Source organism: Streptomyces sp. SID12488 (assembly GCF_010548275.1).
Lineage (GTDB): Bacteria > Actinomycetota > Actinomycetes > Streptomycetales > Streptomycetaceae > Streptomyces.
Genome location: NZ_JAAGLT010000026.1, coordinates 1 through 115,343 on the forward strand (window position 1 = coordinate 1; position 115,343 = coordinate 115,343).

The 115,343-nt window shown below is 70.2% G+C and carries 81 protein-coding genes and 6 pseudogenes (1 of these 87 running past the window's edge); 36 read left to right on the forward strand and 51 right to left on the reverse strand.

The window, feature by feature from the left end; translation table 11 throughout:
• Positions 1-148: 148 nt before the first annotated feature.
• A complete protein-coding gene (locus G3I56_RS31190) occupies positions 149-940 on the reverse strand; it encodes a hypothetical protein (RefSeq protein ID WP_203691078.1) in 792 nt (263 codons plus the stop codon).
• A 333-nt stretch (positions 941-1,273) separates the two neighbouring features.
• Positions 1,274-3,193: a hypothetical protein gene (locus tag G3I56_RS31195; RefSeq protein ID WP_164414826.1), complete on the reverse strand. Its 1,920-nt coding sequence runs from the start codon at positions 3,191-3,193 to the stop codon at positions 1,274-1,276.
• A gap of 422 nt (positions 3,194-3,615) precedes the next feature.
• Between G3I56_RS31195 and G3I56_RS31200 the strand changes: the two genes are divergently transcribed.
• The 4 genes from G3I56_RS31200 to G3I56_RS31215 all read left to right on the forward strand — a co-directional run bounded on the left by G3I56_RS31200 (position 3,616) and on the right by G3I56_RS31215 (position 6,243).
• Entirely contained in the window at positions 3,616-4,230 is a 615-nt protein-coding gene (locus G3I56_RS31200; RefSeq protein WP_343240102.1) for a hypothetical protein, read from the forward strand.
• Between the two features lie 259 nt (positions 4,231-4,489).
• Positions 4,490-5,377 carry a hypothetical protein gene (locus G3I56_RS31205; RefSeq protein WP_164414827.1) on the forward strand — a complete coding sequence of 296 codons (888 nt, stop codon included), beginning with the start codon at positions 4,490-4,492 and terminating at the stop codon, positions 5,375-5,377.
• Complete coding sequence (locus G3I56_RS31210; RefSeq protein WP_164414829.1) at positions 5,374-5,520, forward strand: hypothetical protein; 147 nt, start codon at positions 5,374-5,376, stop codon at positions 5,518-5,520. The genes G3I56_RS31205 and G3I56_RS31210 overlap by 4 nt, the downstream gene beginning before the upstream one ends.
• 333 nt (positions 5,521-5,853) lie before the next feature.
• Positions 5,854-6,243 (forward strand): hypothetical protein, encoded by a 390-nt coding sequence (locus tag G3I56_RS31215; protein WP_164414831.1) that lies wholly within the window; start codon positions 5,854-5,856, stop codon positions 6,241-6,243.
• Positions 6,244-6,433: 190 nt separating this feature from the next.
• Here G3I56_RS31215 and G3I56_RS31220 read toward each other — a convergent pair.
• The 3 genes and pseudogenes from G3I56_RS31220 to G3I56_RS31230 all read right to left on the reverse strand — a co-directional run.
• Positions 6,434-6,778: pseudogene (locus G3I56_RS31220) on the reverse strand (GNAT family protein); the annotation flags it as partial.
• Positions 6,779-6,898: 120 nt separating this feature from the next.
• Positions 6,899-7,675: a hypothetical protein gene (locus tag G3I56_RS31225; protein ID WP_164414833.1), complete on the reverse strand. Its 777-nt coding sequence runs from the start codon at positions 7,673-7,675 to the stop codon at positions 6,899-6,901.
• Between the two features lie 123 nt (positions 7,676-7,798).
• The gene (locus G3I56_RS31230; RefSeq protein WP_164414836.1) at positions 7,799-8,359 is read right to left on the reverse strand and encodes a hypothetical protein; all 561 of its coding nucleotides are present in this window, start codon (positions 8,357-8,359) and stop codon (positions 7,799-7,801) included.
• A gap of 159 nt (positions 8,360-8,518) precedes the next feature.
• Here G3I56_RS31230 and G3I56_RS43345 point away from each other — a divergent pair, with 159 nt between their 5' ends.
• On the forward strand, positions 8,519-8,680 hold the full coding sequence (locus G3I56_RS43345) for a hypothetical protein (protein ID WP_239135215.1): 162 nt from the start codon (positions 8,519-8,521) through the stop codon (positions 8,678-8,680).
• Here G3I56_RS43345 and G3I56_RS31235 read toward each other — a convergent pair whose 3' ends face one another.
• Both G3I56_RS31235 and G3I56_RS31240 read right to left on the reverse strand, forming a co-directional pair.
• Positions 8,681-8,827 (reverse strand): hypothetical protein, encoded by a 147-nt coding sequence (locus G3I56_RS31235; protein ID WP_164414838.1) that lies wholly within the window; start codon positions 8,825-8,827, stop codon positions 8,681-8,683.
• A gap of 15 nt (positions 8,828-8,842) precedes the next feature.
• Positions 8,843-10,177: an MFS transporter gene (locus G3I56_RS31240; RefSeq protein WP_164414840.1), complete on the reverse strand. Its 1,335-nt coding sequence runs from the start codon at positions 10,175-10,177 to the stop codon at positions 8,843-8,845.
• A 148-nt stretch (positions 10,178-10,325) separates the two neighbouring features.
• Here G3I56_RS31240 and G3I56_RS31245 point away from each other — a divergent pair, with 148 nt between their 5' ends.
• A complete protein-coding gene (locus tag G3I56_RS31245; RefSeq protein ID WP_164414842.1) occupies positions 10,326-10,685 on the forward strand; it encodes a metalloregulator ArsR/SmtB family transcription factor in 360 nt (119 codons plus the stop codon).
• 107 nt (positions 10,686-10,792) lie between these two features.
• Here G3I56_RS31245 and G3I56_RS31250 read toward each other — a convergent pair whose 3' ends face one another.
• Together G3I56_RS31250 and G3I56_RS31255 are read right to left on the reverse strand one after the other, a co-directional pair.
• Positions 10,793-11,527 carry a DUF1775 domain-containing protein gene (locus tag G3I56_RS31250; protein ID WP_164414844.1) on the reverse strand — a complete coding sequence of 245 codons (735 nt, stop codon included), beginning with the start codon at positions 11,525-11,527 and terminating at the stop codon, positions 10,793-10,795.
• Positions 11,528-11,599: 72 nt separating this feature from the next.
• Positions 11,600-12,277 (reverse strand): hypothetical protein, encoded by a 678-nt coding sequence (locus G3I56_RS31255; protein ID WP_164414846.1) that lies wholly within the window; start codon positions 12,275-12,277, stop codon positions 11,600-11,602.
• Between the two features lie 212 nt (positions 12,278-12,489).
• Between G3I56_RS31255 and G3I56_RS31260 the strand changes: the two genes are divergently transcribed.
• Together G3I56_RS31260 and G3I56_RS31265 are read left to right on the forward strand one after the other, a co-directional pair.
• Positions 12,490-13,251 (forward strand): sulfotransferase, encoded by a 762-nt coding sequence (locus G3I56_RS31260; RefSeq protein WP_343240103.1) that lies wholly within the window; start codon positions 12,490-12,492, stop codon positions 13,249-13,251.
• Between the two features lie 64 nt (positions 13,252-13,315).
• A pseudogene (locus G3I56_RS31265) lies at positions 13,316-13,701 on the forward strand (BlaI/MecI/CopY family transcriptional regulator); the annotation flags it as partial.
• A gap of 117 nt (positions 13,702-13,818) precedes the next feature.
• Here G3I56_RS31265 and meaB read toward each other — a convergent pair.
• Genes meaB through G3I56_RS31280 form a run of 3 tightly spaced genes read right to left on the reverse strand, consistent with a single transcriptional unit; the run spans position 13,819 to position 18,775 of the window.
• Complete coding sequence (gene meaB, locus G3I56_RS31270) at positions 13,819-14,796, reverse strand: methylmalonyl Co-A mutase-associated GTPase MeaB (RefSeq protein ID WP_164414850.1); 978 nt, start codon at positions 14,794-14,796, stop codon at positions 13,819-13,821.
• A complete protein-coding gene (scpA, locus tag G3I56_RS31275) occupies positions 14,793-16,967 on the reverse strand; it encodes a methylmalonyl-CoA mutase (protein ID WP_164414852.1) in 2,175 nt (724 codons plus the stop codon). Before scpA ends, meaB begins: the two co-directional genes overlap by 4 nt.
• Positions 16,967-18,775 (reverse strand): methylmalonyl-CoA mutase subunit beta, encoded by a 1,809-nt coding sequence (locus G3I56_RS31280; protein WP_164414854.1) that lies wholly within the window; start codon positions 18,773-18,775, stop codon positions 16,967-16,969. Before G3I56_RS31280 ends, scpA begins: the two co-directional genes overlap by 1 nt.
• Before the next feature lie 274 nt (positions 18,776-19,049).
• Between G3I56_RS31280 and G3I56_RS31285 the strand changes: the two genes are divergently transcribed.
• The 3 genes from G3I56_RS31285 (at position 19,050) to G3I56_RS31295 (ending at position 20,756) form a co-directional block, all read left to right on the forward strand.
• A complete protein-coding gene (locus tag G3I56_RS31285) occupies positions 19,050-19,436 on the forward strand; it encodes a VOC family protein (protein ID WP_164414856.1) in 387 nt (128 codons plus the stop codon).
• 71 nt (positions 19,437-19,507) lie between these two features.
• Positions 19,508-20,119: a DinB family protein gene (locus G3I56_RS31290; RefSeq protein ID WP_164414858.1), complete on the forward strand. Its 612-nt coding sequence runs from the start codon at positions 19,508-19,510 to the stop codon at positions 20,117-20,119.
• 154 nt (positions 20,120-20,273) lie between these two features.
• A complete protein-coding gene (locus G3I56_RS31295) occupies positions 20,274-20,756 on the forward strand; it encodes a VOC family protein (RefSeq protein ID WP_164414860.1) in 483 nt (160 codons plus the stop codon).
• 89 nt (positions 20,757-20,845) lie between these two features.
• Here G3I56_RS31295 and G3I56_RS31300 read toward each other — a convergent pair.
• From G3I56_RS31300 to G3I56_RS31310, 3 genes and pseudogenes are all read right to left on the reverse strand, one after another.
• Positions 20,846-21,135: pseudogene (locus G3I56_RS31300) on the reverse strand (phosphotransferase); the annotation flags it as partial.
• A gap of 63 nt (positions 21,136-21,198) precedes the next feature.
• Positions 21,199-21,846, reverse strand: coding sequence for a DUF3105 domain-containing protein (locus G3I56_RS31305; protein ID WP_164414862.1), 648 nt, complete (start codon positions 21,844-21,846; stop codon positions 21,199-21,201).
• Positions 21,847-21,961: 115 nt separating this feature from the next.
• Positions 21,962-22,351: a hypothetical protein gene (locus G3I56_RS31310; RefSeq protein ID WP_164414864.1), complete on the reverse strand. Its 390-nt coding sequence runs from the start codon at positions 22,349-22,351 to the stop codon at positions 21,962-21,964.
• Positions 22,352-22,643: 292 nt separating this feature from the next.
• On the opposite strand from G3I56_RS31310, the gene G3I56_RS31315 reads away from it, so the two are divergent.
• From G3I56_RS31315 to G3I56_RS31340, 6 genes are all read left to right on the forward strand, one after another.
• Complete coding sequence (locus tag G3I56_RS31315) at positions 22,644-23,453, forward strand: VOC family protein (protein ID WP_164415015.1); 810 nt, start codon at positions 22,644-22,646, stop codon at positions 23,451-23,453.
• Between the two features lie 43 nt (positions 23,454-23,496).
• Positions 23,497-24,195, forward strand: a complete 699-nt coding sequence (locus G3I56_RS31320) for a ribonuclease H (RefSeq protein WP_164414866.1) — start codon at positions 23,497-23,499, stop codon at positions 24,193-24,195.
• A 109-nt stretch (positions 24,196-24,304) separates the two neighbouring features.
• Entirely contained in the window at positions 24,305-25,546 is a 1,242-nt protein-coding gene (locus G3I56_RS31325) for an FAD-dependent monooxygenase (protein ID WP_343240104.1), read from the forward strand.
• A 104-nt stretch (positions 25,547-25,650) separates the two neighbouring features.
• Entirely contained in the window at positions 25,651-27,141 is a 1,491-nt protein-coding gene (locus G3I56_RS31330) for an MFS transporter (RefSeq protein WP_164414870.1), read from the forward strand.
• The gene (locus tag G3I56_RS31335; RefSeq protein WP_164414872.1) at positions 27,138-27,755 is read left to right on the forward strand and encodes a TetR family transcriptional regulator; all 618 of its coding nucleotides are present in this window, start codon (positions 27,138-27,140) and stop codon (positions 27,753-27,755) included. The genes G3I56_RS31330 and G3I56_RS31335 overlap by 4 nt, the downstream gene beginning before the upstream one ends.
• A gap of 432 nt (positions 27,756-28,187) precedes the next feature.
• Complete coding sequence (locus G3I56_RS31340) at positions 28,188-29,171, forward strand: aldo/keto reductase (protein WP_164414874.1); 984 nt, start codon at positions 28,188-28,190, stop codon at positions 29,169-29,171.
• Between the two features lie 18 nt (positions 29,172-29,189).
• Here the strand turns inward: G3I56_RS31340 and G3I56_RS31345 are convergent, their stop codons facing one another.
• On the reverse strand, positions 29,190-29,537 hold the full coding sequence (locus tag G3I56_RS31345; RefSeq protein ID WP_164414876.1) for a hypothetical protein: 348 nt from the start codon (positions 29,535-29,537) through the stop codon (positions 29,190-29,192).
• Between the two features lie 155 nt (positions 29,538-29,692).
• Between G3I56_RS31345 and G3I56_RS31350 the strand changes: the two genes are divergently transcribed.
• Positions 29,693-30,193 (forward strand): DUF6328 family protein, encoded by a 501-nt coding sequence (locus G3I56_RS31350; protein WP_164414878.1) that lies wholly within the window; start codon positions 29,693-29,695, stop codon positions 30,191-30,193.
• On the opposite strand, the gene G3I56_RS31355 is transcribed toward G3I56_RS31350, so the two are convergent.
• From G3I56_RS31355 to G3I56_RS31380, 6 genes are all read right to left on the reverse strand, one after another.
• A complete protein-coding gene (locus G3I56_RS31355; protein ID WP_203691079.1) occupies positions 30,178-30,849 on the reverse strand; it encodes a DUF2238 domain-containing protein in 672 nt (223 codons plus the stop codon). The two genes, G3I56_RS31350 and G3I56_RS31355, sit on opposite strands and share 16 nt — an antisense overlap.
• A gap of 98 nt (positions 30,850-30,947) precedes the next feature.
• The gene (locus G3I56_RS31360) at positions 30,948-32,063 is read right to left on the reverse strand and encodes a hypothetical protein (protein ID WP_203691080.1); all 1,116 of its coding nucleotides are present in this window, start codon (positions 32,061-32,063) and stop codon (positions 30,948-30,950) included.
• 204 nt (positions 32,064-32,267) lie between these two features.
• A complete protein-coding gene (locus tag G3I56_RS31365; protein WP_164414880.1) occupies positions 32,268-33,947 on the reverse strand; it encodes a serine/threonine-protein kinase in 1,680 nt (559 codons plus the stop codon).
• Between the two features lie 204 nt (positions 33,948-34,151).
• Positions 34,152-35,210: a polyprenyl synthetase family protein gene (locus G3I56_RS31370; protein WP_164414882.1), complete on the reverse strand. Its 1,059-nt coding sequence runs from the start codon at positions 35,208-35,210 to the stop codon at positions 34,152-34,154.
• Complete coding sequence (locus G3I56_RS31375) at positions 35,207-36,253, reverse strand: tetratricopeptide repeat protein (protein ID WP_164414884.1); 1,047 nt, start codon at positions 36,251-36,253, stop codon at positions 35,207-35,209. The genes G3I56_RS31370 and G3I56_RS31375 overlap by 4 nt, the downstream gene beginning before the upstream one ends.
• A 197-nt stretch (positions 36,254-36,450) precedes the next feature.
• The gene (locus tag G3I56_RS31380) at positions 36,451-37,128 is read right to left on the reverse strand and encodes an AIM24 family protein (RefSeq protein ID WP_164414886.1); all 678 of its coding nucleotides are present in this window, start codon (positions 37,126-37,128) and stop codon (positions 36,451-36,453) included.
• Between the two features lie 176 nt (positions 37,129-37,304).
• Between G3I56_RS31380 and G3I56_RS31385 the strand changes: the two genes are divergently transcribed.
• Positions 37,305-38,120, forward strand: coding sequence for an SAM-dependent methyltransferase (locus G3I56_RS31385; RefSeq protein ID WP_164414888.1), 816 nt, complete (start codon positions 37,305-37,307; stop codon positions 38,118-38,120).
• A gap of 26 nt (positions 38,121-38,146) precedes the next feature.
• Here G3I56_RS31385 and G3I56_RS31390 read toward each other — a convergent pair whose 3' ends face one another.
• Positions 38,147-39,649 carry a CAP domain-containing protein gene (locus G3I56_RS31390; protein WP_164414890.1) on the reverse strand — a complete coding sequence of 501 codons (1,503 nt, stop codon included), beginning with the start codon at positions 39,647-39,649 and terminating at the stop codon, positions 38,147-38,149.
• Between the two features lie 111 nt (positions 39,650-39,760).
• On the reverse strand, positions 39,761-41,890 hold the full coding sequence (locus tag G3I56_RS31395) for an alpha-galactosidase (protein ID WP_164414892.1): 2,130 nt from the start codon (positions 41,888-41,890) through the stop codon (positions 39,761-39,763).
• Between the two features lie 177 nt (positions 41,891-42,067).
• Between G3I56_RS31395 and G3I56_RS31400 the strand changes: the two genes are divergently transcribed.
• Complete coding sequence (locus G3I56_RS31400; protein WP_164414894.1) at positions 42,068-43,240, forward strand: ROK family transcriptional regulator; 1,173 nt, start codon at positions 42,068-42,070, stop codon at positions 43,238-43,240.
• Between the two features lie 36 nt (positions 43,241-43,276).
• On the opposite strand, the gene G3I56_RS31405 is transcribed toward G3I56_RS31400, so the two are convergent.
• The 6 genes from G3I56_RS31405 to G3I56_RS31430 all read right to left on the reverse strand — a co-directional run bounded on the left by G3I56_RS31405 (position 43,277) and on the right by G3I56_RS31430 (position 51,330).
• Positions 43,277-46,276 carry a helix-turn-helix transcriptional regulator gene (locus G3I56_RS31405; RefSeq protein WP_164414896.1) on the reverse strand — a complete coding sequence of 1,000 codons (3,000 nt, stop codon included), beginning with the start codon at positions 46,274-46,276 and terminating at the stop codon, positions 43,277-43,279.
• 46 nt (positions 46,277-46,322) lie between these two features.
• Positions 46,323-46,673 carry a UBP-type zinc finger domain-containing protein gene (locus tag G3I56_RS31410; protein WP_164414898.1) on the reverse strand — a complete coding sequence of 117 codons (351 nt, stop codon included), beginning with the start codon at positions 46,671-46,673 and terminating at the stop codon, positions 46,323-46,325.
• Positions 46,670-48,157: an ATP-binding protein gene (locus G3I56_RS31415; protein ID WP_164414900.1), complete on the reverse strand. Its 1,488-nt coding sequence runs from the start codon at positions 48,155-48,157 to the stop codon at positions 46,670-46,672. The genes G3I56_RS31410 and G3I56_RS31415 overlap by 4 nt, the downstream gene beginning before the upstream one ends.
• Positions 48,154-49,827, reverse strand: a complete 1,674-nt coding sequence (locus G3I56_RS31420) for an FAD-dependent oxidoreductase (protein WP_164414902.1) — start codon at positions 49,825-49,827, stop codon at positions 48,154-48,156. The genes G3I56_RS31415 and G3I56_RS31420 overlap by 4 nt, the downstream gene beginning before the upstream one ends.
• Positions 49,803-50,084, reverse strand: coding sequence for a hypothetical protein (locus G3I56_RS43350; RefSeq protein ID WP_203691081.1), 282 nt, complete (start codon positions 50,082-50,084; stop codon positions 49,803-49,805). Before G3I56_RS43350 ends, G3I56_RS31420 begins: the two co-directional genes overlap by 25 nt.
• 467 nt (positions 50,085-50,551) lie before the next feature.
• A protein-coding gene (locus G3I56_RS31430) for an IS5 family transposase (RefSeq protein WP_239135220.1) occupies positions 50,552-51,330 on the reverse strand; the annotation gives its coding sequence in 2 pieces (ribosomal slippage) (positions 50,552-51,012 and positions 51,012-51,330; 780 coding nt in all).
• A 196-nt stretch (positions 51,331-51,526) separates the two neighbouring features.
• Between G3I56_RS31430 and G3I56_RS31435 the strand changes: the two genes are divergently transcribed.
• On the forward strand, positions 51,527-52,495 hold the full coding sequence (locus G3I56_RS31435; protein ID WP_164414904.1) for a reverse transcriptase domain-containing protein: 969 nt from the start codon (positions 51,527-51,529) through the stop codon (positions 52,493-52,495).
• A 33-nt stretch (positions 52,496-52,528) separates the two neighbouring features.
• Here G3I56_RS31435 and G3I56_RS31440 read toward each other — a convergent pair whose 3' ends face one another.
• A complete protein-coding gene (locus tag G3I56_RS31440; protein ID WP_164414906.1) occupies positions 52,529-53,476 on the reverse strand; it encodes a hypothetical protein in 948 nt (315 codons plus the stop codon).
• Positions 53,477-53,478: 2 nt separating this feature from the next.
• Positions 53,479-53,886 (reverse strand): hypothetical protein, encoded by a 408-nt coding sequence (locus G3I56_RS31445; RefSeq protein WP_164414908.1) that lies wholly within the window; start codon positions 53,884-53,886, stop codon positions 53,479-53,481.
• 162 nt (positions 53,887-54,048) lie between these two features.
• Here G3I56_RS31445 and G3I56_RS31450 point away from each other — a divergent pair, with 162 nt between their 5' ends.
• On the forward strand, positions 54,049-58,233 hold the full coding sequence (locus G3I56_RS31450; RefSeq protein ID WP_164414910.1) for a CHAT domain-containing protein: 4,185 nt from the start codon (positions 54,049-54,051) through the stop codon (positions 58,231-58,233).
• Positions 58,234-58,240: 7 nt separating this feature from the next.
• On the forward strand, positions 58,241-58,582 hold the full coding sequence (locus G3I56_RS31455; RefSeq protein WP_164414912.1) for a hypothetical protein: 342 nt from the start codon (positions 58,241-58,243) through the stop codon (positions 58,580-58,582).
• Between the two features lie 103 nt (positions 58,583-58,685).
• Here G3I56_RS31455 and G3I56_RS31460 read toward each other — a convergent pair whose 3' ends face one another.
• Together G3I56_RS31460 and G3I56_RS31465 are read right to left on the reverse strand one after the other, a co-directional pair.
• Complete coding sequence (locus G3I56_RS31460; RefSeq protein ID WP_164414914.1) at positions 58,686-59,351, reverse strand: hypothetical protein; 666 nt, start codon at positions 59,349-59,351, stop codon at positions 58,686-58,688.
• Between the two features lie 180 nt (positions 59,352-59,531).
• Positions 59,532-60,512, reverse strand: a complete 981-nt coding sequence (locus G3I56_RS31465) for a helix-turn-helix domain-containing protein (RefSeq protein WP_164414917.1) — start codon at positions 60,510-60,512, stop codon at positions 59,532-59,534.
• A gap of 1,221 nt (positions 60,513-61,733) precedes the next feature.
• Here G3I56_RS31465 and G3I56_RS31470 point away from each other — a divergent pair.
• Entirely contained in the window at positions 61,734-62,582 is an 849-nt protein-coding gene (locus G3I56_RS31470) for a serine protease (protein WP_164414919.1), read from the forward strand.
• 567 nt (positions 62,583-63,149) lie between these two features.
• Here G3I56_RS31470 and G3I56_RS31475 read toward each other — a convergent pair.
• A complete protein-coding gene (locus G3I56_RS31475) occupies positions 63,150-63,695 on the reverse strand; it encodes a DinB family protein (protein WP_203691082.1) in 546 nt (181 codons plus the stop codon).
• A 300-nt stretch (positions 63,696-63,995) separates the two neighbouring features.
• On the opposite strand from G3I56_RS31475, the gene sbnB reads away from it, so the two are divergent.
• From sbnB to G3I56_RS31520, 9 genes are all read left to right on the forward strand, one after another.
• Entirely contained in the window at positions 63,996-65,042 is a 1,047-nt protein-coding gene (gene sbnB / locus G3I56_RS31480) for a 2,3-diaminopropionate biosynthesis protein SbnB (RefSeq protein WP_164414923.1), read from the forward strand.
• 336 nt (positions 65,043-65,378) lie between these two features.
• Positions 65,379-66,137 (forward strand): thioesterase, encoded by a 759-nt coding sequence (locus tag G3I56_RS31485; RefSeq protein WP_164414925.1) that lies wholly within the window; start codon positions 65,379-65,381, stop codon positions 66,135-66,137.
• 31 nt (positions 66,138-66,168) lie between these two features.
• A complete protein-coding gene (locus tag G3I56_RS31490) occupies positions 66,169-67,431 on the forward strand; it encodes an aminotransferase class I/II-fold pyridoxal phosphate-dependent enzyme (protein ID WP_164414927.1) in 1,263 nt (420 codons plus the stop codon).
• 18 nt (positions 67,432-67,449) lie between these two features.
• On the forward strand, positions 67,450-67,737 hold the full coding sequence (locus tag G3I56_RS31495; RefSeq protein ID WP_164414930.1) for a phosphopantetheine-binding protein: 288 nt from the start codon (positions 67,450-67,452) through the stop codon (positions 67,735-67,737).
• The gene (locus G3I56_RS31500) at positions 67,730-69,292 is read left to right on the forward strand and encodes an amino acid adenylation domain-containing protein (RefSeq protein ID WP_164414932.1); all 1,563 of its coding nucleotides are present in this window, start codon (positions 67,730-67,732) and stop codon (positions 69,290-69,292) included. The genes G3I56_RS31495 and G3I56_RS31500 overlap by 8 nt, the downstream gene beginning before the upstream one ends.
• A complete protein-coding gene (locus G3I56_RS31505; RefSeq protein ID WP_164414934.1) occupies positions 69,289-70,653 on the forward strand; it encodes a condensation domain-containing protein in 1,365 nt (454 codons plus the stop codon). The genes G3I56_RS31500 and G3I56_RS31505 overlap by 4 nt, the downstream gene beginning before the upstream one ends.
• Complete coding sequence (locus tag G3I56_RS31510) at positions 70,650-71,606, forward strand: DUF3800 domain-containing protein (protein ID WP_164414936.1); 957 nt, start codon at positions 70,650-70,652, stop codon at positions 71,604-71,606. The genes G3I56_RS31505 and G3I56_RS31510 overlap by 4 nt, the downstream gene beginning before the upstream one ends.
• Before the next feature lie 50 nt (positions 71,607-71,656).
• Positions 71,657-77,419 carry a non-ribosomal peptide synthetase gene (locus G3I56_RS31515; RefSeq protein ID WP_164414938.1) on the forward strand — a complete coding sequence of 1,921 codons (5,763 nt, stop codon included), beginning with the start codon at positions 71,657-71,659 and terminating at the stop codon, positions 77,417-77,419.
• On the forward strand, positions 77,416-78,189 hold the full coding sequence (locus G3I56_RS31520; protein WP_164414940.1) for a thioesterase: 774 nt from the start codon (positions 77,416-77,418) through the stop codon (positions 78,187-78,189). The genes G3I56_RS31515 and G3I56_RS31520 overlap by 4 nt, the downstream gene beginning before the upstream one ends.
• Before the next feature lie 389 nt (positions 78,190-78,578).
• Here the strand turns inward: G3I56_RS31520 and G3I56_RS31525 are convergent, their stop codons facing one another.
• From G3I56_RS31525 to G3I56_RS31600, 16 genes and pseudogenes are all read right to left on the reverse strand, one after another.
• Entirely contained in the window at positions 78,579-79,832 is a 1,254-nt protein-coding gene (locus G3I56_RS31525) for a cytochrome P450 (RefSeq protein ID WP_164414942.1), read from the reverse strand.
• Positions 79,829-81,646 (reverse strand): non-ribosomal peptide synthetase, encoded by a 1,818-nt coding sequence (locus G3I56_RS31530; RefSeq protein WP_164414944.1) that lies wholly within the window; start codon positions 81,644-81,646, stop codon positions 79,829-79,831. Before G3I56_RS31530 ends, G3I56_RS31525 begins: the two co-directional genes overlap by 4 nt.
• Before the next feature lie 44 nt (positions 81,647-81,690).
• Positions 81,691-84,006, reverse strand: a complete 2,316-nt coding sequence (locus G3I56_RS31535; protein WP_164414946.1) for a penicillin acylase family protein — start codon at positions 84,004-84,006, stop codon at positions 81,691-81,693.
• Positions 84,003-90,398 (reverse strand): non-ribosomal peptide synthetase, encoded by a 6,396-nt coding sequence (locus G3I56_RS31540; protein ID WP_164414948.1) that lies wholly within the window; start codon positions 90,396-90,398, stop codon positions 84,003-84,005. Before G3I56_RS31540 ends, G3I56_RS31535 begins: the two co-directional genes overlap by 4 nt.
• Positions 90,395-90,727, reverse strand: coding sequence for a phosphopantetheine-binding protein (locus G3I56_RS31545; protein WP_164414951.1), 333 nt, complete (start codon positions 90,725-90,727; stop codon positions 90,395-90,397). The genes G3I56_RS31540 and G3I56_RS31545 overlap by 4 nt, the downstream gene beginning before the upstream one ends.
• Positions 90,728-90,768: 41 nt before the next feature.
• The gene (locus G3I56_RS31550) at positions 90,769-93,951 is read right to left on the reverse strand and encodes a non-ribosomal peptide synthetase (RefSeq protein ID WP_164414953.1); all 3,183 of its coding nucleotides are present in this window, start codon (positions 93,949-93,951) and stop codon (positions 90,769-90,771) included.
• A gap of 26 nt (positions 93,952-93,977) precedes the next feature.
• Positions 93,978-100,700: a non-ribosomal peptide synthetase gene (locus G3I56_RS31555; protein ID WP_164414955.1), complete on the reverse strand. Its 6,723-nt coding sequence runs from the start codon at positions 100,698-100,700 to the stop codon at positions 93,978-93,980.
• A 54-nt stretch (positions 100,701-100,754) separates the two neighbouring features.
• Positions 100,755-101,939 (reverse strand): cytochrome P450, encoded by a 1,185-nt coding sequence (locus G3I56_RS31560; RefSeq protein ID WP_164414957.1) that lies wholly within the window; start codon positions 101,937-101,939, stop codon positions 100,755-100,757.
• Between the two features lie 12 nt (positions 101,940-101,951).
• Positions 101,952-102,956 (reverse strand): 2,3-diaminopropionate biosynthesis protein SbnA, encoded by a 1,005-nt coding sequence (gene sbnA, locus G3I56_RS31565; protein WP_164414959.1) that lies wholly within the window; start codon positions 102,954-102,956, stop codon positions 101,952-101,954.
• A 26-nt stretch (positions 102,957-102,982) separates the two neighbouring features.
• Entirely contained in the window at positions 102,983-103,831 is an 849-nt protein-coding gene (locus tag G3I56_RS31570) for an SUMF1/EgtB/PvdO family nonheme iron enzyme (protein WP_164414961.1), read from the reverse strand.
• Positions 103,832-103,841: 10 nt separating this feature from the next.
• Positions 103,842-105,500 (reverse strand): DUF885 family protein, encoded by a 1,659-nt coding sequence (locus tag G3I56_RS31575; RefSeq protein ID WP_164414963.1) that lies wholly within the window; start codon positions 105,498-105,500, stop codon positions 103,842-103,844.
• 275 nt (positions 105,501-105,775) lie between these two features.
• Positions 105,776-105,961 (reverse strand): annotated as a pseudogene (locus tag G3I56_RS44230) (MbtH family protein); the annotation flags it as partial.
• 202 nt (positions 105,962-106,163) lie between these two features.
• On the reverse strand, positions 106,164-107,240 hold the full coding sequence (locus tag G3I56_RS31585; protein WP_164414967.1) for a TauD/TfdA family dioxygenase: 1,077 nt from the start codon (positions 107,238-107,240) through the stop codon (positions 106,164-106,166).
• A gap of 271 nt (positions 107,241-107,511) precedes the next feature.
• Complete coding sequence (locus tag G3I56_RS31590; RefSeq protein WP_164414969.1) at positions 107,512-108,798, reverse strand: MFS transporter; 1,287 nt, start codon at positions 108,796-108,798, stop codon at positions 107,512-107,514.
• A 67-nt stretch (positions 108,799-108,865) separates the two neighbouring features.
• Positions 108,866-109,882, reverse strand: a complete 1,017-nt coding sequence (locus tag G3I56_RS31595) for a ketoacyl-ACP synthase III family protein (protein WP_164414971.1) — start codon at positions 109,880-109,882, stop codon at positions 108,866-108,868.
• Positions 109,883-110,820: 938 nt separating this feature from the next.
• A pseudogene (locus G3I56_RS31600) lies at positions 110,821-111,141 on the reverse strand (transposase); the annotation flags it as partial.
• Between the two features lie 178 nt (positions 111,142-111,319).
• On the opposite strand from G3I56_RS31600, the gene G3I56_RS31605 reads away from it, so the two are divergent.
• From G3I56_RS31605 to G3I56_RS31615, 3 genes and pseudogenes are all read left to right on the forward strand, one after another.
• Positions 111,320-111,973, forward strand: a complete 654-nt coding sequence (locus tag G3I56_RS31605; RefSeq protein ID WP_164414974.1) for a 4a-hydroxytetrahydrobiopterin dehydratase — start codon at positions 111,320-111,322, stop codon at positions 111,971-111,973.
• A gap of 221 nt (positions 111,974-112,194) precedes the next feature.
• Positions 112,195-113,290 (forward strand): annotated as a pseudogene (locus G3I56_RS31610) (integrase core domain-containing protein).
• A gap of 1,040 nt (positions 113,291-114,330) precedes the next feature.
• Positions 114,331-115,343, forward strand: partial view of an arabinofuranosidase catalytic domain-containing protein gene (locus tag G3I56_RS31615; protein WP_164414976.1) — the 5' portion only. The gene runs 403 nt beyond the window's last position; 1,013 of the gene's 1,416 nt are visible here — the first part of the coding sequence; it begins with the start codon at positions 114,331-114,333; its stop codon lies beyond the right edge, outside the window.

Consider the following 115,343-nt stretch of genomic DNA (forward strand, 5'->3'; position numbering starts at 1 on the left):
GCTACGAGATGGTCCGCCGCGACACCACCCGCCGCGAACACCACGTGACCACTGAGCACGGCATCGGCCGAATCGCGAGCGGCCTCATCATCTGGCTAGCCGCCCGCGACTTCCAAAACACGGCCTAAGCGGCCTCAGGCTCGGGGGATCAGCCGCGGTCGAGCCGCGGCAGCGACGCACAGAGGTGCTCGGGCAATTCCGGCAGGATTTTGTGGATCCCGGCGCACCCCGCATCGCCGTTCGTGGCGACCGGCCGCCAGCCCGAGGACTCGGCCCGGTAGAACCAGCGCTGGGAGACACCGGAGGAGGAGCATCCGTCGCCGGCGTCACCGCACGCCGGCCCCATCCGGGTCGACAGGTCCAGCACCAGCCACGTGTCGTCGCAGCCGCGTTCCTCCCAGCTCGTGTGCTTGGGGATGTCCGTGTCGTTGACCGCCTGCCCGTACGAGGACGAGGTGCAACGCGGCGGCGTGGGGTCGCAGCCGTTCTCACCGCACTGCCGCAGGGCGGGTGGCGTGGCACCGACGGGGGTGTACACGTCCATGCTGTTCACCATGACCCGGCGGGAGCCCAGGGGCTCGCCCAGCTTCACCGTCGCTTTGACCCGCCGCGTGCCGGTGCAGCCGGAGTCCTGGTCCAGGGAACGGGTCTCGTACGTGACCTTGACGTAGACCGTGCCGTGCTCGACGGTGTCGAGCTCACCGCGCAGGCTGCGCACGCAGTCGCGTGCCCCGTCGGGCACTTCGGCATCGACCACCAAAGACCTGCCGCCGTCGGCAGTACGGACACCGTCGATGCGAATCGGAGCGGCGAGCGTCCAGGCGGAAGCCGCGGCCGCGCCTGTCGCCTCCGTATCGGTCTCGGCAGTCTCGGAACCGCAGCCGGCGAGGACCGCCAGGGCCGCACCGAGCACGGCCACCCCTATCCCCCGCTGCCACATGCCATGCCCCCCACCCACCGAAGAACCGCAGCCTAGCGTGACCCCGGGTGTCCCCCACCGTCTCCTCCCGGACCGCCTACAGGGCAGATCCAGGCCGAACACGTCGTCCAGGGCGTGGAGATGCTGCATCAGTGACCCGATGTGACAGCTCCCCAAGATCTGTGCCGGAGCCAGCCGAGCGACGTCGCCGCCAACCCCGTAGTGCGCTGGCGGTGTACGTAGGAACGGCGGGGCCCCGGCGGGTGTTCGCAGGGTTGGCGTAGGGGTGACCGGCTAACGGCGCGCCGGAGTTCAGCGTCAGGCCGCCGTGGCCGCCGTGCGGGGTGTCGATGTTCAGCGACGGGCTGCCACGGCTGCCGCAGCCGCGGCCAGGATGCGGTGCAGGACGGGGACCGGGATCGCCGGATTGGCGACCGCCGTGCATGCCGTGTCGCGGTCGTGCAGCAGCGCGGCCAGGACGCGGGCCGGCAGCCGCGGATTGCGCAGCGCGGTCGCGCGGACGTAGTCCGCCGGGTCGTTCAGCAGCCGCACCGCGTCGGCCGGTGACAGCCGGGTGTCCTCGGCCGCACGGCGGCGCACCTTGGCTTCCGGATCGCGGGCGAGATGTGCGACGTCGGCGGGCGTGGACTCCGGATCGTCCAGGGCCAGGCGGCGCATCCGCCCAGCGGGGTCGCCGGCGTAGCGCAGCAGACCCGTACGAGGGAAGTTGGGGTGGCTGCGGGGGCGGCCGGGAAAACTGAAGCTGCCGTCCCACCAGCGCCAGACCTCCAGCAGCATCTCGGCCGGCGCGTCATCGCACGATTCGGCGAGGAACAGGCGGACCGTCCGGTCCTCGTCCCGCGCGAGACGCTCCACGACGTCCGGTGGAAGATGCCGGGCACGGGCCACGCTCCGGCGGATGAGCGGATGGGACGACACGGCGAGGCGGCGCATCGCGTCGGCGTCACCGTGCAGGCCCTCGACCCAGGGCAGAGTGCGCGACATGGACGCCGAGTCGACGTCGTAGCGCACCGCGGCACGCTGCTCCTCGTCGAGATCGGACCGCAGTGCCACCGCCGAGCGGACGTCGTCGTACGGGTCCTCCGCCAGGACGGCGACACCGTGCGCGCTGAGCCGAGGGTTGGCGGCCAGCGCTCGGCGTACCTCCGCGTCCCCGTCCCGGACCAGCTCCGCCTCCAACTCGGGCCCAAGACGGCACTGTGCGAGCGCGCGCCGGGGCTCGGGCAGCACGGAGAAGACGTCCCGCGGCATGGGGACGTCGTGGTGGTGGGCGAGCAGCGCCGCCGTACGCACCGCGTCGTCGGTGTCGGCCAGCAGTCGCGCTCGCAGTGGCGCGGAGAGGTCTTCCCACCGGGCGCAGGCAGCCACCCGCACCCGGGGATCGGCGTCGGCCGCGAGGCCGGGAAGGTGGTGTGCGGGGAGCCCCGGGAGTTCGGCGGCCTGGGCGCGGGCCGGGCCGGCGAGGAGGTCGTCGTACAGGTCCCCGGGGAGTTCGACGCCCCAGGCACGGGCACGCTCCGCCCAGAACACGCGCTGGCTCGCCGACGGTTCGGCGCGGACCATGCGTAGCCACTGATCGGACGTGAGCTTGGGCCGGAAGGTGTCCGCGGGCCTCAAGCGCACCCCCGGATCGGGGTGCGCCACGGCGGCGTCGAGGACAGCGGGCCGGTCGCAGTCATGCAGGAAGCCCTCCTCCACATCCAGCAGCCGGATCAGCAGCTCGTCCGGCGCGGCCGGATTGGCCCCGATCCCCGCCGCCCAGTGCAGAGGCCATGCCGGCCGGCGGGGTACCGCCGCCCACACCTCGGCGCGCTCGACCTCCGTCTCGCGCCCGGCTGCCGCAGCGGCCTCCTCCAGCCACTCCGGCAGCCGGGCGAGGGCAGTCACCCGGGGCCCGTCCGCGCCGGGCACCTCCGCCAGCAGCACCTGCCCGTCGAGAGAGAGCGCCACAAACCCGGGGGCGCCGGTCAGCTCCGGCACACCGCCGCCGGCGTAGCGGACCCGGGTCCACCAGGAGTCGTTGCCGCCGATCCGATGTCCGAGGACGGCCACCAGGAACTCGCCGTCGGCATCGGAAAGGCGGCGCCACCACGCGGCATCGAGCGCTTCCCGGGCCGTACCGTCCGGCGCCGCGATCCCCCGCGCGATCCGCCAGCATGCCTCCGGCGGGAACAGGCTGCCCGGGCGCACGTCCTCGACGACCGTGAGCCCGGCGCGTACGAGCAGTTCGTGGAGTTCCTCTTGGCGCGGCACGCGGTCATGATCCCCGTCAGCTGGAGGCGGAACAAGGCCCTCAGCCCAGGCGCAACCGACCCGCACCCGCGCAACACGTCATTGGCCGCGGCATCGTTCGGCTGCCCCACCCTGGCCACGTGAGTCGGCCCCACTTGAGCGGCGGCCTTCGCCGGCTCCGGCAAGACCGGGATGCCGACACGATGCTCTCGAGGAACTCCTTAGCTGTCCCGATGGCAAGCTCAGACTCCAGCTCGACCGCGCCTTCCATTCACGCCGTCAGAGGGCTGGATGTTGTACACGTACAACATCCAGACCCTGCCTCGCATAAGTCGGGGCAGCTCACGTTCACCGTCTGCGGCCTGTCTTGGCCTGCCCTGGGTGGAAAGGGCCTCGGGCAGCCAGAAGGCCTATTCGATTGTGGACCTAGACGATGGCTTGGCATGGTTCAGGGCATCGTGCGCCTCGCCGCCTCCGCTCACCCCCTCGTGCGCCGGAGCGTCGCCCGGGCCCGCCGTCTCCCGCCGGACGTCGTCGCACTCCTTGCCCATGACGAAGACCGTGTCGTCCAGCTCTTCCTCGCGGAATCCTGCGACGACGCGCCCGCTGACATGCTGCTGCGGGTGTGGCAGTGGTGGACCGGCAGCCTCAGTGCCCCCGATCGCCCTCATGGCCACCCGAACTTCCCCCGCCGCGACCTGCTCCGCTACGCCGATGATCCCAACCCGCGCATGCGTCAACTGGCTTTGGACGACCCGGAGTCGACGGCCGAACTCGTCGAGCGATTCAGCCGGGACAGCAGCGAAGAAGTAAGGCTCCGGGCCGCAGCCGACCCACGGCTGACGCCCTCATCGGCGGTGCGACTGCTCGACGACCCGTACGAACAGGTACGCCGCGCGGCTGCCAAGCACCCCCGGCTACCAGCGCAGGTGCTGACCCGGCTGCTGCGGGACACCGACACCGCAGAGACAGCCGCCCGGCATCCAGGACTACCCGTCCCCGTCATGGAACTACTACTCCAGCGACTCCAGCCTCCCGCCGGCGCCGCAGGCTGCTGATCAGCCGGTTCACGACCTTTTTCGGTGACGATCACGAGTCTGGACACGGATGCGGTACGACCGCTCCAGGGGCTGGAGGACGACCGCTTGGGTGCGTAGTCATCGCGAACTGGTACCGCCAACTGGTTGCAGGGCAGTAGTTGCCGGAGTCACTCTCCGATAACGTACCGACCAGACGGTACGGCTGGGTGTGCCCCACGCGCCGTCGTGTGCTCGATGAACAGCAACGTTTCATCCGCCACAGCACGGAGAGGCCCTCATGACGCAGAACACGGACCGCGACAGCCTGGCCTTCGCACGCCAGACCTGGAGAACTCTTGAGCCCTACCACGGGGCTGTCTACTTCTCGCCCGAAGCCGCAGGCCAGTACGCCGAGTTGGGCGTGGACGCCAGGACGGGGTACTTCGCGTCCCGCTCCGCCGCGCTCGGCGCCGCTCCGGCGGACCTGGTCATCGCCACGTTCTACAACTTCAATCCCCAACTGGTGCGCCGAGCCATACCCGCGGCATGGGAAGCCGCCACGCCCCAGCGGTTCACCGCCGCACGGCTCACCGGGATCGATACCACGCTCCGCCGCATCCTCGGCGCGGACGTCTCCTCACCGGCGATCGCCCGCGCGGCGGAATTGGCCCGTACCGCGGCTGAAGTGACCGTGCGCCATCCACAAGGCCGCCCCCTCTTCGCCGCGCACGCCGCACTGCCGTGGCCGAGCGCACCCCACCTCGTCCTCTGGCACGCGCAGACTCTGCTCCGGGAGTTCCGTGGCGACGGTCACGTGGCAGCACTACTGACTGCCGGACTGAGCGGGCTCGAGTCTCTCGTCACGCACGCCGCCACAGGCGACATCGACGCAGGGGTGCTGCGCGACTCGCGGGCATGGACGCCGGAGGAGTGGGGACAGGCCGTGCAGAACCTTCGTGAGCGTGGATGGCTCGACGACGGACCTCACCTGGCCTTGACCGAGGACGGTACTCGGCGCAGGGCGGAGATCGAGCACACCACCGACAGACTTGCCGCCCTCCCTTACATCACGCTCGGTCCTGCCGCCTGCGCCGAACTTCGTTCGCTGGTACGGCCGTTCAGCCTTGCGGTGGCCAAGGAGCTCCTGCCGTGGGCAGCCAACCGCCTCAGCGAAGAGAGCACATGAGAGATGAGAGCGAGGTCGGGCTTTCTCGACGGCTGAAGACCTTCCGGATCGTGACCAAGGTGCGCATGCATCCGCGGCACGCGACCGCGTTGGTACGGGTCCTGCTGGTGCTGACGCACCACCAGGTGGCTCATGACCGATGATCTCCCCGCAATGATCACCGTGATGAGCTGCGCGAGCACCCCAACGACTCATCACACCAGGACCGTTGACCTGGATCAATCACGATGGAACTGCCCGACGTCCGCTCGCCCCCGGCGGCCTCACCTTCTCAGACCCGGACCGCCATATCTGAGCGCTACCACCACGGGTTGCGCCACGTCCAGGACCAGCTCACCACCTAGCCCCACCGCCCGGTATGCCAGCGCCTCCACCTGGACAGTTGCCGTAGCTGGCCTGGCTCCCGCCTCGGATACCGTGTTCCTCTACGGGGTGCCATAACGGATGTGACGCCCCCCACCGGAGGTAGTCAGAGTATGAGTTCAAAGCGCAGCAAGAATCCAGCCCTGCCCGTACTTGACGACGCATTCCGACTCGCGTCGGTCAAGGACGCCGAAGAGTCCACCCGTGACTTGTCCGCGCGGCTGGCCACCACCGAGCTGCGCCGCGTTTCCCACCCGGGCCGGGTCACCTGGGAGCCCACCGATCAGGCCGAGCCCGTACCGGTCCCGCCGACTGTGGTCGACGGTGACGGGGACCTGTGGCTGCGGGACCGGGGCACTGGCACCTGGACCATGCCCGAGTTCAACCCGAAGGAGTTCCCGGCCCGCTGTGGCGAGGTTCTGACGTGGAACCAGCTTGCCCGCGAGTTCGGCCCCCTCACCGCACTGGCCGACGACCGCCGCATCGGCGGCGGCCGGCGCTGACCGCGCAGCCTTCTGGGACGACCGCGCCCCTGAAGCGCCCGTTACGGGTAGCTGGGAGCTCCAGTGTTTGTAAGCACTTCTTTTGGCTCCAGCGCACGGCTGCGAAGTGGCTCCAGGCGTACGGAGTTGATCTGGCCCCATTCTGCCCTCAGACCGTCATCTGACTCTGCACGTAATTGATCGGGCAGGCTCAATCGCCTCGGATGCGGGCGTGCAGGTGCATGTCGTGTCGGCCGTCGTCGTGGACTGCGGCGCTGCGCTTGGTGCCTTCCAGGAGATAGCCGGATTTGGTGGCGACCTTGCAGGAGGCATGGTTACGCGTTGAGTGGTCCAGATGCAGGCGGTGGAAGCCGATCTCGTCCAGGGCCCAGACGGTGAGCGCCGTGAGAGCGCGCGAGGCGATACCGGCGCCGCGGGCGGCCGGAAGTACCCAGTAGCCGATCAGCAGTCCGGTGATGCCGAAGACCTTGTGACGGTTGGCCTTCCGCCAGGTCGGTGCCGGGGGCTCGGTGAGCACGCCTATGACGGTCGGGGCTTTCGCAGCCCAAACGGGGTCTCCTTGTCGCTCGGGGTGGTTCGTGTGGCCGGTCGGCCTGTCCGGTCCTCGCCCGGCCCCGCAGCTGCGGGTGGGCGAGGGCCATGCGGAGCGACCGGGTCAGCGCTGGAGCGGGTGGACGTTGTCGGGTTCGTCGCCGAAGCCGTTGTCGTCCGCCGGGGCGGGGAGGGTGGCGTGGATGTGGAGCGCGGGGTTGAACTGGGGCTGGAACTGCGGCGGGTGGTTGTGGACGATGGGCCGCAGGGTCAGGCCGCGCAGGGCGAAGATGCTGGCGAGCGCCCACATGAGGGCGGCCAGCCCAGTGGCGGTGGCGCGGCCTCCGGCCGGGGAGGCGGACCAGACCATCGCCAGCGTTACGCAGCCGAACAGCCCCCACGCGATGCGCGCCCCGGAGTTGCGGAGGAAGCCGCCGATGAGGGCGAGCAGTCCGGTCAGCTGCCAGAAGGCGTAGAGGGCGGCGGGGGCGACGGAGAGGTGGGCGGCCTGGTCGGCGAGGAAGAGCCGGATGGGGTGGTCGACCGTGCCCCACAGGCCGCTGCCGTCACCGGCGGTCGAAGCCGGAAGTGCGGACAGGCCCTTGAGAGTGGTGCTGGCGATGTCGTCGGCGGTGTCCACCATCATGACCATGAGGCTGATCCCAGTGAGCAGTCCGGCCGTCTTGATCCAAGCGGCGATCTCGTGCCAGTCGGCGTGCCCGGCCTGGAACAGTTCATCCCATCGCTGGTAGAGGAAGCCTCCCTCTTGCCAGGACTCCTTCCACGCGGTGCGCAGCCGTGCGAGGCGCGGCTTGTCGTTGTGGCCGGGCGGCAGTTCGGGCAGGTCGAGGATGCTGTTCGAGCGGTGCTGACCGTTGATCGGCTTGTCGTTGCTGGCCATGATCTCGGCTGCTCCTTCGCTGGAGATCGGTGGTGAGCTGGTTGGTGTTGGCCGGGTGGCCTGGCCCGCGTCCGGCCCCCGGGCGTGCGGGGATCGGGCGCGAGGCGGGGAACCCGGAACGGGCTACAGGCCGCGGGCGTCGGCGAGAGCGGCGGCCTGGTCGACCATGCGGATCGGGACGCGGCCGCCGTGCCAGACGTCGTTGAAGCCCGGCACGGAGTCGACGTGGTTGCCGAACTGGCGGCGGATCGCGTCCAGGAGTACGGCCGCGGCGGTGGCTTCCAGGCCGCGGTTGCCGCGGGCCTCTGCTCGGATGGCTCCGAGCATGCAGGCGGCGCCGTCCTCGTCGACCAGGACGTCCTTGCACCAGCCGACGGTGAGCAGGCGGTGGTGGGCGCGCTGCAGAACGGCGGCGGCCGGTGTCGGGTACGCAGCGGGCGGTGGCTGGAGGGTCGGTATCAGGGGGACGGCGAGGACGTCGTCCAGGTCGACGGGCGCGGTCTCGATGTGGGCGGTGTTGACCTCGTAGGCGACCTTGGCTTCGTCCAGCCGCACGGTCGTCACCGTGTTGATGAACGCCAGGCGTTCCTCGAGGGACAGTGCCGTCGGCGGCGCGGGTGCCGTGGCGGTCTGGGTGGTCGTGGAGGGGTGGGCTATGGCGGGGGAGGGTGTGGTGTGGGGCATGAGGGCTCCAGGCGGGGTACGCCTAAGGGCGCCGCCGGGATGGTGTCCGGCGGCGCCCTTAGGCGACGTGCAGCAGGTGAGTTGAGGCTGGCGGGTGGGTAGTCACCACACCTGCGCCCCGGGCATCCTCGATCCACCAGGCGCGGGGAAGGGGATCGGGTGGAGTTCGTCTTCGAGTGCGGGTGGTGCGCCGGGGACAACTTCTTCGTGGGCAAGCAGGTCGGCTTCTGGGTCGACAAGTGGGAAGTGCCCTCGGAGTGGGACTGCCGCTTCTGCGACGGACTCAACTACACGCACGACCCGCCGTGGACCGAGGCGTAGTCAGAAGCTGGAGATCAGTCCGGCAAGCGAGGTGAGGCCACTGTTGATGGCGGGGGCCAGGCCAGTCGCGGCGAGAGTGAAGCCGAACAGGGTGCAGGCCAGCATGGAGCCGACACGCACGTAGCCGCCCTTGAGCAGGACGAACACGATGATGCCGGACGGTCAGCCGTGGGCGTGCAGGCCGTCGAGGAGCGGGTGGTGGCTGTGCCGCCAGCCGCCGCCGACCCGTCGCGCGTCGGCCAGATGGGGGTGCCCGGCGGGGAGACCGGCGTGCTCGTGCTCGACCGGCGCCGGCCACAGGCGTACGGCGAGCAGTGCGGCGGCCAGGGCGACGGCGCCCAGGGCGAGCACCGCGGACCTGAGCCCTGCCGTCGCGCCGAGCCATCCGGCCAGCGGGTACGTGAGCAGCCAGCAACTGTGCGAGAGCGAGAACTGGGCCGCGAACGGCGAGGTGCGCCCCTCTGCGGGCGCCGTCCGGCGGATCAGCCGCCCGGTCGGAGTGAGCACCATCGAGCAGGCGGCACCGAACGCGGCCCAGGCGGCCAGCAGCGCGGGCCAGCGCCAACTGCCCCCGCCCGCCGCGGTGACGGCGCCGAGAACGAGGAAGACCGGGGTGAGCAGCAGCCCTCCCCGCAGCATCACCGCACGGTCCGGAACCCGGTCGAGCACCCGGGGCAGGAGCAGCGCCACGACCATCGAGCCCGCACCGAACGCGCCGAGCGCCAGCGGTACGTCACCGGCGCTGCGGCCGAGCTGGTCGCGGACGTACACGACCGTGTTGACGGTGACCATGGCGCCCGCGGCGGCCACCGCCAGATCCAGGGCGAGCAGGGCACGCAACTGCGGAACGGCGAGGAAGAGGCGGGTGCCCGCGGTCGCCCTCGAACGGACACTGCCGGTCGATGGGGCGATGGCAATGGAGATGACGGGCTTGGGCAGGACGGCGGAGGTCACCAGGGCGGCCGAGGCCAGGAAACCGGCCACCGTGCCCAGGAACAGCCAGTTGTAGGTGATCAGTGACAGCAGCGCGGCGGCGAGGGCCGGGCTGAACAGGCTCTCCAGGTCGTACGCGAGCCGGGACAGGGACAGGGCCCGGGTGTAGTCGCGTTCGGCGGGCAGTACGTCCGGTACGAGGGCCTGGAAGGTGGGGGTGAACGTGGCCGACGCCGCCTGGAGGAGGAAGATCAGGACGTACACCTGCCAGACCTGGTCCACGAACGGCAGCAGCAGCGCGACCCCGGCCCGGATGAGATCCGCCCCCACCAGCAGCGCGCGTCGCGGCAACCGGTGGGCGACCGCGCCGACGGCCGGGGCGATCACCACGTACGCCAGCATCTTGACGCCGAGTGCTGTGCCGAGCACCGATCCGGCGGCGGCGCCCGCGAGGTCGTAGGCGAGCAGGGCGAGGGCGACCGTCGCCAGGCCGGTGCCGGTCAGGGCGACGACCTGGGCGGTGAAGAGGCGACGGTAGGCGCGGTTGCGGAGTACGGCGAGCATGCGGCGGTCCCTTGGCCGGTCGGGGAGCGGGCGTGGCTCGACTCCGCTGCCTCCACTGTAGCCATAGGTGCGCACCTGTGCACATGTTGATGCGGGAATCGGTACGGCGACACCCTCGACGGGTCCGCCCTGCCTCTACGCTGAGGTCATGCCTGCTCGCGAGACCTTGCCAACTGCGGCCGATGCGCACTTGCGTGCCCCGGACAGCGCGCGTCTCGCGGAGGCGACCGAGGTGTTCTCGCTGCTGTCCGACGCGACGCGGCTGCATCTGCTGTGGCTGCTCGCACAGGGCGAGTCGGACGTCGGCTCGCTGACGGAGCGGTGCGAGGCGTCACGGACGGCGGTCAGCCAGCATCTGGCGAAGCTGCGGCTCGCGGGGCTGGTGGACACGCGCCGCGAAGGGCGGTACGTCCACTACAGCCTGCGCGACGGGCATCTGCGGCGCCTGGTGATGGAGGCGTTGAGCCATGCCGACCACAGGGTGAGCGGCAGGGCTCCGCACGACTGAGGGCTGCGCCCCCGGACGGGCTGAAATACCCAGGGCCTGGGCTGGGTACATGCAGCAAACGGGTGGGTGGGTAGGAAACCAGGCCTGGGCTGTAGCGGCCTTGCCTGTTACTCCTGGTTGCCACTCCGGCGTCGTACGACATAGAACGCCGCACCCGCCACCACGACCACAGCCGCCCCGATGCCGATCCAGGCACCCGCGGACATCCCACCGTCGTCGCTCGCCGCCTCGGCGGCCGGGGATGCCGACGTCTCCGTGGCCTCGGCCGTGGGTGTCGGTGACGCGGATGCGGTCGGCGACGGCGACTCGGACGCCGTCTCGCTCGGCGACGGGCTCACCACCTTCGCACCCGGCGCCGCAGCCTTCAGCTTGAGCACCGGCGCGGGCTGCTCGCTGCTCTCGTCCAGTTCGATCCAGCGGTCGATCTTGCCGTCGCTGTAGGTCTGCAACGACTTGAAGGCGAGTTCCTTCACGTCGGGGAGCTGCCGTACGACGACGGAGTACTCGGCGTTAACGCCGGCCTTCAGAGCCGGGCCCTTGATCGTGTAACCGTCGTCGGCGGCCGTGAACTTCCAGCCCGTGGGGCCCTCGCCGTAGGTCACGTCGCCGGGCGCGATGCCCTTGGGCAGGATGACCCGGACCGCGGCGATACCGGCGGTGTCGGACTCCGCCTCCGCGTCGAAGGAGATCTCGACGTTCTCGGCGAGAGCCTGGGCCTTGTCGGACTCGACCTCCACGTGGGCGGCGGCCGGCCCGGCGGTGAGGAGGAGAAGGACGGCGGCAGCGGTGGCCGCGAGGGTCAGGCGTCGCGCGGTGCCGTGCTGGGTGGGGGCAGTGAACATGGGTGTCTCCGGGTCTTTCCGGGCGTGCGATGGCACAGAACGGCCGATCTGCGTCGGGCCGTTCCTGCGGGGTCAGTTGGCGGGAGTGAGCCACGCCGACGGAGGGCCCCGCCGTACCAGCACGTCCGCGAGAAGCGCGCCCCGAAGAGGCAGCGCGTCCGTCCGTCGCGGGCGTCGTACTCGCGATGCGCGTCTGGTCGGCGCCTGCCGGCCGTCGAGCAGCGCCCGTACGGTGGCGATCCGCGTCCGCACCGCCTCGACGGCCCCGGTCAGGCCGCGCGCCAGCGACCAGCAGGCCGCGTCCGCGCGGTGCAGCAGCCCGGCGACGAGTACGGCGGCCACAGCATGCAGGACCGTCATCGCGGCCGAGTGGTGCAGCCCGCCTGGCCAGGCCCCATGGGCGGGCATCGCATGATGCGCGTGCGCATGCGCGGGCATGGCGGTGGCTGTGGCCGTGGCTGTCGTTGCCGTGGCGTGTGAGTGGGCGGCCGACAGCCACACATGCAGCCCGGTCTGCGCCGCCGCGCTCGTCACCACCACGGCGGCAAGTGAACGCGGGCGCCGGGTACCGATCAGCCCCACGGCGAACAGCAGCACCGCCGCCGCCACGCTCGACCGCCACGGGGCGGGCCCCTCGGCGACCAGATGATGCGCGCTGACCCCGAGCACCGTGCCGACGACGGCGAACACCGCTGCCCGGAACACGGGCAGTGGCGCGGAGTGCGTCGTCGGCGTACGGAGCATGGTCATGGCCCGCCCATCATCAACCATGCGGCGGCCGGGCAGGGACCGGGTCTCAGGAATTTCTTATTCCTTTCCCATGGCGGACCCAGGCATCGGTAACACGATGGTCAAGCACCCGAGGGGGAGTGGGGGTTCTGTACGCCGGGGGGCAAGGAGGCATGGTCATGGTCCTGGTCGGTCCGGAAGTACGTCGAGTAGCTCGTGGGTTGGGACGGCGCGTGCGGCAGTTCGCGGAGCCGCCTGTGCCGCAGTCGGCCCACCGGCTCGTCCCGGACCCGGTGTTCGTGATCTCCTCAGTGCGCTCCGGCTCCACGCTCCTGCGGGTCCTGCTCAACAGCCACCCGCAGATGCGGGCGCCGCACGAGATGCACCTGCGCACTCTGGCGGTCGACCTCACCAAGCCGTACACCAGCAAGGCCATGGCCCAACTGGATCTCGACCAGCGCGAGTTGGAGTACCTGCTGTGGGACCGCATCCTGCACCGGGAACTCGTGCGCAGCGGCAAGCAGATCATCGTGGACAAGACCCCGGGCAACGCGGGCTTCTGGGAGCGGCTCGCCGAAGGCTGGCCGAAGGCCCGGTACATCTTCCTGCTTCGCCACCCCGCGTCGATGGTGAGCAGCTTGATCAACAACCGTCCCGACCGCGACCTCGGCGCGACCGTACGGGAGGTGCGCATGTACGTCGAGGCGGTCGAAGCGGCCCGGAACGGGCTGGACGGACTCACGGTCCGTTACGAGGACCTGACGGAGCGGCCCGAGGCGGTCACCCGGGAGATCTGCGCGTATCTCGGTGTGCCCTGGACGCCGAGGATGCTCGACTACAGCAAGGGCGATCACGGCCCCTTCGTGCCGTTCATCGGTGACTGGAGCGCGAACATCAAGTCGGGGAAGATCCAGCGGGCCCGGCCGCTGCCGGACGCCGAGGACGTCCCGGAGGCGTTGCGCGACCTAGCCCGCGCCTGGGGGTATTCCTGTTGAGGCTGCTGTCCGCATGGCGCTGACCGGCTCGCGGCGTCCATACCTTGTCCGCCTCGGGAAACGGATGGGCCGCGGACGGGAGACAGCGCGTGACGAGCACCGGCGGCGTCCCCGACGGCGGGGCAGGGCGAGCTGGAGGCGCTGGTCCTGCCCGCGCTGCGCGAGGCGGAGGGACCGGCGACGGCCGGCTGAGTGCAGGAGCGGCTCGACGGCGACCTGGCCTGCACGACCGTCATCACGATCCGCACCCAGCTGCCGGCCAGGAACACGGTCACCCGGGAACGCGCGGGCCGGTCCTTCGCGCGGACGTCGGCGTCCGACGAAGCGGGCCTCGCCGCGCACCGGATGCGCAGGGTGCTGGACGCCGAGAGCGACCGGGAGGCCGTACTGGCCGGCTTCGTCACCGGACTCAGTCCCGACGACGAGCGGCTGCCGCGCGATCTGCTCGGACAGCCGATGACGGACAGGGCGGACGGGACGGACAGGACGGACGGGACAGGCGCGGAGAGGAAGGCTGAGTCCGCCCTGTACTTGGCGACCCGGAGCCCGGCGGGCCGGCCCGTGTCCTCAGTCGCCGCCGAATGCCTTCAGGATGCGCTCGGCGGCGAGCGTTGCGGTCAACTCACCGTTCCTGACCTGCTGTTCGAGGCCGGGAGCGACGGCACGTACGGCCTCGTCGGTGTGCAGACGGCCCAGCAGTTCGTCGCGGACCATCGTCCAGGTCCAGTCGACCTGCTGGTCACGCCGTTTGGCGGCGAGGCGGCCGGTCGAGTCCAGTAGGGTGCGGTGCTGTTCGAGGCGGTCCCAGACGGTGTCCAGGCCGGTCGACTCGCGTGCGCTGCACGTCAGCACGGGCGGTGTCCAGGCCGCGTCCCTGCCGTGCATCAGCCGCAGTGCGCCCGCCAACTCCCGTGCGGCGGCCTGGGCGTCGCGCTCGTGCGGGCCGTCGGCCTTGTTGACGGCGAGCACGTCCGCGAGCTCCAGGACGCCCTTCTTGATGCCCTGCAACTGGTCGCCGGTGCGGGCCAGCGTCAGCAGCAGGAACGAGTCGACCATGTTCGCGACGGCGGTCTCGGACTGGCCGACGCCGACCGTCTCCACCAGCACCACGTCGTAGCCCGCCGCCTCCATCACCACGATCGACTCGCGCGTCGCCTTGGCGACCCCGCCCAGCGTGCCCGCGGTGGGGGAGGGCCGGATGAAGGCCGCCGGGTCCACGGCCAGGCGTTCCATCCGGGTCTTGTCGCCCAGGATCGAGCCGCCCGTACGACTGGACGACGGGTCCACCGCGAGCACCGCCACCCGGTGCCCGAGCCCGGTCAGCATCGTGCCGAACGCGTCGATGAACGTCGACTTGCCGACCCCCGGCACCCCGCTGACCCCGATCCGCCGGCCCCGGCCGCTGTGCGGGAGCAGCGCGGTCAGCAACTCCTGTGCCAGCGCCCGGTGCTGGGGCTGGGTCGACTCGACGAGGGTGATGGCCCGCGCCACGATCGCCCGCTTCCCGTCGAGCACGCCCTTGACGTACGCGTCGAGATCGATCACAGGTCGTGCCCGAGATCTGCCGAGAGCCGCTCGACGAGGTCGTACGCCGCGTCCGGGATCACCGTCCCGGGCGGGAACACGGCCGCCGCGCCCATCTCCAGCAGGGTCGGCACGTCCTGCGGCGGGATCACCCCGCCGACGACGATCATGATGTCCTCCCGGCCCTCGGCCGCCAGCTCCTCGCGCAGCGCCGGTACGAGGGTGAGGTGCCCGGCGGCCAGCGAGGACACCCCGACGATGTGGACGTCCGCCTCCACCGCCTGCCGGGCGACCTCGCCCGGGGTCTGGAACAGCGGGCCGACGTCGACATCGAAACCGAGGTCCGCGAAGGCGGTGGCGATGACCTTCTGGCCTCGGTCGTGGCCGTCCTGGCCCATCTTGGCCACCAGGATGCGCGGCCGGCGCCCCTCGGCCTCCTCGAAGGCGTCCACCAGCGCCCGGGTGCGGTCGACGGAAGGGGACTCGCCTGCTTCGTTGCGGTACACGCCCGCGATCGTACGGATCTGGCCCGCGTGCCGCCCGTACACCTTCTCCAGCGCGTCGGAGATCTCCCCGACCGTCGCCATCGCGCGGGCCGCGTTCACCGCCAGCTCCAGCAGGTTGCCCTCACCGCCCGCCGCCCGGGTCAGCGCGTCCAGTGAGTCCTGGCAGGCCCGCTCGTCGCGCTCGGCGCGCAGCCGCCGCAGCTTCTCGATCTGCTGGGTGCGTACGGAGGAGTTGTCGACCTTGAGGACGTCGATCTGCTCGTCGGTCTCCACGCGGTACTTGTTGACGCCGATCACGGGCTGGCGCCCCGAGTCGATGCGGGCCTGGGTGCGTGCCGAGGCCTCCTCGATGCGCAGCTTGGGGATGCCCGCGTCGATGGCCTGCGCCATACCGCCCGCCGCCTCGACCTCCTCGATGTGCTGCCAGGCGCGGCGCGCGAGGTCGTACGTCAGCTTCTCCACGTACGCGCTGCCGCCCCACGGGTCGATGACCCGGGTTGTGCCCGACTCCTGCTGGATCAGCAGCTGCGTGTTGCGGGCGATGCGCGCCGAGAAGTCGGTGGGCAGCGCGAGCGCCTCGTCCAGGGCGTTGGTGTGCAGCGACTGGGTGTGGCCCTGTGTCGCCGCCATCGCCTCCACGGCCGTACGCGTCACGTTGTTGAACACGTCCTGCGCCGTCAGCGACCAGCCCGAGGTCTGCGAATGGGTGCGCAGGGAAAGGGACTTGGCGTTCTGTGGGTCGAACTGCCTCACCAGCTTGGCCCACAGCAGGCGCGCCGCGCGCAACTTGGCGATCTCCATGAAGAAGTTCATGCCGATCGCCCAGAAGAAGGAGAGCCGGGGCGCGAACGCGTCCACGTCCATCCCCGCTTCACGGCCCGCCCGGATGTACTCGACCCCGTCGGCGAGCGTGTACGCCAGCTCCAGATCGGCCGTCGCACCCGCCTCCTGGATGTGATAGCCGGAGATCGAGATGGAGTTGTAGCGGGGCATCCGCTGCGAGGTGAAGGCGAAGATGTCGGAGATGATCCGCATCGACGGCTTCGGCGGATAGATGTAGGTGTTGCGGACCATGAACTCCTTGAGGATGTCGTTCTGGATGGTCCCGGCCAGCTTCTCGGGCGGCACGCCCTGTTCCTCCGCCGCCACGATGTACAGCGCGAGGACGGGCAGCACCGCGCCGTTCATCGTCATCGACACGGTCATCTTGTCGAGCGGGATGCCGTCGAAGAGCTGCCGCATGTCGTAGATCGAGTCGATCGCCACGCCCGCCATGCCGACGTCACCGGTCACGCGCGGGTGGTCGCTGTCGTACCCCCGGTGCGTGGGCAGGTCGAAGGCGACCGACAGGCCCTTCTGGCCGGCCGCGAGGTTGCGGCGGTAGAAGGCGTTGGACTCCTCGGCGGTGGAGAAACCCGCGTACTGGCGGATCGTCCAGGGCTGGTTGACGTACATCGTCGGGTACGGGCCGCGCAGATAGGGAGCGGCACCCGGGTACGTCGAGAGGAAGTCCAGGCCTTCCAGGTCACGGCCGGTGTAGAGCGGCTTGACCGCGATGCCCTCCGGGGTCTCCCAGAAGGCCCCGTCGGAGCCTGTGGTCGCCTTGACGGCCGTACGCCAGTCGTCGGCGTCGGCGTCGGCGGTCGGGGTCCCCAGTTCGATTCCGGAGAAGTCGGGGATTCCCATCAGGACGCTCCCATGCGGTCGAGGGTGGCGGAGAGCACGGCGACGGCGTCGCAGCCCGCGAAGACGTACGCGTCGACGTCCGTGTACTGCCCGGGACGGCCGGCGAGGAACACATGCGAGGCGCCGGAGGCCTTCAGCTCCGCCGCCACGGTCGCGGCCTGCTCCTCGTACAGCGTGTCACTGGAGCAGAGGCAGACCTCGGTGGCGCCGCTGTCCGCGAAGGTGCCGTCCGTGACGGTCTCGATGCCGCCGGCCTGGAAGAGGTTCGAGACGAAGGTCGTCCGCGCGCTGTGGGCGGCGGCCGGGCCGATGGTCGCCAGGAAGACGCGCGGCCGGGATCCGGTGGCGGCGAGGTGGGCGTCGGAGCGGGCGCGCAGAGCCTCGTACGCCTCGTCGCGCCGTACCCGGGGGAGTCCTCCGGACGGCGGTACCGGCGCCGGCTCGCGGTCAGGCAGGCGCTCGGCGAGGTTCGGGAACTCGCTGACCCCGGTGATGGGTTCGCGCCGCTTGGCCAGCTTGGCGGAGCGGGCCGCCCAGGTCGTGGCCAGCGCCTCACCGAGCCGGCCCGAGCGGAGGGCGGGGGCGGGACCGCCGAGGCCCTCGATCCACTGAAAGAACTCCCAGCCCGCGTGGGCGAGTTCGTCGGTGAGCCGCTCCACGTACCAGGAGCCGCCCGCCGGGTCGATCACCCGCGCCAGATGCGACTCCTCGACCAGGATCGTCGAGGTGTTGCGGGCGATACGGCGCGCGAACGCGTCCGGCAGGCCCAGCGCGTGGTCGAAGGGGAGCACGGTGACCGAGTCGGCGCCGCCGACCCCGGCGGCCAGCGTGGCGACCGTCGTGCGCAGCATGTTCACCCACGGGTCGCGGCGCGACATCATCACCGGCGAGGTCACGGCGTGCTGCACCTGTGCCCCGGCCGCCGGTGCCCCGGACACCTCGGCGACCCGGGCCCACAGCCGCCGGGCCGCGCGCAGCTTGGCGATCGTCAGGAACTGGTCGGCGGTGGCCGCGTACCGGAACTCCAGCTGTGCGCAGGCCTGTTCGACGGACAGCCCGGCCTCGGTCAGCTTCCGCAAGTATGCGACCCCGGTCGCCAGGGACGCGCCCAGCTCCTGCGCGGCCGAGCCGCCGGCCTCGTGGTACGGCAGCGCGTCCACGGTCAGCGCGCGCAGCCCCGGGTACTGCTCGGCGCACAGCCGTGCCAGCTCGAGGACCGGCGCGAAGGCCGACTCCTCACCGGTGCGGGCCTCGTGGCCCAGCGGATCGGCGCCGAGGTTGCCGCGCGCCGCCTCCCTGGCGACACCTCGCTCCTCGTACAGCCGGAGCAACTCCCGTGCCGCGGGCTCCACTTCCTGTCCGGCGTCCAGGACGACGGGGGCCAGGTCGAGATAGACGCCGTCGAGGGCCCGGGCGAGTGACGACACCGGGATCGCGTCCGGACCGACGGTCAGCCAGAGCGAGGTGACGCCGTTCTCGAGGTCCCCGAGCACCGCGTCGCCGACGAGGGTCGCGTGCCGCTGCCGTACGTCCCAGCCTCCGACGGTGTTCCCCTCGGGGCGTCCGCCGCGCACGAAGGGGGCGAAGCCGGGAAAGCCGGGCTCGGGAGCCTCGTCGTGCGCCGTGTAGAGGGGGTGGGTGGTGAGTCCGTCCTCGAGAGCGGTGGACAGAGCGTCCTCGGCTGTCGCGGTGGAGACCTCCTTGCCCGCTTTGCGCAGGACGCCTTCCACCAGGCGCTGCCACTGCTCATGGGTCGTGGAGGGGAACTCGGCGGCCAGCGAGAGCCCGTCGTTGGGCAGGACTGTCATGCCCGGATGCTAGGGCAGAGAGGTCCGGCCGCAGGAGAGCGCCAGGCTGTGACCTTGACCTCGGCTGAACTGTGACGTCGGCCTCAGGGCCGTTCCGGACCCCGCGAGGGGGGGTGGAAGAGGCATTCACGACGCTCTCCGGGCGGGATCGTCACCTGTACCGGTCTGGTGAGTCAATGGGGCACCGCATCGCGGAGACGGCCCCGGAATGCCAGGCTGCCCTGTGACAATCGGCTTCGCCGGACCCGTACGCACACGAATCTGAGAGCACACCATGAGGATTCACCTGACCAGTGTCTTCGTCGACGACCAGGACAAGGCCCTGCGCTTCTACACGGACGTGCTGGGCTTCGTGAAGAAGACGGAGGTTCCGTTGGGCGAGTACCGGTGGCTGACCGTGGTCTCGCCCGAGGATCCCGACGGGACCGAACTTCTGCTGGAGCCCTCCGGCCATCCGGCGGTGAAGCCGTACAGGGACGCGCTGACGAAGGACGGCATCCCGGCCACCGCCTTCGCCGTGGACGACGTGCGCGCGGAGTACGAGCGACTGCGCGGTCTGGGCGTGCGATTCACCCAGGAGCCGATGGAGATGGGCCCGGTCACCACCGCGGTGCTGGACGACACCTGCGGCAACCTGATCCAGATCGTGCACCAGGCGTAGGGACCGGGCCGGGCGCTCTCCGGGCCCGATAATCGGTGGCGGACGGTGTCGACGCGCGCGACCATGCCCCCATGGACTCGCGCGCGCACGACAACGGGACAACGGCGACTCGGTGGACGGTCGCGACCGTCCACGACGACATGTGGGTCGACCCGGACGACGACCCGCGCGAGACCGACACCGAGATCGTGGACGAACGCGGCACGCTGATCGAGGGCCTGCGCCACTACCGCCTCACCGTGGAAATGAAGTGCGCAGGTCTGGACGCCGAACAGATGGCCCGGCGCTCCGTACCGCCGTCCACGATGTCCCTGCTCGGGCTGGTGCGGCACCTCACCGAGGACGAACGGCACTTTCGCCGGGTGATGGCCGGTGAGGACGCCCCCAAGCTGTACCGCACCGACGACGACCGCGACGGCGACTGGAACGGCGCGGTCGCCGATCCGGCGGTCGTGGAGGACGCCTGGAGGCAGTGGCGGACGGAGACGGAACGCACCGACCGGTTCGTCGCGGGCGTCGCCGACCTCGGCACCACGAACGCCGGCTTCTCCGACCTGGGCGCCGAGCCCGGCGGGCAGCTTCAGCTCCGCGACGTCCTGGCGGCGCACGTCAACGAGTACGCGCGGCACTGCGGCCACGCGGACCTCCTGCGCGAGTGCATCGACGGCCGAGTGGGCCAATGACCGGTTGACCGGTTGATCAACTGGGCAACCGGTCGGTGAAACGCGGGCTCGCCCCTGAGACGGACCGATGGAACAACTCATCGCGCCACCGATGAGTTTTCGCCCGAGGATCGGTCGAAAGAGGTGACAGCGTTCCCGCTCCAGGAGGTATCCCATGACCACCGACGGTTTCACCACGTGTCTCTGGTTCGACGGCCAGGCCGAGGAAGCCGCCCATTTCTACGTCTCGGTCTTCAAGAACTCGGCCCTCGGCAGGGTCGGCTACTACAACGAGGCCGGCCCCGCCCCCGCCGGCAGTGTGCTGGCCGTCGACTTCGTGGCCAACGGCCAGAAGTTCGTCGCGCTGAACGGCGGCCCGCAGTTCAAGTTCAGCGAGGCCGTCTCCTTCCAGATCTTCTGCGCCGACCAGCAGGAGGTCGACCACTACTGGGCGAAGCTCACCGAGGGCGGCGGCGAGGGCGGCCCCTGCGGGTGGCTCAAGGACAAGTACGGACTGTCCTGGCAGGTCGTCCCCGAGGGCCTGATCGAGATGATCAGCGACCCGGACCCGGAGAAGGCCGTCCGCACCACCACGGCCATGTACGCGATGAGCAAGCTGGACATCGCCACCCTGCAAAAGGCGTACGCGGGGGAGTAGGACGAACCCGGCCGGTGCCGAGCCGCCCCCCCCGTCCCGGGCGGCTCAGGCCCGCCGGACGCCGTGCTCGGCCAGGATCTCCCTGATCACGCCTCACGGAAGGTGTCCCGGACGTCGGCGGCCAGCAGGTCCCAGGCCACGATCAGATCGACGGCCGGATCGCCGACCCCGGTACAGCCGAAGTCGATCACGGCACTCAGCCGCCCCTCGGTGACCAGTATGTTGCCGGGGGAGAGGCCGGCGTGCGCCCAGACCGGCGGTCCCGCGTGCTCAGGAGCCCGCCGGGCGGCCTCCCACAAGGCCGTCACCGCCACCTGTCCACCTCCCCCGTCAGCTGGGCGAGAGCCGCGCGAGTCTCCGTGTCCCGCGCCGACAGCGGAACGGAAACGCGGGCGCCGACGCGGGGCAGTCCAGTGCGAACGCCCCGCGGCCGACGCTCAGTTCACGGCGTCATCCCATTGGTGCACGCGGCACCGGGCTCGGGGGTCTGCTCGCCCTGGACGTACTTGTCGAGGAACTTGGCGACCCGCGGGTCCGACGCCTTGTCCACCTTGAGCTGGTGCTCCCAGGCGCTCAGGACGATCGGCGACGACTGGTCCTCGTAGGGGCTCATGAAGGTGTACGACGTGTTGGTCACCTTCTCGGAGAGCGTCTCGACGTCCGCCTTGGCCGCCTTGTCGTTGTACGTGATCCAGACGGCGCCGTGTTCGAGGGCGTGCACCGCGTTCTCGTTGGGGACCACCTTGGTGTAGACCTGCCGGTCGCAGTTCACCCAGACCTGGTTGTGGTCGCCGCCCACGGGCGGGCTCATCTTGTAGGTGACGGCCTTGGCGACGTGGTTCTGGGTGAGCTTGGACCAGCTCTTCACACCCGAGATCGGCGACGCCTTCGCCGCTGCCTTCGCCTGTTCCTTGTCCTGGGCCGAGTCGACCAGATACCAGCCGCCGCCGGCCAGGCCGACGAGTATGACGGCGGTCGCGCCGAGCGTGAGCAGACGCATACGGCGCTCACGGGCCTGCTCGGTCTTGCGCAGCTCCTCCATGTGGGCGCGGCGGGCCGCGGTCTTCGCCTTGGCGTTGGATGTACCCATGGGATGTCCTTCTCCGTGCCGTGCCTGTCTCCGGGCGCGGCGCTGCAAGCTGGGGTGATGTTCGTGGTCGTGACTGAGCGGACCGGCCCGGGGAAATCGCGGGCCCGGCCACGGTCTAGACCCGGAGCAGTTGCAGCTCGTGGAGATCGGGAGGGCGGGCGGCGCCAGGGGTCCGCGACGGGCCGAGCGGCAGCCGGGCGGGGGCCGTGCTCGGCTGGTCCAGCGCGGCGGGCCGGGCCGCGCCGATGAACGGGGCGTGGTTGAGGACGCCGTGGTTCCCGGGGGTGTGACAGCCCTGGTGCGGGCCCTCCTGGCAGGGGTCCCGGTCGGCGATGTGCACGCCGTGCGCCGATGTCGACCGAGCGTGCCCGGTGTCCTGCGAGGGCAGGGCGCCGGCGCAGGAGAACGCGAACGTCGAGAGGACGAGGAGCAGGATGCCCAGCAGGTGCGGGAGGTTGCTGCGGGCATGCCGCGTCGCTGGGCGACGCACCCGTGCAGCGGACATCGGGACACCTGGAGGTTGTGGGGGCCGAGGAGAGACGAGCGTCGATGAAATTATCAGACCGCAGAGGTGTGTTTTTGCCGTGGCTTGTGGGTTGTTTGTTGGCTGCGGTCCGCCGTGGCTTGTCGCGCCCACGCGGCGGAGCCGCAGATCGATACAGCCCCGCGCCCCTTTAAGGCGCGTCTCCTCCTGTCTGTAACAGCCTGGGTCGCTCGACGCGCGTCCTGGACGAAGCCTGGCTAGCGTGAGAATCCGGACAGCCGACGAGATCGACCAGACCGGAGAGGCCGGAGCCATGGCCGTGCAACCTGAGGGAACCCCCTGTTGGGCCGACGCGATGTTCAGTGACGTCGAGGGAGCCAAGAGCTTCTACGGCGAGGTGCTGGGCTGGACCTTCGGCGAGTCGTCGTCGGATTACGGCAACTACACGCAGGCGTACGCCGACGGCAAGGCGGTCGCCGCGGTCGTCCCGCCGATGCCCGGGCAGGAGGGGCAGTCGGCGTGGTGCCTGTACCTCGCCTCGCCGGACGCCGCCGCCACCGCCGCGAAGATCCGTGACAACGGCGGCGAGCTGCTGATGGAGCCGATGCAGGTGGGCGAGTTCGGCACCATGTGTCTGGCCCGTGATCCCAGCGGTGTCGCCTTCGGTATCTGGCAGGGCGGTGTCCACGAGGGCTTCGAAGCGGGACCGGAGAAGCCTGGCGCGTACTGCTGGGCCGAGGTCTTCACGCGCGAGACCGAGAAGTCGGACACCTTCTTCCAGACCGTCTTCGGCTACTCGGCCAAGCAGGTGCAGGACGACGCCATGGACTTCCGGATGTACAACCTGGGCGAGAACGGCGAGAACACCGTCCTCGGCCGGATGCGGATGACGGACGACTTCCCGCCCGAGATGCCGCCGTACATCAACGTGTACTTCACCGTCGGCAACTGCGACGACGCCGTCGCCACAGCCACCAAGCTCGGCGCCGTGCTGCGCTTCGGGCCCATGGACAGCCCGTTCGGCAGGTTCGCCGCGATGAGCGATCCGCAGGGCGCCAACTTCTCGGTCATCGATGTCACGACGACGGCGGGCGAGATGCCCAAGTCGGCGGACGTGGGCTGAGGGAGGCAGCCGACGGGGGCAGGGGGCCCGTCGCACGCATGGCATGATCGAGCGCATGCGTGAACGAGTGGTGGCCGCGTGCGACGGGGCTTCGAAGGGAAATCCGGGACCTGCCGGCTGGGCCTGGGTGGTGGCCGACGGCTCGGAGAGCCCCACTCGCTGGGAGGCCGGGCCGCTCGGCCGGGCCACCAACAACGTCGCCGAACTCACTGCGCTGGAACGGCTGTTGACGGCTGTGGCGCCGGACGTACCGCTGGAGATCCGGATGGACTCCCAGTACGCCATGAAGGCCGTCACCACCTGGCTGCCAGGCTGGAAGCGCAAGGGCTGGAAGACGTCCGCGGGCAAGCCGGTCGCCAACCAGGAACTCGTCGTCCGTATCGACGAGCTGCTCGACGGCCGCTCGGTCGAGTTCCGCTATGTGCCCGCACACCAGGTCGACGGCGACAAGCTCAACGACTTCGCCGACCGTGCCGCCAGCCAGGCCGCGATCGTGCAGCTGTCGGCCGGCAGCGACCTCGGCTCCCCGGAACCCCCGGCCTCGCCCGACACCCCCCGCTCCTCGGCCCCGAAAACGTCCGGAACGAAGACGGCCCGGCCGCGCAGCGGCGACTCCAGCCGCACCCTCAAGGCGAAGTTCCCCGGCCGCTGCGTCTGCGGAAAGGCCTACGCGGCCGGCGAGGCCATCGCCAAGAACGCCCAGGGCTGGGGTCACCCGGAGTGCCGTACGGCCGACGTCTGAGCGCACCCGACCACACCGGCCGTCCTGTGAAGGACGGCATTTCGGTGTACCCACATCCTGCTACTCTCCGACGCGAACTGACCACCTTCCGTAATCGCTAGGGGTGTGTGTGAAGGTCGCCTGTGTCGGAGGCGGGCCCGCCGGCCTGTATCTCTCGATCCTCCTGAAGCTGCGGGATCCGTCCCACGACGTCACCGTGTACGAGCGTGACCCGGCGGGCTCGACCTACGGCTGGGGCGTCACCTACTGGCGCGGACTGCTCGACAGACTCCATGAGCGCGACCCCGAGTCCGCGCGGGCCATCGGTGACGCCTCGGTGTCCTGGAACCACGGAGTCGCCCATGTGGGCGACAGCGCGACCCGGCACCCGGGCGACGAGGGCTTCGGCATCGGTCGCCACAAGCTCCTCGACATCCTCGCCGACCGGGCCCGACAGCTCGGCGTACGGCTGGAGTTCGAGCACGGGATCACCGACGCCGGCGCGCTGACCGACGCAGACCTCGTCGTGGCCGCCGACGGCGTCAACAGCGCGCTGCGCGAACAGCACACCGAACACTTCGGCGCCGATCTGAGGGCCGGCCGCAACCGGTACATCTGGCTCGGTACCACCAAGGTCTTCGACGCCTTCACCTTCGGCTTCAAGGAGACGGAGCACGGCTGGATCTGGTGCTACGGCTACGGCTACAGCCAGGACCACAGCACCTGCGTCGTCGAGTGCTCCCCCGAGACCTGGAGCGGCCTAGGCCTCGACCGGGCGAACGAGGCCGACGGTCTGGCCCTGCTGGAGAAGCTCTTCGGCGACCTGCTGGACGGCCACTCCCTGATCGGCCGCTCGGCCGACGACGGCGCCGCCCAGTGGCTGAACTTCCGCACCCTCACCAACCGCGCCTGGCACCACGGCAACCTCGTCCTGCTGGGCGACGCCGCCCACACCACGCACTACTCCATCGGCGCCGGCACCACCCTCGCCCTGGAGGACGCCCTGGCCCTGGACGAGGCGCTCCACACACACTCCGAACTCCCCGCGGCCCTCACCGCCTACGAGGAGCGGCGCAAGTCGGAACTGCTCTCCATCCAGAGCGCGGCCCGCTACAGCGCCCAGTGGTACGAGAACCTGCCGCGCTACATCCGGCTGCCCCCGGACCGGATGTTCGCCCTGCTCGGCCAGCGCCACTCACCACTGCTGCCCTATGTGCCGCCCCAGCTGTACTACGGCATCGACCGGGCGGCGGGGCGCCTTGAAGCGCTGCGCCGGTTCAAGCGGTGGCTCGGCCCGAAGCTCGCCCGGACCGCGCAGACACGCGCGCTGGCCTCCCGTGCCGGAGAAGAGGCCGGGGTCTCCGGAAAGTAGCCCGGTCACGGCCGGTGTCATTGGGTGAATGGCGATTCACCGCTATGGTGAATCGCCATTCACCCATTTTCTGTCGCGCAGAGCGGCCGGCCGCTGGAGTGCCGATGGACCAGCCTGTCCCGATACCCGCCCCACGCGAGATGCCTGCCCCGCGGCCCCTGCGCGACCGGATGACCGTTCCGGCGCTGGCGTTCGGCGGGATGCTCATGGCGGTCATGCAGACCGTGGTCATCCCGCTGCTGCCCGACCTGCCCCGGCTGACCGGCGCCTCAGCCGGCGCGGTCTCCTGGATGGTGACCGCGACTCTGCTGTCCGGCGCCGTTCTCACCCCGGTACTGGGCCGCGCCGGCGACATGTACGGCAAGCGGCGGGTACTGATCGCGGCTCTCGGGCTGATGGTCCTCGGCTCGGTCATGTGCGCCCTGTCCTCCGACATCGGCGTGCTCATCACGGCACGCGCCCTGCAGGGCGCCGCGTCCGCCGTCATCCCCCTGTCGATCAGCATCCTGCGCGACGAACTGCCGCCCGAGCGCACGGGAAGCGCGGTCGCGCTGATGAGCGCCACCGTCGGGATCGGCGCCGCCCTGGGGCTGCCGCTCGCCGCGCTGATCGTCCAGTACGCGAACTGGCACGTCATGTTCTGGGCGACCGCCGGCCTCGGCGCGGTGGGTGTGACGGCGGTGTGGTGGGCGGTGCGCGAGTCGCCCGTCCGGGAACCGGGGCGCTTCGACGTCCTGGGCGCGCTGGGGCTGGCCGTCGGGCTGGTGTGTCTGCTCCTCGGGATCGTCGAGGGCGGCGCGTGGGGGTGGGGCAGCCCACGCGTCCTGGGACTGTTCCTCGGCGCCGTCGGGGTGCTCGGCCTGTGGTGGTGGCACCAACTGCGCACCCCGCAGCCCCTGGTGGACCTGCGGCTGGTGTCCCGGCCCCGGGTCGGTCTTTCCCATGTCGCCGCCCTGCTGACCGGGTTCGCCTTCTACTCCAACTCCCTGGTGACCGCCCAGCTGGTCCAGGCGCCCGTGGCCACCGGGTACGGGCTCGGCCTGTCCATTGTCGAGACCGGCCTCGTCCTGCTGCCCGGCGGCATCGTCATGCTGGTGTTCTCGCCGGTCTCGGCCCGCGTCTCGTCGGCGTACGGGCCGCGCGTCACCCTGGCCGTCGGCACGGCGGTCATCGCGCTCGGCTATGTGGTGCGCATCGCGGACAGCCGCGACCTGTGGATGATCATCGTGGGCGCCGCGGTCGTCGGCATGGGCACCACCTTCGCGTACTCGGCGCTGCCCATGCTGATCCTGGGGGCCGTACCGCCCGGCCAGACCGCCTCCGCCAACGGCGTGAACGTCCTGATGCGCACGATCGGCCAGGCCATGTGCAGTGCCGCCGTCGTCGCCGTGCTGGTCCGCCACACCAGCCCGGTCGCCGGTGTCCCGGTGCCCACCCTGCACGGCTACCTGCTGGCCTTCGCGATGGCCGGCGTCGTCGCCCTGCTGGCCTGCACGGCGGCCCTGACCATCCCCGGCGACCCGGTCACCGGCGACACCCGGCGCGCCCGTGGCCGCACTCCGGGAGCGCGGGACGAGGCGATGGAGGGAGCATGAGCACCGTGCGCACACCACCGCCGACCGGCCCCGACACCGAGCCGACCCCTGCCCCGGCCCCGCGCCGGGACGCCGAGCAGACCAGGGCCGCCATCCTGCGCGCCGCCCGGTACTTCCTCGCCCGCCACGCCCAGGCGGACATCACGCTCAAGGCGGTCGCCGAACGCGCCGGTGTCAGCCCGCCGTTGATCCTCAAGTACTTCGGCAACAAGGACGCCCTCTTCGCCCACGTCATGTCCTTCGACCAGGACGCCGACGCCCTCCTCGACGCACCCTTGGACGACCTGGGCCGCCACATGGTCCGCCATCTCCTCACCGGCCAGACCGAGCGAGGCGCCGACCCCGTCCTGCGGATCGTGTTCGCCCCCTTCCAGGGCGACCGGGGCGACATCATGCGCGCCAACTTCCGCACCCAGGTGAGCGACCGCCTCGCCTGCCGCCTCCCCGGCCCCGATTCGGGCCTGCGCGCCGAACTGGCCGTCGCCACGCTGCTCGGCCTGGGCGTCATGTACGGCATCGCCCGCGGAACACACCTGCGGGAGGCGACGATCGACGCCATCGTGGACCGGTACGCCCCCACAGTCCAGGCCCTGCTCACCGTTCCTACAGACTGAGCGGGCGTGAGCCCGTTCAGCCGCGCGCCCCGAACGGTCTTGGGCGTACTGGTCCCCGGCGTACTCGACCCCGGGGCGGCGACACGTATCCTGTGCGTGGTCCGAGCCCGGGAGGCCCCCGCGGCCGGAGGCCGCTGTTGGATACAGCCCTCACGACCTGGCCATGTAGGTACAGCCAGAGGCGACGGGGAGGCCCTGAACCATCACTCCGGTGGAGCAGGGGCCCCGCACGCTGGCACCGCACTCGGCGTCCCAGACCGCACGATCACGCTAACCTAAACGGCCCAGGCCAGTGCAAGCCCGGAAGCCGCCCATCACGCGATCGAGCTGATTCGACCTCGTACACGCTCCTTGCCGAGCAGCTACCACCCCTTGACGGATCCGGGCAGGCCCCGGCCGCCCGGACCTGCGGACGGATGACAGACTGATGCCATGGACGAGCGTGTAATCGGTAGGTCGGGTCAGCGGGCGTCGGTCATCGGCCTCGGAACGTGGCAGCTGGGCGCCGACTGGGGCGACGTGGAGGAGAAGGACGCCCTCGCGGTGCTGGACGCGGCGGTCGAGTCGGGAGTGACCTTCTTCGACACCGCCGACGTGTACGGCGACGGCCGCAGCGAACAGACCATCGCCACCTTCCTGCGCGGCAGGCCCGAGCTGGATGTCCTGGTCGCGACCAAGATGGGCCGCCGGCTCGACCAGATCCCGGAGAACTACGTTCTCGACAACTTCCGTGCCTGGAACGACCGTTCGCGGCGCAACCTCGGCGTCGACCGGATCGACCTGGTGCAGCTGCACTGCCCGCCGACCCCCGTCTACTCCTCCGACGAGGTCTTCGACGCCCTGGACACCCTGGTCGACGAGGGGCGCATCGCGCGGTACGGCGTCAGCGTCGAGACCTCCGCGGAGGCGCTCACCGCGATCGCCCGCCCGGGCGTGACCAGCGTCCAGATCATTCTCAACGCGTTCCGCATGAAGCCCCTCGCCGAGGTGCTGCCGGCCGCGGAGAAGGCGGGCGTCGGCATCATCGCCAGGGTCCCGCTCGCCTCGGGCCTGCTGTCGGGCAGGTACACCAAGGACACGGTGTTCCCCGAGAACGACCACCGCACCTACAACCGGCACGGCGAGGCGTTCGACCAGGGCGAGACCTTCTCCGGTGTCGACTACGCGACCGGCGTCGAGGCGGCGGCCGAGTTCTCCGCCCTGGCCCCGGAGGGATACACCCCGGCGCAGCTGGCCCTGCGCTGGATCCTCCAGCAGCCCGGTGTGACCACGGTGATCCCGGGCGCCCGCTCGGCCGAGCAGGCCCTCGCCAATGCCGCGACCGCCGCCCTGCCGCCGCTCTCGCCGGAGACGCTGGCCGCGATCCGGGACCTCTACGACCGCCGGATCAAGGCGCAGGTGGAGAGCCGCTGGTAGCGGATCGGCGTACGCGTGTCACGGCTCCAGGAGCAGCTGGCGTTCCTGTTCCTGGTCGCCGGAGACACTGCCCCGGTCCTGAGTGGTGAACGCACCGGTGAGGGTGTCACCCGCGCAGCGGACGGCCGCGGGTGTGCCCTGCACGGTGACCGTCACGGGCGCCGACAGCGGCGACCTGGCCGGATGCCCGGGCTCCGGGTTCTCCGTACCGACGGTGAACGCGGCAGTGTGCACGGTCGACGGCCCGTCGTCGTCCCCCGGGGACTCGGCCGCGGGGCCGAAGGCCGACTCCAGGGCTCGTACGACCGTCTGTGCGTCTGCGGCGTTGCCGCCGCTGACCGTGAGGGTGAGCTGTGTACCGGACATGGTCGGACCTCCTTTTCGACGTGGTCACTGTGGTGCCCCTCGGGTAACCGCTCCGCCGATCGGCCAAACCGGACGGCCGTGAACTGATCGAATCCGGCTCCACGGGGAACCCGGATCCGGATAGGAATGTCAGGTCGCGGAGGCCAGGAGGAACCATGGCGGACACCGAGAGCGAGGTCGGCGCGCTCGACCGGGGACGGGACGAGACCAAGGAGGAGCGGGCCGACCGCAAGTGGGGCGAGCTCATCCAGGAGGTCCGGGTCGCCCAGACGGGTGTGCAGATCCTGTTCGGCTTCCTGCTGACCGTCGTGTTCACCCCGAGGTACGCGCAGATGGACGCCACGGAGCACACGATCTACATCATCACCGTCGTGCTGGGCGCCACCACCACCGGCGCACTGATCAGTCCGGTCGCCCTGCACCGGATCGTCTCCGGCCGGCAGGTGAAACCCGAGGCCGTGCGCTGGGCGTCCCGCCTGACCTTCATCGGTCTGGTGCTGTTGCTCGCCACGATGACCTCGGCGCTGCTGCTGGTTCTCAGGGTGGCCACCCATGACGCGTACGTGCCCTGGCTGGTCGGGGGGATCTTCGCCTGGTATCTGGCCTGCTGGTTCGTGCTGCCGCTGTGGACGCGCTACCGCTACACCACGGACTGAGCGCGCAGCGCCGCGAGCTGCCGGTCGTGGACGCGGCTCAGCAGGAGCAGCGAGAGGGTCGCCCCGATCAGCGCGCAGAACATGTCCCACTGTGTGTCCCACACGTCGCCCTGCGTGGCCAGGAAGTCGTCGGCCGCGGCGCCGCCGATCACGGCCGCCGCCCACTCGAACATCTCGAACACCGCGCTGAAGGCGAGGCAGGCGCACACGGTCAGCGGTGCGAGCCAGCGGCTGCCGCGCAGCGGTGACGTACGGCTGAGCAGCTCCCGTACGAGCACGGCCGGCACGAAGCCCTGCATGAGGTGGCCGAGCCGGTCGTACGGGTTGCGGTCGAGGCCGAACGTGTCGCGCGCCCAGTCGCCCAGTGGGACCTGCGCGTAGGTGTAGTGGCCGCCCACCATCAGGACGAGCGCGTGGAGGGCGAGCAGGCAGCACAGCAGGTTCGTGAGCGGGAACCGCCGCCAGGTCAGGACGAGCACGGGCAGCCCGATCAGGATCCAGACCGTTTCCAGGAACCAGGTCATCAGGTCGTGCGGCTGCCACACCGACACCGCGAGCGCGACGGCCACCAGCCCGGCGAGCAGCGCCGGAAGGTGCCGCCGCGGGGCGTCGGTGGCCGTCGGGAGGGGGCGGGGGGTGTTGTCGACTGCGGGCATCGGAACGCTCCTTGTGGTGGGAGCATCATCGTGGCGGTGCGCTCCGGCCCCGGGCATGAGTAGGCGTACTCAGCTCGGGGCGCCCGTGTCCTCAGGTGTCACTCGGGCGAGGTGCGGGCTCCGCGCAGCGCCGTGATGCACGAGGCGATGGCCTCCTGGAGCTCCTCCAACTGCTGGACCATGTCGTCCTCGGCGAACTCCTGGACGTCGTCGAAGGTCAGCTCCTCGAACGCCTTCGTGGCCTTCGTCAGGCTGCTGTAGAACTTCGTCCGCCGTTCCGAGACGCGCAGTTCGGGGTCTGCCTCGACCGCCTCGACGACGAGGTTCTTGAGGGTGTCGTAGGCCTCGCTCGCCCACTCGCCGGTGTCCTCGTCCTCGTCCAGCTCGTCGAGGAGGGACAGATGCCGTTCGGCCTCCTGGCGCAGATCGACGGGCGCGTCGATGGTCTGCCCGGCGGGCGTCTTGACCTGGCCGGACTCGGCGATCTGGCGGACGTATCCGACCCGGTCGGCCGACCGGGACTCGAAGGCCACGGCCTTCTTCAGGTCGTCGGTGCGGACGATGTCGCGCGCCAACTCGGCCTGGAGATCCGGGTCTTCCTTGATCCGGTCGAGCAGTGCGTGCCGGGCGGCGCGCGCGGTCGAGGGGTCGGCCATGATCGCGGCCCGCAGCGCGGTGGGGTTCTCCGCGACCTCCAGCGCCTTGGTCGGCCGGATTCCCTCCGCCTCGGCGGCCTCGGTGATGGCGGCGCCGCGCTCCGAACCGGCGCTGGAACGGGAGCTGTAGTACGTGAGCCACAGGTCGGCGCCGGGGAGTTCGACCTCCGCTCCCGGGGCCAGCGCCTCGAAGTGCGGGACGACACCGTCATCGGCGGCCTTGTCCCAGGCCTTGTAGTAGCGCATGACGCGCTCGGGCGAGCAGTCGGCGAGAGCGGCGAACTCCTTGGCGGACACCTTCGGCGTCTCACCGGCGCTCTGGCCCCCGGGCCGCACACTGCGCGCCACCTTCAGTCCGAAGGCCCAGCCCCCGGTCCGCGCGTAGGCCCCGAACTCCTGTGCGTCGCGCGCCACGAGGGGGGACACATCGGCGGCGTCGAGGGCTGCGTCGACGCTCTCGACGGGTTCGGCGGACGGCTCGGACCACTCGGACCCGTCGAACTCCTCGGCCACGGGGGACACGGGGGCCACCTCGGGTGTCTCGGAAGGCTCAGGCATCTCCGGCGTTTCGGACGGGGCGATCGCTACGGTCACAGGTGACTCTCCCGGGAAGGCTGGACGGACTACGAAGGTGCAGACAGGCAGCCTATATGCGCGCATTGGCGATGCTTTGACAGGCCGGGCCCGACGCCGGTCCCAGCCCGTCACCGGGTCCGCACACCCGGTGGTGGACACGTGTCCCCGCCCATGGCTGAAGGCGGTTCACTCTCTGAAGGTACGGAAGAACGCGTCCAGCGCCTGCCGATTGGCAGTGTTGTTCCAGTCGGCCGCCGGCGTCGTCCACCGCAGCGAGAAGCCCGTGGTCTCGCCGGTGAGGTAGCCCCGGCCGAGGGTTCGTATCCGGGTGCCCTCGAAGTCGGACAGCCACTCCATGTCGGCGCCGCTCCGTCCGCGATAGGTCGTCGCCCGGATCTCACCGATCCGCTTGAAGCCGATGTCCGCCTGGATCAGACCGGGTTCGACGTCGTCGCGCCACACGGCCACCGGGTCCGGGCGGAGCCGTTGGCTGTAGGTGACGGTCAGGGTCCGCGGGTCGTCGTCGGCGCCGAACACGATGCGGTAGGCGACGTTGCCGGGGGAGATGTCCTCGCTCAGGCGCTTCCACCCCTGGGGGAGGGCGATGGAGAACCCTTCCGGGGCGTTGTACACCCGGAACCCCGCGGGCAGCGCCTCGGCGGTGCCCCCGGTGGCCGAGGGAGTGGGCGTGGGGGTGGGCGCGGGAGACGAGGCCGGTGGTGCCGACGGCGTCGGTGAGGGCGGTACGGAGGGGGCGGTGCTCGGTGCGGCGGTCTGGTCGGGGATGGCGGTGTTCCCGCCGGTGGAGGGCAGGGACGGAACCTGGGAGACGACCGGCGGGGTGGTGTCCGCGCCGGACGCCGATGCGTCGATGCCGGGCAGGTTGTCCGTCGTCGCGAGGACGGCGACGGTGACGGCGGCCAGCGCGGCACCGACGAGGACGATCCTGCGGGGACCGCGCCTGTTCAGGTTCCGGCCGGCACGCCGCACGGCGACGGCGGCACCGGTACTGCGAAGCCGGGCGGAGGGCACCGGTTCGTCCGAGGTGTCGGGCTCGTCCCTGATGACGCGGAGCAGGGCGTCCCGCGCCACCGGAGCGGTCAGCCGCTCCCGGGCGCTCTTGCGCAGCAGCCCCTGGATGACCTGGGCGAGAGGGCCGGCGCGCACCGGGCTGCGCAGTGGCAGCCGGTCGACCGCCTTGAGCGTGGCGTCGGCCCGCCCCCGGTCACGGAAGGGCGGCCGGCCCTCGGCCATCGCGTAGAGGAGCGCGCCCAGCGCCCACAGGTCGTCCGACGGGTCGGGGCGCGCGCCGTGGGCCTGTTCGGGCGAGGCGTACGAAGGCGCGCCGACCCGGGACGCGGACGTGGCGCCCGCCAGGCCGAAGCCGGTCACCACGACCGGCCCCTGGTCCCGCACGAACACCTGGCCGGGGCTGAGTTCGGCGTGCACGATGCCCTCGCGGTGCGCGGCCTCCAGCGTGTCGAGCACTTCGAGGGCGATGCGTGCCGCGCGCACGTAGTTGAACGTGCCCTGCCGTTCGAGGAGTTCACTCAGCGGTGTGCCGTCGATCCACTGGGCGATCGTCCACAGTGTGCCGAACTCCTCGACGACGTCGACCACGGTGGCCACCCGGCCGGGCAGTACCAGCCCGAGGATCTCGGACGCGCGCGTCACCCGGGCGATGGCCCGGCGGGCGGTCTGCTCCCGGGGGTCGGGCGGGAGCTGGATCTGGGTGAGGACGACCGGGCGCTCGGATGCGGTGTCCTCGCCGTACCAGGAGACCCGGTTCGTCTCGCGATCGACGACATCGAGGAGTCGGTACCTTCCGGCCACCAACTCGTGTGTGGAGACGTTCGCCTTGACCATGGCCATCCCTCGCTGAACCCCCGGCTCTCACCTTTCCCAGTGGTACGAGGGGTGCGACGGGGTCTGTTCAAATATTCCGCAACTCCCGAGACTGATTTCCCTTTTATTCATCTGCGGCGAGCGGTTGTGCGAAGAAATGGGGCATTCACCGGCCTTGAAGTGACGGCCCGCACACGATCTCTCCCCCGATCCCCTCCGCCCGCCTCACAGGTCGCGGCGCACCAGGAAGCCCAGCAGCGCCCGCAGCTCGTCGACCGCCGGCCCCGCCAGCGGCAGGTCGGCCAGGCCGCTTTCGACCGCGGCGAGGTGCCGTCGGGCCTGGGCGAGGGCAGCCGTACGGCCGCCCGCCTCGGTGACCAGAGCCGCCGCGCGTCGTGCGAGGGCCTCGTCGGGCACGTCGACCGACTCCAGCAGTGCGGCGAGTTGCCGGGCGGCCGGGACCGGCGCGTCGAGGGCGGCCAGTACCGGGTACGACTTCTTGCGCTCCCGGAGGTCGGCGTGGACGGGCTTGCCGGTGACGGCGGGGTCGCCCCAGATGCCGAGCACGTCGTCGACCATCTGGAAGGCGGTCCCGGCATGCCGTCCCACCCGCTCCAGCGCGGCCGTCGTCGCCGGTGGGGCGCCGCCAAGCGCGGCTCCCAGCGAGAGCGCGCAGCCGAGCAGTGCGCCCGTCTTGCGCTCGGCCATCGTCCGGTACTCCTCGGGCCGCACCCGCTCGGGTCCGGTCCACGGGCGGGCGGCGAACAGCAGGTCGTCGGCCTGCCCGGACACCACGTCCGTCAGCGCCGCCGACAGCAGCCGTATCCCCGCCGGGCCGCCCGGCGTCCGCGCGAGGGTCTCCACGGCCAGCGCGAACAGCGCGTCGCCCGCGAGGACGGCCGGCCCGGTGCCGTACGCCTTCCAGACCGTGGCGCGGCGGCGCCGCATCGGGTCGCCGTCCATGATGTCGTCGTGCAGCAGCGAGAAGGTGTGCACCAACTCGACGGCGACCGCCGCCGCGACCCCGGACCGCCCGGGCGCCCCGGCCGCCTCCGCACCGAGCACGGCCAACGCCTGGCGTACGCCCTTGCCGCCGGACGCGTCGACGGGTGCACCGCCCACCTCGCACCAGCCGAAGGAGTACGCGGCCATCTCGCCCAGCCAGGGATGCAGCCGCTCGACAGCCTCGCCGAGCGCCGGACGCACCAGGTCACGGCACCGTTCGAGGAGTCGGGGCACGGACGGTGCCGCCGGTGCCAGGACCTCGGAGGCCGACGGCGTCATCGCGCGGCCTCCGTGTCCGTGCCGAGGCCGAGTTCGGTCTGTGCCCGCGCCACCATCGCACGGGCGTGCCGCAGCCCGATGCGCTCCAGATCGCGGGCCAGTTCGGCCAGTTCGGCGGCCGTCTCCGCACGGTCGCGGCCCAGGCGGGCCAGCGACTTGGCGAGTCCGAGGCGGGAGAGCGCCTCGCCGCGCGGCTCGCTCATGGCGCGGAACTCCGCCAGGGCCTGGACGTACAGGTCCCGGGCTTCGGCGTAACGCCCGGCGCGGTAGTAGACGTTGCCGCGCATCTTGTGGTTGTAGGCCAGCGCGCTCGACAGGTTCATCGCTGTGCAGCTCTCCTCCGCCTCCGAGAGCAGGGCGAGGGCACGTTCCGTGTCCCCGTCCCGCACGGACACGATGTCGGCGAGCCCGCGCAACGCCCAGGCGTGCCCACGCCGGTCGTCGGCCCGCGCGGAGATCTCGGCGGCCTCCTCGAACATGGCGTACGCGCTGTCGTACGAGCCGGTGTTGCGGTGCATCTGGGCGATGCCCTCCAGCGCCCACACCGTGTGCCGCGCCTCACCGCGCCTGCGCGCCTCGGCGAGCAACTGCTCGTGCAGTCGGCCGACCGCCTCGTAGTCGCCCTGGATACGGCCTGTCTCGGCCAGCCCCGCGAGCGAGTATCCGCGTACGACGATGTCGCCGCCGCGCTCGCCGAGTTCGGCCGCGAGCCCCAGCAGCCGCCGGGCCAGCGGGAACGCGCCACGTTGGCGGGCCAGGGTGCCGCCGCTCCACAGCGCCCACGCCATCGCTCCGGTGTCACCGGCCGCCCGGGCCGCGCGGTAACTCGCCTTCCAGGCCCGGTCGGCGTCGCCCACCTGCCCCAGCCGCCGGTGCGCCTCCGCGACCGCGAGTCCCGAACGGGCGGCCTCGCCGCGCCGCCCGGCCTGCTCGGCGGCTGCCAACTGCTCGGTGCCCGCGGCGAGTACGTCGACCAGGGAGGAGTTCACCGAGAGGCTGGTGAGCGCGCCCTGGTACTCCGGGGCGAATGCTTTGCCGTACATGCAACCCTTTCGGTATACGCTCAGCGTATACGCGATGTGTATAGTGCGCCGAAAGTTCGCCCCGGCCGGTCGGGCCGGGGCGGCACTGTGAAGTCGGCGGTGTCTTTGTTGTTGTCGTCGATCAAGACGTGACGGACGGCGCAGAGGTTGCCTGTGCGACTCAGATCACGTTCAGGGACGCGAGTTCGCGGTCGGGCTCAGTGCTGCTGGGCCTTCTGCGGGGTCACCTCGCTAGGCCGCACGACGACGAACCCCTCGCCCTGGAGCATCAGTTGGGCGGCCTCGCCGGAACCGCCGCGGATCATCGAGCCGAAGGACTGCGAACGGTGCAGCGACGTCTGGAGACTGGCCGTCCAGCCCACCACCGCGTCCGTGTCGACGTACACCGGGTACTGCGGCGACACCGGAATCACCAGCGGATTGCCCTCGCACACCAGCCCGAGCCGCCCCTGCCCGGTGAAGACGCTGTTGAACAGGCCGCCGCCGCTGATCCCCGCCCCCTTCACCGTCTTGATCTCGTACGTCAGTGACGCGTCGAAGCACAGCACGTTGCGGCCGTTGACGGTGAAGACGTCACCCGGGTCGATCTCGACGATGAAACAGTTCTGTGCCTCGTGCGCGAACCATGCCTCGCCCTGTCCGCGCACCGCCATCAGAGGCAGCCCCTCACCCGTGACGGCACGCTTCAGCATGCCGCCGACGCCCTGCCCCTTGCGCTCGAACTGGAGGTTGCCGCGGAAGGCGATCATCGCGCCCTGCCGGGCGAACATCTCGCCGTTGACCGCGTACTTGATGCACTTGGCGTTCTCGGCGGTCATGCCTGGCGCTGTGGCCGGCTGCACCATGTACTCACTGGAAAACAGGTCACCCTTCATGCGGGCATCGTGTCCTGGAGGGTGCGCGTTCCGCCAGGAGAACGCGCGGAAATGACAGAACCCGGCCAAAGGAGGCCGGAGGGCTCTTTGTGTCCGCACGATCCGGCCGCGGCGGTGCCGGTGACGCTACGTTGTGGGGCAGGGCCAACTACGGTTCCCCACAAGGAGGTTGCCCGGTGACGCAGGACTCGTCCGCCCCCGGCGCACGGACACCGGAGAAGATCGACACGACGGTGCCGCACTCGGCCCGGATCTGGAACTACTGGCTCGGCGGCAGGGACAACTACCCGGTCGACCACGAGGCGGGCGACGCCTTCCGGGAGATCTTCCCCGGCATCACCGACCTCGCCGGCGACTCCCGCGCCTTCCTGGGCCGCACCGTGCGGCAGTTGGCCGGAGACGCCGGGATCCGGCAGTTCCTCGACATCGGCACCGGCCTGCCCACGGCGGACAACACCCACGAGATCGCCCAGCGGGTGACCCCCGACGCCCGCATCGTCTACGTCGACAACGACCCCCTCGTCCTGACCCACGCCGAGGCCCTGCTCACCAGCTCCCCCGAGGGCGTGACCGACTACGTCGACGCCGACCTCCACGACCCCGACGCCGTCCTGAGGGAAGCGGCGCGGACCCTGGACCTCGGTCGGCCGGTCGCCCTCACACTGATGCAGGTCAGCGGGCACATCGCCGACTACGACGAGGCGCGGGCCATCGTCCGCGCGCTGATGGACGCTCTGCCGCCGGGCAGCTTCCTCGCCTTCAACGACAGCGTGGACACCAACAAGGCCAACGCCGAGGCCACCCGCCTCTACAACGAGAGCGGGGCGGCCCCCTATTGCCTGAGGAGCCCCCGGCAACTCGCCGGATTCTTCGAGGGTCTGGAGCTGCTGGCCCCCGGTGTCGTCCCCATCACGGACTGGCGCCCCGATCCCGGTACGGCCGCCGCGACCGGCGAGGTGATCGCCCTGGGCGGCGTCGCCCGCAAGCCGTAGCGGGCGGGGACCGCCGGAAGGGGCGGTCAGGCGCCGAAGAGCTGGGTCCAGTACGTGCCCGCCTTGCCGCCGCTCGCGAAACCGATACCTATGTGCGTGAACTCCCGCTTGAGGATGTTGGCACGGTGTCCGGGGCTGTTCATCCAGCCCTCCACGACCTCGGCGGTGGAGCGCTGCCCGCACGCGATGTTCTCGCCGATCGTCCGCCGCGTGGACCCCGCGGCGGCGGCCCGGTCCCACGGCTGGCTGCCGTCGGGCCCGGTGTGCGAGTAGAACGCGCGGACCACCATGTCCGTACTGTGCGCCTGCGCGGCACGGGTGAGCAGGGCGTCGGTGGCCAGCGGCGGCAGCCCGGCGCGGGCCCGCTCCCGGTTGGTGAGGTCCGTGACCTCGGCGGCTGTCCGTGCCAGGTCTCCGGGCATGAGGGGCCGGGCCCAGAGGGCGGTCCAGTACGTGTCGCCCGTGCGGGACCCGGTGACGTACGCCAGGCCGACCTGGGTGAACGCCAGGTCGTGCAGGGTGCGGCGGGCCTGCTCGGTGCGCAGACAGTAGTCGAGGAACTCCTCGGGCGTACGCGGACCGGAGACCAGGTGCTCGCCGACGGTCAGATACGTGTACCCGGTGGCAGTGACGCGCTGGTGGACGGAGGTGCCGTCCCGGCTCTCGGTGCCCAGGCGGCCGGCCGAGGCCATGTCGGCGGCGTGTGCCTGAGCGGCGGCGCAGAGCCGCGCGTCGAGGGAGACGGGCGGCGAACCGGCAGTGGCCCGGGCGGAGTTGACGAGGGTGAGGAAGCCTTCGGCGGGCCCGACCAGGGACACCGACCCCGAACCCGGCCACGCTCCGGCGGCAGACGCGGCGGCCGGGGACACCGACCCGGCAGTGCTGGCCGCCTGCGGGGTGCCCGTTGACCGGGACCGGCGCGAAGCCGCCACCTCCGACAGCCGAGAGGCCGCGCCCGACAACCGGGAAGCGGCGTCGGACCAGCGTGACGGCGTAGTGAGGGACGGCGAGGTGGACCCTGCCGAGGTCGAAGCCGAGGCCCCGGAGGCGTCGTCCGCGACATCCACCCCGAAGTCCCGGGCCAGGCCCGCCAGCCCGTCCGCGTACCCCTGGCCCAGCGCGCGCAGCTTCCAGTCCGCGCCCCGCCGGTACAGCTCCGCCAGCAGCAGTACTGTCTCCCGCTGCGGGCGGGGTGGCGTGAACCGGGCGAGCGGGCGGCCTCCGGGGCCGGTGACGTGGAGTGTGGGCGCGGGCAGCCGGCCCAGCGCCGTACCGGGGTCGGCGGCGCTGACGACCACCGTCACGCGGGTGGCGCCGGGGCGCAGGCCCGCCGGGTCGACGGTGAGGGTGTCACCGTGCAGCCTGGCTCCCGGTGCCGTCGGCTGGTTGTAGAACACGAAGTCCGTGTCACCGTCGACCTTGCCGCTGTCGCCCGTCACGAGCGCGCTCACGTCGAAGGGGCCCGGCACCCGGAGTGTGAGGGTGCCGCCCGGAAGGGGCGTGTTGCCCCCGGGGACCAACTCGCTCATCGTGCCTGCCCTGGGGTCGTCGTTCGTGCCCCATGGGGCGTTGCCCCTGTAACGCCCGGCCAGGGCGCCGCGGTTCCCCGGCCGACGACAGCCGACCGGGGAACAGGTCGACTACGCCTCCTGTACGCGCTCCAGGTGCACAGCCGAGCTGGACCAGTCGCCGGGCGCGAGATCGAGCCGCAACCCGTACTCGCTCAGCACGTTCGCGTGGTGGACGGCACCCGTGCGCGCGTCCCGGTACCGGGCGCCGGGCGTCAGACCCCGCAGCCGCACCGGAATCCGCGGGAGACCGTGCCGGGGGCCGTACCGGAAGCCCAGCACCAGGGCCTCGGCCGCGCCCTCGCCGACGTACTGCACGACCGTCGGCTCCTCCCCGAGAGGCCCCGACAGCCGGTACAGCTCGCCGTGCTGCACCAGATGCCGCACCTTCTTGTACTCGGCGACCAGGGCCGCGCCCTCCGCGAGCTCCTCCTCGGACCAGCGCGTCAGGTCACCGCCGATGCCGAGCAGCCCGCACATCGCCGCGTGGAAACGGAACCGCAGCGGCACCGAACGCGCCGTGAGCTGGTTGGGCACGTCGGTCACCCACGCCGACATGGCACGCGCCGGATACACCTGCCCGAAGCCGTGCTGGATCACCAGCCGGTCCACGGCGTCCGTGTTGTCGGACGTCCACGCCTGGTCAGTACGGGAGAGGATGCCGAGGTCGACCCGGCCGCCGCCACCGCTGCACGTCTCCACCCGCAGCCCCGGATGGTCGTCCCGCAGCCGGTCGATGACGCCGTACAGGTTCGCCACGTACCGCGTCCACAGCCGGTCGTTGCCGTCCCGCTGCCCCGGCCAGCCCGACTCGCCGAAGGCGCGGTTCATGTCCCACTTGAGGAAGTCGACCCCGTGGTCCCCGACCAGCCGGGTCAGCCAGCCGTACGCCCAGTCCGCCACCTCGTCCCGCGCGAAGTTCAGGACGAGCTGGTTGCGCATCTCGGTGCGGGCCCGGCCGGGAACGTGCAGCACCCAGTCGGGGTGCTCGCGGTACAGGGTGCTGTCGGGATTGACCATCTCCGGCTCGACCCAGATCCCGAACCGCATCCCGAGCCGGTGCACGGAGTCGGCCAGCGGCCCGAGACCGTCGGGGAAGCGTTCCGGAGTCGGTGTCCAGTCGCCCAGCCCCGCGCGGTCGCTGCGCCGCGCCCCGAACCAGCCGTCGTCGACGACATACAGTTCCACCCCGAGCAGGGCGGCCCGCTCGGCCAGCGCTTTCTGGCTCGCCTCGTCGACGTCGAAGCCGGTGGCCTCCCACGAGTTGTAGAGCACCGGCGCCAACTCCCGTGCCCGGGGCAGCACATGGGTCGTGGTGTACGTGTGCCAGGCACGGCTCGCAGCCCCGAACCCGCCGTCCGTGCACAGCCCGGCGAACACCGGCGTGGTGAACTCCTCGCCCGGCGCGAGCGGAACGCTCGTCCCCTCATGGCCCACGCCTCCGGTGAACCCGGCCAGCCCGTCGGGGGTGCGCTGGGCCGTGATGCGCCAACTCCCGCTCCAGGCAAGGGCCGCGCTCCACACCCGGCCGTGCTCCTCCGTGGCCTCGCCCGCGTCGAGCATCACCCACGGGTTGGCGTGATGGCTGGTGATACCGCGTCGGCTGGTCAGCACCGTCTCGCCGAACGGCAGTGTGTCGCGCCGCAGTTGACTCTCGGCCGACCACTGGCCGGTGACATGGCTGAGCCGGTAGTCACGCAGCGGCGGCAGCGTCCAGGCGGCGGAGTCGGCGCGCAGCAGGTCGACGTGCTCGTCACCTGCGTTGCGCACCACGGTCCGGCGCTCGACGACATCCGTGTCGGCGCGGACCGTGTAGTGCAGCGCGACGTCGAGGGGATAGACGCGGTCGCGGAACTCCAGCACCAACTCGCTCACCCCGGACGCCGGTTCGAGGATCCGGTGGCCGGTCGGCACCCACTCGAAGCCGCGGGAGGAGTCCGCGTACCTCACCTGGAGGGAGGGCGGGCCGTAGCGGGTGCCGCCGTCGACGGGGAGTTCCTCGCCGACCGGGGGCCGGCCCTCGAAGCTGCTCGTCATGTCCTGCGCCGAGGCTACGAGCGCGCCCGCCTCCGCCAGGGTCAGCCGCGGCCCCCACGCGAGATGACACGGCGCGCCGGTCTCGTCGATCCGCAGCGCGTACGACGTGCGCGGTGTGGTCAGCAGCCAGACCCCGGTGTCCGGGGAGTGGGAGATCAGCGGCATGGTGCCTCACGTTCGTGGAACTGGCGTTGCCCGGCGAAGCGAGCGAGACCATGGATCATGTGTCAACGGGATGCCTGTGTCGGCGTTTCGCAAGTCTAGATGCCCGTGCGTAGATGGTTCATCTCATCGGTGCTTCTTTCATTGACAGGGGAAAATAAGCGATCTAGGTTCCGGGCCATGCCCTCGACCTTCCGTGCCGAGGTGTTTCCGGCCCACACGCCGGCCGCCTCGCAGATCTTCACCACGGTCCTGTCCCACGGCCCCCTCACCCGCGCCGACGCGGCCCGCCGCACGGGGCTGTCCGCCGCCGCCGTCACGAAGGCGGTCCGTCCGCTGATCGACGCCGGCTACCTGGTCGAGGACGCGGATGCCGGGACCCACCCTGGGCTGGGGCGCCCCGCGAACCTTGTCCGCGTCGACGGCGGCCGGGCGATGTTCATCGGCATCAAGATCACCGGCGATGAGATCTTCGGTGTGCTCACCGACCTGTGCTGCCGCGTCCGGGTCGCCCGGGACATACCGCTGAGCGACCGGGCCCCCAGGGCGGTGCTGGCCTCGGTCGCCGAGCTGGCGCGGGAGCTGCTCACCGAGGCGGACGGCTTCGGGGTACCGGTACTGGGCTGTGGCATCGCCGTCGCCGGAGAGGTCGACCACGCCGAGGGCGCCGTACGGTATTCGCCGTTCCTGGGGTGGCGTGACGTGCCGCTCGCCGAACTCGCCGCCATGACCACGGGGCTGCCCGTCACGGTCGACAACGACGTGCGCGCGCTCACCGTCGCCGAGCAGTGGTTCGGCGCCGGGGTGGGGCTGTCCGACTTCGCCGTGGTGACCGTCGGCGCGGGCATCGGCTGCGGCCTGGTGGTCCACGGGCGCGTGGTCGCGGGGGTGCACGGGGTGGCCGGCGAGATCGGGCACGTCGTCGTCGATCCGGCGGGCCCGCCCTGTCACTGTGGCCGGCGCGGCTGCCTGCAGGCGTTCGCGGGGGACGCGGAGATCGTCGCCCGGGTCCGGGAGGCCACGGACACCGCGATCACCGACAACGCCGAGGCCGTCGCCCTGGCCCACGCGGGCCATCCCGGAGCGCGGGAGGTGTACGCGCGGGCCGGTGAGGCGATCGGGCGGGGCATCGCCACCGTGGCCAACCTGCTCGGCCCCGAGCGCGTGATCATCTCCGGTGAGGGGCTGGCCGCGTACGACCTGTTCGCCGGGCAGATCCGCGACGCGTTCACCGCCACCGCCTTCGGCTCCGCCGCCCGCTGCGACCTGGTGATCCGGCCGCTGCCCTTCGAGGAGTGGGCGCGCGGGGCGGCGGCGACGGCGATCCGGTCCTTCATCAGGGCGGATCAGTAGCCGGAAGGCCCGTCAGGTCAGGTCAGGACTTCGAGGTCAGCGTGCCTCCGGCTTCGGCTCCGCCGCGGTCGCCGCCTTCGAGGCCGCCGGGATCAACCCCTCCCGGTAGGCGACCGCCACCGCCTCCCCGCGGCTCGCGGCGCCCAGCTTCGCCAGAATGTTGGAGACGTGGACGCTGGCCGTCTTGCCGCTGATGAACAGTTCCTCGCCGATCTGACGGTTGCTGCGGCCGAGGGCGAGCAGCCGCAGGACGTCCTCCTCGCGGGCGGTGAGGGGCGGGGAGGCGGCCCCGGGACCATCGGTGGGGGAGGGTTCCGTGAGCCGCCCGCGGCGGATCAGGGCGTCCACCTCCTTGAGCAGGGGTGCGGCGCCCAGACGTACCGCCGTCTCGCGGGCTGCGCGGGCCTGTGCGACCGCCTCCTCACGGCGGTCGTCGGCCAGCAGGGCCTCGGCGAACCGCCTTCTGCAGCGCGCCTGTTCGTAGACCTCGCCGAAGCCGAACGCCGTGACCGCCCGCTCCCAGGCCTCGGCTTCGGGACCGCCCGTAGCCCGTGCCCACTCCGCCTCGGCACGGGCCAGCCAGGCCAGCCCCTCCGGGCCCTGCGGGGCGCCGTCGCGGCCGTTCGTGGCCCGGCCCCGGGCCAGCTCCAGCAGCTCGGTCGCCGTGTCCGTCCAGCGCAACGTCCCCGCCTCGTCGCCGGACCGGCGCAGTTGGACGGCCGTGTCGGCGACGGCGGCCAGAGCGAGCGCGGCGAGCCGGACCGCGACCTCCGGGAGCGACCCGGCGTCGTCGGTGAGCGCCTTCACCGTGCCGTGCACGCGCTCCACGGCCGCCTCCGGGTCCCCCGCCAGGGCGGCGGCGTCCGTGAGCACGATGCCCGCGACCAGCGTGGCCATCCAGTCGAACGGGCCGTCGAGGAGAGCCCGGGCGCGGTCGGCGGCGCTCAGGTCACCGCGTGCCAGTGCCACGTACAGCGAAGGCCCCGCCACGAAACCGGCAGCCGCGGGAAGCACCTCGGCGTCGGCCGCCGCCGCGCGGGCGCACTCGTCCCAACGGCCGAGCGTGTACAGCACCACGGACTGCAGGTAGCGCATTTCCAGGGGATAGGGCGAGGAGAGGAGACCGGCGCGGCGGGCCCGGTCCAGGCCCTCGGAGAGCCACGGCAGGCTCTCCTCCAGGAGACCGGACTCGAAGCAGCCGATCGCGAGATTGAACAGTGCCCGCATCTCCACCGGCGAACAGCCCGCCCGCCGGGCCAGTTCACGGGCCTCCCGGAGCTTCTCGCGGCCCTCGGGAGTGCGACGGCCCCCTGCTTCGAGAGCGGCCACGGAGATCATGAGGTCGGCCTGCGCGTCGGTGGCCTGCAGTTCCTCGGTGACGGAGAGGGCCTGCCGGGCGACCCGCAGCGCGGTGTCGTTGTCGCCCATCTGCCGTGCCGCCATGACATGGGTGGCCGCCGCCCACACCCAGGTCCGCGACGGAGGCTCGGCCGGGATCAGGGCGAGCGCCTCGCTGCTGTACGCGAACGCCGCCGACAGATGGTCGATGCTCATCAGGTTGTCGGCGAGCGTGTAGCGGACGCGGGCCGCCAGCTCGGCGTCCGTGTCCTGGCCGACTCCGGCGAGCGCCGCCCGGGTGAGAGACACCGCGCGATGCGAGTCACCGGCGTGCGCCGCCGCGGCGGACGCCCGCAGCATCAGCGTCACCGTGTCCAGGCCCTCACCCGTGGGACGGGCGCCCGCCTCCACCGCGGGCCAGATGTCGAGGGCGGCCTCCAGGTGCCGTAGCTCCTCCGCGGGCGCGCCGACGCGGTGGGCGTGGTCGGCGGCCTCCAGCGACGCAGTGAGCGCCTCGGCCAGGTCGTGGCTCTCCCGGTAGTGGTGGGCGCGCTCCGCCGCACTCTCGGCGGGGCGGCCCCGCCCGGCCAGCAGCCGCGCGAACGACCCGTGCATCCGCGACCGTTCACCCGGCAGCAGATCGGCGTAGACGGCCTCACGGGCGAGCGCGTGCCGGAAGGAGTACGTGTCGCCCTCACCGGGGACGAGGAGCTGCCGTCCGACCGCCTCGCGCAGCGCCGACTCCAGCTCGTCCTGAGGCAGCCGGACGGCGTCGCTCAGCAGCTCGTGCTCGACGCGCCGCCCGGCGACCGCGGCCGTACGCAGCACCTGCTGGGCCGTGTCGGACAGTTGCTCGAAGCGGATGAGGAGAACGTCGGCGAGCCCGCTGGGTACGCCGCCGGACTCCGCGTCGGTGGCCGCGAGCAGCTCCTCCGCGTAGAACGCGTTGCCCTCGGCACGCTCGACGATCCGCCGCACGGTCGTGTCGGGCAGCGGACCCTCGCCCAGGGCGCGCACCAGCCGGGCCACCTCGGCGTCGGCCATCGGCCGCAGCTCCAGCCGCTCCACGGCGGGCAGCCGCACCAGCTCCGCGAGGAGCGGGCGCAGCGGATGGCGGCGATGGAGGTCGTCCGCGCGGTATGACGCGAACACCGCGAGCCGGTGGCCGGGCGCGCCGCCCGTGGGCCCCTGGAGCACACCCCGGCTGAGGAGGAACCGCAGCAGATCGCGGGAGGACTGGTCGGCCCAGTGCAGGTCCTCCAGGACGAGCAGCAGCGGAGCGACCTCGGTGACGGCGGCCAGCAGCCCGGCCATCCCCTCGAACAGCCGCAGCCGCCCGCCGGCGTCCCGCTCCCCGTCCTCCGCGCCACCGCCGAGCAACCGCCCGACCACGGGATGCGCGGCGAACGCCCCGGTGAACCGCTCGTCGGCCGCCAGCACCCCCAGGATCTCGGTGAACGGCAGATAGGGCAGACCGACGTCACCGAGATCGACACAGTGCCCCGTGAGCACGGTCATCCCGCTGGCGGAGGCCCGCCCGGCGGCCTCCGCCAGCACCCGCGTCTTGCCCACCCCGGCGTCCCCGGCGATGAGCACGGCACGGGCCTCGCGGAGACGGGCGCGATCCAGCACACCGGCGAGACGGGTCAGCTCGTCGTCCCGGCCGATGAGTGGAGTGTTGTACAGGTTCTGCGGCACAGACGAATCCTGACACGCGCCACTGACAGCCCTGGTCGGCCAGGTCTCAGCGCAGCGTCTCCGCCCAGTTCGCCGGGACGCGTCCCGCCGGTCCCGGGGTGGGCTGGTCGGCCGGGTGGCTGGTCGGGGGAGCGAGCGGCGGCCCGTCCTCGAACACCTCGGACGTCTCGAAGTTCCAGAACCAGGCCTCGCCCGGCTCGTAACTGCGGATCACCGGATGGCCGGTGTCCCGGAAGTGGGCGGTGGCGTGCTTCGAGGGCGAGTCGTCGCAGCAGCCGATGTGGCCGCACTGGGCGCAGCGCCGCAGATGGAACCACCAGCCGCCGGCGGCGTCGCACTCGACGCATCCGGCACCGCTGGGCGGGACGCTGGGGTCGATTCCGGTGTCCTTGGTCATGACGGCTCCTGAGCCGGGTCGGAGGCCCCGGCTGTGTCGGTATCGGGGTCGGGGTCGGCGGCGGTGAGGGGGAGCAGCACCTGGAAGCGGGTGTCGCCGGGCACCGACTCCACCTTCAGGTCGCCGTGGTGCTTGTTGACGACGATCCGCCAGGAGATGTCGAGCCCCAGCCCCGTGCCCTCGCCCACCGGCTTGGTGGTGAAGAACGGGTCGAAGATGCGGCCCTTGATCTCCGCCGGCACCCCGGGGCCCGTGTCGCGGAACTCCACCAGCAGCCGGTCGTGCACCGCAGCCGTCCGCACGGTCAACGTCCCGTCCCCGCCCGCGCTGTCGATGGCGGAGACCGCGTTGTCGATCAGGTTGGTCCACACCTGGTTCAGTTCGGCGGGATAGGCCGGGATCCTCGGCAGCGAACGGTCGTAGTCCTTCACGACCTTGACGCGCGATCCCATCTTTCCCGAGAGCATCAGCAGCGTGCTGTCGAGGAGTTCGTGCACGTCGGCGACCTGGTAGGGGGCCCGGTCCAGCTGCGAGTACTGCTTGGCGGCGTCGACGAGGTGCGAGATGCGCGCGGTCGAGTCCTCGATCTCGGACATCAACAGCTCGGTCTCGACCGTGTAGTTGAGCCAGCCGATGGCAGCCTGGAGGATCTCCTCGTCGACGGCCGCCGCGACCTGCTCCAGCCAGTCGACGTCGAGGCCGCCCTGGACGAAGGTCGGCGCGATCTGCCAGCCGCCCTGGATGCCGTGGTCGTCGAGCCAGTCGGCGACCTCGTCCTCCCGGTCGGACGCCTCCAGCGGGCTCAGCGCCTGCGCCTTGGCGACCCGCTCGGCCGTCCGCTCCTGGATGGCGACCAGCGACTTCAGGGCATCGCGATGGTAAGGCCCCGAGGCGATGATCCCGAGCTTCTGCCGCATATGGGCCACCCGGTCGCGCAACGACGACGTGGCCCGTACGGCCGCGGCGGCCGGGTTGTTGAGCTCATGGGTCAGCCCGGCGGACAACGAGCCCAGCGCGAGCAGCCGTTCACGCTGCCCGATGGCCCGCTGCGCTGTCTGCGTACCGAAGAACAGCCCCTCCAGGAGGTGGACCGCCATCGGGAACCACTCCTGCATGATGGCCGCGAAGGTCTCGCTGGGCAGCACGAAGAACCGCGTCGGCTCGGTGACACGCATCGAGCTCTTGTACTTCTGCGGCGTCCCTTCCTTGAGGTACGCCTGCATCGCTCCCATGTAGACCCCGGGCTGGGACGTGCGGTTCACCTCGACGTCGTCGGCGCCGACCCGGCGCGACATGACGAGCGTGCCCTCGATCATCACGTAGAAGCAGGTGGCCGGGTCACCCTCGGTGAACACCGGTCCCGGGTCGAAGAGTTCGACCCGGCCCTCGCAGCACAGCCTGCCGAGCTGTTCGGCGGTCAGCTTCTCGAACAGGAACAGCGCCCCGATCTCCGCCGGGCTGCACGGCATCAGCCGGCCGCTCACGACTGCTCCAGATACCGGTGTACGAGCATCACGGCCATGGCTCCCTCTCCGACGGCGGACGCGACCCGCTTGGCGGACTCCGCGCGCGCGTCCCCGGCGACGAACACGCCGGGGATGTTGGTCTCCAGGTGGTACGGCGGCCGGTCCAGCTCCCAGTCCGCCGGTGGGCGCCCGTCGGCGGTCAGATCGGGCCCGGCGAGGATGAAGCCGCGTTCGTCGCGCAGCACTGTGCCGTCCAGCCAGTCGGTCAGCGGGGCCGCGCCGATGAACACGAACAGCCACTGCGCGTCGACCAGTTCGGTCTGCCCGCTCGCCGTGTCGCGCAACGTCAGCTGCTCCAGGTGTTCGCCGCCGTGCGCGGACTCGACGACCGTGCCGGCCCGCACCGAGATGTTCGGCGACTCGGCGATCTGCTGGATCAGGTAGTGCGACATCGACGCCGTGAGATCCGCTCCGCGCACCAGCAGCGTGACCGACTTGGCGCCCCTGGACAGGTACATCGCTGCCTGCCCGGCCGAGTTGGCGCCGCCGACGATGTACACGTCGTGGCCCTGGCAGCCGGCGGCCTCGGTCAGGGCCGACCCGTAGAACACCCCGCAGCCCGACAGCTCGGTGGCGCCAGGCGCCTCCAGCTGCCGGTACGACACACCGGTCGCGAGGATCACGCTGTGCGCGGCGATCGTCGACCCGTCCGAGAACCGCACGAGCCGTGCCGCGCCGCTCACCTCCAGGCCGGTCACCTCGCGCGCGGAGAGGATCTCGGCGCCGAACTTCGTGGCCTGGCGCCGTGCCCGGTCGGTGAGCTGGGCGCCGGACACCCCGTCCGGGAAGCCCAGGTAGTTCTCGATCCGCGAACTCTGTCCGGCCTGACCGCCGGTCGCCGACCGCTCCACCAGTACCGTCCGCAGCCCCTCGGAGGCCCCGTACACGGCGGCGCCAAGACCGGCCGGCCCGCCGCCGATGACGACGAGGTCGTAGAAGTCGGCCGTGGGCGTCGTCGCCAGCCCCACCCGCGCGGCCAGCTCAGGCACCTCCGGCTCGACGAGCGCGGTACCGTCCGCCGTGATCACCACCGGCAGCCGCTGCCCGTCCTGACCGCAGGCCGCGAGCAGCCGCTGCCCCTCGGGTTCCTCGGTGGAGTACCAGCGGTACGGCACCTGGTTGCGGGCCAGGAACTCCCGTACGTCCGACGAGCGGGCCGACCACCGGTGACCGACCACCTTGGTGCTCGGCACCGGCCGGAAGTCACTGCACCGCCAGGCCTCCAGGAGATCGTCGAGCACCGGATAGAGCTTCTCCTCCGGCGGATCCCATGGCTTGAGGAGGTAGTGGTCGAGGTCGACGACGTTGATCGCGTCGATCGCCGCGTTGGTGTCCGCGTACGCGGTGAGCAGCACGCGCCGGGCGCCCGGATAGACGTCCAGGGCCTGTTCGAGGAACTCGATGCCGTTCATCTGCGGCATCCGGTAGTCGGCCAGGATCACCGCCACCAGATCACCGCGCAGCTTCAGCTCCCGCAGCGCGTCCAGCGCGGACTCGCCGGACTCCGCGCGCACGATGCGGTACGACTCGCCGTAGCGCCGCCGCAGGTCACGGGCGACGGCCCGGGACACCCCGGGGTCGTCGTCCACGGTCATGATTACACCTACGGTAGACCTCTCAGGTGCCATAGAACGACCGTACGTGACGGGGAGGGGCCACGGCGACGGCAACGGCGATCCGGGCAGCACGTGAGTACCTGCGGGTAGGCGACCACCGGAGCCACCAGCGCCCCTGACCCAACCACCGCGCCGAAGGCGAGCTTGACCAGGTCGAACAGGGTCGACGCGCTGAGCTGCCGCTCGGGCTCGAGGGATCGGGCGCCCAGCAGGTCCCAGCTGATGAAGAAGGCCGCGGCGGCTCCGGCTTTGGCGGCGGTGAAGGTCATCGCGAGGGGAGTGCCGACCGGCCACAGGCGAGAGGGCGGACCTGGCAGCTGCTGCGGTGATCGGGAGTGCTCCTTCGGCAGCCGGCCATGCCGGCGTGAGAGTTGCCTCCTCCCAGCTCGTGAGCGGCTACGTCTGCCACAGGAACCACCCCGCACCGGGCAGTACGAGCAGGGCAAGAAGTCCGAACGTCCGTACCGTCCGGACTTCCCTGAGGTACCACCGTTGAGGTTGCCGCTGTGCACCCCCGTCGCTCTGCAATGAAGGCCACCGCAGGGACTCTGTTCGGATGCTGCTCCAACGGTGATCGCTGCGCCAAATCCCCCTCCGGACAGGCAGAGTCACGTGAGCGCAAAGATCGTCCACTCCAGCCACCCCACAACGGCCCCCGTCATCGCCAGCGTGACGTGCTTTGTGCAAGGGACGCGGCCTCGATAGCGACAGTTCGTCCGAACAGCCTTTAGAGGTCCTAACAAAGGCGTTGGACGTGTCGGTGGGTGATGAGGCAGGTGGCGAGGCCGAGGAAGGCTTCGTGGATATCGTTGCGTCGCTCCCAGCGGATCCGCAGGCGGCGGAAACCGTGCAGCCAGGCGATCGTGCGCTCTACCACCCAACGGAAGATGCCCAGGCCAGAGCCGTGTTCCTCGCCTCGTCTGGCGATGGCTGGGCGGATGCCGCGCTGCCAGAGCAGGCGCCGGTACTTGTCGTGGTCGTGGCCGCGGTCGGCGAGGAGTGCGTCGGGCCGGCGTCTGGGCCTCCCGACGACGCCGGCCACGGCAGGGACCTTGTCCAGCAGCGGCAGCAACAACTGCGTGACGTCGTTGCGGTTGCCGCCGGTCAGCGACACCGCGAGTGGGATCCCCTGCCCGTCGGTGAGGATGTGGTGCTTGCTGCCCGGCCGTGCACGGTCGACCGGGCTGGGCCCGCTTTTGGGCCGCGCCGAGCGGCCCGCACATGGGAAGAGTCGATCACCGCCCGCGACCAGTCCAACTTCCCCGCGGCCCGCAGCTTCTTCAGCAGCACCAGGTGCAGTTCGTCCCACACGCCGGCCTCGTTCCACGCGGCCAGGCGCCGCCAGCACGTCATCCCCGACCCGAAGCCCAACTCCTGCGGCAGGTACTCCCACTGGATGCCCGTATGCAGCACGAACAAGATCCCGCACAGCGCCTGCCGGTCCGGCACCCGCGGCCGACCCACCACCAGCTTCGGCCCCGGTCCCGGCAGCAACGGCTCGATGAGCGACCACAGTTCATCCAACGTGGGAACCGTCCGGTGTCGTCCTCGCCCCGTGCAGCCAGCACGGCGGAAGGACAGGCGCGTCGTCTGCTGTTGGCGCCGGACGGGGCGGAGGCTCCGTAGTAGTCGGAGGCCGGGAAAGCCGGCCGCATGGCCAAGGGAGCCAGCAAGTCAGTAGTGGAAGTGCTGGAAGACCGGGAGGACACTGGTGAATACGAGTGATCTGCCGCTCGGCTCGTTCCGGGGCGAGCGGCGGGTACTGGAGATCCAGACCAAGCTGCACCGTTGGGCGAATGACGATCCTCATCGTCGGTTCGACGATCTTTACAACCTCGTCTGTGATCCCGCGTTCCTGGCCATGGCCTGGGAGCGGGTCGCGGGGAACAAGGGCGCACGCTCGGCCGGAGTCGACGGGATGACCGCCGCCTTCGTCCGGGAACGGATCGGCGAGGTTCAGTTCCTCGCCGAGCTGCGGGAGCAGTTGAAGTCCCGCAGTTTCCGTCCGGTGCCGGTCAGGGAACGGATGATCCCCAAGCCGGGGTCGCGCAAGCGGCGGCGTCTTGGGATTCCTCCTGTGGCCGACCGGGTGGTCCAGGCGGCCTTGAAGCTGGTGCTGGAGCCGATTTTCGAGGCGGACTTTGCGCCGTGCTCGTACGGCTTCCGCCCCAACCGGCGGGCTCATGACGCGATGGCCGAGACACGTTTTCTGGCATCCAAGACATACGGATGGGTGCTGGAGGGCGACATTGCGGCCTGCTTCGACGAGATCTCGCACTCGGCCCTGATGGACCGGGTTCGGGCTCGGATCGGAGACAAGCGCGTGCTCGCGCTGGTGAAGGCGTTCTTGAAGGCGGGCATCCTCACCGAGGCTGGCACCTCCAAGGAGACCGTCACCGGCACCCCACAAGGCGGGATTCTCTCGCCATTGCTGAGCAATGTGGCCCTCTCGGTCCTGGACGAGTACTTCGTCAAGGCTCCCGGCGGGGCGCAGTCCACGACGAAGCAACGGTGGACACGACGCCAGAAGGGGCTGCCCAACAAACGGCTCCACCTCAGCCGGAAAGAGGCCGCCGAGCCCGCCGTGCTCAGCCGTATCCCAAGGCGGTACGGACCGGCCCGTTCGGGTTCGGCACGGACGAGACAGCCGCTGTGGCGTCTGCGTCGGACGGTGAAATGACCGGTCGGGCTGGGGTGCCGGGGTGACGCTTCGTTATCCAGTGGCGGGCGGGGGCGGGGGCGGGGTGGGTGTCAGGTGGTGGGTGAGGGTGTCGCCGGTTTCGGGGGTGAGGGGGCTGGTGGGGTCGAGGCCGAGGTGGCCGGCGAGGTCGCGGGTGTGGAGGCGGGTGGTGGCTTCCAGGAGGAGCGCGTAGGTGTCGGTGGCGGTGCGGGTGCGCGCCCAGCCGGTGAGGGTGAGCGTGGCGGTGATGAGTGCGGCGGGCCACCACCAGGCGGCGAGGGGCAGGTAGAGCAGGGCCCAGGCGGTCAGGGTGGTGGCGCGGGTGAGGTTCTGACGTGCGGTGGTGATCTGGGTCCGGGTCTCCTCGGGGAGGATCAGCCACAGGTGCGGCCAGAGGGTGGCCAGGTCGAGGTGGTAATCGCGCTCCAGGCGGACGGCTACCGCGTTGAGGCGGTCCCCGCTCCAGGTGGGGCGTCCGGGTTCCTCGGGTGCGATGCGGGTCATAGCGCGTTCGGCGTCATGCCGCCTGGCGGGGTCGGTTCGTTGACCGTCGTGGGCCAGGGCTTGGGCGTCCTGTTCGCGGCACTGGTGCCACGTGAGGGCGGCGAGTGTCCAGCGGTCGTGGCGTCGGGTGATTTGCCTGGCGGCAAGCTGGCGGAGTGGGGGTGGCCAGGCGGCACAGTCGGCGGCTAGAACGAGCCGTTCTGCCAGAGAGCCGAGGGCTTGCACGGTCAGTCCCGCGGCGGCAGCAGCAGCCAGTATCGCGGCCAGCAGCACCACTTGGCCGCCGGCCGTGCTCGTGGCCGGGTGGTTGGCCCAGGTGGTGATCCGGTGGGTGAGGCGGGGCAGGTCGAAGGGGTGGGTGTGGCCGAGGGTGTGTGTGGTAGCGGCGACGGCGAGGTAGAGGGCGCCGGGCAGGACCAGCAGGGACAGCCACCGCTCGGCGAGTTTGGTGCCCAGCTGGGACAGCAGTCCGCCCACCGTTACAGCCGTTCCCGGCGCAGCATGGTGCTGCTGATCGCGCAGTGCGGCACTGGGACGGCGGCCAGCGGCAACCAGTAGCGGGCACACCGGCCTGCCGGGCACAGATACACCAGTTCGGTACGGGCAGTGCTGATCCCGGCCGGCCGCAGACCGCGGTTGGTGCCCGCGTGGTCGGTGTAGCCGTCCAGCCCCAGGGGGTCGCCGCCCGCCTGCAGGACGGCGTGCAGCACGGCGAGCGTGCCCACTACGTCCCCGCCGTCCTGTACGGCGGCCAGCACCTGCTCCACCTGGTCCTCGTCCCCGCCCGGCCCGCCCCGCAGATCCGCGCGGATCTCCTTCAGATGCGCGCACACTGCGGCCAGCCTCCGTGCCCCGTCCGGCGCTGCAGCCTCCTCCCCGTCGGCCATGGGTTTTCCTCTCTCTGCCTGCTCTCGTCACCGGTCTGTACCCGGCCAACTACGCTGGTGCGACGTAGACTTGGCCGACATCACGAGAGTACGCGCGGCTTTCCCCCCCGCGACTCCAGGGTGAGCATGCCACGGGGTGCGCGACGGACATCGGGGGCTGGAGTGCTTGAGGAACGGCTGGCCGCGGTGTGGGTCCGGCTTTCGCGGATCGCTGACACCGGCGATCCTTCCGTCGCGCTCGAACGCCAGGCCCTCACCGAGGCACGACAGCTCACCGAACTCCTCCACGCCAACAGTGACGACTTAACAGTCCGGTACGCGCTCGGCTGGCTCCACTTCCACCGGTACATAGCGATCCCGGACAGCCAAGGAGGTGCGGACCTGGTCGCCGCGGTGGAAGCCTTCACCCCCTGCTTCATAGCCGGCGCCAGCGGTCTGCCCGAACCCCTCCTGCCGCGGCTCGCCAACACCGCAGCACCGCGAGCCTTCACCCTGCTCCAGCGGGCACTCGACTCAACCGACCCGGACCTGCTCTCCGCAGCCGTGGGCCTGTGGCAGCGCATCGTCCGCGTCACGCCCGCCGACCACCCCAACCGAGCGGCGAACCTGACCATCCTCGGGGGCGCGCTGCGGGACCGGTTCGAGCGGGCTGGGGATCTGTCGGACCTGGACCAGGCCATCACCAACGGACAGGAAGCCGTACGCGCCACGCCCGCCGACCACCCCAACCGAGCCATGTACCTGAACAACCTCGGGGGCGCGCTGCGGGACCGGTTCGAGCGGGCTGGGGATCTGTCGGACCTGGACCAGGCCATCACCATCCGACAGGAAGCCGTACACGCCACGCCCGCCGACAATCCCAGCCGAGGCATGTACCTGAACAACCTCGGGGGCGCGCTGCAGGCCCGGTTCGAGCGGACCGGGAACCAGACGGACGTGGACCAGGCCATCGACCGTTTCCAGGCCGCGGTCCGCGCCACGTCCGACGACGATCCTGACCGAGTGCGGTTTCTGTCCAACCTGGGGGGCGCGCTGCGGGTCCGGTTCGGGCGGAGTGGGGATCTGTCGGACCTGGATCAGGCCATCTCCAACGGTCAGGAAGCTGTCCGCGTCACGCCCGCCGACCACCCTGACCGAGGCATGCGCCTGTCCAACCTCGGGGCCGCGTTGCAGGTCCGGTTCGGGCGCAGTGGGGATCTGTCGGACCTGGATCAGGCCATCTCCAACGGTCAGGAAGCTGTCCGCGTCACGCCCGCCGACCATCCCAACCGAGGCATGTACCTGTCCAACCTCGGGGGCTCGCTGCAGACCCGGTTCGAGCGGACCGGGGATCTGTCGGACCTGGACCAAGCCATCACCATTGGTCAGGGAGCCGTACGCGTCACGCCCGCCGACCACCCTGACCGAGGCATGTACCTGTCCAACCTCGGGGGCTCGCTGCAGACCCGGTTCAGGCGGACCGGGAACCAGACGGACCTGGACCAGGCCATCTCCAACGGTCAGGAAGCCGTCCGCGCCACGCCCGCCGACCACCGCAACCGAGCGGGGTACCTGTCCAACCTCGGATACGAGCTGCGGGTCCGGTTCGGGCGCAGTGGGGATCTGTCGGACCTGGATCAGGCCATCACCGCCGGTCGGGAAGCTGTCCGCGTCACGCCCGCCGACCATCCCAACCGAGGCATGTACCTGAACAACCTCGGGGGCGCGCTGCAGGACCGGTTCGAGCGGACCGGAGACCAGACGGACCTGGACCAGGCCATCTCCAACGGTCGGGAAGCTGTCCGCGCCACGCCCGTCGACCACCCCAGCCGAGCCATGTACCTGTCCAGCCTCGGAAACGAGCTGCGGGTCCGGTTCGAGCGGACCGGGGACCAGACGGACGTGGACCAGGCCATCTCCAACGGTCGGGAAGCTGTCCGCGCCATGCCCGTCGACCACCCCAACCGAGCGGGATACCTGTCCAACCTCGGAAACTCGCTGTTGGTCCGGTTCGGGCGGACCGGGGACCAGACGGACGTGGACCAGGCCATCGACCGTTTCCAGGAAGCGGTCCGCGCCACGCCCGCCGACCACCCCAGCCGAGCCATGTACCTGTCCAACCTCGGGATCACGCTGTTGGCCCGGTTCGGGCGGAGTGCGGATCTGGCGGACCTGGACCGGGCCGTCACCAACGGTCGGGAAGCTGTCCGCGCCACGCCCGTCGACCACCCCAGCCGAGCCATGTACCTGTCCAACCTCGGAAACGAGCTGCAGGTCCGGTTCGAGCGGAGTGCGGATCTGGCGGACCTGGACCAGGCCATCTCCAATAGTCAGGAAGCTGTCCGCGCCACGCCCGCCGACCACCCTGACCGAGCCATGTACCTGAACAACCTCGGATACGATCTGCAGGTCCGGTTCGGGCGGACCGGGAAGCAGACGGACCTGGACCAGGCCATCTCCAATAGTCAGGAAGCCGTCCGCGCCACGCCTGCCGACCACCCCAGCCGAGCGGGGTACCTGTCCAACCTCGGGGGCGCGCTGCAGGACCGGTTCGGGCGTACCGGGGACCAGACGGACCTGGACGCGGCGGTGTCCACTTTCGCCGAGGCGTGGGGTGTGGTTTCGGCGGCGCCTTCGGCCCGTATCCAGACAGCATGGGCGGTAGCCAGGCTCGTCGCACGGTCTGAGGCGGGGCGGGCGGCGGATGCGGCGGAGGCCGCGGTGCGGCTGCTGCCCGAGGTGGCTCCGCGCCAGCTGGGGCGGGGCGATCAACAGCATGCGCTCGGCGGTTTCGCCGGCCTGACCGGGGATGCCGCAGCGCTGGCTCTCGCTGATCCCCGCGGTACCCGGTCAGAACGCGCCACCCGCGCGCTGCGGCTGCTGGAGGCCGGGCGGGCAGTGCTGCTCAGCCAGGCACTGGACGCCCGCAGCGACCTCACCGACCTGAGTCGGCAGCGCCCCGACCTGGCCGCACGGTTCGTCCAGCTGCGCGACCAGCTCGACCAGCCCACCAGGACCACCGCCATCGCTGACGGAACCGGCGAGACGGACACCCCTATGGTGCGGCAGGACCGCGCCGTCGACGACCGGCACCGGCTGGCCCGCGACTTCGCCAGGACCCTGGCCGAGATCCGCAGCCTGGACGAGTTCACCTCCTTCGCCCTCCCACCCACCACCCAGGAACTTCTCACCCAGGCGGAGCAAGGCCCCGTCGTTGTGTTCAACATCAGCCGCTACCGCAGCGACGCCCTGCTGCTCGCCCGGGACGGCATCACCCACCTGGAGCTCCCCGAACTCACCGCCGACGCCGTGGCCGAGAAGACGGCCTCCTTCCAGCAGGCGCTGCGCACCACCACCGACACGAGCGCGGACAGATCCCAGCGGCTGCAGGCGCAGCGCGTCATCACCCAGGTCCTGCAATGGCTGTGGGACACCGCGGCCGGGCCCGTCCTGGACGCACTCGGCCACCAACGCCAGCGCCCGGCGGACGCCGACTGGCCGCAGGTGTGGTGGGCACCGGGCGGGTTACTGGGACTGCTGCCCCTGCACGCGGCCGGCTACCACACCGACCCCGCCGACGACCCGCACCGGCGCACCGTCCTGGACAGGGTGATCTCCTCCCACACCCCGACCGTCCGCGCCTTGCGTTACGCCCGTCGGCAGACCCGGGAACGCACCCTGCACCCGGATACGCCCGCTCAGGGGCTGGTCGTCGCGATGCCCACCACCCCTGGCCTCACCCGCCACGGCCGGCTGGACTACGCCGGCGCTGAAGCCGAGATGCTGCGCCGCCACCTGCCGCGCACCGTACTCCTGCGCGAACCCGACCCCGACGGCCCTCCTGCCGTCGCGCCGCTGAGCACTCCGACCAAAGCAGCCGTCCTGGGCCACCTGCCCCACTGCCCGATCGCCCACTTCGCCTGCCACGGCGCCAGCCACCCCACCGACCCCTCCCAGAGCCTGCTGCTGCTCCATGACCACGAAAGCGATCCCTTCACCGTCGCAAGCCTCATCCCCGTCCGTCTCGACCACGCCCAGCTGGCCTACTTGTCCGCCTGCCGCACCGCGGCCATTGACACAGTCGACCTCGCCGACGAGGCCATCCATCTGACCTCCGCGTTCCAGCTCGCCGGATTCCCCCACGTCGTCGGCACTCTGTGGGAGATCGACGACCAGATCGCCGTCACCGTCGCCGAGACCTTCTACACCCACCTGCGCACCCCTGACGGGACCATCGACACCAGCCGGGCAGCCCAGGCCCTGCACCAGGCCGTGCGCAGCGTACGCGACGGCCACGACCTGCCCGGCGGGCTCGACCGGACCCGGACCCCATTCCTCTGGGCCGCCTACCTCCACGCCGGCGCCTGACACGAATTTGCGTCGAGTAGGAGCAGGAGCGGAGCAGAGGGGGTCGGGTGTCACATACCTTGCCGCCGCGGCCGTCACCGTTCACCTGTCGGGCGACCACACGGTTCCCGAGACCACGATCTCGCTGCGGCACGGTGCTGCCGGGGGGACGGCCACGACTACCAACGGCGTTGCCGGCACCCGGCGTGGCAACGCCACAGCCTGGACGCCGTTCCTCGGTACCAGCCCGGCGGGGGACTGGCAGCTCAGCTTCGGCAGCGAAGCGAGCGCCCTGTTCGGTTCCGGCGTGCTCGACGACATCCTGCTCGTCCTGAGCTGGACCGGGCAGGGTCCTGCCTGGGCTCGCTAGGTGTATTGACCCGCGGCGTTCTTCGCGTGGCTGATGGACGGGTGCTGGCGGTCAAGGGGGCGCGGGCCTTGACCCAAGACCGGGTAGTTGGCGTTTTCGTAGGTCACGCAAGTGGTGCTGGGGGCCATGGTGTTGCGGCGTAGAGGCCGGGGCCGAGCTTGTGGATGAGCTGGCTGGCGGCCCAGCGGTTCAGTTGTCTGTACATGGTCTCCAGGGTGATGTCGCCGAAGTGGGCGGCGATTTCACGGGGCTGCCAGAGACGTGTGGGGTCTTCCTGGAGCAGGTCCAGGATGCGGTGTCGGCGCCGCGCGGCAGGGGTAGCGTGCTGGTCGTCCCGGGATGCCGTGGGCGGTGTGGGTGACTGATCCAGGGGTTCGAGGACGGTGACGTCGAGGCGGGTTACGGTGCGGCGGGTGTCGAGGCGGCCGTCGGCGTGGCGCTCGCTGTGGCGGGACATCGGTGATTTGACCTTGCGGTTGCTGACCCGTTCGCGCCGGGGCGGGAGCAGGCCGGTCAGGATCCGGCGGCCGATCGTCCCGGGGAGCGTGTCCCGATCGGTGTCCGCGGGGATGATGCCGGTGGCCTGGATCACCTGGTGGCGGGCGGTGTGGAGCGCGATGCTGAAACAGCAGCGGTCCGGGTCGGTGCCGGGGAGGGACTCGGCGGCATCGGCCATCACGGTGCGCAGGGCCTGGTAGAGCGTGAGCAGGGACCACATCTCCTGCTCGATGCCTACTGGGTCGCCCGAGCGCAGGTTGCGCCCGTTCATGATCGTGTGGCGGAGCGCGTAGTACGCCGATTCATGTTCCCATCGCGCTGGTGATAGAGGCCCACCAGCGCGGTGGCCGGGTACTGCCCGCATCTCACACGGCCGACGCTCCTTGGCGGGAGATCGCGCCCTCACGAGATTCACCGGTGGATCCGGGCTGAGTCTGCGGGCAGGGGCCCGTCATATCCATCCAAGACGAACGGCTTCGGCCCCGGCCTGGAATCGGCTCTGGGCGTTGAGTCGTTTCAGCAGATCCGCCATGAGGCGGCGGACCGTGCGGATCGAGACTCCTAACCTGCGGCCGATGACTTCGTCGGTGAGTCCCTCGGCAAGGTTCCTCAGCAGGGCCAAGTCGCGCTCGCTGGGGCCGTCCGAATGGGGTGTTGGAGTCCCACCGAGGGGAGTGGCCCGCTCCCAGGCCAGGTCGAAGAGGGCGTTGAAGGCCGTGACGATGCTCCCGACACGGATGACGAAAGCTTCCTCGCGACTGGCATCCGAATACACGGGAATGACCGCGGTGGCACGATCGTAGATGATCAGGCGCGTGGGGAGGGACGGGACGGTCCGCATCTGTCCGCCCTCCGAGGCGAGCCAGGCGGTGTACTCCATCATGGGTACCTGCTGGACGGTGTCCAGACAGAGCATCTGCACGCGCACGCCGCGCGCCAGGTTCTGCCTGTGGAGCGGCCGGGATACTTCCAACGCGGCCTCGCTCAAGGCGCGGCCGGGCATGAAGGCACGTACCTCCGATGTGGCCTGTTCCGACAGCTCTTGCAAGCGGATCCGTACGGCCTCCACGCCCTCGACGCGCTCCAGCCCTTCGGCGCCCGACTGAACCCGGAGCGAAGTGTACTCGGAGGTCAGTGTTGCAAGCGCGGCCTGCTCACGGGAGAGCCCGGCCCGACGTTCGTCCAGTTCGTCAGCCTCGATGCCCTGGAGTTTGGGCAGAAGGCTCAACTCGGGACTTGTTGTGATGAATGGCTGGGAGCCTGAGTTGCAGCGCAGGAGGGCGAGTTCGGTGAGGCAGTCGAGAGCGACGCTGACATCATCTTTCGAAAGGTCAAGATTTCGCTGTATGTCTAATATGTTCCAATTGGGGTGCAGGAGGAGTGCCCTGTAGACATCGCGATCACGTTCCCCCAGTCCGATACTCTCCAGCATTGTCCGGTGGTCTCCTTCGGCTGCCCTGATGCTGGACGGCTAGCTGTTTGATCACCGCGACGCGCGGATATCCCCGTGGCCGGGTGGCCGGAACCGCGGACGAGCGGTAGGCCGGACGCGAGAACTATCGACAATCCAACGGTGCGATCCTGTTTCCTTGGCTTGTGCGCAAAGAATCGTGGCCGCGTGAGCGGATGGCAGCCGTACCGCTCCGGCTCCATCCCCGGAACGTCTCCCAAGTGCTGGATTTCTTTGTCGCCGCGTACCCCCAAATCCAGTCAATTAACGGCTGGCGGAAGTCAGGGTTCCGCGGTTCGCCAGGGTTCCGGCGATTCGGATCGGCCGTGGGTGCAGGTCGGCGAGTGACCGGTGGGGGATGAGGCGGTGCCGTCGGGGCCGCAGGTGTGATGTAGGTCTCATCCAGGTGCCGCTTGCCGCCGCGCCGGGGTGTACGCCGGTGCGGGCCGCCCGCGTACGAGGGCTCGAACTATGCGGACCGCTGCCGGACCGTCCCGTACGGGACCATCACCCTGCGGGCGGAGTCAGCTCTCCGATCTCACGGGTGCGCGAGGAGTTCCGCGGTGGTCTGTCGGCGGCCGGGGGTGTGGTGGCCGTTCCGTGTCATGGCACCAGGCGGCCCGTTCGCTGCTCGTTGGGGCCGCCGATTACCGCCTACCGTTCAGCTGTGTGTTCCGGTCGAATGGTTTCGCGCTCTTTCCGGTCCGCGGAATCACCGAGTGCGTGCCGGCGGCAGGCGGATGTGGCGGCGATCGGCTGGCCCACAGTGAAAGAACTCGTTTGTGAGCGGACATCGTCCGTGCCGGGAATGGGTTCGCGACCTTTGAGGAAAGTGTGTGATGGGGAATCCGTGGCTACCGCTCGGGACTCATCCGGACGCCGAAATCAGGCTCTTGTGCCCGCCACACGCGGGTGAGCCGGAGCCACTATGTATGGCCAGGGAATTGGCGAAGGAATTCGACTCGCCAATCTTCTGCGGCACTTGGGAGGCATCCCGGAGAGGGTACTCGCCCTACCGGAGTTGCTCGCTCTGCTGCAGCCCGTACTGGCCGCGGATTTCTCGGTCAACGAGGACTGCTCACACACACCAACCCCCCTTTCGGTATTCCGGTCACCGCCTTCGTGGTGGCCGGCGACCCAGTGTACGGACGCAACCCTGATGAAGCCCTAGCTTCCCCCCTCAGCTCGGATGGAGACGCCCAAATGGTCCGACCTCTCGCCGGTACGCTCACGGCCTTCGCCGCCGTCGGTGGCGCGCTGCTCGCCACCCTCGGCGCAGCCCCGGAATCGGCCGCTGCGCCCGCCCCGGCCCCGGCCGTCAAGGCGGCGACCTTCGCCGGAACCGTCGCGCTCAACGACTGTTCGGGCTCCGTGGTCAGAATGCCGAACTCGGCCGACACCGACAAAGCGTTCGTCCTGTCCAACGGCCACTGCCTGGAGACCGGCTTCCCCGATGCGGGCAAGGTCATCGTCAACCAGGCCTCCACCCGCACCTTCACACTCCTCAACGCCTCGGGCGGCAGCCTTGGCCAGCTTCGGGCCACCAAGGTCGCCTACGCGACGATGACGGACACCGACATCTCGCTGTACGAACTCAGCTCGACCTACGCCCAGATCAAGTCGGCCTACGGGATCAGAGCCCTGAAGGTCTCGGCGGCCCACCCGGCCGCCGGCACCGCCATCGATGTGGTCTCCGGCTACTGGAAGCGCATCTACTCGTGCAACATCGACGCCTTTGTCCCACAGTTGCGTGAAGGCCAGTGGACCTGGAAGGACTCCGTTCGCTACACCGGCGCCTGCCATACCATCGGTGGCACCTCCGGTTCCCCGGTCCTGGACCGTGCGGGCAAGGTCATCGCCGTGAACAACACGATCAACGAGGACGGCGAACGCTGCACCGACAACAACCCGTGCGAGGTCGACGCCAACGGCAACGTCACGGTCCATGAGGGCATCGACTACGGCCAGCAGACCTACTGGATCCCCGGCTGTGTGGCCACCGGCAACAAGATCGACCTGAGGAAGGCCGGCTGCGCTCTCCCCAAGCCGTAGCGACCCTTGAGGTCTCTTCCTGTCCTGCCGGGCCCGGGCGGTCGCGCCGCCCCGACAAGGGGTTCCGGCACCCGGCGGAGATCATCTCCCACCGCGACCGCAAGGCCACCGCAGAACACCTCACGCATCCGCGAGGTCGGGAAGCTGATGCCCGCCCGTGGGGTTGTGGTCCCGCACGGGACAGTCCGGCAGCGGTGCGCCGCGTACGGGCCCGCGTACGCGGTCGGCCCGCGCCGGCGTACGCCCCGGGCCGCAGACACGTGACGCCCGGACGAAGCCATCACCAAGACCAACAGCGAGCGGCACTACCCGTGACGGGCCCTGGACCAGGACGGGAACGTCCCGGATGCCTCTGTGCAGAACAGGCCCGACACCGACCATGACGCCCGGACGATCCACCGCTTCACCGTCCGGAACGAGATCACCGGCCTGTGCGCCGCAGCCAGGCAAAGACCCCCTCACGCACCCCAACCCGTTCCGGGCGCACCCTCAGCACACACCGCGATCATCCAAGTTGGCAACGTCCGCAGAGATCGTGCCCGCCGACCGTCGCCGGCGCCGGTCGGATTACTGGCCCACCGCACCGTCAATGCCCTGTCGCAGGAAGTCGGCGTGGCCGTTGTGCCGACCGTACTCCTCCACCATGTGTATCAGTACCCACCGGAGGGTGACCGGGCCGCGCCAGGGGTCCGCGCCGGTCACATCGAGGTTGGCCGCCTCGGCAACGAAGCGTTCGGCGAAGTCGACCTCGTCCTGCCAGATGCGCCATGCGTCGGTGACGGCGTCGGGGGTGGGCGCGGCGTCGTCGAACGCCGAGTCGGGGTTGTCGTCCGTGCCGTAGTGCGCCACGGTCTCCTGCCCTGCCATCCACTCCCTGAACCACTTGCGTTCAACCTCGGCCGCATGCCTTACCAGTCCGAGCAGCGACAGACCCGAGAAGGCCACGGACCGTTGGGCCAGTGCGTCAGGGCCGAGCCCCGAGCACTTCAGTTTCAGCGTCTCGCGCTGCCAGCGCAGGAAGCCCGAGAGCATTGCCTTCTCGTCACCCTGGGTCGGCACATCGAACCGAGGATCATTTTCGGGAGGGACGAACAGGTCGGCAAACTTTTGCATGTGAGGAATCATCGTCCACTCCGGCTGCCCCCGCAATCATTTTCGCTGTTGCGGAACGATATCAATGGATATGTGATGCCTCAACTGGCGCCATCGGAGGGTTACTTGCTTCGGAGTTGGAGCTCGGGGAGGGTTCCTCGCGATCGACGCCCGTATATGCCGTCGCGTCAGACGGTAGTACGGTCTCTGTTTTCGTGGATCCTGTCCGTCGAATTCAATGTCTTCACACGATGCCCCACAGGAATAAGTCGGTGACGGATTTCCTCTGCTCCTCGTGGGATCGACCGATCAGGAGAGCACATGACTGGAACTGTCCAGGCCCCTACGTTTTCCGTCATTTCAGGCAAGGCAGTGCAAGAGGCACTGGCAGGCCGTGAGCGGACCGTGGTGGACCTGATCGAAACTGCCTACCGGCTGCACGGCCGCGGTGAGACGACGAACCCGCCGTCGTACTTCCTGCGCTTTCCCGACCGGCCCTCCGATCGCATCATCGCGCTGCCCGCCTCGGTGGGCGGCGAGGTGAACACGGCCGGCATCAAGTGGATATCCAGTTTCCCCGCGAACGTCGCGAACGGACTGCCCCGCGCCTCGGCCGTCCTGATCCTCAACGATCGCGAGACCGGCTACCCCTACGCGTGCCTGGAAAGCTCGATCATCAGCGCAACCCGCACAGCGGCGTCCGCGGCACTGGCCGCCGTGCGCCTGTCCGAAAAACGTCAGGGCCGGGGCCGGGTCGGGTTCTTCGGAACGGGCCTGATCGCGCGGTACATCCACCGGTACCTCGCGGCGGCCGACTGGCACTTCGAGGACATCTCGGTCTTCGACTCGTCGGCGGAGCGAGCCCAGGCGTTCGGGGCGTACCTGGCGGATGCGCACGGCGGTCATCCGGTCCACCAGGCCACGAGCCCCGAGGAACTGGTCCGCGGTTCGGATCTGGTGGTCCTCGCGACGACCGCCGCCACACCGCACATCACCGAAGCATCGTGGTTCGACCACCATCCGTTGGTGCTCAACGTGTCCCTGCGGGACCTGTCGCCGGAGATCCTGCTGACGGCCGTGAACGTGCTCGACGACGTAGAGCACTGTTTGAAGGCCAATACTTCGCCGCACCTGGCCGAACAGCTCGCCGGTAGCAGGGACTTCGTCGACGGCACGCTCTACGACGTCCTGACCGGCCAACTGGCCGTCCCTGAGGAGCGCACCGTTGTCTTCTCGCCGTTCGGCCTGGGCGTCCTCGACCTGGTTCTCGGGGCCTTCGTCCACCAGGAGAGCCTGCGGGCGGGCAACGCGACCGTGATCGACTCCTTCTTCAGTGAACTGGATGCCGCTCACCGCGCCCGAGCGTGACACCCCGTATCCGAACTCCTCGCGCACCGGCGCCATCCCGGTGCGCGAGGAGTTCCGCGGTGGTCTGTCGCGGCCGGGGGCGTGGTGGCCGTTCCATGTCATGGCACCAGGCGGCCCGTTCGCTGCTCGTTGGGGCCGCCGATTACCGCCTACCGTTCAGTTGTGTGTTCCGGTCGAATGGTTTCGCGCTCTTTCCGGTCCGCGGAATCACCGAGTGCGTGCCGGCGGCAGGCGCGGATGTGGCGGCGATCGGCTGGCCCACAGTGAAAGAACTCGTTCGTGAGCGGACATCGTCCGTGCCGGGAATGGGTTCGCGACCTTTGAGGAAAGTGTGTGATGGGGAATCCGTGGCTACCGCTCGGGACTCATCCGGACGCCGAAATCAGACTCTTGTGCCTGCCGCACGCGGGTGCCGGAGCCACTACGTACAGGAGTTGGGGAAAAGGTCTGCCCGATCAGGTCAGAGCGTGCCCTGTTCAGCCACCCGGGCGTGAAAGACGGCGCCGTGAGGAACCTTTCACGAATGTCGAGCAACTGGCCCGGGAATTAGCGAAGGAAATCGTCGAATCGGTCCGCCCCCCGTACGCCCTGTTCGGTCACAGCACGGGTGCGCTGTGCGCATTCGAGACCCTGCGCGAGCTGCGTCGCATCGAAGCGATCCTGCCGGTCCACTTGTTCGTATCCGGTCGGCGCGCGCCACAGGTTCATATGCCCAGGCATGATCCGGCAGCCATGAACCTGACCGAACTCGCCAACCTCCTGCGGCACTTGGGAGGCACCCCGGAGGAGGTACTCGCCGCACCGGAGCTGCTCGCTCTGCTGCAGCCCGTTCTGGCCGCGGATTTCTCGGTCAACGAGGACTACTCACACACGCAGCAACCCCCTTTCGACATCCCGGTCACCGCCTTCGCAGGGGCCGACGACCCAGGTGCGGACGCAACCCTGATGAAGCCCTGGGCATCGCACACGGCACGGAAGTTCACGCTGCACGCGTTGCCCGGCGGACACTTCGCGATCTTCGACCATGCCGCGGTGGTACACGCCCGCATCGCCGAAGCCCTTGCCCAGTACGCGCCGATCCCGGGAGGGAACTGACTCCATGAAGCTGTCTCGGACCGGAACGAAAATGGCGAGCTTGTCGGGCCTGCGGGGCATTATGGAGGACATCTCCACCGCGATGGAGGGCTCGGCAGGCACCCGGTGGCTCAATCTGGGAGTGGGAAACCCGGCGGCTATACCGGAAGTCGGCGACACCTGGCGGCGGCTGACCGAAGAAGCACTCACCGCTTCGTTCGAAGAGGCGAGCTGCCGCTACGGGCCCTCCCGTGGCCTGCCGCGTCTTGTCGACGCAATTGTCGACTATTTCAACCGGCGGTACGGCTGGGACATCGGTCCCCGCAACGTCGTAGTGGGCCCCGGCAGCCAGATGCTCGCCTTCATCGCCGCGGCGCTGTTCACCGGCCCCGGTGAACACCGTGACTCCACGTTGGTGCTCCCGATGATCCCCGACTACACCGGTTATCAGGGCCTCATGATGTCTCCCCGAGGGATCGCCGGCGTCGAGCCGCTGCTGCGGACCGATGATAACGGGCGCTCGTTCCGCTACCTCTTCGATCTGCCCGCGCTTCGGACACGGACCGATACCGGCCTGATGCTGCTGTCCACTCCGGGGAATCCAACGGGGCGCTGTGCCACGCCGGATGAGATCCGGGACCTGATCTCGGTCGCCGAGGCGCACGACGTACCGCTCATGGTCGACAACGCCTACGGCGCACCCTTCCCCGGCATCGCGGCCTCGGTCACCGCTCCGGTCCGGCACGACCGTGTCCTCAACTGCTTCTCTCTATCCAAGGCCGGAATGCCCGGAGAGCGTCTCGGTTTCGCGATCGGGGACGAGAAATACATCAGCCCGATCGTCTCGTTCCTGGCCAACGCCGTCCTGCACGCACCCCAGCTGGTCCAGTCCGTGCTGGCCGGTGCCCTGGAGTCCGGCGTCATAGATTCCATGGTCGAGTCGACGATCGGCCCGTTCTACGCGCAGCGCCGGAAGTTCGTGGAGTCGCTGCTGGCGGAGACCCTTCCCACGGACGTCTCCTGGCGTCTGCACGCCTCCGACGGGGGCATGTTCATCTGGATCTGGGTGGACGAGGACTGGTTCGACGACCTTCAGATGTACAGGCTGCTCAAGGAGCGAGGGGTTTTCGTCGTGCCGGGCCTGCATTTCTTCACGGATCCCGAGCACAGCACGCGCCTGGGGCGTCATTCGCGGCAATGCATCCGCGTCAGCATCACGCCCGACCCGGCGACCCTGTCTGCCGGCATCGAGGTGATCGCGCAGACGCTGCACGACCTGCACGCCGGGAAGACCCGCGTGCCCGTCTATCTGTGACAGCGAGGAGTGGACCGCATGGCGGAACGGCGAGAGGACTTCGTTGACGCCCCCTACGAGGCCCCGCAGCAAGGGCTTGAACAGGAAGTGGCGGACATCGAGGCCGAGGTACTAGGAATCGACCGGATGGGCCGAGAGGACAGCTTCTACGACTTCGGCGGAACATCACTGCAGGCCATCCGCATCTGTGCCCGGATCGAGCTCAGCCTCGGCCTGAAGGCGCTTCCCGTCTGGCTTTTCTCCAACGACATCCTGCACTCGTTCGTGGCGGAACTGCGCGCTCGGACGCAGAACGCGCATGTCTGAACACAGCGGTGCCGGACCCCTGGTCCACGCCGCGTTCTCCGGGCACGCGGCCCGGCAACCGGACGCTCCGGCACTCATCCACGACGGCACGGCCATCAGCTACCGAGTGCTTGACGCGGCCTCGGACGGCTACGCTGCGGAACTCTCCGCCCGTGGCGTCAGTCCCGGACAGATCGTTCCGATCGTGCTGCCCCGCTCCCCCCAACTCGTCGCCGTCCAGCTCGCCGTACTCAAGTGTGGGGCGGCGTACGTGAACATCGATGCCGACTGGCCGGACGACCGGCAGGCGGCGATCCATGCCCAGGCGGCACCGAAGGTCGTCGTCACCGGGTCCGCGGGTGTTTTCGCGGGGGACGCCGAGACGTTCCGCGTGGAGCCCGAGGAACTGGCCGACGTAGCGGCGCGGGCGTTCGCCTTCACCCGCGCCGACGTCACCGCGGACGATCCAGCGACCGTGTTCTTCACCTCCGGCACCACCGGCCGCCCGAAGGGCGTCGTCGTCCCGCACCGGGCCGTCACCCGGCTGTTCGGCCCGGGAGGTCTTCCCGGCTTCGGCCCCGGACACGTCACACCGCAGGCGGCCGCGATCGCCTGGGACATGTACGCGTTCGAACTGTGGGGCCAGCTGAGCAGTGGCGGATGCGCGGTTCTCGTCCCGCACGGGCACCTGCTGCCGGGCACCCTGCGGAAGCTGGTTCACAGCGCGGGCGCGGACACAGTGTGGCTGACGACCTCGCTGTTCAACCTTTTCGTCGACGAGGACGTGGACTGCTTTACCGGCATACGACAGTTGATCGTCGGTGGCGAGAAGCTCTCCGCCGCTCACGTGCGGGCCTTCCTGGACCGCCACCCGTCGATTCCGTTGCGCAACGGCTACGGCCCCGCCGAGAACTGCATGCTCACCACGACCCGCCTCGTCCGTCATGAGGACTGCGACATCGTCGAGGGCATCCCGGTCGGTGTTCCGGTTCCCGGCACCTCGGTGCTGATCCTCTCGGAGGACGGTACCCGGCGCGTGGCGGGGGAGACGGACGAGGTGTGCATCGCGGGTACCGGCCTTGCGGTCCACTACTTGAGCCAGCCCGAGATGACCGCTGAGAAGTTCCCCGTCGTGGACGTCGACGGCACGCCGGTGCGCGTCTACCGCACCGGTGACCGCGGTTTCGTCGACGACCTGGGCGTACTGCACTTCCGGGGACGGCACGACCGCCAGGTCAAGATCAGCGGGCACCGCATCGAGCTGGCCGAGATCGAGATCACCGCCCGTGCTGTCGAGGGCGTCCGCGAGTGCCTCGTGACGCCGCTCAAAGCACCCGAGGGGCAGGTCACCGGTCTTGCACTGTTCTATGTGCCGCAGTCAGCGGGTCATGCTGCGGACACCGGCGGCGCCGGCGAAGAACGCGCGGTACGCGCGGCACTGGCCCGCACTCTGCCCTCCTATCTCGTGCCCGGTGTGATCCGCGGCCTGGACCGCTTCCCCGTGACCGCGAACGGAAAGGTCGACCAGGTGGAACTCCTTCGGCTGGCGACGCGGCCCCGGCGCGGTCGGACATGACGGAAGGAGGGCAGAAGACGCCGGGCGGTACGACGTTCCACCCGATGATGGTCGAGCAGGAATCGATGTGGCTGGACGACCACCTGCGGGACGGCCCGTCCCGCTACCTCGAGTCCTGGGTGTACCACCTGCGCGGCCCCCTCGACCGGGATGCCGTGCGCTGGGCGCTTGAGCGGATCGTGGCGCGGCACGAGGCACTGCGCAGCCGATTCCTCCTGTGCGACGACCGTCTGCTGCAGGAGGTGCTTCCCGAGGGGAGACGGCTGGAACTGGAGACCGTCGCCTGCTCCCCGGAGTGCGTTGAGGACACGCTGAAGGAGCTGGTGCGGCGTCCCCTCGATCTGGCCGAGAACCCTCTGCGGGCCACCTTGGTCGACGTGTCGGCGGAGACCGCGGTCCTTGTCCTCCAGCTGCACCACCTGGTGATAGACGACTCGGCGTTGCACACCATCGAGCGGGAGTTCGAGGAGCATTACCGGGCGCACGTCGAGCGGCGCCCCGCGACGGTCGCTCCGGTGCCGCTGCAACCGGGGGCCTATGCGGCGGCCCAGCGCTCGGCCCCCCGCGACCCCGAGGCGCGGGCTTACTGGCGCGAGGCGCTGCGCGACCTGCCCGACGACGTCGCCGGCACACTCGCTGCGGACGGCGCCGGTGCGCCGGACGACCTGAGCGGTGTTCGATCGGACCGCGGGGACCGGATCGCCTTTGACGTCGATGCCGTGATGACGAAACGGGTGCGGACCGTATGCCGTCGGGTGCGGGCCACGCCGTTCGCCGTCTTCGCCTCCGTCGTGGCCGTGCTGCTGCACTCCGTGCGCGGTGCCCGCGAGGTGATCGTGGGCATACCGGTCTCGCGCCGGGACACCGCCGACTGCGACCAGATGGTCGCGCCGCTGGGCGAGTTGCTGCCGCTGCGTCTGGCGGTTTCCCCGGACGTATCGTTCGCCGGCCTCCTGGAGCACGTGCGCGACCGGATCCACGAAGCGCTGACGCACAAGGACATCTCGTACGCGGAAGTGCTCGCCATGGCGCGGCAGCGCGGTCGGCCAGGTGACCGGTACCTGTGCCGCACGGTGCTCGTGGTGGACGATGCGCAGCCGTCCCGGATCGAGCTGCCCGGTGTTGAGGCCCGGCGGGTCCTCGTGCATTCCGGCGTCTCGAAGTATGACCTGACCTTCACTTTCGTAGCACAGGGCCGAGGGTATCTCGGCTTCCTGGAGTATCCGTTGGACCTGTTCGACGCCGAAGCGGCCGGGCGTGTCCTGGAGGGCTTCGCGGCACTGCTGGAACGTGCGTGCGACAACCCGGACCGGGCGGTGTCGCACCTGACGGACGCTGTCGTACGAGGGATGCCGCAGTGACGGGTGACCCGCCCGTCGTCGTGGCATGCGACGAGTCCGGCGCCGAAGGAGAACGGCTGATCGGTGGGAACACGGTGGTGTTCGCGCACGCAGGCGTCACACTGAGCGTCGAAGAGGCGTCCGCGTGCATCCGCCGGCTGCGGGAACTCATCCGCTCGCCGGCCACCGAGTACAAGGCGAACCATCTGCTGCGCTCGAAGAACCGGTCCTCGCTGGAGTGGTTTCTCGGGCCGGGCGGTCCCGTGCACGGCCGTGCCCATGTATGCCTGGTCGAAAAGGCGTTCTTCCTTCTCGTCCGGTTCACCGAAACGCTCGTACGGGCTGCCGAGCGGTCCGCGTCCGGTACGGTGACGCCCGGTCCGTCCGCCGGGCAACTGGCCGAAGCCCTGTATCGCGAGGGCCCCGGCATGTTCGGGCGGAAGGGGTGGAGCTGCTTTTTGCGGCTGCTGAACAACCAGATGCGTTCCCCTTCGCTGCGCGAGCCCCTGCCGTCACCCGACGGCTTCTTCCACCTGGCCGAGATGCTGGGTGCACGGGGTAGGGCCGGCGCCGCCCACGACGTGTGGAACCTGGTGCGGCGTCACCAACCCTGCCCCCAGGCCCTGATCCCGCCGGACGCCAGGCGGCAGCCGGCTGTCTTCCCTGCGCTCGACCCGCTCGGCCCCGCGATCGAGTGGGCGTTCGCCCGCTGGAGCGACGGTGGCGCGCTGACTGTCGTCCACGACCAGCAGACGACGCTGACCAGCGCCAGGATCGCGCGGATCGAGCAGCTGTGTGGCGGCACACTGCGGCTGGTGCCCTCCGCATCGGATCCGCGGGTTCAGGTCGCCGACTTCCTCGCCGGAGTTGCCCGCAAGCTGGCCACTGACGAGTTGGCCCGCGAGGCGGACACCGAACTCGCAGAGCTGCTGCAGCCCTACATCGACCCTCGCTCGGTCTGGCGGACGACATGATCCCGGCTGTCTCCCGTCACGAGCACCCAGTCCTGAATGAGGCTCCTGCCATGAGTTTTCCCCTCTCCGCCGATCAAGCGGCACTGTGGTATGCCGACGAACGGACGGGCGACGGCCCTGCGGCCCACATCGCCCATGCCGTCGAGGTCACCGGCCCGCTCGACGTCGCGGTGTTCCGGTCCTGCTGGGAACGTCTGGTGGAGCGACACGACTCCCTACGCACCCGGTTCGGCGACGAGGCAGGCGTCCCTCACCAAGTGATCGTCGCCGAAGCAGCCCTCGACCTGGTGTACGAGGACGTAAACGGCCGGTCCACCGACGAGGTCCGCGAGGCCCTGCTCACCGAGGCCGCCCGCCCGTTCGACCTCGCGACCACCCCGCCTCTGCGGCTGCGGGTGTACCGCTTCGCTCCCGACCGGCACTGGGTGCTGTGGGCCGTGCATCCAATCGTGGCCGACACACGCTCCCTGGCCGTGCTCGTCGCCGAGTTCGGGCAGCTGTACACGGCAGCGCGGCAGGGCAGGGCGGCAGCACTGGAGCCGGCCGTCCGCGGATACGGGCAGGCCCTCGCCCGACAGCGGGAGTGGCGGCACGGGCCCGAGGCGGAGCGGCTGCTCGGCCGGATCTCGGGCGGACTGCGCTCTGCGCCGCCGCTGTCTCTCTCCTGCGACCTGCCCGGACCGACGCCCCGCAGCGCGCGGGGCGTTGCGGTGACACGGACCGTTCCGGCCTCGCTGGCAGTCGCCGTACAGGAGTTCTGCGCCGAGCGCGGCATCGCGTCCGGGGTGTTCCTGAACACCGTGTACCAGCTGCTGCTGCACCTGCGCTCAGGGCAGGACCGAATTGTGGTGGGGGTGCCCGCGACGAGCCGTGCCCCCGGCCAGGCCCGCATGGTGGGGTGCTTCGTCAACACGGTACCCATCGCGCTCGACTTCGCGGGTGCCCCCTCCTTCGACGAGCTGCTCACGCGCGCGGGGGAGGCGACAGCCGCGGCACACGCCGCGCGGCGTGTCCCGTTCGCGGATGTGGTCGCCCGGGTCGGTGCCCGCCGCGACGGTGCCAGGACACCGCTTGTGCACGCCTCCTTCACCCACCTGATCACCCGGCCGGGTGATGCGCTGTCCGAGACCGCTCCCTTCGTCATCGGCGCGCCGCACACACGGCTCCGGATCGGAGACCTCACGGTCCGGCCGCTGCCACCCGTCCGGTCGGTCACCGCCTTCGAGTGGGACCTGACAGCCGTCGAGGAGCAGGGCCGGCTGGCGCTGTCGCTGCGCTTCGACGACGGCCTGTTCCGGCCCGCGACCGCGCAGTCGCTGCTCGACCATCTGACCGAGCTGCTCGGCCGGGTCCTCGCCGAGCCCGAGCTGCCCGTCTCGGCCCACCCACGGGCCACGCGGCAGGAAGCGGGCGCCCTGGCCGCCTGGAACAGGACCGACCGGGACTACGACAGCCTGCCCTGGGTGCACGACTCCTTCCGGCAGCAGGTGGCGCGGACCCCGGACGCCGTCGCCTTGCGCTACGCCGGCCGATCGGTGACCTACCGGGATCTCGACCGCCGGGTGAACGCCATGGCCGGACTGCTCCGGGAGCACGGCGTGGGTCCGGGCACCGTGGTCGGTGTGGCCGTCGAACGATCCGTCGAGCTGGTGGTGTCGCTCCTCGGCACCCTTGCGGCCGGTGCGGCCTACCTTCCCCTCGACCCGGACTACCCGGCTGAGCGCCTCTCGTTCATGGTCGAGGACTCTGCCGCGGCGCTCGTCCTCAGCCGGTCCCATCTCAGGGAGCAGCTGCCGGACATGGCCGTCCCCGTCGTGTGGCTGGAGGACGGGGAACCGTCCGCCGGCTCCCTCGAACGCGTTGAGGCGCCTGTGCACCCCGGGACGGTCGCGTACGTGATCTACACGTCCGGCTCCACCGGCAGGCCCAAGGGAACGCTCATCACCCACGCCGCGCTGCGTAACCGGATCGCGTGGATGCAGGACCAGTACGGGCTCACGCCGGACGACCGGGTGCTGCAGAAGACGCCGTCCAGCTTCGACGTGTCGGTATGGGAGTTCTTCTGGCCGCTGACCCAGGGGGCATGCCTGGTCCTGGCTCAGCCGGGTGGCCAGCGCGACGTGGCCTACCTGGCCGAGGTCATCCGGGCCGAGCGGATCACCACCGTGCACTTCGTGCCGTCGGTACTGCGGCTGTTCCTCGCCGACCCTTCGGCCGACCGGTGCACGAGCCTGCGGAGGATGTTCTGCAGCGGCGAGGCGCTGCCGCTCGACGTGGCGGAGGCGGTACTCCAACGGCTGCCGTGCGAACTGCACAACCTCTACGGACCGACCGAGGCGACTGTGGACGTCACCTGGTGGCCGTGCCGCAGCGGCGACGGCGTCGTGCCGATCGGCTTCCCGGTAGCCAACACGATCATCCATGTGCTGGACGGGGCAGGGCGCCCGTTGCCGTCGGGCGTGACGGGCGAGATCCACATTGGTGGGGTCCAGCTGGCGCACGGTTACCTGAACCGGCCCGGCCTGACAGCCGAACGATTCGTGCCCGACCCCTTCGCGGCGGCAGCCGGCGCACGTCTGTACCGGACCGGGGACATCGGCAGGTACCGCCCCGACGGTGCGATCGAGTTCTTGGGCCGCCTCGACCACCAGCTGAAACTGCACGGCAACCGGGTCGAGATCGGTGAGATCGAGGCCTGTCTGTCCGCCCACCCCGAGGTGCGGGCCGCAGTGGTGACGGTGACACACCGCGGCGGGGCCGCGGCTCTGGAGGGCCACGTGGTGGCGGTCGACGGCGCCCAGCCCGACACGGCGGGGCTGACGGCCCATCTGCGGGAGCACCTGCCGGCCTTCATGGTCCCCGGCCGGATCACGCTGCTGGAGCAGCTGCCGCTGACCCCCAGCGGCAAGGCCGACCGCAAGGCGCTCCAGGCTTCCGCGGATCCGGTCTCGGGACCGGCCGCCGGCGCCCGGCGCACCGTGGGATCTCCGGGGGAGCGGACGGTCGCCCGCGCGGTCGCCGAGGTGCTTGGGATGTCCGACGTGGGTGTGGACGACGACTTCTTCGAGCTCGGCGGCCTGTCCTCGGACGTGCTGCGGCTGCGCGCGCTGCTGGCCCGGGCCGGGCTGGACGTATCCGTGTGCGACATCCTGCGGCGCCCCACGGCCGAGGGCATCGCCCACGCCGTGCACCCGCTGCCCGAGAAGACGGCCCCGTGGCCGGAGCCGTTCGCGTTGCTCACCCCCGACGACCGGGCGCAACTTCCGCCAGGCCTGGAGGACGCCTTTCCCCTCACCGGCCCGCTGCGGGAGCTGGTCCTGACCGAGCAGCCCGGCCGGCACCGCTGGTACGAGGTGCTCGTGCTGCGGTTCGGCGGGGAGTTCAGCGAGCCGGCGCTGCGGGACGCTCTCGACACGCTCGCCGCACGCCACGCCGTGCTGCGCACGTCGTTCGTGTCGCGCGGTGCCGGCGAGCCGCTCCAGCTCGTCCGGCCGCGGGCCGTCCTCCCACTGCGGGTGCACGACGTGACCGCCCTGCCGCCGGGGACGGAGGCCGCGCGGACCGACCGGGCGGTGACGGAGATACAGCGGGAGGCTGTGGACTTCTCGCGCGGGCCGCTGCTGAGGGCCGAAGCCGTGGCCAGTGGCGACTCGTTCACCCTGGTCCTCGGCCACCCGGGGTTCGACCGCTGGAGCCTCGAGCTGCTGGCAGCCGATCTCGTAGCGGGGTACGCGGCTTCGGCGGACGGCCGGGAGCCGTCCTGGCCGGCAACCCCCTTGCCGTCGGGCGCCCATCTGGTCGCTCTGGAACGGCGGCCGGCCCTTGGCACTGCCGGGACCGCGTCCGATGACGACCCGCCGGCCGGCGAGGCATGTCTGCTGCCCCGGCCGACGGGAGCGGGCGGCAGGCACGGCGCCGAGGCCGGCCGCGGCACTCGTACGTCAGCTGCCGTTCCCGTGCCCGTCGAGGTGCGCGACGGCTTGCTGGCTCTCGCGCGGGCGTCCGGCTTCTCCCTGCGGACGGTGTTCCTCGCCGCCCACATGAAGGTGATCGCGGCGCTGGGCGGGCGGACCACCGCCACGGCGGGTGTGATCACGAACTGCCGCCCTCTGCACGTGGCGGCGGAACGGTTCGCGGGTGCGTTCAACCAGGTCCTGCCACTGCGGGTGGACCTCGGGGCAGCCAGCTGGCGAGAGCTGGTGGGCAGGGTCGCGCGCGCCGAGCACGAGGTCCGCACACGGCTGAGGACATCCCCGCCCGAGGCGGTACCGGCGTACGACACCGCCTTCGACCACGTCGACTTCGCACCGCACGAGGCCCTCGGCCGTCGTCCCGGTCCTCGTCTGCTGGAGTGGCGGTGTTCCCCGGGGCAGAGCCCACTGCCGTTGACGGCAAGCTGGCGCCCCGACGGCGCCACGGGTGAGCCCGTCCTCGTCCTCGACAGCGACGAGGAGACGGCCGACACGCGCAGGCTTGCGGAGATCGCAGAATGTTACGCGCGGGTGCTCGCAGCGATGGCCACGGGTCCGGACGGCCCGTGCGACGTCGATGTGCGCAGCGACCGGGAGCGTGCCGTGGCCGAGAGCCTCCTGGCCGTCGAGGAGCCGTCCCCGGACCCCGGCCCCGTTGGGCCGCATCTGCGGGTGGCCCAGGTGGCGGCCCGCTTGCCGGACGCCACGGCCCTGCAGTACGCGGACCACCGTCTGAGCTACGCGCAGCTCGGCGCCGCGGCCGACGCCCTGGCCGCCCGGATCCGCGCCGCCGGTACACCGCCGGGCGGTGTGGTCGCCGTGGTGGGAAGGCCGTCGGCCGAACTGCCCGTCGCCGTGCTCGCGGTGCTGCGCGCCGGAGCCGCGTATCTGCCGATCGCCCCCCACCTCGACACGGAGTCCGTGCGGCGCGTCATCGTCGAGGCGGAGGTGTCGGCCATCGTGGGGGACGGCGCGCAGCGCCTGGCCTCGGGCACGGCGGTTGCCGCGATCCCCTTGCCGCCACCGTGCGGTGAAGTCCCGGCCGGAGCGGCACCGGACCCGGGCGTCGCTCCCGATGCGACGGCGTGTGTCGTGCCCGCGGCCCGAGCGGACGCGTTCCCGCCGGGCGTGGATGTCTCCCACGCGGCGCTCGACGCCGCCCTGCACGGGGTGCGGCACGAGCTGAGCTGGCAGGACGAGGCAGAGGTCCTGGTTGTCGTGCCCTCGCCGCGGCTGCCGCCCATCGGGCCGGAACTGCTGCTCGCCCTCACCACGGGGGCCCGGCTGGTGCTGGCCACTGCCGAGGAGGCCCAGGACCCCGGCGCCCTGGACGGGTTGCTGATCGCCTGCGGCGCGACAACCATGCTGGCTGCCCCGGACGTCTGGCAGGCATTCGTGCACAGCGGTTGGCCGGGCGATCCGGCGCTGCGCATCGTGTGCGACGGAGTGGTTCCGTCCGCCGCGCTGCGCACGTCGCTGAGCCGGGCCGGGCGCGTCGCGTGGAGCCTGTACGGCCATGGCGAGACGGGACTGTGGTCGATGGCCACCCGGCTCGACGACGACACCGGGACCCTCCTTGGCCGTCCGCTGCCCCACGTCGGCTGCCGTGTGGTGGGAGCCGACGGCCGGCCGGTGCCGTTCGGGGTACCGGGCGAGCTGTACATCGGCGGGCGCGGCCTGAGCCGGGGGTTCCGTGGCCGTCCGGATCTCGACGCCCGGTCGTTCGTGACGCTTCCCGGTGTAACGGGGCGCCTGTTCCGCACCGGGGAACGCGTACGCATCCGTCCTGACGGAGTGATCGAAAGTCTCAGCACCTACAACTCAGAAGGTTCTTCCCCATGAGCGACTTGCCGTCCGCGCAGGCGGACACCGCCACGACCACGCCCGCCGCGAAACCGCGCTGTCTGCTGCGTAGGCCGTCCCCCGACGCCGAGGCCCGGCTGTTCTGTTTCCCCTACTCGGGAGTCGGCGCCTCCATGTTCCACCGCTGGCCGCGCAGCATCGACGGGATCGAGGTCTGCCTCATCCAGCTGCCCGCCCGGGAGAACCGGATCCGTGACCCGCACCATGGCACGTACGAGCAACTGGCCAAAGACCTGGTCGAGTTCCTGCCGCCGTACCTGGACAAGCCCTATGGCATCTTCGGCCACTGCGGCGGAGCCATCGCGGCGGTGGAGCTGGCCAACCAGCTTGAGGACGCCGGGCTGCCGATGCCACGCAGGATCTTCCCCTCCGCGCAGGTGGCCGCGCACGACGGTCCCTACGGACGGTTCCTCGGCCTGAACCGGGAGGAGCTGGGGGAGGAACTGAGCAAGCTGATCGTCCACCTGGGCGGCACGCCCACGCCCTCGCTGGTCTCCATGGGCGCCGAACTGCTGGACCGTGATCTCGACGCGAACCGCGTCTACCGAGCCGCGGGCCCCCGCAAGCTCTCCTGCGGTGTCACGGCCATCGGCTGGGCGCAGGACGTGGAGATCCCTGTGGAGTTGATGGGGGGCTGGGCGGAGACATCCTCCGACTTCCGGTCGGTGGTGCTCGACGGCGGGCACTACGACTTCCTCAAGGCCCCGCAGCAGCTGCTGGCCACGTTCCGGGAGCACATGTCGGCCTGAGCAGCCTTGCCGACGACCGTGCCCCGGGCCGCCCGGGATTCTGCCGACGGCTTCGGTACCTGATCACTTCGCCCCGCCGGGTTGCTGCCGGGCGGGGCGAAGTGCTGCCGGGTGGGAGATGAGGGTGCGTGGTGTGTCGCGGTTGCGGTGAACGGTGCCGGATCGCCGGGCTCCCTTTCGGGAAGGCGGCCCGGGACGCGCGCACCGTCTTCGGAGAGACCTCCCAGTCCCCGGCCGGAGGCGTCGACTACGACAGCTGTCCCGTACGGCAACGCCGGTCTCCAGGACCACGACCGGGTCCGAAGACCGACGTCCCGCAAGGCTCCGAGTCCAGGGACGGCATCCCCGCGTGGAAGGGAGCCTGGTCGTCGACCGGTGCTCACAGTCGTTCAGCGCTTGTGCACTGTCACCGGGAAGTGCTTGATGCCCGCGGTGAAGTTGGAGCACAGGTGCTCGGGCTTGCCGACGGGTTCGAGGTACGAGACCCGGTCGAAGATCTCGCGCAGCGCGATCTCCAGGCTGATCTGGGCGGCCGTGCCACCGATGCACCGATGTGGCCCGAAACCGAGGGAGATTTCCCGGTTCGGGCGTCGGTCGATATCGAAGCGGAAGGGGTCGTCGAAGACCTCCTCGTCCCGGTTGGCCGACGGTATCCATGCCGCGACGCCCTCCCCCTTCCGGATCCTGCGTCCGCGGATTTCGGTGTCCTGGACGGCGTAGCGCAGGAAGTGGACGACCGGCGAAGACCAGCGCATCGCCTCACGGATACCTGTCCTGAGGTACTGCGGATCGCCGGCCCAGCGCTCGAACTCGCCCGGGTGGTCCATCAGTTCCAGGAACGCGGAGGAGATCACGTGGCCGGTGTTCACGTTCGCACCGAGCAGCACGCTGTAACAGTTTGCGACGATCTCTCCGTTGGTCAGACGGCTGCCGTCCACCTCCATGGTCATCAGACGCCCGATCAGATCACTGTCCCCGAGCCCTGGCCCGGGATTCGTCCGCCGCGCGCGCACCTGCCGGGCAAAGTAGGCGAACAGGTCGTGGTGGGCCTGCTGGAGGGTCGCCTCCGGCGTGCCACCCTGCTGGAACTCGTGGTCGTCGGCGGCGATGGTCATCATGCCGCTGCGCACGAGCTGGGCGTGGTCCTCCTCGGGCAGCCCCATGAGGATGCCGGAGACGACCATCGGCAGGGCGGTCATCGCGGCGCCCAGGTCCCACACGGGTTCCTCGGTCATCGGGGCGAGCAGTCGCTTGATGCCCACCTCGATCCGCGGGATGTGCTTCTTGAGCGCGGCGGGCGTCATCATCTGGTGCAGCGGCTTGCGCACGTGCGTGTGTCGGGGCGGGTCACTCACCGCCATCTGGTGCCCGCCGGCCGGGTCGTCGGTGCCGAGTATCGTCAGCAGCCCGCCGCGCGCTGACGTGAAGACCGTGTGATCGGACAGGACACGGCATACGTCGTCGTACTTGGTCACCGACCAGAAGCCGCGGCCGTCCGGCAGGTCCTGCCAGAAGACCGGCTCCTCATGCCGGAGCGTGCGCCATATGGCGTGCGGGTCGCCGTTGCTGAACACCCGAGGGTCGTACAGATCGATTCGGTCGAGCGGAACCCGGTCGGCCGCGGTCGGCTTTGTGATCCTCACCGGGACACCGCCGCGCTCGCGACCAGTTCGTCGGCCGCGTCGGCGAACTCCGCGACGGTCGGGTTGTGCAGCAGGGCGCGTATGGGCAGTTCGACACCCAGAACCAGTTCGGTGCGGCTCATCAGGTCCATGGCCATCAGCGAGTTGCCTCCCAATTCGAAGAAGTCGTCCAGCACCCCGACGCTCTCGGTCCGGAGTACCTCCGCCCACAGGTCGCAGATCAATTGCTCAGTGGCGGAACGGGGCGCCACGTACTCGTTGTCGGCCTGGCGCGCGGTGTTCGCCGGCGTCGGCAGGGCGTCGGTGTCCACCTTGCCGTTGGCGGTCAGGGGGAACGCGCCGACCGGGATGAACAGGGCCGGGATCATCGGACCCGGCAGCGTCTCGCGCAGGCTCCGGCGCAGGGCGGCCACCAGGAACTCCGGGTCCTGCTCCAGCGAGGGATCGGCGATGACGTACGCGGCCATGCTGTTGCCGTGCACGGGATCTCGGCGGACCACGACGACCGCGTCCTGGACGCCGGGCCGGGCGGACAGGGCCAGCTCGGTCTCGGAAGGGTCGACGCGGTGGCCCCGGATCTTGACCTGGCGGTCGGAGCGCCCGAGGAATTCGAGGTCGCCGTCGGTCGCCCGCCGGACCGCGTCGCCTGTGCGGTACATGCGCGCACCGGGGACGTCCGAGCAAGGTGCGGGGAGGAAGGCCAGGGCGGTGGCCACCGGGTCACCGAGGTAGCCACGGCTCAGTCCCGCCCCGGTCACGAACAGCTGACCCCGATCGCCGGACGGCACCTCGTGCAGGTCGTCGTCGAGGAGGTGGATCCCGGTCCCCTCGACGGAGCGGCCGATGGGAACGGAGCCCTCTCGGATCCGCTCGCGAACGGTGTGGCAGGTGGTGAACGTGGTGTTCTCCGTGGGCCCGTACCCGTTGATCAGACGAATGCCGGGGAAACGCTCAAGGAAGCGATTGACGTGGGCGGGGTTCAGTACGTCCCCGCCGGCCAGCAGCTGGCGCAGCCCACCCAGTGCCTCCAGACGGTGGTCGACCATCTGGTGGAAGAGGCCTGCGGTCAGCCAGGCTGTGGTGACCTCTTCCTCGGCGAGCAGTTCGGCGAGTTCGTCCACGGCCAGGGGGCCCGGCCGGTGCACGACGAGCCTGCCGCCGTTCAGCAGGGCGGCCCAGATCTCGAACGTGGAGGCGTCGAACGCGACCGGCGACAGGTGCAGGAACGACTCGCCGGGGCCGGTGTCGGCGAACGTGCCCGCGACCAGCCGCGCGATGGCACGGTGCGGAACGGCGACCGCCTTGGGCCGGCCGGTCGATCCCGAAGTGAAACTCACGTAGGCGAGATCGCCGGGGACGATCCCGGGGGCCGGGGCGGAAGCGGAAGTGGGCTCGTCCGCCCCGGCAGGCAGCCTCAGGACGGACACCTCCGTCCCCGCACCGGAAGCGTCCGCGGGAGCGTCGCCGGTGACGAGGGCCATGGCGCCCGCCGCGGCGATCATCTCGGTCCTGCGGGCCACGGGTATGTCGGCCTCCAGGCCCAGATAGGCGCCACCAGCCTTCAGAACGCCCAGAAGAGCGGCGATGAGGTCGTGGCCGCGGTCCACACGGACCGCCACGACGGCATCGGCCGTGACTCCCAGGGCTCGGAGGCGGCGGGCAATCCGGTCGGACCGTTCGTCCAGTTCCCGGTAGGTGACGTGCGTCCCGCCGAAGGTGACGGCGTTGGCCTGCGGCCGCTTGCGGACCTGTACGGCGAAGAGCTGGGGAACAGTGCTCTCCCACCGTGTGTCGAGCTGGTTGTCGCGTGCCACGGGGTTTCCCTTCCGGCCACCGGTGCGGTGGTGGCCTGTGTAGCTCAGTTGTTCCTGCCTTGCGGCAGGAAAGTGGTGGACCACTTCTTGTGCCGATCGGTGAAATGTGGGCTCAGTGGATGCCCCGACTGGCCGCCGGGCACGTCGAACTCCGCGAAGCCGTCGGCGCGGGGGGTCAGGATCGCGCGCCCGGCCGCGGCGAAGCCGGGAACGCACGTCCGTACGCTGTGCAGGGCTCCGCCCTGGGGCCTCGCCTGCACCCCGAGCAGTGGGGCCGCCCACGGAGCGAGGCCTACGAGGGGGTGGTTCAGTCCTACGGCGTTGAGGTCGCCCCACTTCGGCAGGCGCCCCCGCCGCCCCTCGCGCGACAGGTCGGCGGCCGCCTGGAGGGCGCACCGGGCGATGAACCCCGGCCAGCCGTTCGCCTCTTCGTCCCTGGGCAGCAGAGACGGATCCTTGGACCCGACGATCTCCAGTACGGGGGTGTCGATCGCGCGGAACGCGTAGAGAAAATCGGGGTCGAGATCGCGGCACACTTCGAGATACGGGGAAAGCACCTTCCGGGCCAGGATTTCGCGGAACCGCACCAGGACGCCGAAGGCGACCGAGTCGACGTCGGCGGTGCCGTCCCAGGAGGCAAGGCTGCCCGCCAGGCCGCCTTCACCGAGGGACGCCACCGCGAGATCCCGGTACGGCACGTACAGGTCCGCCGTCGTGTCGTGCTGCAGCGCCCGCATGCCGTGCGCGTCGGGCCTCGTCTCCCGCGCCAGAACGGCGCGCACCCGCCGGGCGCGGTACCCCGGATCGAGGTCGTATCCGACGCGGAACGGCTTCTGCGGGAACACGGCGTCGTTCGCCGAGACGAGGAATCCGACGGGCGGGTCCACGAGGCGCGGGCGCTCCGGTCCGGTGAGATGGCCGGTCGGCGCGTCGGGGGAGTGGGCGGGCCGCCGCGGTAGCAGACCGGTGGCGAGGTGCGCCATGCGGCCGGCGGTGTCGGCGACCAGGACATTGAGCGCGATGCCCTCGGCGTCGTCCAGGATGCGGATGCTCTCCTCGACGTTCAGGGCGTGGACCAGCCGCTGGAACTTCAGGTCGCAGCTGCGTGGGTCGTGGCCCGTCCAGCGCACCGCGACACGCTGCCCGAGGAGGGGACGCGGCGAGACCGGCATGGTGCCGTCCCGCGCCACTTCGACAAGGTCGTCGTCGCGGCCGCGGACCCGGATTCGCTCGGTCCGGGTGGCGGGCTCCCCCTCCAGCGGTACGAGATCGAGGACATCGGCGCTGAGGTTGGTGATCCCCCAGGCGATGTGTCCGTTCGTCCCGGTGAGCACCGCCGGCAGACCGGCCGCCGCCAGTCCGCGCAGCCGGTGCCCTGGCCAGCCGACGTCCACCTCGTACAGCAGGTTGGGCAGGGTGAGCGTCAGATGCGGGTCACAGGCCAGGACCGGGCCGTCGGGGCCGCCGCGGATCCAGCAGTTGGAGCCGGCCACGGCCTGGCCGGTGGTGACGAAGTCGCCCCGCACCGGTTCCGCCGCGCGGTTGCGGCCCAGATCGTCGGGCAACGGCGGCTGTTGCAGGAGGTCACCTGGCAGAAAGAAGTTCGCGATGTGCGGCGGCAGGGCCCGGCGGATGACAGCTTCGGCACGTTTGGCCTGCTCGTTCCACGACAGCGAGTGGAACATGAACAGCTCGACCAGCAGACTGTCGCGCGGTGTCCACGGCTCCGGTCGGTAGGCCAGGAACCGGCTCTCGAAGGGCCGGCCGTGGTGCAGCTGCTCGGCGTTGACGCCCGCCGCGAAGGCGTCGAGCAGTTCCCGCTCGGGTCGCTCCAGAGCGGTCAGGGCCCGATCGGCCGCAGCGGCCAGGTCGAGGTGCCGGTGGTGCCGGTCGAGGGGGAGCGCGGTCCTGCCCCACACCTCGGCCAGGCGGCCCGCCGCCGTGCGCCGCAGCAAGTCGAGTTGGAAGGCCCGGTCACGGGCCATGACGTAGCCGAGTGCGTGCACGGCATCGAGCCAGGTGGGAGCCTCGATCCGGGTGACGCCGCCGTCAGCCGTCGTCAGCCGGGTCTCGCCCGTCGGGCCTGCTACGACCTGCTCGTTCGCCGCGTGAGGGCCGTTCGAGGCGAGCAGGGCGCGCACCAGGCGGAGCTCGACGGCGAGGCGGGCCCGGTGCCGCCACAGGCCGAGGCCCGTCACGACGGCTCCCACCGCGAGCACCGGGAGCACTGCCGATCGGGGGCCGACGACGCCGGTCGCGGCCGCCGCGCCGGCGAAGGCGATCGGCACCAGCGCGGCGCGGGCCGAGGGCAGCCGCCACAGCCGCCCGTAGCGGAGCCTGGAGGAGAGCCGGCGCGTCATGCCCGCGCCTCCAGGGCGCGTACGACCCTCTGGGCCGCGGCGACCACGTCGTCGAGCAACGCGGTGGCGTCCTTGGCGTCGAACACCTTCGGTTTGTACAGGAGTTCCAGCTCCAGTTCCCCGCCGATCGGGGTCACGGCGAGAACGAAATCGGCCGTGGTGGGGGCGACGGGCCGGCCGAGGGCGGGGTCGGAGGGGACGTACGGCGAAAGGCCGAGTCCAGAGCCCGGATCCGTCGGCCGAGCCTCCTCCTGCATGACGAGCATGACCTCGAAGAGGGCTCCGTCTCCTTCCCGCTGGGCGGAGCGGCCGCCCAGTTCCTCGAATACGTCCTCGAAGGGCAGCTCCTGGTTGTCATAGGCCTCGTTGCACGCCTGCCGGGCACGCAGGGCCAGTCCGGCCGCGTCGGTGTCCGCGTCGAGGCGCAGGACAACAGTGTTGGCGACCAGGCCGACGGTTTCATCGCTGCCGGGCTGGAGGCGGTTGGCCACCATGGTCCCGACCCGGATGTCGTTGCGGCCGCTCCAGATGGACAGGGTCGACGCGTAGGCGGCGAACACCGTCGTGAAGTCGGTGAGGAGGTGGCGCCGTCCGGCTTCGCGCAGAGCCGCCACCGTCGTCGCGGGAAGGCGGGTACGGCAGCCTGCCAGACGCAGGCCGTCGGCGAACCCGGCCCGTCCCTTGCGGGCCAGGAGGCTTTCGGGACCGTCCATGAGGGAGGGCCACGGGCCCGCCAGGCGCTCGGTCCAGTACGCCCGCTGCCGGTCGGCCTCGGGCGACCCCAGCCACTCGGCGCGCGCCAACTGCAGCTGTCCGGAGCCCAGCGGCGCGGGAGCGTCCGGGTGCCGGAGTCCCTCGGCCAGGTCCCGGTAGACGCGTGAGGCCTCGTCCAGCAGCAGTCCCATGGACCAGCCGTCGCAGACGATGTGATGCACGTTCAGGAAGATCACGTGCTCGTTGTCGGCCGTGCGGTGGACGATGACCCGCAGCAGCGGGGCGGAGTCCAGGGCGAACGGCTCGCGGGCCGCGGCCGCGACAGCTCGCTCGCAGGCGGCGGACGGGTCGGGCTCGCCGGACAGGTCCACGGTCTCGACAGCGATGTCCACGGTTGGCTCGACTATCTGCTCGGGGACGCCGTCGGTGGCCTCGATGCGCGTCCGCAGAGCCTCGTGCCGCCGCGTCAGGAGGGCGAACGTCTGCTCCAGCAGATCGATGTCGAGCGGCCCCGAGGCGCGCAGCGCGCCCGGCAACCCGAACAGCGGCAGGCCGGGCAGTCGCTGGGCCAGCAGCCACATCTGGTGCTGAGCGGCCGACAGCGGGTACCGGCGCGCGCCAGAAGACGGGACAGCGGCAGCTGTGGCCGGGGGCTCGGCGGACGCGGCGCCGGACGCCTGCAGCAGGAGGGCGAGCGCGGCGATGGTGGGGGCCTCCATGAAGGTGCCCATGGACAGCGCGCCGTGCCGCGCGCGCAGCCGGCTGACCACCTGCATGGCCGTCAGGGAGGAACCACCGACGTCGAAGAAACGGTCCCGGTCGTCGTAGTGTCCGTCGCCCAGGACCTCGGCCCACACCTGCCGGATCTCGTGCGCGAGATCCGCTGCGGCCCCCGTGAGCGGACGGCTCTCCTGGCTCTCGCGGTCGGCGGCGGCTACCAGGGCGGTCGGCGCCGTATCCTGCGGCCCGGCCTCGGGTTCGGCTCCGCGGGCCTGCTCGGCCACGCCCGGCAGGGTGGCTGTACGGCAGGAAAGGGACGGGTCGGCAGAGATGGCCGCAAGGACCCGGCGGTGTGCCTCCGCGGAGAGTTCGGCGGTGCGGCGGGTCACGGACGCGGCATCGTACTCGATGAGCAGCCGCAGTTCCTCGGTGCGTACGTCGACCGTGTAGTTGACTCCGAGCGGGTAGTGGTTCGACTCGATCTCCTGCACATCGAGGACCTCGACGCCACCGGCGCGCACGAGCGACTTGCTCGTGTGGAAGTCGGTGAAGTTGAAGTTGACGTCCAGGATGGGGCGGCTGCCGTGGTTCTGCTGGATCAGCGCGTGCGGGTACCAGCGGTGGCCCATCATGTCGATCTCCTCGGCGTGGATCTGCCGGGCGAGTTCGTTCCAGGACTGGGCGCCGAGCTGGATCCGCATGGGCAGTTCGTTGAGGAACAGGCCGAGCATGCGGTCGCTGTCGGCTGTCTCCGGCCGGCACAGCGACGTCAGGCCGGTCACCACGTCGTCGTTCCCGGTCAGCCAGGACAGCACCCGGAAGTGGGCCGCCTGGAGCAGGGCTTTGAGAGGCACGCCGGCCTGCTGTGCGGCACTGGTGAGCCGAAGGATGGTGCCGTCGGGCAGCTTCGCGTGCAGTTGCCGCATCACGGGCTGCGCGGGGCGGTCCGGAGCGAGCAGGGGTGCGGGATCGCAGGTGCGGGCGCGCCAGAACTCCCGGTCCGCGGTGTTCCCGGCAGCGCGCTGCTCCAGGTCGACGGCATCGGCGGGCGTGGTCTTCAGGGCGGGGAAGTCGCCCGCCTCGCCGTCGAGCCGGTGCATGTACCGATCGTTGAGGTCCTCGAAGAAGATGTTCACGGACCAGCCGTCGAGGATGGCGTGGTGGTGGCTGAAGACCACCTGGTAGTCGTCGGGCGAGCGGGTCAGCACGACGAGGCGGAACAGCGGCGGGTGGGAAAGGTCGAAGTCGTCCGCCGTCTCCGCCTCGACGACCTGCTGGATGCGTGTGGTCCGCTCCTCCGGCGGCAGGGCGCTGATGTCCTCGAACCGGACGGGTGCCGCGACTGGTGCGTGGACCTGCTGCATGGGTCCTTGGGCATGGCCGAGGTCGAAGCTCGTGCGCAGGGTCGGGTGACGATCCATCACGTCCTCGACCGCCGAGCGGAAGGTCTCGTCGTCCATCGGCCCGCCGACACGGTAGCTGAGCACTATGTGGTAGATGCCGGACTCGGGGGCGATCTCCCGGTGGTAGATCATGCCGCTCTGCAGCGCTGTCATCGGGTAGGCGTCGACGACGTCAGGGGCGAAGCCGTCGCCACCGCCCTGCACACCGGAGAACAGGACCCGGTCGGAGCTTCGCGGGGCGCCCTCGGCGAGTGGTGCGAGCCGTGCCCGGTCTGCGAGTTCACGGAGCTGCGGGGCGGCGTACACGTCCTTGACCTGCAGCGACAGACCGCGGTCGCGGGCGAGTCCGACCAGCCGGATGGCGCGCATGGAGTCGCCGCCGAGGGCGAAGAAGTCGTCGCTGAGGACTGTGCCGTCACCCAGGACCTCACGCGCCAGCTCAAGGAGCAGTTTCTCCTCATCGGTGACGGGCAGCGGAGCCGGCCTGGCGGGCGCCGCGGCGCGGTCGCCACCCGCGGCCACGGCGGCGCGGTCGAGCTTGCCGTTGACGGTGAGCGGCAGTTCCGGTGCGACGTACACCGTCTGGGGCGCCATGTAGACGGGTAGTGCGGAGCGGGCGTCCCTGAGCAGGTCGGGGACGGACAACTCGGCCGAACCGTCCGGGACGACGGCCGCGACGATGCGGGGGACGCCGTCCTCGTTGGCCACTGCGGCGGCCGCGGCGGCGACGCCGGGGCGGGCCGCGAGCGCGGTCTCGATCTCCGACAGTTCCACCCGGAAACCATTGATCTGCACCTGCCCGTCCTGTCGGCCCAGGTAGGTGAGGCCGGACGCCCCCCGCCGGCCGAAGTCTCCCGACCGGTACATGCGGGCACCGGGCACGGGGCTGTGCGGGTCGGGCACGAACCGCAGGGCTGTCTCGCGAGGACGTCCGATGTAGCCCAGGCTGACCTGGGAGCCGCCGATGTGGATCTCGCCGACGCAGCGGTCGAGGGCGGGGGTGCCGTTGCGGTGCAGGACGTGCAGTGCGGTGCCCGGCAGCGGGGTGCCGATCTCCGACTCGGCCCAGGCCCCCTCGTCGGGCCGCAGCCAGTGCCACGATGCGTGGACGGTGGTCTCCGTGGTGCCGTACATGTTCACCAGCCGGGTCTGGCCGCCGAAGGTCTCGTACCACTGTTCGTACAGACGCCGCTCAAGTGCCTCACCGGCGAAGATGATGAGGCGCAGATGCGCGGCGGCACCCTCCTGCCGGGCGATGGCGGGGAGCATCGCGGACAGCGCCGAGGGGGTCTGGCTGAGGACGGTGACGCGTTCCCGGCGCAGCAGCAGGGCGAACGCCTCCGGTTCGCGGGTGATCCACTTCGGTACGACCACGAGGCGTCCGCCGTGCAGCAGGCAGCCGAAGATCTCGAACACGGAGACGTCGAACGAGCAGGAGTGGAAGAGCGACCAGGTGTCCTCGGGGCCGAACCCGAAGGTGCCGCTCACACCGTCCAGCAGGCTCAGGACGTTGCGGTGGGAGACCTGGACGCCCTTGGGGCGGCCGGTCGAGCCCGAGGTGAAGACCACGTACGCGACCGCCGACGACGGTACGGGCGGCAGCGCAGCGCCGTCGGAACCCTCCTGCGCGAGTTGGGCCACCGTGACCCGGTCACGGTCGGGACTCGGCTCGTCCGTGACGGTGTACCGCACACCGGCGTCCGCCAGAACCTGCTCCGCGCGGCTCTGCGGCCAGGAGTCGTCGAGTACGACGCAGGCGGCGCCGCTCGCCATGATGCCGAGCATGGCGAGCGGCAGGTCGATGCCGCGGGGCAGGGCGATCGCCACGACGTCGCCCGGACCGATGCCGCGTCGGTGCAGGCCCAGACCTGTGCGGCCGACGTCCCGGTCGAGGTCGCGGTAGGAGATGGTGGCACCGTCGTGGCTGATAGCCACGGCGTCGCCCCGCTCCCGAGCGATCCCGGAGAGCCGGCCGACGAGTGTCTCGCCGTCCTGCGGCACCAGGTCCGGAGCCGCGCCCAGCGCACCGGCCGCGGCCTCTCCGAAGGGCGCGGCCGCCAGATCGGCGGCGGCCTGGTCCGGGGCCGCGCTGCCCCGCGCGAGGATCCGCCGGACCATCGCGACCAGGGCACGGACATCCCGCTCGCTCACGTTCTCCCGGTTGAACTCGACGTCGAGGCCGAGGGTGTCGCCATGGTCGCGGAGGAGGAAGTTCAGGTCGTACTTGCTGCTGGTCTGCGCCACATCGAGCCGGCCGGCGTCCAGTCCGTCGAACCGCGGCGCGGAGGCGTCGCTGCCCGCGTCGGTCAGGACGACGTGGAACGGCGTCCGTGCTGCCGTGTCCCCCGCGGCACTCGGCGCGGTCGCGTCGGCAGCCGGAAGAGCGTGACCGACCGCGCCGAGGACGGCTGTGCGGGTGCGCCCCACGAGTTCACGGAAAGTGGGGTTCCCGCTCAGGTCCATGCGGACGGGCACCATGTCGAGCAGCAGGCCGACGAGGCCGGCCAGTCCCTCCCGGTCGCGGCGGGCCACCGGTACCCCGGCCACGAAGTCGTCGCGACCGGTGTAACGCAGCAGGGCCGCGCAGACGGCGGCGGAGACCACGGTGAACGGGCTGGCTCCGCTGCGGACCGCCAGCGCCCGAACCGCCCCGGTAGTGGCGGCGTCCACAGGCGCGGAGACAACACCGCCGCCGGGTACGGGCTCCCTGGCCGGCGGCAGAGGCAGCGGCCCCAGCACGGCACCGTCCAGGCGGCCTTGCCAGTAGTCCCGGTCCGAGGAGGTGTCGGCGTACCGGTGGACGTCCTCCTCCCACCGGACGTAGTCGATCATGTCGATTTCGGAGGGCGGCGGGCCTGCGCCGACGCCGGTGCGGCTCGCGTTGTAGCAGTGCGCCAAGTCGTCCAGCAGGACGCCCAATGAGACACCGTCGGCGATGACGTGGTGCAGCACGACGAAGAAGACGTGGTCGTCCTCGGCCAGTCGGTACAGCGACTGCCGTACCGGAGGCGCGGTGTCCAGCGGCAGTCGGCGGGCCGCGAGGTCCGCACACTCGTCGAGGCAGGCGGCCAGGGCCGCGGCCGGGTCGAGGTCCGACAGGTCCCGGCGAAGCAGCGTCGGCTCGGCCGGCGGCAGGATGTGCTGCCTTGGCTCCCCCCGCTCCTCCTTGAACACCGTCCGCAGCGAGGGGTGGCGAGCCTGCAGACCGGTGAGCGCGGCGTGCAGGGCCGCCTCATCGAGTGAGCCCCGCAGGCGCAGTGCCCCGGTGAGGTTGTACGTGCCGTCGTCACGGAAGTAGTCCGTGGCCCATATCGTCTGCTGGGTCCACGTGAGCGGAGCGCCCCGCTCCCGGCCGGTGTCGTTGTGCGTCGGCCGGCGCGTCAGCCGGGAGCGGCCCGTCACCAGCGCCATCAGGTCGTCCCGGTGCAGTTTCAGCGCGGTCACCAAGTCGGGCGGCAGCTTGCCCGCCGGACTGCTGTAGCGCAGCCTGCCCTCGTCACAGTTCAGCGTGGCACCGAGATCGTCGAGTCGGCGCAGCAGATCGGGCGCGCTCACAGTTCCTCCTCGTACACGCCGGACGCGGTGGACGCCGCGGCGGTCGGCCGGGCCTCTCGCAGACGGTCGATCTCTGCTGCGATGCCGGCCACGGTGCCCAGGTCGAAGAAGGCCTCCAGTTCAAGGAACGTCCCTGTCCGGTCGGCGAGTTGGAAGACCGCCTGAGTGGCCATCAACGAGTGGCCCCCCAGCTCGAAGAAGTTGTCGGTCATCCCGACCTCCACTCCGAGCAGTTCGCACCACACCGACGCCACCAGCGCCTCGGTGCCGGTGCTCGGTGCGACCTGTGCCCGGTCCTCATGGGCGGTGTCCTTCGCGGTTGTGGTCATCGAGCTGTCCGTCCTCGCTTTGATGTCGCTCGTCACTGACGTCACTTCTCTCTGGTTGTGCCGGTGCGCAGGATCCGGCCTATGGCGGCGCTCCAGGCCGCCGCAGTCGATGCGTCGAGCAGTTCGGTCCGGTAGACCAGCTCAAGACGCAGACGGCCGTCCTCCCCGGAGACGTCGAGCATCAGATCGAGGTCCGTCGCCGGTTCCGCGATCTCGCCCGGCACGACCTCGACGCCGGGCAGCGACAGTCCCTTGCCCCACAGCCCCTGCTGAGTCGCCTTGACCTGGAAGAGCGGGAAGTGGCCCGCCCGGCGGGGCGGGTTCGCCACGGCCACGATCTTGTGGAAGGGCAGCCGGTCGTGTTCGTACGCACTCAGGCTCTCCCGACGCACGAGCTGCACCAGTTCGCCGAAGACCGGGTCCGGCGCCGGTGCCGTGAGCCGAAGCGGCAGCTGGTTGACGAAGGTGCCGATGAGGTCCTCGCTGCCCGGCCACGACCGGTTGGCCGAGTCGATCCCGATGACAAGGTCGCCGGAGCCCGTGAGGTCGCGCAGCACGGCGTACAGCGCGGCGACGACGACCATGAACGGCGTGGCCTTCAGGCTCCGGGCCAGCGCGGCCACGGCCCTGGTCTCCTCCTCGGTCAGCTGGTGCACGACGTTGGCGGCCGTGAAGTCGGGGCTGTCCGGCCGGGGCCGGTCCAGCGGCAGGGCAATGACCGGGGGCGCGCCGGCCAGCCTGCGGGCCCAGTGGGCCTCGGCCGCCTTGCCCTCCGGGCCGGCGAGCCACTGGCGTTCCGCGCCGACGTAGTCGCTGTAGGCGGACTGCGGCAGTGGCACCTCGGTCCGGCCCCGGGTCCATCGCTCGTAGTACGTGCAGATCTCGTGCCCGAGGGCGCGGAGCGACCAGCCGTCGGCGACCAGGTGGTGCAGGACAAGGCCGAGCACGTGCTGGTCCGGTGCCTGTTCGGTGAGCCGGGCTTCCATCAGGGGCGGCTCGACGGTGCGGACGGACAGGCCGGACCGCGGGATGCGGCCGTCGGCGGCTGTGCCGGAGGCACGGACGACTTCCAGCGGCACCTCGGCGTGCGGCCGAACCGTGGCGACGGGCAGGCCGCGCTCGCTGGAGAAGATGGTACGCAGCGGCTCGTGGCGCTGGGCCGTGGCATTCAGCGCGTGCTGAAGTGCCCGCAGGTCGAGCGGCCCGTTGAGTGTGAGGGAGAGGCGCAGGAGCAACGGAGGCCGCTGGGGATGCAACTGCTCCAGGAACCACAACCGCTCCTGGCCCGACGAGAGATCCTTCGCGTCCCGCGATGGCGCGACAGCGGGTGGCTGCACCTCGGCGGCCTGGAGCGCGGCGAGCAGGCCGCGGGGGGTCGGCGTGCCGAGGAAGCCGCGCAGCGAGGCGCCTCCGGCGTCGAACCGCTTGCGGGCAAGCGACACGACGGCCATGGCGAGCAGCGAGTCGCCTCCGGCGCCGAAGAAGTCGCCGTCGGGGTCCACCGCGGGGACGCCGAGGACTTCGGCCACCGTGGCGCAGACCGCGGCGAGGCGGGTGTCCTCCCCGCCGCCGGGCCCAGCGACGTCCGTACCGGCCGTGCCGCCGGGGCATGCCGGGTCCGCGCCGTGTGCCCCGGCCGCCGCTGCCTGCGGGAGCCGGGCCAGGGCCTTCAGGTCCGCTTTGCCGCTGGTGCCGGTCGGCATGCGGTCCAGGACGGTCAGTTCGTGGGGGACGAGCCAGCGCGGCGCGACCTGCCGCACCCGCTCCAGGAGACCGGCCGGCTCAGCCGTCGTCCCGGCCCGCAGGGTCACGAAGGCACGGAGCCGGTTCGCCACGAGGACACAGCCGGCGGCCGAGACCTCGGCGAGGCGCAGCAACTCCGACTCGGCATCGCCCAGTTCGATGCGATGGCCGCGCACCTTGACCTGCCGGTCTCCGCGCCCCGCGTAGCGGACGACGCCGTCGGCAGTCCGGTCGCCATGATCACCTGTCCGGTACAGACGGGAGCCGGGCACCACCGACAGGTGGTCGGGGACAAAGACCAGGGCGGTGCCCACCGGGTCCGCGATGTACCCCCGGCCGACAGCGGCCCCGCCGACCCACAGGTCGCCCCGCACACCCGGCCGCTGATGCCGGCCCTGGCCGTCGACGACGTGGACCCGGGTGTTGATGATCTCCCGCCCGATCGCGGGCCAGGCCTCGGCCACGCAGTCGGCCTCGGTGACGAGGTGATGGGTGACGTCGTCGGAGCACTCTGTGGGCCCGTAGGCGTTCAGCAGGCTCGCGCCCGGACCGCGGCGGTGCCAGCGCAGCCCCAGGGGGCCGGGCAATGCCTCCCCGGTCGCGATGAGCATGCGCAGCGAGCTCAACCCCTTGCCGGTCCGCTCGTCGTCCTCCATCTGGTCGAGAACCACCGCGAGGAAGGACGGCACGATTTCGAGGACGGTGATCGCGTGGCGTTCCACCCACTGGGCCAGTGGCCCCGGTTCGGCCAGATCACCGGGTGTCGCAATGCAGACACGGGCACCGACGGTCAGCGCGGTGAGCGCCTGCCAGACGGAGATGTCGAAGGACAGCGGCGCGGTGAAGCCGACGACGTCCTCGGGGCCCAGGCCGAGGTCCAGCACCTTGGCTGCGGAGTGGTTCGCCATCCCGCCGAGCGTGACCATCGCGCCCTTGGGCACCCCCGTGGAGCCCGAGGTGAAGATGACGTAGGCAAGTCCGTCCGGGTGCCGTTCGCCGGGCGCCGGTGTGCCGGGCGATACGGCGGCCTCCGTCCCGGCCTCCTGCTCCGCCACACAGATGTCGGGTGCCCCTGGGCCCCTGAACCCGGCCGCGATCTCCGCGGCGAACGCCCGGTGAGTCTGCTGGACGAAGAGCACGCGGGGTCCTGCCCCCCGGCACATCTGCTGTGCCCGGCGCAGCGGCGTGGCCGGTTCGACGGGTACGAAGGCGGCGCGGGCACGCAGCACTCCGAGCAGCATTGCCACGTAGCCCGCGCTGCGGTCGGCGATGACCGCGACGACGGTCTCGGGGGCCGCTCCGTGGTCCCGGAGCGCGGCTGCGTGTCCGCGGGATTGTGCGTCGAGCTGTGCGTAGGTGATCCGGGTGGTGTGGTCCTGGACGGCGACCGCGTCCGGGCGCCGTGCGCACTGGGCGTCGAACAACGCAAGGACGTCCTGGACGGCGGTCACTGGTGTGGTGGGACGGATGTGTCGCGCCACGGGTGTCTTTTGTTCCCGCATGAAACTCAGGTCCTCTCGGCCAGGGGTGCGTGGGCGCGCGTGAGCAGTTCCTCGATGCGGGAGCCGGGGGCGGCGGCGATGGAGTGGAGCGCCTCGCGCAGGTGCGCGGCGAGATCCTCCACGTCGGACGGCGCATACCGTTCGGCCGCGTAGCGGTAGGCCAGGCGGTAGCCGTCGCCGTGCGCTTCGATGTCGATCGTCAGCGGATAGGGGGCTTCGCCGGTGCCGGCCTCCTGGAGGTCGGTCGTCAGTCCCTCGAATCCGCCGGTTTCTGCGGCGGACGGCTGCATCACGAGCATCACCTCGAACGGAGATCCGTCGCCGTGGGGCGCAGTCGGCAGGCAGGACGCGATCTCCTGGAAGGGCACGCGGCAGGCCCGGTAGGCGCGCAGCGCTCCCTCCCGTGTGCGCTGGAGTGCCTCGTCGGCAGTGTCCGCGGGCGAAAGGTCCACGGCGAGGACCGATACGTTCAGCAGGGGCCCCACCACACGCCGCCACTCCGGCCGGTCGCGCTGGGCGACGACCATGCCCAGCAGGACGGACTGCCGGCCGGCCCCGCCCGGGTTCGACAGCACGGTCAGCGCGGACAGCGCTGTCGCGAAAACCATGTAGGGGGTGGTTCCGGTACGGCGAGCGGTAGCGCGGATCTTCTCGGCGAGGGCGTCGTCGATCGGGTCGGCGTACCGCCCCGCCCGCGTCGCGGCGGACGCGGCCGGTGCGCCTTGCTCAGCCCGGGACACGAGCGGTGAAAGCACCACGGGCCCGTCCCCGAGGCCGCTCCACGTACGGGCGGTCTCGTCGGGGTCACGGCGTTCCAGGTAGCCCTGTTCCTCGTGGCAGTAGTCCGCGAAGGAGAACTGTGCCATGTCCCGGGCCGGTGCGTCCGGCTCGCGCAGCCAACGGTTGTAGCAGGCGGCCAGATCTTCCAGGAAGACCGACAGCGACCAGCCGTCGCACGCGATGTGGTCGATGGTGACGAGCAGGCGCCACTCCTGCGCGCCGAGGCGGGCGAGGACGGCCCGGAAGGGGAACTCCCGGCGCAGGTCGACCGGCCGTGCCGCTTCTTCGGCCACCATCCGGTCGAAGACCATGTCACCGAACTCCGCCACCGCACCGCGCACGTCGAGCCGAGGCAGCTCGAACGCCTCCGGGGCCGCGGCAGTCCACCGCAGCACGCCGTCCGCCGAGGAGAACCGGGCCAGCAGGACGCGGTGGCGGGCCAGCACCTCGCGCAGTGCGGCCTCCATCGCGGCCTCGTCCAGGTCGCCGCGCAGCCGCAGCACGCCCGGCATGCTGTAGGTGGAGCTGTCCGGGTCCATCTCGCGCAGAAACCAGAAGCGCTGCTGCGCGGCGCTCGCCGGCACGGGCTCGTCGGGCGAGGCGTAGGCGTTACGGGCGCCACCCGCGAGCGCGGTCGGCTCGGCATGCCGAACGGCGGTCACGAAGTCGCACAGCCGGGGATGGCTGAACACCGTGCCGATCTCCAGCTCGACGTCGAGCGCCTGGGACACCCGGTCCACCATGCCGACGGCGAGCAGGGAGTGGCCGCCGAGCTGGAAGAAGCTGTCATTCCAGGACACGTCCGGTGTACCGAGCACATCGGCCCACGCCGCCCGCACGACCGAGGCGACCGGGTCGTCGAGCCACTCGGCCCCGTCGTCGGCGGACGGAAGGGGTCCACTGTATTCGAGTGACCGGTAGTCGATCTTGCCGGTACCGGTGCGGGGCAACTCGGGCACCTCCACGAGCACGGTGGGCACCATGTGCCGAGGCAACCGATCCTCGAGGGAGGCACGCAGCAGCCGGTCCTCGGACGCGTCAAGAACAGTGGGTACCTCTGTGAGCCGGTCGCGCAGGACCACGTGGGCGACGAGGAACTCTCCCGTCCTGCCGCCGGTGACCTGCACGGCGCCGTCGACGACCTGTTCACAGTCACGTAGCGCCGCCTCGGCCTGCAGGATGTCGACCCGCAGTCCACGGATCTTGACCTGCCCGTCGTTACGGCCGTGGAACTCTACGTCCCCCGAGGACGTCACCCGGGTGAGATCGCCTGTGCGGTAGAGCCTGGCACCGGGCGTCGCGGACCAGGGGTCCGGTACGAATGCCGCTGCCGTCCGGCGCGGATTGCCGCGGTAGCCCCGCGTCACGCCGCGGCCACCGGCGTAGAGGGATCCCACGACGCCGACCGGCACGGGGTTCAGGTCGTCGTCGAGGACCAGCATGGTGGAGTTGGCGAGTGGCCGGCCTATGGTCACCGGAGGCACTCGCGCCCCGTGTGCGCTCAGCGCGATGCTCACATCGTCGGTGCACTCGGTCGAGCCGTAGGCGTTGTACAGCGGTACGGCCGGCATCTCCCGGCCCCAGCGCGGCGGAAGTTCGGCCGTGAGCGGGTCACCGGTGGCGACCATGGCACGCAGTCGGCCGAAGTCGTCGGCGAGCCCCGCGTCGAGCAGCGCGGCGATGGCGGACGGAACGAGTTCGAGGACGGTGACCCCGCCGTCGAGGGTGGCGCCGAGCAGCGCGCGCGGGGACAGCGAGACGGGTTCCGGAATGATCCGGGCACTTCCGCCGACCAAGAGGGGCGCCATGAACTGCCAGATCGTCAGGTCGACGGTCACCGGAGCGGTCTGGCCGACGCAGTCCTCCGGACCGAGCCCGAAGTGCTCGATCATCTGCCACAGGTGGTTGTGCACGCCGTCGTTGGTCGCGACGATCGGCTTCGGCGCACCCGTGGATCCAGAGGTGTACACGATGTACGAGGCGCCGTGCGCGGGACGGATCCGTGCAGCTCGCTTCTTGCTGCTCCCTGCGGTCAGCTCGGCAAGGTCCAGCGGATCCGGCGCCCTCTCCGGGCGGAAGGCGGTCAGGGCGTCGGCGAGGAGCCCGTGCGAACGCTCGTCGGCGATTGCGGCCACAGGGTCCACGGCGGCGGCCATGTCGGCGGCGCGACGGGGCGATTCGGTGGGGCTGATGGGGACGTAGCAGCCGCTGGCCTTGTGGATGCCGAGGACTGCGACCCAGTAGCCGGTGGAGCGCCGGGCGCACACCACCACGTTGTCGTCGATGCCGACGCCCCGGGCGCGCAGCCGCGCCGCCACGTGGTTCGCCCGTGCGTCCAGTTCGGCGTAGGTCAGCCTGGTGGTTCCGTCATCGACGGCGAGAGCGTCGGGCCTGCTGTCGGCCAGTTCTTCGAAGACGTCCAGATAGTCGGCCGGCCGCTCCGCGCTCGGCCCGCGGCCTGCGTCGACCCGCTCCCGCATGTCATCGGCGCTCAGCAGCGGAAGCCTGCGTACCGCGGTGCCGGGAGCGGCGCCGACGGCGTCGAGCAGGGTCAGGAAGCTCGTACGGATCCGGTCGGCCAGATCATCTGGCACTGTCCGCGGGTCGTACTGGAACTCGAAGTCGAAGGCGCCTTGCCGTGCCAGGACGTTCAGGCAGAGGTCGGACTGCGTGGTGAAGTCCGGGACCGGGTGCCCGTGCAGGGCGGCGCCGTCGGCGCCAAGTGGGAGTGAGTGCCCGGGGTCGCCCAGTACGACGGCCGCGGCACTGCCCGTACCGCCGGGCAGCGGTGCCGAGTAGTAGGAGAACATCGCCCTGAACACCGACGCAGCAGGGTTGTCCCGGTCCGGGTTCGCCAGCCGGGTGATCTCCGGCAGCGGCAGGTCCTGATGCTCCATGACGTCGAGGACCCGCTGCTGGGTTCGAGCGGCGAATGCGGCGAAGCCGTCCGTGGCCGCGTAACGCGAGCGTACCGGGACGACGTTGACGAGGTATCCCACCCAGTCGGCGAGCGACCGGTGCCGGGTCGACGCCGGCACCCCGACGACGAGGTCGGGTTGGCCGGAGAACCGGTGCAGCAGTACTTGGAAGGCGGAGAGCAGGACATTGTGTGGGGTGAGGCCCGCTTCTCGGGCGAACGCAGTGAGCCGCGCGGTCAGTTCGCCGGATGCCCGGAAGGTGTGGGAGGCCGCTGTCCGGTCGGTCTGAGGCCACTCCGGTGACGGCAGGGTGAGGGTCGGGAGGTCGCCCCCGAGTTCGTCGCGCCAGAAGGCGGTCAGCTCGTCACCGCGTTCGCTCAGGACGGCGCGTTCCCGCTCGGCGGGCGACACGCACATCACCGGGCGGATCGCCTCCGGGGCATCGTCGGCGCCGCAAGTGTAGGCGCGGGCCAGGTCGTCCACGACGGTCCCCAGGGATGACAGGTCGCACACGATGTGGTGCAGGGACAGCACCAGCAGCCAGTCCTCCGGACGCCTCAGCAGGGCCGCGCGCAGCAGGGGGACGTGCTGCAGGTCGAAGGGGGCCGTGGCGAACTCGCGGTGCCACTCGGCCTGTTGGTCCGCAGTCCAGGTGCGGGCGTCGAGGCGCTCAAGGGCCGTGACCCGGTCCGCCCGGACGACACCGTGCGGCTCACCGTCCACGGTGCCCACGGAGAGCCGCAGGCTGGGGTGGCGGCGTACGACGGAGGCCACAGCGCCGGCGAGTCGGCCGGGGTCGATACCGCCGGTCAGCCGGAAGGCCCGGGTCACGTTGTAGCCGAAGCCGTCGGGGTAGGCCCGCTGGAGGAACCAGAGCGAGCGCTGAGCCGTCGTCAGTTCATAGGGCGCGTCACCGCTCTGGGCCGGGCCTGCCTCGACGGCATGGCCGGACGCGTCCGGTTGCCCGGTGGGGAGTGCCGCTCGCTGTTCCTCCGCGAGGCCGGCGAGTTCCCTGACGGAGGCGGCACGCAGCAGGGCGGTGGGGCGCAGCGCGACCCCGAGTGCTTCCTCCAGCTCGCCCTGGAGCCGCACCGCCTGCATGGAGTCCAGGCCCAGCTCGATCAGGGACTCCTCACCGCTCGGCCGCTCGGGCAGCCGCAGCAGAGCGACGAGGTGGTCGCGAAGCGCTTCCGTCAGGGTGGCGGCCCGGTCGGCGGGGCCGCCCCGCACACGGCCGTAACCGGCCGACGCGAGATGCGCCGCGAGACCCGCTTCGCTCGGCGGGACAGGCTGCTCGATGTCCGAGTGCAGGAGGCGGAGTTCCCCGGCGAGGAAGAGCTGCTTGGTCGCCTGGCGCTGGACCTTGCCGCTGGAGGTCTTGGGCACGGTACCGGGCGGTACGAGCAGCACGGTGTGGGCGGCGGCGCTGTGGATGCGCGACAGAGTCCGGCGGATCCGGTCCGCGATCGCTCCGTACGCTTCCGGCGGAACCTCCCTGCGCACCTCCTGGCAGACGACCAGGTCCTCGTCGGGCGCGTTCGTGACGCCGAAGACCGCGCAGCAGCCAGGACGCAGGCCCGGGTCGCACACGGACACGTCCGCCTCCAGGTCCTCCGGGTACAGATTGCGGCCGCGGTGGATCACCAAGTCCTTGCAGCGGCCCTGTACATAGAGGTGGCCGCTGTACAGGAACCCGAGGTCTCCGGTGCGCAGATACTGCTTCTCCTCGCCAGGGAGGGCGATCCGGAAGGTTTCCGCGGTGCGGGCGTCGTCCTCCCAGTACCCGGCGCCGTTGCTGTCGCCGGCCACCAGGATCTCGCCGGTGACACCCTCACCGACCGGTTCGGTGGTGGCCGGGTCGACGACCCGGACGGACGCGTGCCGCAGCAGCCGGTAGGCGACCAGCTCCTGAGCGTCCGGATCGTCCTGCGGCACCTCGACGGCCCGCCCCGCCTCCAGCGACGCGGACGCGAATGCCTTGTTCTCCGTCGGGGCGGGTGAGGAGCCCGCCACGAGAAGCGTGCCCTCGGCCAGGCCGTAGCAGGGCAGGTGGGACGAGGGTCGAAAGCCGGCCGAGCGGAACCGCTCGTCGAACCGCCGCAGGGTACGGGGGAAGACCTGGGCGGCTCCGTTGAAGGCAACGCGCCAACTGCTCAGATCCAGGCCGGACAGCTCCTCGTCGGAGACCTTCCGCGCGCACAAGTCGTAGGCGAAGTTCGGGCCACCGCTGATGTCGGCTCGTTCCTGGGAAACCGTCTCCAGCCAACTGGCGGGCCGCTGCACGAAGGACAGCGGTTCGAGTACGAAACCGGTGGCCCCGGCGTACAGCGGTTGGAGCATTCCGCCGATGAGCCCCATGTCGTGGTGCAGGGGCAGCCAGCTGACGATCCGGGAATCCGGGCGCACCCCGAACGCCTCGCCGATCGCCGCCTCGTTCGACATCAGGTTCTTGTGAGTGACCACCACTCCGCGCGGGTTGGAGGTGGAACCTGAGGTGTACTGGAGAAACGCGATGTCGTCGGAGGAGATGCGACGGGGGAGGCCACGGGTTCCGCCTGTCCCGTCTTCGACGCCTGCGGTGGCATCGACACTGTCGAGGGCGTCGACCAGGAGCCACTCGTACGTCCGGCACAGCTGCTGCATCTCCGGAGCACCGGATGCGGCGAACTCGTGGACGAATGACAGTGACACGATCTGCGTGACCCCGCAGTCGCGGGCCACGTTCACCACGCGGCGCAGGGCGGACTCGTCGACCGGGATGGGTACCGGAACCGCGATCACGCCCGCGGCCAGACAGGCCAGGAACGACACGGTGAACTCGGGTGCGGCCGGAAAGAGCAGCAGCGCGCGCTCGCCACGTCCCATCCGTCGTGCCAGGACGCGTGCGAGCGCCTCCGACTGCTCGACGACCTCGCCATACGTCAGGACGACTCGTTGCAGCCCCAGGTGCGCGGGGGCGAATGTCAGCGCGGTGCGTGACGGCTCCCGATCAGCGTGCGCCCGTATCCGGGCATTGAGGTCATCGAACATGGCGGATCTCTGTCTCCCTGGTTCCCGGGACGGCTGGTGCGGGTGCGGAGGGCACTACCAAGTGGCGTTGACCATCAGGGTGGTGGCGCCGAAGGAGATGCGGGGGTCGAGGAGCTTTGACCGCTCGTGGTCGACGGTGATGCCGCGCGTGCTGCGCAGGAGGTGCTCCATGGCGAGCGAGCTCTCCATCCGGGCCAGGGATGCCCCGAGGCAGAAGTGGATCCCGTATCCCAGGGCGACATGCGGGTTGGGGTGGCGCAGAGGGTCGAAGGTCAGCGGGTCGGAGAACTTCGCGGGATCGAAGTTGCCGGCGGCCAGCCACACGGAGACGTCGTCCCCTTCGGAGAGTTCGTGGCGGCCGAGGGTCACAGCCCTGGTGGTGAGCCTGGCGACTCGCGTGGTCTGGGCCCGATAACGGAGGACCTCGTCGAGGGCCGTGCCACACAGGTTCGGGTCTGCGCGCAGCAACTTGTCGGCGGCCGGGTTCTGGTCCAGGCAGATGACGGCGTTCGCCAAGGTCAGTGTGGGCGTCTGACCGGTGAGCAGGAGCAGGGTGACGAGCCCCATGATCTCGTCGTCGCCGAGCGTCTCACCGTCGACCTCCGCCGCGGTCAGACGCGTGATGAAGTCGTCCTTGGGGTCGCGGCGCCGACTGCTAACGAGTACCGCGAGGTACTGCTTGATGTCCCGTGTGTAGCCGACGATCTTGCGGAGCACGTTCTGTTCGACGGTGGGATCGGCCAGTGACATCAGTGCCGCGGACCACTTCCCGAACAGAATCCGGTCGGAGTCCGGGATGCCCAGCATGTTCGCGATGACGGCCTCCGCGATGGGCGAGGAGTACTCGTCGATGAACGAGAAGTGCTCCTTGCCCTCGATCTGCCCGAGGAACCGCTCGATCGTCGAGACAACCATCGGCTGCAGGCCGGCGACATAGCGGGCGGTGAACGCGTGCCGCACCAGGGCGCGGAGCTGCGGGTGGCGCGGCGGGTCTATCCAGGACAGATTGCCGGTCCGGAAGAGCTCCATCGGTGAGCCCTCGGGCACGTCCTTGGCCACGGAGTTCGAGAACGCGCCGTGATTGCTCAGTGCCTCCACGCACTCCGCGTGTCCGAAGATGTGCCAGCCTCCGTGCGGATCGCGCTGCACCGGGTCCAGGGCCCGCATAGCGTTCATCCAGGTGATGAACTCGCTCTCCGTGTTCGGCGGGCTCGTCCACTGCGCTGTTTCCGTCACCATGGTTTCGCTCCTTCAGCGTGGCAGGGACAGCTCCACCTCGGGGGCCGCAGGCAGCGGTCCGGGGGAGCTGATGTGCGTGGCGACCCAGTCGGGGTCGTAGACCGTGTGGCGGTAGGGTCCGCCGCCGTCCGCGCACAGGAAGGCGACGGTCGGCGGCGGGCCCCGGTAGTGCTCGAAGTACCGGTTGATCGCGGCGTAGACGCAGCCCGTCGACCCGCCCGCGTACACGGCGTGTTTACGCAGGAGTTCGCGGCATCCGGCCACCTCGTCCCACTCGGATACGGTGACCACGTCCGTGATCACCGCATGCTCCACAAGCCGCGGCCGGATGGCGGAGCCGATGCCAGGGATGAACCGCGGCCCGGGCGGCCCGCCGAAGATCACCGATCCCTCAACGTCCACCGCGACGACCCGGGTGTGCGGCGATGCTGCGGTGACTCTCTGGGACAGCCCCGCGATCGTGGCACCCGTTCCCACTCCGACGAACAGGTGGTCGATTTTTTCGAGGGACTCGACGAGTTCCCGGCCCGTCATCTCGAAGTGGCCCCGCGCACCATCGGGGTTGGCGTACTGGTCGGGCCAGTACGTGCAGCCGATCTCCTCGGTCAGCTCCGCCACTCTGCGCAGCCGGCTGCGCAGGAAACCCCCGGCGCCCTCGGGCTCTTCCACCTTCTCGACCCGTTCGCACAGGTGGCGCAGCTTGGCCTCGGTCGCTTTGTTGACGTTGGGGTCGAGCACCGGGATGAACGTGATGCCCAGCCAGCCGCAGAAGAGCGCCAGCGCGAGCGCGAAGTTGCCGGACGAGGACTCTACGACCGTGGTGCGGCGCGTGATCTCCCCGCGGCGCACGGCCTCGCGAAGAATCCAGTACGCCGCCCGGTCCTTCACGCTCCCACCCGGGTTCGCGCTCTCCATCTTGGCGTACAGCGCGACCCGGGGATGGGGCAGCCGCACCAGCTCCGTTTCGGCGAGGCGGCCGCCCAGGGACTGCACCTTCGTCCAGAGATGCTGGTCCACGGCTGCGGCGCATGCACTCGGATTCGTCACGACGTGCACACACGGAAGCCGAGATCGAAGCAGCTGTACTCGCGCATCGAATAGCAGCGCGTCGTGGGGCTGACCCAGCGGGGCGTGCAGTCGTTGAAGAACGACCCGCCCCTGATCACTCCCAGCTCGAAACTGCCTGCCTTGGTACTGATGACCCTCGGCGCGCTGCTCAAGTAGGGGAACTTGTGCCAGGGCGAGGATGTCCATTCCCAGACGTTGCCGGCGGTGTCGGCCAGCCCGTTCGGGCCGGACGCCTGCGGGTAGGCGCCGATGGGCGTGGTGTCGCCGACCAGCATGCTGTGATTGCAGCTGTCCGGAGTGGGCGGGGTGTCGCCCCACGGGTAGATCCGGCCGTCGGTGCCACGGGCGGCCTTCTCCCACTCCGCCTCCGTCGGCAGCCGGGTACCTGACCATGCGCAATAGGCGAGGGCGTCGGTGTGGCTGACGTGCGTGACGGGGTGATCCGCCTTGTTCGCCACGTCCGATCCGGCGCCGCGCGGGGCTTCCCACGACGCTCCCTCGATTCGCACCCAGAGTTTTTCCTGTCCCGACGTGGTGATGTCGTCGCCGCCGATCCAGACCCAGCTGTGGCCGGCCTGCTGCGCCGTCGTGACATACGACGTCCCTTCGATGAAGCGCGCGAACTCGCCCACCGACACCGGGGTGCGCGCCATGCGGAAGGCGTCCACCTCGACCACATGGGCGGGTGACCACGGTGCGTGCTTGCCGTTCTCGAGTTCGTCCATGCCGATGGTGAAGGGGCCGGCTTCGATCGTGGCCCAGTGGGCGGGGTCGGACGGTTTCCGGCCTGTCTCGCCGGAGGGCTTCAGACTGGTCTCGGTCACGTGTGTTCCTTTATCCCTTGAATCCGCTGAGAGCTGGCTTGTTTGCTGTTGTTCCGTTCGGCGGGCAGGTGTCGAGGTAGTGGTTCCAGACCGTCGACAGCGGCGCGTAACCGCCCTGCAGGAGGCGTTCGTGGAAGTCCCTGAGTGTGGCCCGGTCCACGTCGTCGCCCAGCGTCCGCCGCCATGCGCGGATGCGCAGCTTGCCCAGCGCGTACATGGCGGTGGACAGGTGGGCGGTGGTGACCAGAACCTCGCGGACCGCCCGGTCAGGCGACCACAGGCATAGTGCCGTGGCCTGGCGCACCGCTTCCGCGAAGCTCCAGCGCCTCATGTGGACCGAGAGGTAGATCAGCAGTCGTACGGCGGCTTCGAGCGCCGACTTCAGCTGGGCGATCCGGACCCGGGGCCGACCGTCGGCGAACCCGAACTCGATCGCCAGCTCCTCCGCGTAATGGGACCAGCCCTCGGGGAAGCCGGCCGACCACCGGACGCAGTTGCGCATGACACCCGGCCGCTGGAGACCGGCCTCGGTGTGCACGTAATGACCGGCGAACGTCTCGTGCAACGCGACCACAGCGAGCATCGGGTCGTTCAGGTACTGGCGCCGCAGACTCCCGGGATCGTCGCCCCGAAGGTCGGGGACGTGCAGGAAGTGAGACTGCGGAACGCTCTCGAGCGGGCCCGCGACGTCGAAGACGACCTCCACACTGCTCGCGCCCGCCGGCGCGAGGACCACCTCCAGCGGCGTCGTCACCGACACCGGGATGATGTCCTCGCGGCGCCAGAACTCCTGGACCTCCTCGATGGCGGAGCGCACCGAGTCCACCACCGGGCGGTCACTGACCTGGTCGGCGAGCAGTCCGTAGGCCTCCGCGCGGCTGTCCGCGCCCACCTGGGCGGCCACCTTGTCGAGGGCCTTGACCAGCGAGGCGACTTCCTCCCGGGCCTCCTCCAGGAGATCGGTCACCGGCTGTTCCACGCCCTCCGTCGCCCGCAGATAGGCGCCCAGGAGCTCAGGGCCGAGGACGCCCCCGACCGGCGTCACCTCGGCAATGGCCCGCGTGTACTCCTCGCAGGCCACGGCGGCCGGTTCCGCGGCGGCGGCGACCCGGTTCAGGTCGGTCTCCGGGTGGTCGGCAGTGAGCCGCGCGGTGAGGCCGCGCAGCCCTGCCGTGCGATGGGCGGCCTGCTCCAGACAGCGCAGCCTGGCTCCGGCGGCCATCGTGGTGCCGAGTCCCTCGCGGGCTTGGTGCAGGAACTCCGGTACGGCCTCCAGATGCCTGCCGACGGCGTCCATTCGCTCCGCCACAGGGGCGTACGGTCCGCGCAGATAGACGGACACGTCGACCTCGGCGAACTGTTCCGGAGGCGCCGGGTGGTCCCATCCGAGGTGTTCCACCTCGAACCGCTCGGCCTCCAGGAACTTCAGGGCCGCGTCCAGGTCGGCCCGCAGGCCTGGATCCGCCGTCCCGGGCAGGGACTTGAGACCGCCGAGGACAGCGGTCCGCAGGCGGGTCAGACCCGCGGGGGACCGCGGACCCGGCTGCGGCAGACGGGCGTCGTACTCGTGCAGTCCCGCCCGGCGCGCGCAATGCGGGTACCGGCCGAAGATGTACGTCACCACCTCGGTGACCGAGGCTTCCGCCTCGCCGACTCCCTTGGCGGACATCGTTACGGCGCATCCGTTGTGGCGTGGGCCTCCACGTCGGCGGGCTCGGACTTCTTCGCGGCTGCCAGGATCTCGCCGTCTCCGTCGACAATCTCGCCGTCGAGCTGGATGAGCATCTCCCGGAGCTCATCGGGAGACATCGCCATCATTTCGTCGGCGTCGACAAGCTGTGAAAGGATCATGCGTCCTCCTGCGGCGGGTGCACTGGGCACCGGCGGTTGATGAATTACTGTTGTCCGGCTTGTGGGAACGGCTCGTTCGCCGACGGCGATGGCCTCGCGGACACTCCTCGGCGTCATGTCCGTCCACGTCTTCTCGATGTAGGACAGACAATGTTCGCGAGACCTGGCCGGACCGTCGGCCCTCCAGCCCTTGGGCAGCTCCCGCTGGGCCGGCCAGATCGAGTACTGGTCCTCGTCGTTCACGACCACGAAATAGTCGACTGTCTCGTCGTCGAACATTTCAAATCTCCCTTCGGTCGACTTGCCTGAATCGGTGGATCGAATTCAATGAATAAACTAGGCGGCAATTCCGGAGAATGTCAATAGTATTCACTGGAGGCATTTCTGGAAGTGATTCGAGATTGTCGAATTCGCCCCGTGGTCTATTGTTGAATTCTCTCCCGGGAAATGACGATGGAGAATCTCCGCGGTCTGACGGCGGTCACCCGCGCAGGACGTCGTCCCCGCGCGAGTAGTCGGTGTCGACGATGCGGCCGTCGAACGGCCTGCGGTCCTCGCTGCGCGACAGGTCCCGGGTCAGGGAGGTGCGCAGCAGCCAGCGGTCCGCGCCGTCCCAGTGGGCGCGGTAGGGCCGTCGGCCGTGGAAGGCCCGGTGATTGTCCACGAACAACAGGTCTCCCGGTTGGAGCAGCACCGGGACGGCCACCTTGTCCACGCACTGCTTCAGCGCTCCGAGCGCTGCCTGGGCCGCGTCGTCCATACCGGTGGTCTCGGCGAAGTCCGCACGGACTCGTGGCCGTTGCGGGCTGCCGCTGAGCACCTGGATCGGACCGATCTGTATGGGGTCCGTCGTGCCGATCCCATCGAGGAAGGAGGCGTCGACCGCCGTCTTGAACCTCTGTTCGCGCAGAATTCCGATCGTGTCCGCGTCGAGCAGGGGGAGGACTGACTCGATGGGGCTGAGCGTTGTCGCGGCAACTCGGTCGTGATCGGCACGCAGGCACAGCAGTGCGACAAAGTCGGGGCGATCCTCGGCGAAGGCGCTCTCCACATGGCAGGAGAGTTCCTCGGCACTGGAGACGGACTGCTGCGTTTGCTCGAGACCGCGTACCGGAACGACGTCCTGGACGACGGTGCCGCCCAGCTCGGGCTTGAACCCGTACTGATCGCCGACGACTGCCGAGACAATTCCGAAGATGCCCGCGGCGGTCAGCGTGGTCCCGGTGAGCGCTGCCGGGTCGGCCGGCGTGCTCGGGATGTCGAAGACCGGGCAGCCCCGGACCAGGAGACCCCCGAGGGGGCTGCCGTACCGCCGGAACATCCGTAGCCCGTCCAGCAGTTCGGCGGACAGGGACGAGGCGGCCCGCACCGCTCGCGCCGTGAATTCTTCGGGATCCGCCACGATGTCGGCGGTGACACAATGCTCCGCCGCGTCACGTATGCGGGCGAGTTCGGCGGATGAAAGGGAGAAGGTCAGTTCTGTGACTCCCTTCGAAACATCCGAGGGATTCGATGCCGTACGCCCGGAGACATCCGGCGCCGCCAGTACATCGCTCATATCGTTCTTCCTTTCGAGAATTGTGCGGGAGGCGGAGGCGCGCCGGTTCGCCGGCGACATCGTCGAGCCGGACCGGGCCGAGGAAGAGAGCCCGCATACGCCCGGGACTTCAGGTCGAAAGGCGCGCCGCGTGCGCGGCCTCGGAGCCCTCCGGCGGGAACAGGTCGTCCAGAGCCGGGTGGTCGGCCAGTGACATGTCCGGCAGCTGATGCGGTCCGAACCGGCACCCTTCTATGCAATCCGTCGGGTGAACCCACATCGGGAGTGCGGGTCAGTCGACGGCTGCGGGCTCGCCACCGACGACTGCGGCGTCCGCCGGGCCCGATCGCGGCACCCCGCCGCGATCCAAGCTGATGAGACGGCCGTCAGGCCCTCGCCGGACCGCGCGGATCGCGGGGACGAGGACGGTGAGGGCACAGGGAACGGCGATCAGAAGCGCGGCGCCCACCAGTGTTGGCCCCGTGCCCGACCGGACGGCCACAGGGCCAACCAGAGCCATGCCCAGCGGTGCCACGACCATGGAGAGCATCCAGTCGTAGGAGTCCACCCGCGAGCGCACCTCGTCCGGGATCAGTTCCTGCATGGTGGCGGTCCAGATGACGCCGAGGAAGGTCAGGCCCATGCCGCTCAGTACGGTCGAGCAGACGATGACCCAGGTCCCCAGGGGCTTTGCGAGCGCGAGCAGAGGCAACGCCGTGAGCAGCAGCGCCAGGTTGCCGGCGATCAGTGGCCGCTTGGGCTTGATGCGCAGAGAGACGAGCCCGCCGATGACGGCACCCGCCGCCGAACCGGACGCGATCAGTCCCCACGAGGACGCGCCACCGAGCTGATCGGCCGCGACGACCGGTCCGAGGACGAAGAAGGCCGCGACCGCGAAGTTCCACAGTGAATGGGCGATGAGGTTGATCCAGTACCAGGGACGCATCACTACCTCGCGCCAACCAGTGGACAGGTCGCCCCAGAACGAGGGTGAGGTCGACACCAGGCGCGGCGCAAGCCTGAGCAGGGAGAGCGAGACGGCGCTGATCACGAAGGTGAGCGCGTCCACCGCGAAGACCACACCCGGCCCCAGTCCCACGATGAGTACGCCGGCCAGCGCCGGTCCGACGATGGAGAAGGCACTGCCGGAGAAACCCATGAGGGCGTTGCTCTGCTGGAGCTCGTCCGTGCTGACGGTTTCAGGCAGCAGGCCGGTCGATGCGGGACCGAAGAAGGCCTGCGCGATACCGAAGAGCACGGCCCCGCATGCCAGATGCCAGATTTCGGCCTGGCCGGTCAACAGCAGTACGGCCAACGTGATCTGAACCCCTGCCTGCACCAGATCACAGGCCAGCATGATGGCCTGGCGGGGCAGCCGATCCGCCCACACGCCCCCGGCAAGGATGAACACCACCTTGGCGACAGTCTGGGCCGCCATGATGTAACCGATGTCCGCGGCCGATCCGCCGACCTCCAGCACCGCGAACACGAAGGCGACCGCCGCCACGGTGTTTCCGACGGAGGAAATGCTCTGCCCCGTCCAGAGAAGGCGGAAGGACCGCCCGGACAACGGAGACAAGGCCTCCATCATTCGTTCTCGATTTGCTTTTCCGGGTTCCCGCTGCTTCTCGTTTTCCGCCGGCCGGTCAGTAGTCACATTCCACCGGCCACTCCGGCTCGGCGGCGATCTCCAGGATCGCGCAACCGTAGCTGAATCCGACACCATCCCCAAACAAAGCCACTCGGTCCCCTATCGAAACCGATCCCGATTCAAGTAGGAATGTGAGACCAGCAACCTGGTCGCCGGTCCCGAAGTGACCGACAGTACGCCCCCATTCCCAGGTCGTCGCGGAGTCCTGGATCCCCATTTCCTCGCGGAACGCGTGGCCGGCCAGGAAGTTCCCGGCGTGTGCGAAGACCCACCGAGTGATGTCCACAGGTTTCACATCTGCGTCCACGAGTGCCTGGCGGGCACACTCGCGCTGGAGTTCGGCCATGGCCTTCAGCAGCGGAAGGATCCGGCTGCGCTGCTCATCCAGGAATTCTTTGCGGGTTGCATATTGCCTGGGTCGGGATATCGCGGTGTCCGGGACGCTGAAGGAACCGTCCCCCATGACGGCGGTGGAAAGCAGCTTGGCCACGCCTGCGCGGCGGGTGAGGATCAGACCCGTGCCGCCGTCACCCGGGATCGTTCCGGGGTCGGAGCGGTATCGGTCGCCCTCTTCCGCCGGGTGCTTTTCGCCGGTGGTCAGAAGAATCGCGGACCCGGTCGGCGCAACGCCGAGGTATGCCGACCCCATCTCCAGCGCGGCCAGTCCGCCGTTGCAGGCCTGGTTCACCTCGATCGCGGCAGTGCCGGACCGCAGCAACTCGCCCTGTATGTAGGACGCCGGCTGAATGTGCGGGGGCCCCTGGGGGGTGGAGTACGAGTGAATCAGCAGCTTGACGTCGTCCGGGTGCACCCGTGACCGTGACAGCGCCTGTCGGCCCGCTGTCACGGCCAGGTCCATCGCCAGGGCGTCGTCCGCCACGGACACTGCCTGATACCCGTGGGCCACCTGGTACTCGGGCTCGTATCGTCCGGCGGCAACCGCCTCGTCCGTGTCTTCCCTGCGTCCCAGGGCAAAGGCACAGGAGTCGACGTAGACATCGGTCCACTGCATGGGGTTGGCCTCCTTGCGGATTTACGGCGGGAGTAACAGATGTGTCCTGCGGGCCGTTTGGGCGGCGGGTCGGAGCCCGGTCTGCTGAATGCGTCCGGGACGGGGCGTGATCACGTCAGGCCGTATGCGCCTGATGCGGTCGTGTTCGTCGCCCGTCGGACTGGTGCAGCGCTCGCGCTGCCAGCCTTTCGGTTCAGCCAGGCCCGTCGACCAGATCAACTGCTCCCGCTCTTCATCGGCCACGACCGTGTGCAGTGGGTCCACTGTGCCCTCGCTGTCAATTAACGGCCCCAGTTCCAGGCCCAGTTGTCCGGGTCGTCGGAGACCGATTCCGCAACGGTCGCCTACTCGTCCGTCGCCGTGACGTGGGACGCACGGCAGCCGAATGTGGACGCCTGAAGCAGGATGGTGAATGTCATTGGAGGCGCTCACTCGATGCGTGATTCACCTTCGACCTCAGAAGGATTGTCCGCGCAACATATGCCGGAGAGGCAATCGGCGAGTGTGAACGAGGGGTTCGGCCCTCATGAAGAGGTCCGGCTGACAAGGCGGGCATACTGTGCCGCCACATATTCAGTCTCGCTGTTCAAGGGCCGGCTGTCATCCGTTTCGGTTGGCATCTGGCGGTCATGGCCCCCAACTGCCATCACCAGTTCGCGCCCTTGGGAGCCGTGCTGATGAGCTTGCGGAGCAGTGGACACAGCTCGAGCGGGTGGGGTCGCTCCTGGTCAGCCTGTGCTGTTAGTACTCCAGTTGCACTTCTCCATATGCCCTGGTCGCGGGGCCCTTTCGGAGTCTAGTTGACTGACGCTGCATCAGGTTGGTGGTGGTTCGTGACTCACTCGATCGGGGCGCGTTGAACCGGTTGTGGATATGGAGAGCGATTCCGAAGTCGGTCTCCACGATTCGAGGGGATTGACAGTTATTCAATTACAGGCCCCGGCCGTGCCGGTGTACTGGCGCTGGACAGCGACGGCGTGAGTCCCCTTCTTCGCGTCGCTGGTCTCGTCGACGACCAGCACCGCGACCTCGTCATGGAGGTGCTCGACCACGTATTCACGCACGTCATCGTGGACGGCATCGGCATCCCAGACGGCCCGGCACAGCAGGTGCTGCATGCCGTACGGGCTGGTCTCCCCGGCCCACTCCACGATCGTCCAGCAATTCTTGCGAGGCAGGTCAGACAGCAAACCCAAGGCCAACCGCCCGGCCTGCAGCCGGGGTTCATACCGGGCGAAGCGGCCCGCGATCCGGCTCATGGCCACCTCGAATGCCTCCCGCCAACGGGCGGGATCTATGCTGTGACCTGCGGCCACCGTCTCGTCGTTTGTCCGCACAACTCACGATGATCAACCGTGGCTGTACCCGCCCCCGCACCGGCCTCCACCAGCAAGATCACGATCGACAGCCGAAGCACCGGCCTGCGAACATGGCCTCATGACCAAGCTGACCGGACAGCAGATCGCCGACGCCGGACTGGACGGGTGGGTCTACCTGCTCAATGGGCTGCAGACCCGCATCCACACCCGGGACTTCGCGACCGGACTCTCGGTCGTCAACGCCATCGGCAATGAGGCAGAGGAGATGAACCACCACCCCGACCTCAACTTGCGCTACACCCATGTCGACGCACGGCTGACAAGCCACAGCGAGCACGGAGTCACCGACCGCGACATCCGGTTGGCCCGCACCATCTCCTCAATCGCAGTTAACGCAGGCGTGCAGTTGGAGTCCGCGAACGTCTCCCGACTTGAGCTCGCCCTCGACACCCCAACCGCCGAGTCGGTCCTTCCCTTCTGGGCCGCCGTACTGGCGATGGAGCATCTATCCGGGCCCGACTTCGGCGACGAGCTTCGCGACCCATCCGACGCTCTGCCGACCGTCTGGTTCCAGACATCCGGAAGCGAGGAACCCCGTCAGCGCTGGCACCCGGACGTGTGGGTGGATCCCGCACAGGTCCAGTCTCGTATCGACGCCGCACTCGCCGTCGGCGGCGCCCTGGTCAGCGACGCAGAGGCGCCGAGCTTCTGGGTGCTCGCCGACCCCGAAGGCAACCGGGTCTGCTTGTGCACCTGGCAGGATCGCGGCTGAGATCAGCTGGCACCGGGCATAGGCGGGCCTTACAACCACAAATGCCTCGGCGATCAGCTGGTCCATGCGCCAGATCCCAGCCAGCGACTTGACCTTGTCCTTGCCGAAAACCTCATCCGCCGAGGTGGGAGCCGGTGCGCGGGATGCGCGGGTTCTCGAGCACGGACGCTGGAATCGGTGCTCTCGCGGGACTGGCGATCACCCCGGCATGATGGCTGGTCGTGCTCCTGCGACTGGCTTACCTGACCGTGACGAACACGTTCGCCGTGCTGCGCCTGCTGCCCATGAGCGACTGGGACAAGGACACGGAGATTCTCGCCCTCCGGCATCAGATCACGGTGCTGGAGCGCCAACTCGGTGGCGGGAAGGTTCGGTTCTCCCCGAACGATCGCGCGTTCCTGGCGGCGTTGCTGCAGCCTGCCCGAGCAGGTGCTGCGCAGGATACGGCTGGTGGTGCGTCCGGACACCGTGCTGCGCTGGCACCGCGATCTGGTCGCACGCCGCCACGCTGCGCGCTCCCGGCCCAAGCGTCCGGGAAGGCCGCGGACCGCGCGCTCCATCCGGCTGCTGGTGCTGCGGCTCGCCCGGGAGAACTCCAACTGGGGGTACCGCCGCATCCACGGCGAACTCCTCGTTCTGGGCGTTACGGTGGCAGCCTCCACCGTCTGGGAGATCCTCCAGGAAGCCGGGATCGACCCGGCACCCGAGCGCGCCACGAGCACATGGGCGGACTTCCTGCGCTCCCAGGCCGACGCCCTGCTGGCATGCGACTTCCTGGAAACGATCACCTTGTCCGGGGCGCGGTTTTACGTATGTGCGGTGATCGAGCACGGCAGCCGCCGGATCCGGGTCCTCGGCGCCACCGCGCACCCCACCGCATCCCGGGTGACACAAGTTGCGAAGAACCTCGTCATGGACCTCGAAGACGCCGACTGCCGGGCCAAGTTCCTGATCCGGGACCGGGACGGAAAGTTTCCCGCCCTGTTCGACACCGTCCTCAACGATGCAGGGATCGAGGTAGTACTCAGCGGAGTACGGATGCCGCGTATGAACTCGATCATGGAAAGGTGGGTGCAGACCTGCCGGCACGAGCTGCTGGACCGCACCCTGATCTGGAACCAGCGACACCTGCTCCACGCGCTACGCGAGTTCGAAGACTTCTACAACTCCCACCGGCCCCATCAAGGCATCGCCAACGCCCGCCCATTACGCCCCTTACCGATGCCAATCAGCGATCCGGAGCAGATTACCCACCTCGACATAAAACGACGCCAACGACTCGGCGGCATCCTCCACGAGTATCGACATGCCGTCTGAACTGGGCGGATGAGCTTTTCGGCAGGCGCAGGGTTTCATCGATCAGCAGGCAGGGATCAGCGAAAGCCGTCGGGTGGAGGCACCCTGCAAAGTCGCCCGCAGGCACTGTCACCGTCGCTGCCACCGAGGGGCTTGCCTCGCCCCGCGGACTCGTCATCTTTGCGCCGCAGTGCCGCAGGATGCCGTAGCGCCCTACTGCCGCACCGAAGCCGAACACCCTGAACGCCCGACCGCCACGAGTACGCAGGGAGCAACACGCCGGGCTGCCGGGCCCGTCACGACCCTCGGCGTCTCACACCCTCCGTGGAGGCCGGAATCGAATCGGTTCCGCGCAAGCGCTTCGACGGGATGCCACGACCGGCGGAACATGGGGTCAATGGCGCGCCGCACAGCGAAGGCGGTGCCCACGCACGGGTGAAGGACCAGCGCATCAGCCGATTCGGTGCGCGCTGACCCCTCGTCAGCCATATTCGACGGCCACGCTCCTGCTCAGAAGCGTTGCAGGGGTGCGCCCGAGTGAGCGGAGCCCGGCCGTCGATCGGACCCCCGCGACCCGCCGCGCCGCCCCGACGACAGCGCGCACCACCGCTCGTCCACCCTCACGCCGAACCTGCCTGAGCGGCCCGGTGGAAGGGAATCCGGGAAGATCGGCGATCGAACCGATTCCGCGCACGAGGCGGACGGAGGATGTCCGGACCCTTGACAGCCCCACGGAATCGGGAGCACCGTCTCCCCCCGAAACCTCTCTGCAATCCCACTGCAAGAACGGCACCTTCAAGCGCTGCCGCATGTGCCAGCGCTCCCAGCACAGAACCCGACTGGATCCGCCGGCACGGTAGGGAGATCGGATGGGAACGACAGGTACCACAGGGACCGAACGCCACCACGTGCTGTTCGGGTGCGGTGGCGTCCAACGACTGCTCGCTGCGATAGGGCGCCGCGGAAGGCCGGGAAGTGGGCCGGACCAGGCATCTGTCCGTTCGTGGGAGCGCTCCCGCACCTCTCGGCCGAAAACCTTCGCCCGGGCGGGGGCCGCGGCCGTGCTCGCTGTCGGCGCGCTGGCCGGTGTCACGGCCACGACCGGGACGGCCCGGGCCGCCACCTCCGGACCGTGTGATCTCTACGCGGCCGGCGGAACGCCCTGTGTGGCGGCTCACAGCACGACACGCGCGCTGTACGCCTCGTACAACGGGCCGCTCTACCAGGTCAGGCGCGCCTCGGACAACACCACCCGCGACGTCGGCGTCCTGAGTGCGGGCGGGTACGCCGACGCCGCCGCGCAGGACTCATTCTGCTCGGGGACGACCTGTCTGATCTCGATCATCTACGACCAGTCCGGTCGCGGAAACAACCTCACGCAGGCGCCCGGCGGCGGTGCCGCGGGTGGTCCCGACAACCTCGCGAACGCGACGGCCGCGCCGACCACGGTGGGCGGTCACAAGGCCTACGGCGTCTTCGTGGCGCCCGGTACGGGTTACCGCAACAACCACACCAACGGCATCGCGACCGGGGACAACCCCGAGGGCATGTACGCGATCTTCGACGGCACGCACTACAACGGCGGCTGTTGCTTCGACTACGGCAATGCCGAGACGGACAGCAACGACGACGGCAACGGCACCATGGAGGCCATCTACTTCGGCAACATCAAGGTCTGGGGCTACGGTGCGGGCAACGGCCCCTGGATCATGGCCGACCTGGAGAACGGCCTGTTCTCCGGGGTGAACCAGCACTACAACGCGAACGACCCGACCATCAACTACCGGTACACGACCGCCATCGTCAAAGGCGGCCCGAACCACTGGGCGATCCGCGGTGGCAACGCGCAGTCGGGCAGCCTGTCCACGTTCTACGACGGTCCGCGCCCCAACGTCGCGGGCTACAACCCGATGCGGAAGCAGGGCGCCATCATCCTGGGCATCGGTGGTGACAACAGCAAGGGCGCCCAAGGCACCTTCTACGAGGGCGTGATGACCTCCGGCTACCCGTCGGACGCCACCGAGAACGCGGTTCAGGCCAACATCACCGCGGCCGGATACAGCAATGCGACCGG

Excerpts from the sequence above, each read along its gene's own strand:
- G3I56_RS31190 (WP_203691078.1), bottom strand. The coding sequence starts at position 940 with ATGTGGCAGCGGGGGATAGGGGTGGCCGTGCTCGGTGCGGCCCTGGCG.
- G3I56_RS31200 (WP_343240102.1), top strand. The coding sequence starts at position 3,616 with ATGGTTCAGGGCATCGTGCGCCTCGCCGCCTCCGCTCACCCCCTCGTG.
- G3I56_RS31205 (WP_164414827.1), top strand. The coding sequence starts at position 4,490 with ATGACGCAGAACACGGACCGCGACAGCCTGGCCTTCGCACGCCAGACC.
- G3I56_RS31210 (WP_164414829.1), top strand. The coding sequence starts at position 5,374 with ATGAGAGATGAGAGCGAGGTCGGGCTTTCTCGACGGCTGAAGACCTTC.
- G3I56_RS31215 (WP_164414831.1), top strand. The coding sequence starts at position 5,854 with ATGAGTTCAAAGCGCAGCAAGAATCCAGCCCTGCCCGTACTTGACGAC.
- G3I56_RS31225 (WP_164414833.1), bottom strand. The coding sequence starts at position 7,675 with ATGGCCAGCAACGACAAGCCGATCAACGGTCAGCACCGCTCGAACAGC.
- G3I56_RS31230 (WP_164414836.1), bottom strand. The coding sequence starts at position 8,359 with ATGCCCCACACCACACCCTCCCCCGCCATAGCCCACCCCTCCACGACC.
- G3I56_RS31240 (WP_164414840.1), bottom strand. The coding sequence starts at position 10,177 with ATGCTCGCCGTACTCCGCAACCGCGCCTACCGTCGCCTCTTCACCGCC.
- G3I56_RS31245 (WP_164414842.1), top strand. The coding sequence starts at position 10,326 with ATGCCTGCTCGCGAGACCTTGCCAACTGCGGCCGATGCGCACTTGCGT.
- G3I56_RS31250 (WP_164414844.1), bottom strand. The coding sequence starts at position 11,527 with ATGTTCACTGCCCCCACCCAGCACGGCACCGCGCGACGCCTGACCCTC.
- G3I56_RS31255 (WP_164414846.1), bottom strand. The coding sequence starts at position 12,277 with ATGACCATGCTCCGTACGCCGACGACGCACTCCGCGCCACTGCCCGTG.
- scpA (WP_164414852.1), bottom strand. The coding sequence starts at position 16,967 with ATGGGAATCCCCGACTTCTCCGGAATCGAACTGGGGACCCCGACCGCC.
- G3I56_RS31280 (WP_164414854.1), bottom strand. The coding sequence starts at position 18,775 with ATGACAGTCCTGCCCAACGACGGGCTCTCGCTGGCCGCCGAGTTCCCC.
- G3I56_RS31285 (WP_164414856.1), top strand. The coding sequence starts at position 19,050 with ATGAGGATTCACCTGACCAGTGTCTTCGTCGACGACCAGGACAAGGCC.
- G3I56_RS31290 (WP_164414858.1), top strand. The coding sequence starts at position 19,508 with ATGGACTCGCGCGCGCACGACAACGGGACAACGGCGACTCGGTGGACG.
- G3I56_RS31295 (WP_164414860.1), top strand. The coding sequence starts at position 20,274 with ATGACCACCGACGGTTTCACCACGTGTCTCTGGTTCGACGGCCAGGCC.
- G3I56_RS31305 (WP_164414862.1), bottom strand. The coding sequence starts at position 21,846 with ATGGGTACATCCAACGCCAAGGCGAAGACCGCGGCCCGCCGCGCCCAC.
- G3I56_RS31310 (WP_164414864.1), bottom strand. The coding sequence starts at position 22,351 with ATGTCCGCTGCACGGGTGCGTCGCCCAGCGACGCGGCATGCCCGCAGC.
- G3I56_RS31315 (WP_164415015.1), top strand. The coding sequence starts at position 22,644 with ATGGCCGTGCAACCTGAGGGAACCCCCTGTTGGGCCGACGCGATGTTC.
- G3I56_RS31320 (WP_164414866.1), top strand. The coding sequence starts at position 23,497 with ATGATCGAGCGCATGCGTGAACGAGTGGTGGCCGCGTGCGACGGGGCT.
- G3I56_RS31330 (WP_164414870.1), top strand. The coding sequence starts at position 25,651 with ATGGACCAGCCTGTCCCGATACCCGCCCCACGCGAGATGCCTGCCCCG.
- G3I56_RS31335 (WP_164414872.1), top strand. The coding sequence starts at position 27,138 with ATGAGCACCGTGCGCACACCACCGCCGACCGGCCCCGACACCGAGCCG.
- G3I56_RS31340 (WP_164414874.1), top strand. The coding sequence starts at position 28,188 with ATGGACGAGCGTGTAATCGGTAGGTCGGGTCAGCGGGCGTCGGTCATC.
- G3I56_RS31345 (WP_164414876.1), bottom strand. The coding sequence starts at position 29,537 with ATGTCCGGTACACAGCTCACCCTCACGGTCAGCGGCGGCAACGCCGCA.
- G3I56_RS31350 (WP_164414878.1), top strand. The coding sequence starts at position 29,693 with ATGGCGGACACCGAGAGCGAGGTCGGCGCGCTCGACCGGGGACGGGAC.
- G3I56_RS31355 (WP_203691079.1), bottom strand. The coding sequence starts at position 30,849 with ATGCCCGCAGTCGACAACACCCCCCGCCCCCTCCCGACGGCCACCGAC.
- G3I56_RS31360 (WP_203691080.1), bottom strand. The coding sequence starts at position 32,063 with ATGCCTGAGCCTTCCGAGACACCCGAGGTGGCCCCCGTGTCCCCCGTG.
- G3I56_RS31365 (WP_164414880.1), bottom strand. The coding sequence starts at position 33,947 with ATGGTCAAGGCGAACGTCTCCACACACGAGTTGGTGGCCGGAAGGTAC.
- G3I56_RS31370 (WP_164414882.1), bottom strand. The coding sequence starts at position 35,210 with ATGACGCCGTCGGCCTCCGAGGTCCTGGCACCGGCGGCACCGTCCGTG.
- G3I56_RS31375 (WP_164414884.1), bottom strand. The coding sequence starts at position 36,253 with ATGTACGGCAAAGCATTCGCCCCGGAGTACCAGGGCGCGCTCACCAGC.
- G3I56_RS31380 (WP_164414886.1), bottom strand. The coding sequence starts at position 37,128 with ATGAAGGGTGACCTGTTTTCCAGTGAGTACATGGTGCAGCCGGCCACA.
- G3I56_RS31390 (WP_164414890.1), bottom strand. The coding sequence starts at position 39,649 with ATGAGCGAGTTGGTCCCCGGGGGCAACACGCCCCTTCCGGGCGGCACC.
- G3I56_RS31395 (WP_164414892.1), bottom strand. The coding sequence starts at position 41,890 with ATGCCGCTGATCTCCCACTCCCCGGACACCGGGGTCTGGCTGCTGACC.
- G3I56_RS31400 (WP_164414894.1), top strand. The coding sequence starts at position 42,068 with ATGCCCTCGACCTTCCGTGCCGAGGTGTTTCCGGCCCACACGCCGGCC.
- G3I56_RS31410 (WP_164414898.1), bottom strand. The coding sequence starts at position 46,673 with ATGACCAAGGACACCGGAATCGACCCCAGCGTCCCGCCCAGCGGTGCC.
- G3I56_RS31420 (WP_164414902.1), bottom strand. The coding sequence starts at position 49,827 with ATGGCACCTGAGAGGTCTACCGTAGGTGTAATCATGACCGTGGACGAC.
- G3I56_RS43350 (WP_203691081.1), bottom strand. The coding sequence starts at position 50,084 with ATGACCTTCACCGCCGCCAAAGCCGGAGCCGCCGCGGCCTTCTTCATC.
- G3I56_RS31445 (WP_164414908.1), bottom strand. The coding sequence starts at position 53,886 with ATGGCCGACGGGGAGGAGGCTGCAGCGCCGGACGGGGCACGGAGGCTG.
- G3I56_RS31460 (WP_164414914.1), bottom strand. The coding sequence starts at position 59,351 with ATGAACGGGCGCAACCTGCGCTCGGGCGACCCAGTAGGCATCGAGCAG.
- G3I56_RS31465 (WP_164414917.1), bottom strand. The coding sequence starts at position 60,512 with ATGCTGGAGAGTATCGGACTGGGGGAACGTGATCGCGATGTCTACAGG.
- G3I56_RS31470 (WP_164414919.1), top strand. The coding sequence starts at position 61,734 with ATGGTCCGACCTCTCGCCGGTACGCTCACGGCCTTCGCCGCCGTCGGT.
- G3I56_RS31475 (WP_203691082.1), bottom strand. The coding sequence starts at position 63,695 with ATGCAAAAGTTTGCCGACCTGTTCGTCCCTCCCGAAAATGATCCTCGG.
- sbnB (WP_164414923.1), top strand. The coding sequence starts at position 63,996 with ATGACTGGAACTGTCCAGGCCCCTACGTTTTCCGTCATTTCAGGCAAG.
- G3I56_RS31485 (WP_164414925.1), top strand. The coding sequence starts at position 65,379 with ATGGGGAATCCGTGGCTACCGCTCGGGACTCATCCGGACGCCGAAATC.
- G3I56_RS31490 (WP_164414927.1), top strand. The coding sequence starts at position 66,169 with ATGGCGAGCTTGTCGGGCCTGCGGGGCATTATGGAGGACATCTCCACC.
- G3I56_RS31495 (WP_164414930.1), top strand. The coding sequence starts at position 67,450 with ATGGCGGAACGGCGAGAGGACTTCGTTGACGCCCCCTACGAGGCCCCG.
- G3I56_RS31500 (WP_164414932.1), top strand. The coding sequence starts at position 67,730 with ATGTCTGAACACAGCGGTGCCGGACCCCTGGTCCACGCCGCGTTCTCC.
- G3I56_RS31505 (WP_164414934.1), top strand. The coding sequence starts at position 69,289 with ATGACGGAAGGAGGGCAGAAGACGCCGGGCGGTACGACGTTCCACCCG.
- G3I56_RS31515 (WP_164414938.1), top strand. The coding sequence starts at position 71,657 with ATGAGTTTTCCCCTCTCCGCCGATCAAGCGGCACTGTGGTATGCCGAC.
- G3I56_RS31520 (WP_164414940.1), top strand. The coding sequence starts at position 77,416 with ATGAGCGACTTGCCGTCCGCGCAGGCGGACACCGCCACGACCACGCCC.
- G3I56_RS31535 (WP_164414946.1), bottom strand. The coding sequence starts at position 84,006 with ATGACGCGCCGGCTCTCCTCCAGGCTCCGCTACGGGCGGCTGTGGCGG.
- G3I56_RS31545 (WP_164414951.1), bottom strand. The coding sequence starts at position 90,727 with ATGACCACAACCGCGAAGGACACCGCCCATGAGGACCGGGCACAGGTC.
- G3I56_RS31555 (WP_164414955.1), bottom strand. The coding sequence starts at position 100,700 with ATGTTCGATGACCTCAATGCCCGGATACGGGCGCACGCTGATCGGGAG.
- G3I56_RS31560 (WP_164414957.1), bottom strand. The coding sequence starts at position 101,939 with ATGGTGACGGAAACAGCGCAGTGGACGAGCCCGCCGAACACGGAGAGC.
- G3I56_RS31575 (WP_164414963.1), bottom strand. The coding sequence starts at position 105,500 with ATGTCCGCCAAGGGAGTCGGCGAGGCGGAAGCCTCGGTCACCGAGGTG.
- G3I56_RS31585 (WP_164414967.1), bottom strand. The coding sequence starts at position 107,240 with ATGAGCGATGTACTGGCGGCGCCGGATGTCTCCGGGCGTACGGCATCG.
- G3I56_RS31595 (WP_164414971.1), bottom strand. The coding sequence starts at position 109,882 with ATGCAGTGGACCGATGTCTACGTCGACTCCTGTGCCTTTGCCCTGGGA.
- G3I56_RS31605 (WP_164414974.1), top strand. The coding sequence starts at position 111,320 with ATGACCAAGCTGACCGGACAGCAGATCGCCGACGCCGGACTGGACGGG.